Annotated in this window: 102 protein-coding genes and 2 pseudogenes (1 of these 104 cut by a window edge); 54 read left to right on the plus strand and 50 right to left on the minus strand. The window is 71.6% G+C overall.

The genetic code is table 11. The annotated features are described in order from the left end of the window. The 8 genes from ACIQOE_RS31845 to ACIQOE_RS31880 all read right to left on the minus strand — a co-directional run. Window positions 1–1,118 (minus strand): lactate utilization protein B (locus ACIQOE_RS31845; RefSeq protein WP_401415092.1); only part of this gene is annotated, 1,118 nt, incomplete at its 3' end. Then, window positions 1,115–1,870 (minus strand): (Fe-S)-binding protein, encoded by a 756-nt coding sequence (locus ACIQOE_RS31850; protein WP_365575516.1) that lies wholly within the window; start codon window positions 1,868–1,870, stop codon window positions 1,115–1,117. The genes ACIQOE_RS31845 and ACIQOE_RS31850, both read right to left, overlap by 4 nt. 5 nt (window positions 1,871–1,875) lie before the next feature. After that, the gene (locus tag ACIQOE_RS31855) at window positions 1,876–2,790 is read right to left on the minus strand and encodes a carbohydrate ABC transporter permease (protein WP_365557304.1); all 915 of its coding nucleotides are present in this window, start codon (window positions 2,788–2,790) and stop codon (window positions 1,876–1,878) included. Next, window positions 2,787–3,719, minus strand: coding sequence for a sugar ABC transporter permease (locus tag ACIQOE_RS31860; protein ID WP_351941521.1), 933 nt, complete (start codon window positions 3,717–3,719; stop codon window positions 2,787–2,789). The genes ACIQOE_RS31855 and ACIQOE_RS31860 overlap by 4 nt, the downstream gene beginning before the upstream one ends. Beyond that, entirely contained in the window at window positions 3,716–5,104 is a 1,389-nt protein-coding gene (locus ACIQOE_RS31865; protein WP_401415095.1) for an ABC transporter substrate-binding protein, read from the minus strand. Before ACIQOE_RS31865 ends, ACIQOE_RS31860 begins: the two co-directional genes overlap by 4 nt. Before the next feature lie 127 nt (window positions 5,105–5,231). Then, the gene (locus ACIQOE_RS31870; RefSeq protein ID WP_362178054.1) at window positions 5,232–6,329 is read right to left on the minus strand and encodes an enolase C-terminal domain-like protein; all 1,098 of its coding nucleotides are present in this window, start codon (window positions 6,327–6,329) and stop codon (window positions 5,232–5,234) included. Between the two features lie 81 nt (window positions 6,330–6,410). Then, window positions 6,411–9,668 carry a discoidin domain-containing protein gene (locus ACIQOE_RS31875; RefSeq protein WP_401415097.1) on the minus strand — a complete coding sequence of 1,086 codons (3,258 nt, stop codon included), beginning with the start codon at window positions 9,666–9,668 and terminating at the stop codon, window positions 6,411–6,413. 144 nt (window positions 9,669–9,812) lie between these two features. Further along, window positions 9,813–10,661 carry an FCD domain-containing protein gene (locus tag ACIQOE_RS31880; RefSeq protein ID WP_363013180.1) on the minus strand — a complete coding sequence of 283 codons (849 nt, stop codon included), beginning with the start codon at window positions 10,659–10,661 and terminating at the stop codon, window positions 9,813–9,815. A 358-nt stretch (window positions 10,662–11,019) separates the two neighbouring features. On the opposite strand from ACIQOE_RS31880, the gene ACIQOE_RS31885 reads away from it, so the two are divergent. The 7 genes from ACIQOE_RS31885 to ACIQOE_RS31915 are packed head-to-tail and all read left to right on the plus strand — an operon-like array spanning window position 11,020 to window position 17,516. After that, window positions 11,020–11,853: a fumarylacetoacetate hydrolase family protein gene (locus ACIQOE_RS31885; protein ID WP_399010421.1), complete on the plus strand. Its 834-nt coding sequence runs from the start codon at window positions 11,020–11,022 to the stop codon at window positions 11,851–11,853. Window position 11,854: 1 nt separating this feature from the next. After that, window positions 11,855–12,607: an SDR family NAD(P)-dependent oxidoreductase gene (locus ACIQOE_RS31890; RefSeq protein ID WP_401415100.1), complete on the plus strand. Its 753-nt coding sequence runs from the start codon at window positions 11,855–11,857 to the stop codon at window positions 12,605–12,607. Between the two features lie 3 nt (window positions 12,608–12,610). Continuing rightward, window positions 12,611–12,934 (plus strand): L-rhamnose mutarotase, encoded by a 324-nt coding sequence (locus ACIQOE_RS31895; protein ID WP_399010423.1) that lies wholly within the window; start codon window positions 12,611–12,613, stop codon window positions 12,932–12,934. 60 nt (window positions 12,935–12,994) lie between these two features. Beyond that, the gene (locus ACIQOE_RS31900) at window positions 12,995–13,834 is read left to right on the plus strand and encodes an amidohydrolase family protein (protein WP_401415102.1); all 840 of its coding nucleotides are present in this window, start codon (window positions 12,995–12,997) and stop codon (window positions 13,832–13,834) included. Beyond that, window positions 13,831–14,802, plus strand: a complete 972-nt coding sequence (locus ACIQOE_RS31905; RefSeq protein ID WP_401415104.1) for an aldo/keto reductase — start codon at window positions 13,831–13,833, stop codon at window positions 14,800–14,802. The genes ACIQOE_RS31900 and ACIQOE_RS31905 overlap by 4 nt, the downstream gene beginning before the upstream one ends. A gap of 60 nt (window positions 14,803–14,862) precedes the next feature. Then, the gene (locus ACIQOE_RS31910; protein WP_401415106.1) at window positions 14,863–16,581 is read left to right on the plus strand and encodes a class I mannose-6-phosphate isomerase; all 1,719 of its coding nucleotides are present in this window, start codon (window positions 14,863–14,865) and stop codon (window positions 16,579–16,581) included. After that, on the plus strand, window positions 16,578–17,516 hold the full coding sequence (locus tag ACIQOE_RS31915; RefSeq protein ID WP_401415108.1) for an ROK family protein: 939 nt from the start codon (window positions 16,578–16,580) through the stop codon (window positions 17,514–17,516). The genes ACIQOE_RS31910 and ACIQOE_RS31915 overlap by 4 nt, the downstream gene beginning before the upstream one ends. Window positions 17,517–17,541: 25 nt before the next feature. Here ACIQOE_RS31915 and ACIQOE_RS31920 read toward each other — a convergent pair whose 3' ends face one another. Together ACIQOE_RS31920 and ACIQOE_RS31925 are read right to left on the minus strand one after the other, a co-directional pair. After that, window positions 17,542–17,967, minus strand: a complete 426-nt coding sequence (locus ACIQOE_RS31920) for an ankyrin repeat domain-containing protein (protein ID WP_365557279.1) — start codon at window positions 17,965–17,967, stop codon at window positions 17,542–17,544. Window positions 17,968–18,116: 149 nt separating this feature from the next. Beyond that, window positions 18,117–18,863, minus strand: coding sequence for a DUF3152 domain-containing protein (locus ACIQOE_RS31925; RefSeq protein WP_401415110.1), 747 nt, complete (start codon window positions 18,861–18,863; stop codon window positions 18,117–18,119). 318 nt (window positions 18,864–19,181) lie between these two features. Here ACIQOE_RS31925 and ACIQOE_RS31930 point away from each other — a divergent pair, with 318 nt between their 5' ends. The 6 genes from ACIQOE_RS31930 to ACIQOE_RS31955 all read left to right on the plus strand — a co-directional run bounded on the left by ACIQOE_RS31930 (window position 19,182) and on the right by ACIQOE_RS31955 (window position 25,746). Beyond that, complete coding sequence (locus ACIQOE_RS31930; RefSeq protein ID WP_365557274.1) at window positions 19,182–19,871, plus strand: response regulator transcription factor; 690 nt, start codon at window positions 19,182–19,184, stop codon at window positions 19,869–19,871. After that, window positions 19,868–21,520: a sensor histidine kinase gene (locus ACIQOE_RS31935; protein WP_401415112.1), complete on the plus strand. Its 1,653-nt coding sequence runs from the start codon at window positions 19,868–19,870 to the stop codon at window positions 21,518–21,520. The genes ACIQOE_RS31930 and ACIQOE_RS31935 overlap by 4 nt, the downstream gene beginning before the upstream one ends. Then, entirely contained in the window at window positions 21,517–22,098 is a 582-nt protein-coding gene (locus ACIQOE_RS31940) for a hypothetical protein (RefSeq protein ID WP_401415114.1), read from the plus strand. Before ACIQOE_RS31935 ends, ACIQOE_RS31940 begins: the two co-directional genes overlap by 4 nt. Before the next feature lie 185 nt (window positions 22,099–22,283). Then, window positions 22,284–23,456 carry an alpha/beta hydrolase gene (locus tag ACIQOE_RS31945; RefSeq protein ID WP_399010434.1) on the plus strand — a complete coding sequence of 391 codons (1,173 nt, stop codon included), beginning with the start codon at window positions 22,284–22,286 and terminating at the stop codon, window positions 23,454–23,456. Window positions 23,457–23,600: 144 nt separating this feature from the next. Beyond that, the gene (locus ACIQOE_RS31950; protein ID WP_401415116.1) at window positions 23,601–25,307 is read left to right on the plus strand and encodes an SWIM zinc finger domain-containing protein; all 1,707 of its coding nucleotides are present in this window, start codon (window positions 23,601–23,603) and stop codon (window positions 25,305–25,307) included. 121 nt (window positions 25,308–25,428) lie between these two features. Then, window positions 25,429–25,746, plus strand: a complete 318-nt coding sequence (locus tag ACIQOE_RS31955) for a hypothetical protein (RefSeq protein ID WP_401415118.1) — start codon at window positions 25,429–25,431, stop codon at window positions 25,744–25,746. Window positions 25,747–25,849: 103 nt separating this feature from the next. Here ACIQOE_RS31955 and ACIQOE_RS31960 read toward each other — a convergent pair whose 3' ends face one another. Next, window positions 25,850–26,752, minus strand: coding sequence for an NUDIX domain-containing protein (locus ACIQOE_RS31960; RefSeq protein ID WP_401415120.1), 903 nt, complete (start codon window positions 26,750–26,752; stop codon window positions 25,850–25,852). 281 nt (window positions 26,753–27,033) lie between these two features. Here ACIQOE_RS31960 and ACIQOE_RS31965 point away from each other — a divergent pair, with 281 nt between their 5' ends. After that, complete coding sequence (locus tag ACIQOE_RS31965) at window positions 27,034–28,839, plus strand: RecQ family ATP-dependent DNA helicase (protein ID WP_401415122.1); 1,806 nt, start codon at window positions 27,034–27,036, stop codon at window positions 28,837–28,839. A gap of 104 nt (window positions 28,840–28,943) precedes the next feature. On the opposite strand, the gene ACIQOE_RS31970 is transcribed toward ACIQOE_RS31965, so the two are convergent. From ACIQOE_RS31970 to ACIQOE_RS31985, 4 genes are all read right to left on the minus strand, one after another. Further along, entirely contained in the window at window positions 28,944–31,016 is a 2,073-nt protein-coding gene (locus tag ACIQOE_RS31970; protein ID WP_401415124.1) for a glycosyl hydrolase family 28-related protein, read from the minus strand. A 340-nt stretch (window positions 31,017–31,356) separates the two neighbouring features. Then, on the minus strand, window positions 31,357–33,090 hold the full coding sequence (locus tag ACIQOE_RS31975) for a ricin-type beta-trefoil lectin domain protein (protein ID WP_365557256.1): 1,734 nt from the start codon (window positions 33,088–33,090) through the stop codon (window positions 31,357–31,359). A gap of 156 nt (window positions 33,091–33,246) precedes the next feature. Then, window positions 33,247–35,715, minus strand: coding sequence for an RICIN domain-containing protein (locus tag ACIQOE_RS31980; protein ID WP_401415126.1), 2,469 nt, complete (start codon window positions 35,713–35,715; stop codon window positions 33,247–33,249). Window positions 35,716–36,691: 976 nt separating this feature from the next. Next, window positions 36,692–37,168, minus strand: a complete 477-nt coding sequence (locus ACIQOE_RS31985) for a hypothetical protein (protein WP_401415128.1) — start codon at window positions 37,166–37,168, stop codon at window positions 36,692–36,694. 13 nt (window positions 37,169–37,181) lie between these two features. Between ACIQOE_RS31985 and ACIQOE_RS31990 the strand changes: the two genes are divergently transcribed. Further along, the gene (locus ACIQOE_RS31990) at window positions 37,182–37,334 is read left to right on the plus strand and encodes a hypothetical protein (protein ID WP_351324979.1); all 153 of its coding nucleotides are present in this window, start codon (window positions 37,182–37,184) and stop codon (window positions 37,332–37,334) included. A gap of 158 nt (window positions 37,335–37,492) precedes the next feature. Here the strand turns inward: ACIQOE_RS31990 and ACIQOE_RS31995 are convergent, their stop codons facing one another. Genes ACIQOE_RS31995 through ACIQOE_RS32005 form a run of 3 tightly spaced genes read right to left on the minus strand, consistent with a single transcriptional unit; the run spans window position 37,493 to window position 40,231 of the window. Further along, the gene (locus ACIQOE_RS31995; protein WP_401415130.1) at window positions 37,493–38,218 is read right to left on the minus strand and encodes a transporter substrate-binding domain-containing protein; all 726 of its coding nucleotides are present in this window, start codon (window positions 38,216–38,218) and stop codon (window positions 37,493–37,495) included. 18 nt (window positions 38,219–38,236) lie between these two features. Beyond that, entirely contained in the window at window positions 38,237–39,022 is a 786-nt protein-coding gene (locus ACIQOE_RS32000) for a phosphotransferase (protein ID WP_401415132.1), read from the minus strand. A 9-nt stretch (window positions 39,023–39,031) separates the two neighbouring features. Further along, on the minus strand, window positions 39,032–40,231 hold the full coding sequence (locus tag ACIQOE_RS32005; protein ID WP_401415134.1) for an FAD-dependent monooxygenase: 1,200 nt from the start codon (window positions 40,229–40,231) through the stop codon (window positions 39,032–39,034). Window positions 40,232–40,532: 301 nt separating this feature from the next. On the opposite strand from ACIQOE_RS32005, the gene ACIQOE_RS32010 reads away from it, so the two are divergent. After that, a complete protein-coding gene (locus tag ACIQOE_RS32010; protein WP_401415136.1) occupies window positions 40,533–40,937 on the plus strand; it encodes a squamosa promoter-binding protein 15 in 405 nt (134 codons plus the stop codon). 40 nt (window positions 40,938–40,977) lie between these two features. Further along, window positions 40,978–41,319 carry a phosphopantetheine-binding protein gene (locus ACIQOE_RS32015; protein WP_401415138.1) on the plus strand — a complete coding sequence of 114 codons (342 nt, stop codon included), beginning with the start codon at window positions 40,978–40,980 and terminating at the stop codon, window positions 41,317–41,319. A 198-nt stretch (window positions 41,320–41,517) separates the two neighbouring features. Here the strand turns inward: ACIQOE_RS32015 and ACIQOE_RS32020 are convergent, their stop codons facing one another. Then, window positions 41,518–41,736, minus strand: coding sequence for a hypothetical protein (locus tag ACIQOE_RS32020; RefSeq protein ID WP_401415140.1), 219 nt, complete (start codon window positions 41,734–41,736; stop codon window positions 41,518–41,520). A gap of 369 nt (window positions 41,737–42,105) precedes the next feature. Between ACIQOE_RS32020 and ACIQOE_RS32025 the strand changes: the two genes are divergently transcribed. After that, entirely contained in the window at window positions 42,106–42,687 is a 582-nt protein-coding gene (locus ACIQOE_RS32025; RefSeq protein ID WP_399010452.1) for a hypothetical protein, read from the plus strand. Between the two features lie 282 nt (window positions 42,688–42,969). Here ACIQOE_RS32025 and ACIQOE_RS32030 read toward each other — a convergent pair. Both ACIQOE_RS32030 and ACIQOE_RS32035 read right to left on the minus strand, forming a co-directional pair. Next, window positions 42,970–43,143: pseudogene (locus ACIQOE_RS32030) on the minus strand (IS5/IS1182 family transposase); the annotation flags it as partial. A 63-nt stretch (window positions 43,144–43,206) separates the two neighbouring features. Continuing rightward, window positions 43,207–43,909 (minus strand): annotated as a pseudogene (locus ACIQOE_RS32035) (transposase). 471 nt (window positions 43,910–44,380) lie between these two features. Between ACIQOE_RS32035 and ACIQOE_RS32040 the strand changes: the two are divergent. Beyond that, complete coding sequence (locus ACIQOE_RS32040; RefSeq protein ID WP_365557234.1) at window positions 44,381–44,707, plus strand: hypothetical protein; 327 nt, start codon at window positions 44,381–44,383, stop codon at window positions 44,705–44,707. Between the two features lie 189 nt (window positions 44,708–44,896). Here the strand turns inward: ACIQOE_RS32040 and ACIQOE_RS32045 are convergent, their stop codons facing one another. Continuing rightward, a complete protein-coding gene (locus tag ACIQOE_RS32045; RefSeq protein ID WP_351324992.1) occupies window positions 44,897–45,523 on the minus strand; it encodes a TetR/AcrR family transcriptional regulator in 627 nt (208 codons plus the stop codon). A 137-nt stretch (window positions 45,524–45,660) separates the two neighbouring features. On the opposite strand from ACIQOE_RS32045, the gene ACIQOE_RS32050 reads away from it, so the two are divergent. From ACIQOE_RS32050 to ACIQOE_RS32065, 4 genes are all read left to right on the plus strand, one after another. After that, window positions 45,661–46,536, plus strand: a complete 876-nt coding sequence (locus ACIQOE_RS32050) for an NmrA family NAD(P)-binding protein (RefSeq protein ID WP_365557232.1) — start codon at window positions 45,661–45,663, stop codon at window positions 46,534–46,536. Window positions 46,537–46,591: 55 nt separating this feature from the next. Beyond that, window positions 46,592–47,044, plus strand: coding sequence for an SDR family NAD(P)-dependent oxidoreductase (locus ACIQOE_RS32055; protein WP_401415144.1), 453 nt, complete (start codon window positions 46,592–46,594; stop codon window positions 47,042–47,044). Between the two features lie 60 nt (window positions 47,045–47,104). Then, the gene (locus ACIQOE_RS32060) at window positions 47,105–47,476 is read left to right on the plus strand and encodes a hypothetical protein (RefSeq protein WP_401415146.1); all 372 of its coding nucleotides are present in this window, start codon (window positions 47,105–47,107) and stop codon (window positions 47,474–47,476) included. Between the two features lie 271 nt (window positions 47,477–47,747). Next, window positions 47,748–48,092 (plus strand): hypothetical protein, encoded by a 345-nt coding sequence (locus ACIQOE_RS32065; protein ID WP_399010456.1) that lies wholly within the window; start codon window positions 47,748–47,750, stop codon window positions 48,090–48,092. Window positions 48,093–48,238: 146 nt separating this feature from the next. Here the strand turns inward: ACIQOE_RS32065 and ACIQOE_RS32070 are convergent, their stop codons facing one another. The 6 genes from ACIQOE_RS32070 to ACIQOE_RS32095 all read right to left on the minus strand — a co-directional run bounded on the left by ACIQOE_RS32070 (window position 48,239) and on the right by ACIQOE_RS32095 (window position 53,228). Next, window positions 48,239–48,841, minus strand: a complete 603-nt coding sequence (locus ACIQOE_RS32070) for a hypothetical protein (protein WP_401415148.1) — start codon at window positions 48,839–48,841, stop codon at window positions 48,239–48,241. Then, window positions 48,838–50,184 (minus strand): DUF58 domain-containing protein, encoded by a 1,347-nt coding sequence (locus ACIQOE_RS32075; RefSeq protein WP_401415150.1) that lies wholly within the window; start codon window positions 50,182–50,184, stop codon window positions 48,838–48,840. The genes ACIQOE_RS32070 and ACIQOE_RS32075 overlap by 4 nt, the downstream gene beginning before the upstream one ends. Continuing rightward, window positions 50,181–51,188 carry an AAA family ATPase gene (locus ACIQOE_RS32080; protein ID WP_401415152.1) on the minus strand — a complete coding sequence of 336 codons (1,008 nt, stop codon included), beginning with the start codon at window positions 51,186–51,188 and terminating at the stop codon, window positions 50,181–50,183. The genes ACIQOE_RS32075 and ACIQOE_RS32080 overlap by 4 nt, the downstream gene beginning before the upstream one ends. Before the next feature lie 60 nt (window positions 51,189–51,248). Beyond that, the gene (locus ACIQOE_RS32085; protein WP_401415154.1) at window positions 51,249–51,785 is read right to left on the minus strand and encodes a hypothetical protein; all 537 of its coding nucleotides are present in this window, start codon (window positions 51,783–51,785) and stop codon (window positions 51,249–51,251) included. After that, window positions 51,782–52,765, minus strand: coding sequence for a DUF4129 domain-containing protein (locus ACIQOE_RS32090; protein WP_401415156.1), 984 nt, complete (start codon window positions 52,763–52,765; stop codon window positions 51,782–51,784). Before ACIQOE_RS32090 ends, ACIQOE_RS32085 begins: the two co-directional genes overlap by 4 nt. Window positions 52,766–53,024: 259 nt before the next feature. Next, the gene (locus ACIQOE_RS32095) at window positions 53,025–53,228 is read right to left on the minus strand and encodes a cold-shock protein (RefSeq protein ID WP_009192932.1); all 204 of its coding nucleotides are present in this window, start codon (window positions 53,226–53,228) and stop codon (window positions 53,025–53,027) included. A gap of 239 nt (window positions 53,229–53,467) precedes the next feature. On the opposite strand from ACIQOE_RS32095, the gene ACIQOE_RS32100 reads away from it, so the two are divergent. Beyond that, window positions 53,468–55,198, plus strand: coding sequence for a fibronectin type III domain-containing protein (locus ACIQOE_RS32100; RefSeq protein ID WP_401415158.1), 1,731 nt, complete (start codon window positions 53,468–53,470; stop codon window positions 55,196–55,198). 16 nt (window positions 55,199–55,214) lie between these two features. Here ACIQOE_RS32100 and ACIQOE_RS32105 read toward each other — a convergent pair whose 3' ends face one another. Next, window positions 55,215–55,724 carry a DUF3291 domain-containing protein gene (locus ACIQOE_RS32105; RefSeq protein WP_351325008.1) on the minus strand — a complete coding sequence of 170 codons (510 nt, stop codon included), beginning with the start codon at window positions 55,722–55,724 and terminating at the stop codon, window positions 55,215–55,217. 314 nt (window positions 55,725–56,038) lie between these two features. On the opposite strand from ACIQOE_RS32105, the gene ACIQOE_RS32110 reads away from it, so the two are divergent. Then, window positions 56,039–56,785 carry a phosphotransferase family protein gene (locus tag ACIQOE_RS32110; RefSeq protein ID WP_401415160.1) on the plus strand — a complete coding sequence of 249 codons (747 nt, stop codon included), beginning with the start codon at window positions 56,039–56,041 and terminating at the stop codon, window positions 56,783–56,785. Window positions 56,786–56,869: 84 nt separating this feature from the next. Here the strand turns inward: ACIQOE_RS32110 and ACIQOE_RS32115 are convergent, their stop codons facing one another. The 5 genes from ACIQOE_RS32115 to ACIQOE_RS32135 form a co-directional block, all read right to left on the minus strand. After that, window positions 56,870–58,300 (minus strand): cellulose binding domain-containing protein, encoded by a 1,431-nt coding sequence (locus ACIQOE_RS32115; RefSeq protein ID WP_401415162.1) that lies wholly within the window; start codon window positions 58,298–58,300, stop codon window positions 56,870–56,872. Between the two features lie 50 nt (window positions 58,301–58,350). Beyond that, the gene (locus ACIQOE_RS32120) at window positions 58,351–59,880 is read right to left on the minus strand and encodes a beta-N-acetylhexosaminidase (protein WP_365575420.1); all 1,530 of its coding nucleotides are present in this window, start codon (window positions 59,878–59,880) and stop codon (window positions 58,351–58,353) included. A gap of 43 nt (window positions 59,881–59,923) precedes the next feature. Beyond that, window positions 59,924–60,763, minus strand: coding sequence for a carbohydrate ABC transporter permease (locus ACIQOE_RS32125; protein ID WP_365557203.1), 840 nt, complete (start codon window positions 60,761–60,763; stop codon window positions 59,924–59,926). Further along, window positions 60,760–61,749 (minus strand): sugar ABC transporter permease, encoded by a 990-nt coding sequence (locus ACIQOE_RS32130; protein WP_365557200.1) that lies wholly within the window; start codon window positions 61,747–61,749, stop codon window positions 60,760–60,762. The genes ACIQOE_RS32125 and ACIQOE_RS32130 overlap by 4 nt, the downstream gene beginning before the upstream one ends. Before the next feature lie 68 nt (window positions 61,750–61,817). Further along, the gene (locus ACIQOE_RS32135; RefSeq protein ID WP_401415165.1) at window positions 61,818–63,077 is read right to left on the minus strand and encodes an extracellular solute-binding protein; all 1,260 of its coding nucleotides are present in this window, start codon (window positions 63,075–63,077) and stop codon (window positions 61,818–61,820) included. A gap of 268 nt (window positions 63,078–63,345) precedes the next feature. Here ACIQOE_RS32135 and ACIQOE_RS32140 point away from each other — a divergent pair, with 268 nt between their 5' ends. Beyond that, the gene (locus tag ACIQOE_RS32140) at window positions 63,346–64,143 is read left to right on the plus strand and encodes a GntR family transcriptional regulator (protein ID WP_399010474.1); all 798 of its coding nucleotides are present in this window, start codon (window positions 63,346–63,348) and stop codon (window positions 64,141–64,143) included. A gap of 121 nt (window positions 64,144–64,264) precedes the next feature. Then, the gene (locus tag ACIQOE_RS32145) at window positions 64,265–65,713 is read left to right on the plus strand and encodes a glycoside hydrolase family 76 protein (protein ID WP_401415168.1); all 1,449 of its coding nucleotides are present in this window, start codon (window positions 64,265–64,267) and stop codon (window positions 65,711–65,713) included. Window positions 65,714–65,800: 87 nt separating this feature from the next. Here ACIQOE_RS32145 and ACIQOE_RS32150 read toward each other — a convergent pair whose 3' ends face one another. Continuing rightward, window positions 65,801–66,829, minus strand: a complete 1,029-nt coding sequence (locus ACIQOE_RS32150; protein ID WP_365557191.1) for a cation diffusion facilitator family transporter — start codon at window positions 66,827–66,829, stop codon at window positions 65,801–65,803. A gap of 292 nt (window positions 66,830–67,121) precedes the next feature. Here ACIQOE_RS32150 and ACIQOE_RS32155 point away from each other — a divergent pair, with 292 nt between their 5' ends. The 4 genes from ACIQOE_RS32155 to ACIQOE_RS32170 all read left to right on the plus strand — a co-directional run bounded on the left by ACIQOE_RS32155 (window position 67,122) and on the right by ACIQOE_RS32170 (window position 70,281). Next, window positions 67,122–67,799, plus strand: a complete 678-nt coding sequence (locus tag ACIQOE_RS32155) for a hypothetical protein (protein ID WP_401415170.1) — start codon at window positions 67,122–67,124, stop codon at window positions 67,797–67,799. Window positions 67,800–68,001: 202 nt separating this feature from the next. Then, a complete protein-coding gene (locus ACIQOE_RS32160) occupies window positions 68,002–68,670 on the plus strand; it encodes a DsbA family protein (RefSeq protein ID WP_401415172.1) in 669 nt (222 codons plus the stop codon). 178 nt (window positions 68,671–68,848) lie between these two features. Then, on the plus strand, window positions 68,849–69,616 hold the full coding sequence (locus ACIQOE_RS32165; RefSeq protein ID WP_401415174.1) for a hypothetical protein: 768 nt from the start codon (window positions 68,849–68,851) through the stop codon (window positions 69,614–69,616). Next, the gene (locus tag ACIQOE_RS32170; protein WP_365575719.1) at window positions 69,553–70,281 is read left to right on the plus strand and encodes a DUF1775 domain-containing protein; all 729 of its coding nucleotides are present in this window, start codon (window positions 69,553–69,555) and stop codon (window positions 70,279–70,281) included. The genes ACIQOE_RS32165 and ACIQOE_RS32170 overlap by 64 nt, the downstream gene beginning before the upstream one ends. Before the next feature lie 56 nt (window positions 70,282–70,337). Here ACIQOE_RS32170 and ACIQOE_RS32175 read toward each other — a convergent pair whose 3' ends face one another. Then, the gene (locus ACIQOE_RS32175) at window positions 70,338–71,549 is read right to left on the minus strand and encodes an alkaline phosphatase (protein WP_399010923.1); all 1,212 of its coding nucleotides are present in this window, start codon (window positions 71,547–71,549) and stop codon (window positions 70,338–70,340) included. A gap of 429 nt (window positions 71,550–71,978) precedes the next feature. On the opposite strand from ACIQOE_RS32175, the gene ACIQOE_RS32180 reads away from it, so the two are divergent. The 3 genes from ACIQOE_RS32180 to ACIQOE_RS32190 all read left to right on the plus strand — a co-directional run bounded on the left by ACIQOE_RS32180 (window position 71,979) and on the right by ACIQOE_RS32190 (window position 74,927). Beyond that, window positions 71,979–72,419 (plus strand): hypothetical protein, encoded by a 441-nt coding sequence (locus ACIQOE_RS32180; RefSeq protein WP_365575401.1) that lies wholly within the window; start codon window positions 71,979–71,981, stop codon window positions 72,417–72,419. Window positions 72,420–72,537: 118 nt separating this feature from the next. Further along, window positions 72,538–73,677, plus strand: coding sequence for a PLP-dependent cysteine synthase family protein (locus ACIQOE_RS32185; protein ID WP_401415176.1), 1,140 nt, complete (start codon window positions 72,538–72,540; stop codon window positions 73,675–73,677). Beyond that, window positions 73,674–74,927, plus strand: coding sequence for an MFS transporter (locus ACIQOE_RS32190; protein WP_401415178.1), 1,254 nt, complete (start codon window positions 73,674–73,676; stop codon window positions 74,925–74,927). Before ACIQOE_RS32185 ends, ACIQOE_RS32190 begins: the two co-directional genes overlap by 4 nt. Before the next feature lie 47 nt (window positions 74,928–74,974). Here the strand turns inward: ACIQOE_RS32190 and ACIQOE_RS32195 are convergent, their stop codons facing one another. Continuing rightward, a complete protein-coding gene (locus tag ACIQOE_RS32195; RefSeq protein ID WP_399010491.1) occupies window positions 74,975–75,508 on the minus strand; it encodes a VOC family protein in 534 nt (177 codons plus the stop codon). Window positions 75,509–75,677: 169 nt separating this feature from the next. On the opposite strand from ACIQOE_RS32195, the gene ACIQOE_RS32200 reads away from it, so the two are divergent. Then, entirely contained in the window at window positions 75,678–76,349 is a 672-nt protein-coding gene (locus ACIQOE_RS32200) for a HEAT repeat domain-containing protein (RefSeq protein ID WP_401415180.1), read from the plus strand. Window positions 76,350–76,353: 4 nt separating this feature from the next. Then, a complete protein-coding gene (locus ACIQOE_RS32205) occupies window positions 76,354–77,361 on the plus strand; it encodes a MerR family transcriptional regulator (RefSeq protein WP_401415182.1) in 1,008 nt (335 codons plus the stop codon). 147 nt (window positions 77,362–77,508) lie between these two features. On the opposite strand, the gene ACIQOE_RS32210 is transcribed toward ACIQOE_RS32205, so the two are convergent. Further along, complete coding sequence (locus tag ACIQOE_RS32210; protein WP_365575383.1) at window positions 77,509–78,153, minus strand: helix-turn-helix domain-containing protein; 645 nt, start codon at window positions 78,151–78,153, stop codon at window positions 77,509–77,511. A gap of 114 nt (window positions 78,154–78,267) precedes the next feature. On the opposite strand from ACIQOE_RS32210, the gene ACIQOE_RS32215 reads away from it, so the two are divergent. After that, entirely contained in the window at window positions 78,268–79,260 is a 993-nt protein-coding gene (locus ACIQOE_RS32215; protein ID WP_401415185.1) for a 4,5-dihydroxyphthalate decarboxylase, read from the plus strand. Window positions 79,261–79,277: 17 nt separating this feature from the next. On the opposite strand, the gene ACIQOE_RS32220 is transcribed toward ACIQOE_RS32215, so the two are convergent. The 3 genes from ACIQOE_RS32220 to ACIQOE_RS32230 all read right to left on the minus strand — a co-directional run bounded on the left by ACIQOE_RS32220 (window position 79,278) and on the right by ACIQOE_RS32230 (window position 82,791). After that, a complete protein-coding gene (locus ACIQOE_RS32220; RefSeq protein WP_401415187.1) occupies window positions 79,278–81,278 on the minus strand; it encodes an ATP-binding protein in 2,001 nt (666 codons plus the stop codon). A 162-nt stretch (window positions 81,279–81,440) separates the two neighbouring features. Further along, window positions 81,441–81,626, minus strand: coding sequence for a hypothetical protein (locus ACIQOE_RS32225; RefSeq protein WP_351323370.1), 186 nt, complete (start codon window positions 81,624–81,626; stop codon window positions 81,441–81,443). A gap of 196 nt (window positions 81,627–81,822) precedes the next feature. Then, window positions 81,823–82,791 (minus strand): GlxA family transcriptional regulator, encoded by a 969-nt coding sequence (locus ACIQOE_RS32230; RefSeq protein WP_401415189.1) that lies wholly within the window; start codon window positions 82,789–82,791, stop codon window positions 81,823–81,825. A gap of 135 nt (window positions 82,792–82,926) precedes the next feature. On the opposite strand from ACIQOE_RS32230, the gene ACIQOE_RS32235 reads away from it, so the two are divergent. From ACIQOE_RS32235 to ACIQOE_RS32245, 3 genes are all read left to right on the plus strand, one after another. Continuing rightward, entirely contained in the window at window positions 82,927–83,565 is a 639-nt protein-coding gene (locus ACIQOE_RS32235) for an HD domain-containing protein (protein WP_399010497.1), read from the plus strand. 205 nt (window positions 83,566–83,770) lie between these two features. Further along, window positions 83,771–84,823 (plus strand): tRNA (adenosine(37)-N6)-threonylcarbamoyltransferase complex transferase subunit TsaD, encoded by a 1,053-nt coding sequence (tsaD, locus tag ACIQOE_RS32240; protein WP_401415191.1) that lies wholly within the window; start codon window positions 83,771–83,773, stop codon window positions 84,821–84,823. A gap of 133 nt (window positions 84,824–84,956) precedes the next feature. Continuing rightward, complete coding sequence (locus ACIQOE_RS32245; RefSeq protein ID WP_365557149.1) at window positions 84,957–85,295, plus strand: antibiotic biosynthesis monooxygenase family protein; 339 nt, start codon at window positions 84,957–84,959, stop codon at window positions 85,293–85,295. Window positions 85,296–85,534: 239 nt separating this feature from the next. On the opposite strand, the gene ACIQOE_RS32250 is transcribed toward ACIQOE_RS32245, so the two are convergent. Next, the gene (locus tag ACIQOE_RS32250) at window positions 85,535–86,287 is read right to left on the minus strand and encodes an MgtC/SapB family protein (protein WP_351936725.1); all 753 of its coding nucleotides are present in this window, start codon (window positions 86,285–86,287) and stop codon (window positions 85,535–85,537) included. Window positions 86,288–86,731: 444 nt separating this feature from the next. On the opposite strand from ACIQOE_RS32250, the gene ACIQOE_RS32255 reads away from it, so the two are divergent. Next, window positions 86,732–89,539, plus strand: a complete 2,808-nt coding sequence (locus tag ACIQOE_RS32255; protein WP_401415193.1) for a fascin domain-containing protein — start codon at window positions 86,732–86,734, stop codon at window positions 89,537–89,539. A gap of 69 nt (window positions 89,540–89,608) precedes the next feature. Here ACIQOE_RS32255 and ACIQOE_RS32260 read toward each other — a convergent pair whose 3' ends face one another. From ACIQOE_RS32260 to ACIQOE_RS32280, 5 genes are all read right to left on the minus strand, one after another. After that, window positions 89,609–90,217 carry an alkaline shock response membrane anchor protein AmaP gene (locus ACIQOE_RS32260; RefSeq protein WP_351323364.1) on the minus strand — a complete coding sequence of 203 codons (609 nt, stop codon included), beginning with the start codon at window positions 90,215–90,217 and terminating at the stop codon, window positions 89,609–89,611. A 30-nt stretch (window positions 90,218–90,247) separates the two neighbouring features. Further along, window positions 90,248–90,904 (minus strand): DUF6286 domain-containing protein, encoded by a 657-nt coding sequence (locus tag ACIQOE_RS32265; RefSeq protein ID WP_401415196.1) that lies wholly within the window; start codon window positions 90,902–90,904, stop codon window positions 90,248–90,250. A 52-nt stretch (window positions 90,905–90,956) separates the two neighbouring features. Then, window positions 90,957–91,370: an Asp23/Gls24 family envelope stress response protein gene (locus ACIQOE_RS32270; RefSeq protein WP_362640926.1), complete on the minus strand. Its 414-nt coding sequence runs from the start codon at window positions 91,368–91,370 to the stop codon at window positions 90,957–90,959. Continuing rightward, window positions 91,367–91,534 carry a hypothetical protein gene (locus tag ACIQOE_RS32275; RefSeq protein ID WP_351323361.1) on the minus strand — a complete coding sequence of 56 codons (168 nt, stop codon included), beginning with the start codon at window positions 91,532–91,534 and terminating at the stop codon, window positions 91,367–91,369. Before ACIQOE_RS32275 ends, ACIQOE_RS32270 begins: the two co-directional genes overlap by 4 nt. 81 nt (window positions 91,535–91,615) lie before the next feature. Beyond that, window positions 91,616–92,101: an Asp23/Gls24 family envelope stress response protein gene (locus ACIQOE_RS32280; protein ID WP_351323360.1), complete on the minus strand. Its 486-nt coding sequence runs from the start codon at window positions 92,099–92,101 to the stop codon at window positions 91,616–91,618. Window positions 92,102–92,258: 157 nt separating this feature from the next. Between ACIQOE_RS32280 and ACIQOE_RS32285 the strand changes: the two genes are divergently transcribed. The 13 genes from ACIQOE_RS32285 (at window position 92,259) to ACIQOE_RS32345 (ending at window position 110,177) form a co-directional block, all read left to right on the plus strand. Next, complete coding sequence (locus tag ACIQOE_RS32285; RefSeq protein ID WP_365557138.1) at window positions 92,259–92,834, plus strand: sigma-70 family RNA polymerase sigma factor; 576 nt, start codon at window positions 92,259–92,261, stop codon at window positions 92,832–92,834. Continuing rightward, window positions 92,825–93,484, plus strand: coding sequence for a hypothetical protein (locus ACIQOE_RS32290; protein WP_365557135.1), 660 nt, complete (start codon window positions 92,825–92,827; stop codon window positions 93,482–93,484). The genes ACIQOE_RS32285 and ACIQOE_RS32290 overlap by 10 nt, the downstream gene beginning before the upstream one ends. Further along, complete coding sequence (locus ACIQOE_RS32295; protein WP_351323357.1) at window positions 93,481–93,849, plus strand: hypothetical protein; 369 nt, start codon at window positions 93,481–93,483, stop codon at window positions 93,847–93,849. The genes ACIQOE_RS32290 and ACIQOE_RS32295 overlap by 4 nt, the downstream gene beginning before the upstream one ends. A 505-nt stretch (window positions 93,850–94,354) precedes the next feature. After that, window positions 94,355–95,410: a ketoacyl-ACP synthase III family protein gene (locus ACIQOE_RS32300; protein ID WP_401415200.1), complete on the plus strand. Its 1,056-nt coding sequence runs from the start codon at window positions 94,355–94,357 to the stop codon at window positions 95,408–95,410. Between the two features lie 10 nt (window positions 95,411–95,420). After that, window positions 95,421–96,551, plus strand: coding sequence for an acyl-CoA dehydrogenase family protein (locus tag ACIQOE_RS32305; RefSeq protein WP_401415202.1), 1,131 nt, complete (start codon window positions 95,421–95,423; stop codon window positions 96,549–96,551). Beyond that, complete coding sequence (locus ACIQOE_RS32310; protein ID WP_401415204.1) at window positions 96,548–97,981, plus strand: amino acid adenylation domain-containing protein; 1,434 nt, start codon at window positions 96,548–96,550, stop codon at window positions 97,979–97,981. The genes ACIQOE_RS32305 and ACIQOE_RS32310 overlap by 4 nt, the downstream gene beginning before the upstream one ends. Beyond that, window positions 97,978–98,724 (plus strand): class I SAM-dependent methyltransferase, encoded by a 747-nt coding sequence (locus ACIQOE_RS32315; RefSeq protein ID WP_401415206.1) that lies wholly within the window; start codon window positions 97,978–97,980, stop codon window positions 98,722–98,724. Before ACIQOE_RS32310 ends, ACIQOE_RS32315 begins: the two co-directional genes overlap by 4 nt. Continuing rightward, window positions 98,721–98,999 carry an acyl carrier protein gene (locus tag ACIQOE_RS32320; RefSeq protein ID WP_351323352.1) on the plus strand — a complete coding sequence of 93 codons (279 nt, stop codon included), beginning with the start codon at window positions 98,721–98,723 and terminating at the stop codon, window positions 98,997–98,999. Before ACIQOE_RS32315 ends, ACIQOE_RS32320 begins: the two co-directional genes overlap by 4 nt. Window positions 99,000–99,024: 25 nt before the next feature. Beyond that, entirely contained in the window at window positions 99,025–100,374 is a 1,350-nt protein-coding gene (locus ACIQOE_RS32325; RefSeq protein ID WP_401415208.1) for an NAD(P)/FAD-dependent oxidoreductase, read from the plus strand. A 17-nt stretch (window positions 100,375–100,391) separates the two neighbouring features. After that, complete coding sequence (locus ACIQOE_RS32330; RefSeq protein ID WP_362641286.1) at window positions 100,392–101,072, plus strand: HAD family phosphatase; 681 nt, start codon at window positions 100,392–100,394, stop codon at window positions 101,070–101,072. 141 nt (window positions 101,073–101,213) lie between these two features. Further along, window positions 101,214–102,257 carry a ketoacyl-ACP synthase III family protein gene (locus tag ACIQOE_RS32335; RefSeq protein ID WP_401415210.1) on the plus strand — a complete coding sequence of 348 codons (1,044 nt, stop codon included), beginning with the start codon at window positions 101,214–101,216 and terminating at the stop codon, window positions 102,255–102,257. A 29-nt stretch (window positions 102,258–102,286) separates the two neighbouring features. Further along, a complete protein-coding gene (locus tag ACIQOE_RS32340) occupies window positions 102,287–108,778 on the plus strand; it encodes an SDR family NAD(P)-dependent oxidoreductase (protein ID WP_401415212.1) in 6,492 nt (2,163 codons plus the stop codon). A 109-nt stretch (window positions 108,779–108,887) separates the two neighbouring features. Beyond that, window positions 108,888–110,177 (plus strand): cation:proton antiporter, encoded by a 1,290-nt coding sequence (locus tag ACIQOE_RS32345; protein ID WP_365574270.1) that lies wholly within the window; start codon window positions 108,888–108,890, stop codon window positions 110,175–110,177. Here the strand turns inward: ACIQOE_RS32345 and ACIQOE_RS32350 are convergent. From ACIQOE_RS32350 to ACIQOE_RS32360, 3 genes are all read right to left on the minus strand, one after another. After that, window positions 110,172–111,569, minus strand: coding sequence for a DUF1214 domain-containing protein (locus ACIQOE_RS32350; RefSeq protein WP_365557110.1), 1,398 nt, complete (start codon window positions 111,567–111,569; stop codon window positions 110,172–110,174). The genes ACIQOE_RS32345 and ACIQOE_RS32350 overlap by 6 nt on opposite strands. Before the next feature lie 94 nt (window positions 111,570–111,663). Next, window positions 111,664–113,418, minus strand: a complete 1,755-nt coding sequence (locus ACIQOE_RS32355) for a SulP family inorganic anion transporter (protein ID WP_401415215.1) — start codon at window positions 113,416–113,418, stop codon at window positions 111,664–111,666. Then, window positions 113,415–113,779: the end of an alkyl/aryl-sulfatase gene (locus ACIQOE_RS32360; RefSeq protein ID WP_401415217.1), read on the minus strand. 1,537 nt of this gene lie beyond the right edge of the window; the window shows 365 of its 1,902 coding nt (coding positions 1,538–1,902); the start codon falls outside the window, past its right edge; it ends in the stop codon at window positions 113,415–113,417. Before ACIQOE_RS32360 ends, ACIQOE_RS32355 begins: the two co-directional genes overlap by 4 nt.

Here is a 113,779-nt window from a genome sequence, read left to right on the forward strand (position 1 = left end):
CACAAAGATGACGCGTACGGCAGCGAGGCGTCGATCGCACTCGCCGTGCCCCGGAGTTGCGGGCTGAGGATCGCGCCGATGGGGCCGGGATAGACCGAGCCGTAGGCGTGTCCGCCCGCGCGTTCATAGACGGGGCACACGTTGAGGCAGGCGGAGCAGCGGATGCAGCGCAGTGCCTGGCGGCCGACGTCGTCGGCGAGGGTGTCGGTGCGGCCGTTGTCCAGGAGGATGAGGTGGAAGGTGCGGGGGCCGTCACTGTCGGTGGTGCCGGTCCACATGCTGGTGTAGGGGTTCATGCGTTCGGCGGTGGAGGAGCGGGGCAGGGTCTGCAGGAAGACTTCGAGGTCCTGCCAGGTCGGGACGATCTTCTCGATGCCGACGACCGAGATCAGCGTCTCGGGGAGGGTCAGGCACATTCGGCCGTTGCCCTCGGACTCGACGACCACCAGGGTGCCGGTCTCGGCGACCATGAAGTTCGCGCCCGAAACACCGACCTTGGCGCGCAGGAACTTCTCGCGCAGGTGCAGGCGGGCCGCCTCGGCGAGTTCGGCCGGGGTGTCGGTGAGGTCGTCGGGCGCGGGGCGGCCCCACTGGCTCATCTCGCGGCGGAAGATGTCCCGGATCTCGCCCCGGTTGCGGTGGATCGCCGGGACCAGGATGTGCGAGGGCCGGTCGTGGCCCAACTGCACGATCAGCTCCGCGAGATCGGTCTCGTACGCGCGGATGCCCTCGGCCTCCAGAGCCTCGTTCAGCCCGGTCTCCTGCGTGGCCATCGACTTGACCTTCACGACCTCGGTCTCACCGGTCTCCTTGACCAGGTCCGTCACGATCCGGTTGGCCTCTTCGGCGTCGGCCGCCCAGTGCACGATCCCACCGACACGGGTGACAGAAGCTTCGAGCTGTTCCAGATAGGTGTCCAGATGCCGCAGCGTGTGGTCCTTGATCTGCTTCCCGGCCTCCCGCAGCGCCTCCCAGTCGGAGACCTCGGCGACGGCCCTGGCCCGCTTCGCGCGGATCGTGTGCGTGGCGTGGCGCAGATTCCCGCGCAGCGTCGCATCGTTGACGGCCTCGTGCGCGGCCTGCGGGAACGCCGGCATCCCCAGATAGGTTCCGCTCATGCCGCGGGCTCCTCCTCCGTGCTCGCCAGGATCTCCGCGAGGTGCACCGGCCGCAGGTCCGTCCCCAGCCGGGTCATCGTCCCCCCGAGGTGCATCAGACACGAGTTGTCCGCCGCGCACAGCACCTGCGCGCCCGTCGAGACGGCACTGGCGACCTTGTCCGCGCCCATCGCCGCCGACACGTCCGGGTTCTTGACCGCGAACGTCCCCCCGAACCCGCAGCACTCCTCCGCGCCCGGCAGCTCCACCAGCTCCAGGCCCCGCACCGCCTCCAGCAGCCGCCGCGGCCGGTCGCCCAGCCCCAGGCTCCGCAGGCCGTGACAGGTCGGGTGATACGTCACCCGGTGCGGATACCAGGCACCCACGTCCGTCACCCCCAGGACGTCCACCAGGAACTCGGTCAGCTCGTACGTCCTCGCCGCCACCGGCGCCAGCACGGCCGCGAGGTCCCCGCCCCGGCCCTGCGCCCGCGCCCGGTCACCCAGCCGCGGATACAGCTCCCGCACCATCGCCCCGCACGACCCCGACGGCGTCACGATCGCCTCGTACCCGCCGAAGACATCGGAGAAATGCCGTGCCAACGGCTCCGCCTCATGCCGGTAGCCGGTGTTGAAGTGGGCCTGCCCGCAACACGTCTGACCCATCGGGAAATCGACCTCGACACCCAGCCTGGACAGCAGCTTCACCACCGCACGACCCGTATCCGGATACAACGTGTCGTTGACACAGGTCAGGAACAAGGCGACACGCATCGCGGTCATTCCTTGGTGGCGCCGGCGAGCATGCCGGCCACCAAGGTGCGCTGGGAGACGAGGAACAGCGCGAGCACGGGCAGGATGGCGAGGATGATCGCCAGGGCCAGTTCGGGAAGGGTGATGTTCAGGCCCGCGCCGGCGACCGGATTGAACGACGGCGTGGAGGTGAGCAGTTGGTTCAGGCCCACCTGGATCGGGAACTGCTCGCTGTTGGGCAGCACCAGGTACGGCAGGAAGAAGTTGTTCCAGTTGCCGACGAAGCCGAAGAAGGCGACGAGTCCGATGACGGGCTTGGCCAGGGGCAGTGCGATCCGGGTGAAGAGCTGCCACTCGGTGCACCCGTCGATCCGGGCGGCGGCCAGCAGGTCCCTGGGCAGGCTGCTGCCGAAGTAGATGTACACGAGGTACACGCCGAACGGGTAGAACGAGAAGGGCAGGATGACCGACCAGACCGTCCCGATCAGGTGGAAGCGGTTGAGCTCCAGGAAGACGGGGAGCACCAGGGTGGCCTGCGGCATGATCATGGTGACGAGGGTGATCACCAGGAGCGTCCTGCGGCCCCGGAAGTCGGTCAGGGCCAGTGCGTAGCCCGCGGGGACGCTGACGAGCAGGGTGAGGACGAGCGCACCGCCCGAGTAGATCGCGGAGTTGCCGAGCCAGGTGAGCATGGCACCGTCCTGGAAGGCGAACAGGTGCTTCCAGGCTGCGCCGATCTGGTGGAAGGAGCCGAAGGAGAGCGGGTTGTCCCGGACCACTTCGCCGGCGGTCTTGGAGGGCGCGAGGAGCAGCCAGACGACGGGCAGGACGAAGAAGACCAGCAGTGCCGTCAGCAGGATGCCGACGACGACGTAGGACAGGAGACGGCCGGGCCGGACGAGTCGGCCGGTGGCCGGTGAAACGGAAGCGGGTAGCGTCATTTTTCATCCAACGTGAACAGGTTCGAGCGGGCTACCAGGAGGCCGGCGGCGAGCAGTCCCACGACCAGCAGGCAGACGGAGATCGCGGCGGCACCGTTGAAGTCGCCCTGCTGGAAGGCGTAGACGTAGGCCAGCTGGTTGGGTGACCAGGTCGGGCTCACCCGGCCGAGGCTGGCGGTCTGGAGCAGTTGCGGTTCGACGAAGAGCTGGGTGCCCGTCGCGAACGCCAGGATGGTCATGTAGACGATCCACTGCCGGATCATGGGGATCTGGATGTGCCACGCGGTGCGCCAGGGGCCGGCGCCGTCCATGCGGGCGGCTTCCAGCACCTCGTCGGGGATGTTGTTCAGGGCTCCGTACATCACGACCATCCAGCCGCCCGCACCGGTCCAGAACGCGATCAGCATCAGGATGAGCGGGAGGTTTCCGGGTGAGAGGACGGCGGCGAAGGTGTGCATGCCCATGCTCTCCAGCAGCCAGGACACCGGGCTGACGTCCGGATCCAGCATGAACAGCCAGACCAGGACGCTGGCCACGCCTGCCAGGGCGCCGGGAAGGTAGTACAGGAAGCGCAGGAGCGCGGACATTCCGGAGCTGACCCGGCTGCGGAGCACCACGGCGACCAGGACGACCAGGACGACGAGCGTGACCAGCCACAGGGCGAGATAGACGAGCATGTGGCCGAAGGCGGGCAGGAACCGGTAGTCCTGGGCGACCTTCACGAACTGGTTGAGGCCGGTGAACTGGCCGCGGTCGTTGGTGAGGGCCAGGTAGAAGGAGTACCCGGTCGGGAAGACGCCGAAGGCGAGCAGCAGCAGGGTGTATCCGGCGACGAAGAGGTAGCCGGCCGCGCTGCGGCGCCTCCGCCGCGGCTCGGTGCCGCGGCGGAGAGCGGGGACGGCGACGCGCTCGGTCTCGAGCAGGGTCACTTGGTGGCCACCTTGTATCCCTGGGCCTTGGCCTCGTTGCCGATCTCCTGCTGCCAGGCGGGCAGGGTGGCCATGAGGCTCTTGCCCGCGGTGAGGGCGGGCAGGACGACGCTGGACCAGGCCGTGGAGTCCGAGAACCGGGTGTTGGACCAGTCGGTCCACACAGCGTCGGCGGCCTTCTGGAAGGCGGGGCCGACGTCGTTGGCGAAGTAGTCGCTGTTGGCCGGGTTGGCCAGCCAGGCCTGTGCCGCCTTGGTGTAGGCGGGATAGGTGGGCGCGGACGCCTGGTTGGCGTCGGAGGTGGTCAGCCAGGTGACGAGGTCGGTGGCGGCCTTGAGGTCGGCGCTGTGCGAGGAGACCATCCACACGCCGCCGCCGACGTTGCCGGTGGCGACCGTCGACTCGCCCTGCCAGGTCAGCGGGGGCGCGGCGGCGATCTGCTTGGCGGGCGTCTTGAAGGCGGCCTTGAACAGGTACTGGCCGTACCAGGACGGGCCGTAGGCCATGAGGACCTTGTTTCCGCTGTCCTTGGCGAAGCCCTGGCTGAAGAAGCCCTTGGTGGTGACCGCCTTGGCGTCGATCAGGCCGTCCAGGAGTTTCGCGGTGCGGGTGCAGTGCGGGTCCTGGAGGTCGGTGCGCAGGGTGTCCGGCTTGACCAGGTCGAACGCGGGGCACTGTCCGGACCAGAAGTACGACTCGTGGGAGTTGGTGTCGCCGACCGAGCCGACGAGGTAACCGGGGTGCTCCTGGGCGACCTTCTTGCCGAGTGCCTCGTACTGCTCCCAGGTGGTGGGGACTTGGTAGCCCCACTTGTCCATGAGGGACTTGTTGTACCAGAGGACGACCTGTGCGATGTCGTTGCGCAGGCAGTAGGTGTGTCCGTTGAACTGGCAGGGGGTGAGGGAGCCCTTGGCGAAGCCGTCCAGGGTGCTCTGCCCCACCAGCTTGTCGTCCAGCGGCGCGGCGAAGGGCTGGGCACCGGACTTGGTGGGCTGCGAGGCCCAGGTGACGTCGGTGGGCGAGCCGAAGACGACGTCGGGCCAGCCGCTGCCGGTCCGGTCGAACAGCTGGACCTTGGACTGCAGGTAGGTCGAGCCGTCCGCTCCGCCGTCGTAGGTGACGATCTTCAGCTTCGCGTCCGGGTGGGCCTTCTGGTAGGCCTGGACGGCCGGCAGCCGGGTGGAGTCGGCCCACACGGTGATCTCGGAGCCGTCCTTCTGCTGGGCCGGCTTGAACGCGGCGCCGGAAGAAGAGGAGGACTGCGTGCTGGTGTCGGCGCTGGCGCAGCCGGCCAGCAGGGCCGCGGTGGCCAGGGAGACGGCCGCGGCGGCGGTACGGACGACCGCTCGGCGGCGGGCGGCTCTCGGAGATCCGGAAGACCTCATCGTCTTGCCTTTCTGTTCTCACTGCGTTCTGTGCCGGCGGGGTCGGTCCTCGCACGGCTCGGGTGGTGCGCCGGATGGGGGGCGTCCGCGGTGGGCGCCGTCGCGGTGGACGGCGGCCACCGCCGACTCAGCACGGTTGTTCGACGAAGGGCAGCAGTGCGTCGCCGTAGCCGAAGTCGAGGGGGAGGGCGATGCCCGGTCCGGTGGGAGCGTGGACCAGGCCCTGGTCGTCCACGTGGCGTTCGCGTACGACGTGCGCGGAGGTCACCAGGGACTCGTAGTAGGTGGTGTTGGAGATGGCCATGCACAGGTGGTGGTTCGGGATGTCCGAGCCGTGCACCTCGGCCCGCAGCCGGTAGGCGTCGGCGAGGTGGGCGGTGCGCATGGCTCCGGTGATGCCGCCCCGCAGGGTGGTGCCGGCGCGGACGCCGAAGGTGGCGGCGCCGGCCCGGATGAAGTCCGCGGAGTTCATGTGGGCTCCGTCGGAGGTCTCGGCGACCAGCAGCGGGATGTCGACGGCTTCGGCGAGCCGCTGGTAGGCGGTGATGCTGAACTCGCGCATCGGCTCCTCGTACCAGAGGTAGTCGGCCTCGGAGAGCGCGCGGCCCAGCCGGATGGCGTCGGGCAGGTCGAAGCCCGCGGAGCCGTCGTACATGAGGGGGATGTCGGGGCCCACGTGGTCGCGCAGGGCGTGGCAGAGCGCCGCGTCCCGGCGGGCGTCGCCCCAGGCGTGCAGCTTGATGCCGCGGTAGCCCAGTGCCAGGCACTGGTCGGCGACGTCGAGGAACTCCTCGGTGGAGGAGAACGTGGAGGTGGAGGCGTAGGCCGGGATGGCCTCGCGGAAGCCGCCGAGCAGCCGCCAGACCGGCTGCCCGTGGTAGCGGCCGGCCAGGTCCCACAGCGCGGTGTCGACGAGTCCGAGGGCGGGGAGCGGGAGTTCGTGGATGCGGTCCAGTTCCCACACGCGGTGCCACAGCCATTCCCGCTGGAAGGGGTCGGCTCCGAGCAGTTCGTCCCGGAAGACCCGGTCCACCAGGTCGGTGAGGGTGGTGAGGGCTCCGGGGCGGGCGAACACCGCCACGCCTTCGGCGCCTTCGTCGGTGCCGATGTGCAGGACCGCGCCGTCGCCGACCTCGGGGCTGCCGCTCAGGCCGTCGCGCCACCGGAAGGGTGGGCTGGCCGCCGGAACGTCGATCCGGTGTACTTCGACATGGGTGATCTTCATTCTGGCTTTCGTCTCTGGGTGGGAGGAGCCGGCCGGGCGCCGGCGGCGGGAGGGCCGCCGGGCGCCCGCCGTGCGGGTGGCTCAGAAGCCGCCGTACGCCTGGAGTTCGTAGATGCTGCCGCCGTTCCAGTTGGATCCGGTGACCGTCAGGCGCAGGTAGCGTGCGGTGACCGGGTGGCCGGCGAAGGCGTAGGTGGTCGCGGAGGTGGTGTCGTCCGCGGTGTGGTCGTCGAACAGGGACCAGCTCTCGCCGTCGGTGGAGTACTCCAGGCGGTACTTGTAGCCGCTGGACTTCTCGAAGGTGACCGCGACGCTGGAGACGTCGGTGGCGTCGCCGAGGTCGACCTGGATCCAGGACGGGTCGGGCAGGCCGAGGCCCTGCGCCCAGCGCGTGGACAGGTCGCCGTCGACGGCGTTGGCGGGCGCGTATCCGTCCGACTCGGAAGACGCGGTGGCGGGCTTGTGCAGGGCGAGGTCGTCGTCGGCGGGCGTGGTGACGGTGGCCGCGGGGCTCGGGTCGGACGCGTTCAGTGCGGCGTCCCGCGCCACGACGGTGAAGGTGTACGGAGTGGCGGCGGTCAGGCCGGTGACCCGCAGGGCGGTGTCGTCGGTGACGGCGATGCGCTTGCCGTCCTGGTAGACGACATAGCTGGTGACGGCCGTGTCGTCGGTGGCGGCCGGCCAGCTGAGGTCCAGGGCGCCGGGGGCCAGCGGGTGGACCTGGGGCTGTCCGGGCCGTGAGGGCGCGGTGTGGTCCGAGGAGGGGGCGGCCGGGTCGCCGTAGACCTGGAGGTCGAAGATGCTGCCGCCGTTGCCGCTGGAGCCGGTCACGGTGAGCCGTACGTACCGGCCGGTGACGGGGGTGGCGGTGTGGTCGTAGACGGTCTGTGCGGTGGTGTTGGTGCCGGTGCGGTCGGCGAGGGTCTTCCAGTGGACCTCGTCGGGTGACACCTCGACGCGGTACTTGTACCCGCTCGCCTTCTCGAAGGTGGTGACGGTGCCGTCGACGTCGTAGGAGGCGCCGAGGTCGACCTGGATCCAGGACGGGTCGGGCAGGCCCAGGCCCTGCGCCCAGCGCGTGGACAGGTCGCCGTCCACCGCCTTCTCGGGGTGGTTGTCCTCGGAGTCGGAGGAGGCGGTGACCGGCTTCTTCAGGGCCAGGTCCCGGCCGGCGGGCATGGTGAGCGTGAGGGTGCGGCTCGGTGCCGACTCGTTGCCGGCCGCGTCGCGCGCGGTGACCCGGAAGGTGTACGTCCTTCCGGCCGTCAGTCCGGGGATGCGGACGGCGGGGCCGGCGGCGGCGTTGACCAGCTTGCCGTCCTGGAACACCGAGTAGCCGGTGACGGCGGTGTCGTCGGTGGCGGCGGGCCAGCTCAGATCGGCCACGGTCGGGAAGTCGGTGACGGCGGTCGGGGTGCCGGGTGCGCCGGGGGCCCGGTGGTCGGTCACGGCGGGGCCGGGGTCGAGGTGCCGGTAGGGCTTCTGGAGGCCGGCGCCGTTCACGATGGAGGCGGGCAGCTGGTCGCAGGCGCCCACGGTGACGTTGCCGTTCACGGTGTCGTTCTTGCTGAGGTACTGGACGCTGAAGGCGGGGTTGGTCGTGTAGTTGCCGGTGGCCCGGCTGTCCTCGGCGTGGTTCATCAGGAGCCACTGGAAGGCGATGTCGCAGAACGCGTTGCCGGTGTTCGTCCAGTGGCGGCTGCCCTCGTCGTGGTAGACGGCACCGTAGGCGGGTCCGGGGACGCCGTGGATGTAGTTGCCGGAGACGCGGCCGCCGGGGTTGTCGCTCAGGGTGTAGACCGCGCCGCCGTCGGCCTGCGACTTCATGATGTCGTAGATCTCGTTGTCGCTGACGACGTTGTCACGGCTGATGGTCGGGGTGTCGGAGACCGGGACGCCCGCGTTGCCCGGGTAGGCCGAGTTGCCGCCCTGGTCGGTCAGGCCCCAGCCCCAGCCGACCGAGATGCCGCTGTAGGGCAGGTCGTGGACCTTGTTGTGGGTGATCACCGTGGTGTCGGTGTAGCCGGCCAGGATGCCGAGGGAGCCGTTGTACTGGTCGGCGACCTGGGTGACGACGTTGTTGTCGACGCGGGTGTCCCGGGTGGTGTCCCGCGGGTCGGCGGGGTGGGCGTCCTGCCAGGTGACGCCGCCGATCTGGATGCCGGTGGCGGCAATCTGCCGGAAGACGTTGCCGGTGATGTCGGTGTGCTGGGTGCCGGTGTTCAGGTTGAGGCCGACCGCGCCGAGGTGGGTGAAGGTGTTGTCCTCGAAGCCGATGTCCCTGCCGTGGCTGACGTTGACGGCGCCCGGGGTCTTCTTCCAGTTCAGGCGGGTGGAGTCGAACGTCGGGTTGTCGTCGCCGACCATCCGGAAGCCGGCCTGGCCCTCGATGAGTCCGTCGGCCGAACTCGGCTCCAGCCAGGTGGAGTAGGAGAAGGTGATGCCCTGGAACGCCACGTCGGTGACGGGGTGGTCGCGGGTGCCGTTCAGGTCGACGAGGTCCTGGATCGCGGGCACGGTGACGTCCGCGCTCTTCATGTTCTCGCCCGGCTCGGGCATGTAGTAGATCTCGCCGGCGCTCTTGTCCAGGTACCACTCCCCCGGGCTGTCGAGCAGTTCGCGGGCGTTCTCCAGCCAGGTCGGGTTCTGGATCTCCTGGCCCTGCTGGAGGTTGGCGTTGTGCCAGCAGGGCTGACGCATCGTCATGGTGGTGCCGGAGACGGACGCGACGGGGCAGCGCATCAGCTTCCAGCCCCAGGAGCTGACGACTTCGAGGTCGGCGGGGTGCTTGTAGGCGCTGATGGAGCTGTCGGTGAAGGTGTAGCCGGTGGCGGTCTTGCTGAAGCCCGACGGGTTCTTCCCGCTGCGGGCCCGGGTCCTCGGCTCGCCGTTGACGTAGAGCTGGCGGGTGTCGAGACCGGTCAGCTTCGCCTTGTAGACCTTGCCGTCGGCGTCGGCCTTCGTCCAGCCGCTGACCTGGCGGCCGCCGCTGATCACCGGGTGGGCGCCGGGTGCGGCCTCGTAGACGATCTTCTGCCCGTTCCTGCCGGAGTCGCGGGCGGTCAGGGTGAAGGTGCGGCTGAGCCGGTACGTGCCGGACAGCAGCCGCACGTGGATGTCGCCGCCCGTAAGGGACTTGGCGTCGCGCACGTAGTCCCGGGCGTGTTCCAGGGTCTTGAAGGGGTGGCTCGCGCTCCCCTTTCCGGTGTCCTTGCCGTCCGGGGAGACGTAGACGGTCAGCCCGGCGGCCTTCGGGGCCGCCTGGGCCGGGGCTGCGGCGAGCGGGGCCACCGCCAGGGCGATCGGCAGGGCGGTTATGAGGATTCTCGGCAGGGGCACGGCTCTGCCCCTGCGTACAGACAGAAGAGACACGGAGATCCAATCGTCTGGGGAACGGAACACAGGAAACGGGTCGTCCGCCCTGTTCCTGGTACGCCGGTCGGCGCGGGCCCGTCGCGCGAGGGCGGCGGGTCCGCGGCCGGTCTAGGACGCCGATGTCTGCGGGGGCTCCGCAGCGGGGCCGGGGCCGCTGTCCGCCGACGGCCGCGCGGGCGCCCCGGGGGCGGTGCGGTCGTCGAGGTTGAACAGCCGGTCGCGGATCTTGCGCTCGAACTGGCTCTGGGTGGTGGCGATGTGTTCCACCATCAGCCGTTCGGCGAGTTCGGCCTCCCCCGCGGAGACCGCCTCGGCGATGGCGAGGTGCTGGCGCGCGGCGACCTCGAGGGAGCCGGGCGCGTCGCCGTGGAAGAGCAGTACGTCGGACTGGCCCGCGAGTCGCCGTACGCCGGCGACGCTGGACCGGAGGAACACGTTGTGCGAGGCGGCGCCGACCGCGTCGTGGAAGGACTCGTCGGCGCGGGCGAAGGCGTGCACCTCGTGCCGGGCCGCGGCGTCCAGCGTGGCCTGGGCGCTGTCCTTGATGGCGCGGACCTCGATGGGGGTGGCGAGGGTGGCGGCCCTGCGGGCCGTCTCCGACTCGATCACCGACCGGTAGTCCAGGAGCATCAGGACGTCTTCCATGCTCGTCGGCCGGAACCGGGAGATCTGGTCGTCGACGAGACCGCCGCCGCCCTCGGCGACGAAGATGCCCGCTCCGCGCCGCACGCTCAACCGGCCGATGGCCGCCAGGACCTTCACGGCCTCCCGGGTGACGTTGCGGGTCGCGCCCAGGATCTCGGCGAGGCCCTGCTCGGTGGGGAGCCGGTCGCCGGGACGCAGCCCCTGTCCGGAGATGTACTCCAGCAGTTGCTCGGCCACCAGCTCGTACCCGGGCCGGTAGGGACGTGACGCGTCGTCATCCCCCTTGCCCGGGACGGGCGACGGATCGGCCACGGTGCACTCCTTCTCACTCGTCAAATGAATCTGGTTCATCGGCGAGGTCACTATGACATCTGCGTTACGTGATGGATAGATGTCAACGACGACCAGTTTGAAATCCGGCGTAACCTGCCGGAGTCGGCGGTCGAAGACGGTTTGCGAGCCCTCTGTTGCGTCAGAGCGATCTCATCCTTATGGTCCTGATCGTCAGATGAAGCAGATCCATCCCGTTCGGCGGGATGTCGGAAACCCGACTCCGCGGTCGTGTCGCGGGAGCGTCCGGCGCAAGCCGCCTGGCACGCCCCGGGTCGGACGACCTCGCACTGCACCCTGACGGCCGAAGTTCCAAGGCACTGTTGCGGGAGAGAGTTCTATGAGACTGGCCCGGCACGGCTCGGCAGGCGCCGAGACACCCCTGATATCCGGATCGGACGGCGTGTGGCACGATCTGCGCCCGGTCGTCGGCGACTTGACCGGTGACACGCTGCCGTCGGTCCTGGCCGGAGTCGACCTGGACGCGCTGCCCGTGGTCGAGCGGCCGGGCCGGTTCGGGCCACCGCTGAGCGGCGTGGGCAAGGTCGTCTGCGTCGGACTGAACTACCGGCAGCACGCGGCCGAGACGGGTGCCGCCGTCCCGGACGAGCCGATCGTCTTCCTCAAGGCCGCCGACACCGTGGTGGGGCCGGACGACCGGGTGCTGATCCCGCGCGGCTCGGTCAAGACCGACTACGAGGTCGAACTCGCCGTCGTCATCGGCCGCGAGGCCCGCTACCTCCCCGACGAAGCGGCCGCGGCCGCCTGCGTGGCGGGGTACGCGATCAGCAACGACGTCTCCGAGCGCGAGTTCCAGCTGGAACGAGGCGGTCAGTGGGACAAGGGCAAGAACTGCGAGACCTTCAACCCGCTCGGGCCCTGGCTGCTCACCGCCGACGAGGTGCCCGACCCCCAGGCCCTGGGCCTGCGGCTCTCGGTCAACGGCCAGGTCCGCCAGGACGGCAGCACGTCCGACATGATCTTCGGCGTCCACGAACTGGTCCGCTACCTCAGCCACTTCATGGTCCTGCGCCCCGGTGACGTGATCAACACCGGCACACCGGCCGGGGTCGCCCTCGGGCTGGCCGGCACTCCCTACCTGCGGGCCGGCGATGTCGTCGACGTGGAGATCGACGGACTCGGCCGCCAGCGCCAGACGTTCGAGGAGGCCTGACATGGGTGCGTTCGACGGGCTTCGCGCCCTGGTCACCGGCGGCGCCTCGGGCATCGGGCTGGCCACCGCCCGGCTGCTCGCCTCCCAGGGGGCACGCGTCGCGATCCTGGACCTGGCCCAGGACTCCCCCGAGGGGTTCGCGGCGTGCGTGCGGGCCGACGTCGGTGACGACACCTCCGTCACCTCGGCCGTGAGCAGCGCGGTCGACACCCTCGGCGGCCTGGACGTCCTGGTCAACAACGCGGGGATCGGCGCCCAGGGCGCCGTCGCGGACAACTCCGACGACGAGTGGCACCGGGTGTGGGACATCAACGTCGTCGGACTCGTGCGGGTCACCCGCGCCGCGCTGCCGGCGCTGCGGTCCTCCGCGCACGGTGCGATCGTCAACGTCTCCTCCATCGCCGCGACGGCGGGCCTGCCCCAGCGGGCGCTGTACTCCGCCACCAAGGGCGCGGTGCTGTCCCTGACCCGCGCGATGGCGGCGGATCTGCTCGCCGAAGGCATCAGGGTCAACGCCGTCTGCCCCGGCACCGCCGACACACCGTGGGTGGCACGCCTCCTGGAACGGGCTCCCGACCCCGCGGCCGAATACGCCGCACTGGCGGCCCGCCAGCCGCACGGCCGGCTCGTCTCCGCCGACGAAGTCGCCACGGCGATCGCCTACTTGGCCTCCGCCGCGGCCGGATCGACCACCGGGACCAGCCTGGCCGTGGACGGCGGCATGGACGGACTGCGGCTGCGGAAGGAGGGCTGAGCGATGGAACGCCACGCCGCCGTGGTCCGGCTCCGCCCGGAGAAGGAAGCCGAATACCGGGCACTGCACGCCGCGGCCTGGCCCGGCGTCCTCGCGGCGCTCAGGCGCGCCCGCATCGGCAACTACTCGATCTTCCTGCGCGACGGGCTGCTGTTCAGCTACCTCGAATACACCGGTGACGACTACGCGGCCGACACCGCCGCGATCGCCGCCGACCCGGTCTCACAGCGGTGGTGGGCCCTGACCGACCCCTGCCAGCAGCCGCTGGACAGCGGCGGCGACGGCCGGCTGTGGGCGAGCGCCGAGGAACTCTTCCACCTCGACTGACCCCGCCTCGCGCCGGACCGCGCCACCGTCCGCCCGCCGTCTCTCTCACCAGGAACGACCATGCGCATCGACGCCCATCACCACCTGTGGGACCTGGCGGTCCGTGACCAGCCCTGGGTCCACGGCCTGCCCGAACTGGACCGCAGCTTCGGCCCGTTCGACCTGCGGCCCCTGCTCGCACACCACGCGGTCGACACGGCCGTGGTCGTACAGACCGTGGCCGACGCCGAGGAGACACCGGAGCTGCTCGCGCTGACCACCACCGACACGCATGTGAAGGCCGTGGTCGGGTGGACGGACCTGACCGATCCCGCGGTCGCCGACCGCCTCGGCGAGCTGCGGGCCGCACCGGGCGGGACGGCGCTCGTGGGGATCCGCCACGGCATCCAGAACGAACCGGTGTCCGACTGGACGTCCCGCCGTGACGTCCGCCGTGGTCTCCAGGCCGTCGCCGCCGCCGGCCTCGCCTACGACCTGCTGGTACGACCCGACCAACTCGCCGACGCCGTCAGGACCGTTCGCGAACTGCCCGACGTGCGCTTCGTCCTGGACCACGCCGGCAATCCCGTGATCAGCGCGGCCGGCCTGGACACCTGGACGGCCGAGATGAGGGACCTTGCCGCCTGCCCGAACGTCGCCGTGAAGCTGTCCGGTCTCGTGACCCGGACGCCCTCCGGATCGGACCCGGTGCGCGCGCTGCGCCCGTTCACGGACGTGCTGTGGTCGGCCTTCGGGCCGCACCGCGTCATGTTCGGGTCGGACTGGCCGGTCTGTCTCCTGGCGGCCGACTACGACGAAGTCCTCGCCGTGACCGACGCCCTGTGCGAGGACCTGAGCGGCACGGAACGCGAAGCCGTCCTCGGCACGACCGCCGCGCGCTGGTACGGAATCCCGGCATGAACATCACCCGGCTGGGCCGCACGAAGGTACCCGTCAGCGCGCTGGGCTTCGGCGCCGCTCCGCTCGGCAACCTCTACAGCGCCATCGGCGACGACGAGGCCCGAGCCACGGTCGACGCCGCCTGGGACGCCGGGCTGCGCTACTTCGACACCGCGCCGCACTACGGGCTGGGACTGTCGGAACGGCGCCTGGGCGCGGCACTCGCCCACCGGCCGCGGGAGGATTTCGCCGTCTCCACCAAGGTCGGCCGGCTCCTGGAACCGCACCCCGCACCCACCGGGTCCGACTTGGCGGCGGGCGGCTTCGCGGTACCGGACACACTGATCCGCCGGCCCGACTACTCCCGGTCGGGCGTGCTGCGCAGCCTGGAGGCGAGCCTGGACCGCCTGGGGCTGGACCGGGTCGACATCGTGTACGTCCACGACCCCGACGATCACCTGGACACCGCCGTCGGCGAGGCCGTCCCCGCGCTGCTGGAGCTGCGCGACCAGGGAGTCGTCGGCGCCGTGGGCGTGGGTGCGAACCAGGTGGGCCCGCTCCTGCGGTCCGTCACCGAGACGGACGTCGACACGGTCATGGTGGCCGGGCGGTGGACCCTGCTCGACCGCAGCGCCGGCCCGCTGCTCGACGTCTGCGCGGCGCGAGGAGTGTCCGTCGTCGCCGCGGCACCCTTCAACTCGGGCCTCCTGAGCCGTCCTCACCCGGCGGCGGACGCCACCTTCGACTACGGTCCGGTTCCCGCGGCCGTGCTGGACCGCGTCCGCGGTCTCGTCGAGGTGTGCGCCCGGCACCGGACCGTCCTCCCCCACGCCGCCGTGCGTTTCCCCCTGCGCAGTCCCGAAGTGGCCTGCGTGGTGGCGGGATTCCGCTCCGGTGACGAAGTGCGGGCCGCCGCCCGCTGGGCCGCGGCCGACCTGACCGAGGCGGCCTGGGCCGACTTGGACCGGGCCGTCGAAGCCGCACGCTGACCCCGCTCGACCGTTGCTCGTCCCACCTCTTGCACAACCAAGCCACGCCAAGGAGTAGATGTGCCGTCGACGTCCCGTTCCTACGATGTCAGTCCCAGCTACGAGGCCGTGGAAGGGCAGGTGGTCGCGGGCTGGCCGGCGGCCGTCGCCGAGCTGCCCGCGGGTCCACTCGTGCTGTCCGTGGACGGTCCTGCCGCGCTGGACTGGGCATCGCTGGCCGAAGGCCTGTCGGCGGCCGTCCGCGCCGCGGGGCGTGAGGTGCGGACGGTGGACGTGCGCCACCATCACGAACCCACGGCCGCCGACCGCATCGCCGCCCGTCCCGTCCCTGCCGACGACCCCTTCTTCACGCCCCTGTCCGAGGCACGGGTCCGTGACCTCTTCTCCGTCGTGCCACGGGCCGACAGGCTCCAGGGCGACGGCGTCGTGGTGGTGTTCGGTCCGGGCGCGGGACTGTGCGAGCCGGATGTGCTCTGGTACGCGGACCTGCCGAAGCGGTTTGCCGAGGCCGCCGTGGCGCACGGGCGGCTCCCGGTCGGCGTCAACCTGGGACGTCCCGGCCGATCCGGTGAGCTGGTACGGCTGTTCTACACCGACTGGCCCGTGCTGGACCGGCACCGTGACGCGCTCGCGGCACGCGTCGACCGGTGGATCGACACGCAGGACCCGTCGGCGCCCGCCTCGCTGGACGGCCCCGCGCTGCGCAGCACCGTGGAGCACCTGGTGCGCGGCCCCGTGCGCACCCGCCCGTACTTCAACTCCACGCCGTGGGGCGGGCAATGGGCAGCGAGCGAAATCGGTTTCACCCCGCAGGCCGGCAACACCGCCCTCGGATATGAACTGATCGCCCCCGAAGCTGGAGTCCTCGTCGGCGACAAGGACGGGCCGCAGGTCGAGATCCCGTTCCAGCTGCTCTGCGTCCTGCATCCGAAGGCCATGCTCGGCGAAGAGGTCCACCGCGCCTTCGGCACGTCCTTCCCGATCCGCTTCGACTACCTCGACACCGTCGGGGGCGGCAACCTCTCCCTGCACTGCCACCCCCAGGAGCAGTACATGCGGGACGTGTTCGGCTGGCCCTACACCCAGCACGAGACGTACTACGTGACCGCGTGCGAGCCCGGAGCGCAGATCCTCCTCGGGCTCACCGAGCACGCGGATCCCGACGTGATGCGCCGCCAGGTGCAGGACGCCATCGCCCACGGCACCCCCGTGCCCGTCGAGGACCACGTGCAGATTCATCCGGCCACCGTCGGCCAGTTGTTCATGATCCCCGCCGGTACCCCGCACGCCTCCGGCGCGGGCAACCTGGTGCTGGAGGTCAGCGCGACGCCCTACCTGTACTCGCTGCGCTTCTACGACTGGCTCCGCAAGGACGCGGCCGGCGCCTCCCGGCCGCTCCCCTACGCCCACGGCTTCGCCAACCTCGACACCACCCGGCGCGGCGAGGACGTGACGAAGGACCTGATCCAGCAGCCGCGCACCCTGCGTGCCGGCGAGGGCTGGCGGGAGGAGGTCATCGGCGCGCTGCCGGAGATGTTCTACGCGGTGCACCGCCTGGTCGTGGCCCCGGAAGCCGCCGTCGCCGACGACACCGCAGGCCGCTTCCACATCCTGAACGTCGCCGCGGGTCAGGGCGCCGTCATCGAGACGGCGGCGGGCAGTCACTTCCTGGCGTTCGCGGAGACCATCACCGTGCCCGCCGCGGCGGGCCCGTACCGGATCAGCGCGGTGGGCGGCGACGAGGTGCACGTCGTCAAGGCCCTGGTGGTCCGGCCGTGACCGACGGTGCCGTCCGGCCGTCCGGTGCGCCGGTCCCCGTGCTCGACATCGGCGGAACCCACGTCACCGCCGCCCTGGTCGATCCCGGGACCGGCCGCCCCGTACCGTCCACGGTGGTGCGCAGGCCCCTCGCTTCCGACGGCACGGCCGAGGGCATCCTCGACACCATCGCCCTGGCCGCCCTGGAACTGCCCGCCGGACACCGGCCGTGGTGGGGCGTGGCCGTACCAGGGCCTTTCGACTACGACACCGGGGTGGGCCGCTTCACGGACATCGGGAAGTTCGAGTCCCTGTCCGGTGTCGACGTCGGCGCCGGACTGCGCGAGCGGTTGGGTCGCAGGGCCGAGCGCGTGCGGTTCCTCAACGACGCCGACGCCTTCGCGATCGGCGAGTACCACGCAGGCGCGGCGGCGGGGCATGAGCGCGTGGTCTGCCTGACGCTGGGCACCGGCGTGGGCTCGTCGTTCCTGCGCGGCGGCCTGCCTGTGCACGATGACGCGCGGGTGCCTCCCGGCGGTCACGTGCACCGGCTGACCCTGCGCGGCCGACCGCTGGAGGAATCGGTCTCGCGCCGTGCCCTCCGCGCCCACTACGCCGTCCTCGCACCGCTCGCGGAGGACCGCGGCCTGCCGGACGTCCACGAGATCGCCGCCCTCGCGAGAGACGGGGACCCGGCGGCCTCGGAGGCCTTCCGTCACGTCTTCAGCGGCCTCGGCCAGGCCCTGGCCCCGTGGATCACCCGCTTCGCTGCCACGGCGGTGGTGGTCGGCGGTTCCATCGCTCAGTCGTGGGACCTGATCCGTCCTCCCCTCTCCGCCGGGCTCGGCCTGACCGGTGGGACGTTGGTGCGCCTGCTGCCGGCGAGGCGGCCGGCGGAGGCACCGCTGATCGGAGCCGCTCACTGGACCCGGGTCACCGCCGCCGAGGTGCCCTGAGGCGCGACCGGATGCGGGGACTCCCCTACCTCGTGGGGTTCGCCCCGGCCGCGATGAGGAGTTCGGCGGTCTCGGGGTGGGGTCCGTTGCGCGCCCAGTCCAGGGGAGTCCAGCCTGTTCCGTGGTCTTCCCGCAGGTTCGGGTCGGCGCCGTGGGCGAGGAGTTCGCGCACCGTCCGGGTGTGTCCCCAGCACGCGGCCGCGCACAGCGGTGTGCCCTCCGAGCCGACTCCCCCGCTCTCGGTGTCCGCGCGGGCCCCGGCTTCCAGGAGCAGACGCGCGATCTCCGCTTCTCCCTGGACGGACGCCAGATAGAGAGGAGTGGTGCCGTCGCGGTCCGCTTGCTCCGGGTGCGCGCCCGCCCGCAGAAGGGCCTGCACGCGGGCGGGGTCGGCCGCCGCTGTCGCTTCTAAGAGATGACGGGAGAGCTTCTTCTGCCGGCGCCGGTTCATGGTCGGCGAGGCTAGCGAGCGCGGACGTGGTGCCACCAGCCATTTCCGGTTCGCGACACCGGCGACTTCGCCACCGACGCGACGGGCGCCGTCGTACTGAGCACCGTGGTCGACCTCCTGGTCGTCGACCGGCTGGAGGTGACGTCGCTTCAGGGTACGTGCGGACCGGAGACGTAGCGCCCGTTCTCGTCGTACGGCCAGGCATTGGCGACACATCCGTGCAGGCCCTTGATCTGCTGCATCATGACGGGAGCCTGTTGTCCGGGACCGGCGCAGGTCATGTGGGTGAGGCCCAGGGCGTGTCCCATCTCGTGGTTGATGATCAGCGCACGGTACTCGTGTATCGGGCCGTCGAATGTGGGCGAGCCCTTGACCCAGCGCTTCAGGTTCACCACCACACCGCCGGGGATCTCGCAGTTGTACTCGCCGTGGGTGCTCTGGTGGATCCCCGCCCAGCACAGGGCGTCGGCCGTCCCGGGCGTCGCGATCTTCATCACGAGGTCGTACGACTCCCCCGCTCCCGCCAGCCGGAACGAGTTGTTCCCGCTGTGGGTCCAGCCTCGCCGGGCGGCGAGGATGCCGGCGATCTCCTCGGCCGCCCGGTCCGGCGAGATGTCGAGCCCGCTCTCGACCTGTACCGCGTAGCGGATCAGATGCGCACCACGACCCACCTTCGCGCCGGCGGCCCGTGCGCTGACGAAGGTCCCGCTGCCGGTCTCGGGGACGGCGATCTCCGTCTTCGTCGGAGTGGGTTTCGGAGTCGGCGAGAGGGCCGGTCCTGACGGGTGGTGGGTGGTGGGCGCCGTGCCGCGCGAAGGCGCCCGGCGGCTGCTCGCCGTGTCGCCCGGCCTGCCGTTCAGGAAGAACGCGGCGGAGCCGAGCAGGCCGACCGCCACCAGCGCCGTGATCAGAATCCGTGTGCCGAGGCGGCGCGGGCCGCTGCGGCGGTGGGAGGACTGCTGACGCCCGCCACGACGTGAAACCCGCTGTCGCCGACGGCTGCGGCGGGAGGCGGCGTCAACGGTGGGTGGTGCGGAGTCCCGCTCTCGTGCCGAGTACATGGCAGCTCAAGCTGGCCATTCCAGATGATCGCCATGAGCTCGAATGATCACGAAAAGATAACTACAGGGTCGCCATATGACCGTTCTGCCACAAGGCCGGGGACGGGCACTTTCCGGGGCGGTCGCGGAAAGCGGTCCGCCTACACTGTCGAGGTGCCGCGAGTCCTTATTGTCGAAGACGACCTGGATGTCCGTAACGCCGTCGAGTTGGCGCTGCGCCACCAGGGCCACCACGTCATGGCTGCCGGGACGGGCGAAGAGGGCCTGGAACAGCTCCACCCCTTCCGCCCGGACGTGGTGGTGCTCGACCTCATGCTGCCCGGCATCTCCGGCCTGGACGTCTGCCGCCGGATCAGGGACCGCGACCAGGTGCCGATCATCATCGTGACGGCCCGGGGCGACGACGTCGACGTGGTCGTGGGACTGGAGGCCGGCGCCGACGACTACGTGGTCAAGCCCGTGCAGGCCAGGGTGCTCGACGCGCGCATACGTGCCGTGCTGCGCCGGCAGGCCCCGTCGTTCGCCGACGGCGCCCGGCCCCGGGCGGAGTCGCACGGCACGCTGGTCATCGACCGGGCCGGGCTCGTGGTGACGCACCACGGCGAACCCGTGGCACTCGCCCCGTCGGAGCTGCGGCTGCTGCTGACCCTGTCGGCCTCGCCCGGCCGGACGTTCAGCCGCCAGCAACTCCTGGAGGCGGTCTGGGAGCACAGCTACCACGGCGACATACGCCTGGTGGACGCCTGCGTGAAGCGACTGCGCGCCAAGCTCGGCGAGCTGAGCGGGGATCCCCAGTACATACAGACCGTACGCGGCTTCGGCTACCGGTTCGTCTCGCCGTGAACGGAACGGACGTCGCAGGGGCGCGCGAGGCGGCGGGAGAGCGCGAGGTGGCAGGGGCGCGCGAGGCCGCGGAGAGCCACCCGGTCGTACGAGAGCACGAATCCGCGGCCTCGGAGCCGGCCGCCGGCCGTGTGCGGTTCTTCCGGGCGCTCCTGGCACGCGTCCCGCTCCCGCTGCGCGGACTGCGCGCCCGTCTGGTGGCTGCCTTCGTCCTGGTGGCCGTCGTCAGCGCCCTGAGCACCGGGGCCCTCGCGTTCCGGGAGGCGCGCACCGGCGTGCTCCAGCAGAGCCAGGACTCGGTGATCCAGCAGTTCCGCAAGAGCGTCGACAGCGTGGCCCCGTACACCCCCGCGAAACCGAACCAGAACGACCTGCAGACGGCGGCGAACCACGTCCTCTACGACAACCCGTCGCAGGGCTGGCGGGTGCTGGCGACCTACGGCGAGCTGCGCGCCTGGGCACCGGACGCCGAGTTCAAAGGGCTCAGTCCTGAACTGCGCCGGACCGTGGCCACCACGAGCGCCACGGTGTTCCAGCGGGTCGACGTGGACGGGCATCCCTGGCTGGTCGTCGGCACGCCGGTGACCTACGGCGACAGCGACGGGACGCGGTCCGGACTGTCCGGCATGGCGATGTACCTGATGGTGTCGCAGAACACCGAGGACGGATACGTCCGGGCGATGGTCAGCGGCATCGAGCGTGCCACCGTCGTCGCACTGGCCCTCGCCGTCGTCCTGGCGCTGCTGGCCGCGAGCGGCGTGCTCCGTCCGGTGCGGGCCCTGCGCGGGGCGACGCGCCGGATGGCCGAGGGGCATCTCGACGTCCGGCTGGCCGTCAACGGTTCCGACGAACTGGCCGAGCTGTCGCAGTCCTTCAACGGCACGGCCGCCGCGCTTGAACGGTCGGTCGCGGAGCTGCGCCGCATGGAGGCGCGGGCGCGCCGCTTCGCCGCCGACGTCTCGCACGAGCTGCGGACACCGCTCACGGCGATGGCGGCGCTCACCGACGTACTCGACGAGAACGCGCTGCACCACGACCGGGAGACGGGTGACGCGCTGCGGCTCATCAGCGAGGGCACCACGCGGCTGAGCGGACTGGTCGAGGACCTGATGGAGATCTCCCGCTTCGACGCGGGCGCGATCACCCTGAACCTGGACGAGGTCGACCTCGCCGAGTCCGTACGGCGCACACTCGCCTCCCGTGGCTGGCAGGACCGGGTGGAGACCCGTCTGCCAGGACCCGGCGTACTCAGGACGCGGGTGGATCCGCGCCGCCTCGACGTCGTCGTGGCCAACCTGGTCGGCAACGCGCTGCGGCACGGGGCCCCGCCGGTGCGGCTGGCCGTGAGCGTGCGGAGGGAGCCGGCGGGCATGGCGTGGGCCGTCATCGAGGTGACCGACGGCGGGCCGGGGATCGCCGAGGAGGCGCTGCCGTACGTCTTCGAGCGCTTCTACAAGGCCGGCGCCTCACGGGCCAGGAGCGAGAGCAGCGGGCTGGGGCTGGCCATCACCGCGGAGAACGTACACCTGCACGGCGGACGGATCAGCGCGGCGAACCGGCCGCAGGGCGGGGCGGCCTTCACGGTCGAACTGCCGCTGCACCGCGAGTCCCCGGTGCCCGGCCGGGATGCCCCGGCGGGTGTCCGATGAGGCGCGCTCGCGTGGCGGCGGTGCTGGCCGGGCTCGCGGCCGGGCTCACGCTCGCGGGGTGCGGGGTGCCTCCGTCCGGTGTCATCCAGGCAGGCCCGGCGGCCAGCGGGATCACCCGGCCCGACGCGAACCCGACGACACGCTCGGTCGTCGTCCTCTATTTCATCCACGACGGGGCCCTCAGGCCCTACCCGCGCACGGTCGGCAGCGCCGCGGACCACCGGTCCGTCCTGGCCATGCTGTTCGACGGACCGGACGCACAGGAATCCGCGACGGCCACCACGATGCTGCCCCGCCTGCCGAGCGCGCCCGACGTCACGACCGACGGCGCCGGCGCCCTCGTCGTCCGGCTCCCGGACGACGCCGGCCACCCGGACCACCTGGCCCTGATGCAGCTGGCGTGCACCGTGGCCGGGGTCGCGGAACCGCTGACCGCGAAGCCCGCGCGCGGCGGCGCCTCCCTGACCACACCCAGCCCCGGCCACGGCTCCCCGGCGCACACCGGGGTCACGGTGACCGGGAACGGCTGGTCGACGACCCTGCCCGCGGGTTCCTGCCCCGGCCTGCTCCCGTCATAGCGGGGTGGCGACCCGCTCCGACCGGCCTGCGGAGCGGGCCGCAGCGGGCGGCGAGTCTCCGTACGACATCGGTCGCTGTGCCCAGGGCGGGGTCTCCCGTCCGGCCTAACCCTGCTGGTGTAGGCCAAACGGACCAGCCACGATGACGGAGGGGGTCGACTCCTTCACCTAGGGAAACCGCAGACATGAGAGCAACAGACACGGGAGCCGTACGCTCCCTGCCCGGAGCCCGCCGCCTGCGCCGGCTCGCCGCGGCAGCGCTCCTGACCGCGACGGCGACGACGATGAGTGCCTGCGGCACCGTCCGGGACGGCGCCGTGTCGGACACCGCCCAGGGCAGGGCGGCCGTGGCCGACGCCGCCAAGTACGTGCCGTGCGGCAATCCGCCGCAGAAGCTGGAGAAGATCGACCAGGACTTCCTGGACCAGCTCGCTGCCGCCGGCGGCAAGCCCCTGTACGACCTGTCGTACCCGGCCGCCCGTGACGTGCTGAACAAGCTCCAGGCCGGGCCCGTGTCGATGCTGCCCGCCGAGATCACCGAGCGCACCGTGCCGGGCGGCCCGACGGGCCCGGTCCACGTGCACATCGTGCGCCCCGCGGGCGTCAAGGGGACGCTGCCCGGCGTCGTCTTCATCCACGGCGGCGGCTGGGTCCTCGGCAACTTCAAGACCCATGAGCGCCTTGTCCGCGAACTCGCGGGCGGCGCCCGCGCCGAGGTCGTGTTCGTCGACTACACGCCCTCTCCCGAGGCCCAGTTCCCCGTCCCGATCGAGCAGGCGTACGCCGTCGCCAAGTGGGTCGGCACCCACGGCGCGGAGATCGACCTGGACTCCGGCCGGCTGGCGGTCGCCGGTGACTCGGTCGGCGGCGACATGACCGCCGCGGTCACGATGATGGCCAAGCAGCGCGGTGGCCCGCACTTCCGCCAGCAGGTCATGCTCTACCCGGTCACGGACGCCGACTTCGACACGGCGTCGTACTCGCGCTTCGCGGAGAACTGCTGGCTCACCCGGCCCGCCATGAAGTGGTTCTGGAACGCCTACGCCCCGAAGACCGCCGACCGTGCCGACCCGCTGGCCTCGCCGCTGAAGGCGACCGTCCAGCAACTGCGAGGCCTGCCCCCGGCCTTGCTGATCACCGACTCCGACGTGCTCATGGACGCGGCCAACTCCTACGCCGCCAAGCTCAGGTCGGCGGGCGTCCAGGTCACCTCGACGCACTACGGCGGAGTCACCCACGACTTCATGATGCTCAACGCCCTGCGCGACACCCAGGCGAACAAGGCGGCGGTCGCCCAGGCCTCGGCGACCCTCCACGAGGCGCTCTACGCGCCGGCGGACCCGGCGGGCGGCAAGTAGCCCGCGACCCGTCCCGACTCCGGAGTGCGGCGGCCATGGGGGCCGCCGCATCTCCGTGCGGGGACAGGGCCGTTGGCGACGTCGCCTCAACACTCAGCCCGCTTTCCGCTTCGCCGTGATGCCGGAATCGGTTTGAATGGGCAGGTGGAGCGGACAACGAACATCCAACTGGGTTTCACCGAGGCCGACTTGCAGAGGGCGGCTGGGCCGACGTCCTTCAGCCGCGGCGAGGACTACGCCGGCGCGGTGCAGGGCCTCGACATCCGCGAGACCTCGATCCGCGCCGCTGTACCGGGCCGGGAAACGTACCGGGTGGAGCTCGTCGTCGCACACCAGACCGGATTGACGGGCTCCTGCGACTGCGCGTACGGAGCCGACGGCCACTTCTGCAAGCACTGCGTCGCGGTGGGCCTGGCAGCCCTGCGGCAGACCACCCCGGTGGCGCCCCGGTCGGCGGATGCCCAGGTCCCAGTCCCACCGCCCGCCCCCACGCCGCGCGCTTCGCAGGACCTGGTGACGCCCTGGCTCAGGTCGCTGGACCGGGACGCCCTGCTCGCGCTCCTGAACGAGGAGTCGGCTGCCGACTCCGGCGTGCGCGACCGGCTGCTGCTACGGGCCAGGGTCGTGCAGGCAGACCGCGCCGAGGTACGTGACCTGGTCAAAGGACTGCTCGCGCCGGGGACGTTCGCTCACGACGGGTACGCCGAACGTGCTCTCTACGTCCAGGACGTGGCCCAGGCGACGACGATCCTGCGCACCCTGATCGCGGCAGGCCGGGTGGCGGAAGCAGTGGATGGGGCCCGGTGGGCGCTCTGGCGCCTGGCCGAGGTCTACGAGTCGGCGGGAGACGCCGACGAACTCTTCACACCCCTGCACGGTCTCGTGGCGGTGCACCTGCGCGCGTGTGAGGCGGCGCGTCCAGACCCGGAGGCGACCGCTCGCTGGCTCGTCGGGCACCTGCTCGGCCCGTTCGGCGAGATGACCCCGGTCGACCCGGCCGACTACGGCGACATCCTCGGCCCGACAGGACTGGCCCGAGCACTGGCCCTGGCCACCGAAGCATGGCGGAACGACCCCACCGACAAGGCGGCCCGCCTCAAAGAGCGGCTGCTGAAGGCGCAAGGCGACGTCGACGCACTGATCGCCGCCTACGCGGACGATCTCGCCCCGGACGGTGCCACACACCTACGCATCGCGCTGGAACTGGATCAGGCCGGCCGCGCCGGGGAAGCCCTGGACTGGGCTGAGCGAGGTCTGCGGACCGCAGGAGACCGGCGCGACGTCGACCAACAGCTGGTGGAGTGGACCTGCGTCCGCTACCTGCGAGCCGGACGACTCGACGACGCCCTCGCGATACGCCGCACCCGCTTCCGCGCGCACGGTTCGCTGGCCTCCTACCGGTCACTGCGGTCGGCGGCGCGGGGCTGCGGCCGCTGGGAGGCGGAGCGGGAAGCCGCGCTGGAGCTACTGCGCGGCAACGGCAGCCGCGGTGGCTTCGGCCATTCCCCCCGCCTGCTGGTCGACGTCCTGCTCGACGAGGGCGAGGTCGACGCCGCCTGGGACGCCGCCGCGGGACACGCAGACGACCGCCAACTGCGCACGCTGGCCGACCGGATGAGAGACCACCGCCCGGCCGACGCACTCGGCGTCTACCTGCGCCTGCTCGAACCGCTGAAGCAGTCGACCAAGGACGAGTCCTACCAGGAGATCACCCGGCTGCTGCGCAGCATCCGCGCATGCCACCAACGCCTGGGCACTCCGGGCGAGTTCTCCCGCCACATGGCGGCACTGCGCACCGAACTCAAACGCAAGCGGAAGCTGATGCAGTTGCTCGACGCGAATGATCTCTGATCCCCACCCCGACTGACACACGCATCGCCCGCCTCCGAACCTCCGCGCCAGGCCGCCGAGGTCGACGGATGTCGACCGAAGAGAACGCAACCGTCGTTGGTGCGCGGGCAATTCCCTTGCCGTGGCGGACACTGTCAGCGATGCTGAGCCGATGCCGGGGCAGCGCAAGAGGAAACGTCAGCAGAGGGACGAGACGCGGCGCGCTGCCGACCGCTTCGCACCGGAGACAGGCCGCTGGGAAATGCTTTTCGAGACCCAGGATGAGCTGGAGTGGCGCGAGTACATTCGCCGTCTCCGGGCGTCGGACACGCAGATCGACTGGTCCGCAGCGCGCATGGACACGTTCTGCGGGCGCCTGATGCAGCCGACGACGTACCGGCTGAGCCTCTTCGTGCGGAGCGAGGACGGCACGAGCAGCCGGTGGGATGTGGACGCCTGAACGCACGAGACCGTGGGGACGACGACGGTTGCGGCGGAACCCGATCGCGTGGTGGCCGGAGCGCATGGTCGGACACGGTGGCTCCTCCGTGGGCGGGCTGGGGTCAGGTGTGCGTGGTGAGGTAGGCCGGGCCCTCTCCGCGCCTGGCTCGTTCGGTGGCGGCGAGGCGGGCGAAGTCGCGTGGCGTCATCAACTCCTGCCAGGCGGCGAGGTCGTGCACGGCCCACATGTCGTGCTCGGCGGGATCGATGCGGATCCGGGCCAGCTGGTCCGCGGTGAGCCGCCCTCCGTCGAAGATCAGGCCCACTCGGTTCAGCGGCATGCGCGGGCCGGCGTGCAGGAAGTGGGTGAGGAGCAGCCGTGGTCCGTCCGGGCCGAGTTCCAGGCCGGTCTCCTCCACCGCTTCGCGCTGGGCGGTCCGGAGCGGGTCCTCCCCCGGTGCGTCGAGGTTGCCACCCGGGTACTGCCAGGAACGCGATCCGTAGACCGAACGCAGTTGTACCGGCCGGTCGTACTCGTCGCGGACATACAGGCAGCCGTACACCGTGTGGTGCGGGATGGTCAGTGCGTACTGCGACGGTGTCATCGGCATCGGGCGGCCAGGCCGAGCGGGGCGGTGGTCGAACTCGAAGGCGAGCACGCCGAGGGCTTCTTGGGCCGGCGAGTAGAGGGCCCGGAGGTCGGCGAGCGCTTCCCCGTCGTGGGCGTCGGGGTTGATGTCCGCGGGATCCTCCGACGCGAGAAGTTCCTCGAAGGAGGCGTAGCGTGCGATCCGCCGTACGGCGACGTCGAGTTCGCGGTCGCCGTCCCGGAGGTGGAGGATGAGCGCGTCACCGACCGAGACGGCACGCTTCTGCGGGGTGGCGACGCGGACTTCGATCGTCTTGCGGCCCGATTCCACCTGGCTGTAGAACTTCGGGAGCAGGCGCATGTGGTGCTCGCGCCGATCGCCGGAGACCGCAGGACCGGGAGCGGTCGTGACGGCAGGCTGAGGGTCGTCGGGCACGTGCGCCTCCGATCGATGCTTGTGCGCCTTCACGCATCCATCTTCTCCGCACGCCGACGGCCTGGTCGAGAGCGCCTGCCGTCTCGTCGAGGTCACGCGGCCGCCCCTGCCATCGTGCCGCGCTGACCCCCACCTGGTGTGTTCCCTCCGGTAGTGCCGTCGCTCGCGACCGCTCTCGCTCGCTTGTGCGAGGGAACGGCCGTCGTCCGAGGCGATATCCCGGCGAACCTGGGTAACCGGCAGGCACATGGCGGTTGGCCGCCCACCCTTCAAGGAGAACCATGTTCGCACTCACGTCCCGTCGTCTTCGCGCAACGGCCCGTCGGGTCTTCGGCTGGCAGCAGCTGCGTCCGGCCCAACTGAACGCGATGAAGGCCGTGATGAAGGGACGTGACGTACTCGCCGTCATGCCGACAGGCTCGGGCAAGTCCGCCGTCTACCAGGTCCCCGCGGCGCTGCTCGGTGGTCCGGTCGTGGTCGTATCGCCGCTGATCGCGCTTCAGCGGGACCAGATGCGCGGCCTCCTCGAATCGGGAGCGCTGCGGGCCGCCGCCATCAACTCCGCGCAGCGCCGCAGCGACAACGAAACGGCCTGGGACCGCATCAGCGCCTCGTCCGTCGACGTGGTCTTCCTCGCTCCCGAGCAACTGGCCAAGCCGGAGGTCACCGACCGGCTCGCTGCCGTACGGCCTCGGCTGCTGGTCGTGGACGAGGCACACTGCGTCTCGTCGTGGGGGCACGACTTCCGGCCGGACTACCTACGGCTGCGCCACGCGCGCGAGCGGCTCGGAAACCCGCCGGTGCTCGCCCTGACCGCGAACGCGGCGGCCCCGGTCCGGCGGGACATAGCCGAACGTCTCGGCATGAACGACTCGGTGGAGATCGTGGCCGGCTTCGACCGTCCCAACATTCACCTCGACGTGGCGACCTTCCAGGACGCGACGGCCCAGGAGCGGTTCGTCCTGGAGCGGGCGGTCGCCGAGGAGAAGCCCGGCATCGTGTACGCGGGGACCAGGCGGGCCGCGGACAACTACGCCGAGCAGTTGAACGGCCTCGGACTCCGCGCCGCGAGCTACCACGCGGGCCGGTCCGCCGCCGAACGCGGCGACACTCAGGACCGGTTCACCTCGGGTGACCTCGACGTGGTCGTGGCGACCTCGGCGTTCGGGATGGGAATCGACAAGGCGAACGTACGGTTCGTACTGCACGCCTCCGTCCCCGGCTCGCTGGATGCCTACTACCAGGAGATCGGCCGGGCCGGCCGCGACGGGGCACCGGCGAGGGCGATCCTCGCGTACCGCCCGCAGGACCTGGGCCTGCAACGCTTCTTCGCCGCCGGTGCCCCCGACGCCGACGCGCTCCGACGCGTCGCCGAACGCCTGCGCGGCGAGAAGGGGTCGGTGGCCACAGCCCGGCTCCGGGCCGACTGCGAACTCGGCGCGACGGCCCTGTCCGCGGTACTGAACCTGCTGGAGGAGGCGGGGGCCGTGCGCAGCGGACGGGAGGGAAACCGCTTCGTCGGCGCGGCCGAGGCAGGTGGCACCTCCGCGGATGACGACGTCGAGGCCGCCGTACAGAACGCGCTCGCCGTCCACGCCACGCACCGCAAGCTCGAACAGTCACGGGTCGACATGATGCGGGGATACGCGGAGACGACCGGCTGCCGACGGCGTTTCCTGCTCGGATACTTCGGCGAGTCGGTCCGCACCCCGTGCGAGGCGTGCGACAACTGCACCGGCACGGTGCCCGAGCCAGCTGAACGGCTGCGGCGCGAGCCGGCCAAAGATGCCGGACGGCCGTACAAGTCGGCCGGCCGGCAGCGCCGGTGGACCCGGCCCCGCAGGCGCGCGAACTCCCCCACGGGTGCCGTCCGGGCCGCGGAGACGACCGCACACACGCCGGCGGACGGCCACGCCTACCTGCCGGGGGTCCGTGTGCGCCACGACCAGTGGGGTCCGGGTGAGGTGATGAGCGAGGACGACGGCAAGATCACGGTGCTGTTCGAGTCGGTCGGCTACCGCACCCTGTCGCTGGCCGTGGTGACGGACAAGCAGTTGCTCGCCACGTTGCCGGGGACCACGGGCTGACGTGGGCGATCTGGAGCCGCGAGGACCGCTTCAGGGGAACGGCGGAGGCCGCGCGCCGGGTCTCGACCCTCGTCGAGGTCACCGGCACGCGGCCTCCGCCTGTCTCACCAGGCCGCTGGGGCCGGAGGTACGACCACCGGGGGACGGTCGTCGCAGGTGATGGTGTTCGGCAGCTCCCATGACGCCAGCCAGGGGCCGGTCGTGCCGCCTCCGTCGTTGCCGCCGAGGTCGTTCACGGCGAACTCGGAGCCGGTCGCGGGGAAGTTGAAGGATCCGCAGTTGTTGATGCCGACCGCTCCGACGTTACGGGCGTCCACGTTCTCGAAGGACGCGGATCCGGCGGAGCGGGCGCTGAGGACGGAGGTGCCGGTGCCGTCGACGCGGATGTCCTTGAAGTGGACGCCCCGGATCGCGTACTTGTCCTTCACGGGGAAGTCGGAGACCAGCATGATCGCGTTGTAGGTGTTGTCGAGGAAGTGGTCGCCGGTGACCTGGATGTCGGCGTCGATGTCCCGCTCCAGGGCGTAGAACCAGATGGCTCCCAGGCCGATCTTCCAGTTCAGTTCGAACGGCCCCGAGCGCACCGTGGTGTTGTCGGAGATCGTCAGCTGCCCGGTGAAGGGCTCCGCGCCGAAGCGGGAGCCGACCTGGATGGCGCTGCCCTCCCTGACGGGGTCGGCGATGAGGTTGCCGGTGACGGTGTTGTCGGTGCCGCCGTACAGGGCGATGCCGTTGGCGAGGACCGGGGACTGCACGGTGTTGTGGGCGAAGACGTTGCGGGCGTCGGCCGTCTTCTCCGACCACATGGCGAGACCGTCGTCGCCCGTGTTGCGGACGAAGCTGTTCGTGACACTCGAATCGGTGACGCCGGTATGGAAGTTGAGGCCGTCGGCGATCTGGTCGGCGATCACGGTCCGGGTGACGCGCAGGCCGCTCATCGGGCCGTCGAACCACATGCCGACCTTGGTGTGGTGGAGGTAGAGCCCGTCGATCGTCGAGTCGCTGAGCGCTCCGCCGACGGCGTTGACCTGGTCGGTGTCGATGCGCTCGCGTACGTCGCCCTCGACGGTGAAGCCCGAGAGGTGGACGTTGCGACTTCCGCCGTCCGCCGCGTCCTTGCCGTAGAAGCCCACTCCGGTGTGGACCGAGCCGTCGGGAGCGGGGGTGTCGAGGGTGACCTGGTGTCCCTTGACGATCGTGTACCAGCTGCCGGCCCCGACGATCGTCACGTCGTCCACGATGATGTGGCGGTTCACCTGATAGGTGCCCGGCGGCACATACACCTTGAGGTGCCGCTTCTTGGCGTAGGCGATGGCCCGGTCGAAGGCGTCGCCCGCGTCCCGCCGGCCGGTGGGATCGGCTCCGAAGGCGATGACGTTCGCCGCGTGTGCCTCGATGTGCGGGGCGCCCACGAGTTGGGTGTCGAGCAGGTCGATCACGGTCCAGGCCGCGGTGCTGTTCCTGGGCGCGGTGAGACGGACGGTGTCACCGGCCGCGTAGCGCTTCCCGAGGAGCAGTCGCTGCTCGTCGTAGAAGTGGCTGGGCCGGAACGGCTTGTCGATGGTGGGCGTCGGTGTGGTGGACGCGGGGACGCAGCCGCACTCGGTGATCCACCAGTCGGGGTGCAGCAGGTCCCCCTGGGGGTCGTTGCTGAACGGGTACTGGTTGTAGAGCCAGGAGTACTGGGAGGTGAGGGTCATCGTGGCGCGGTGCCGGCCGTCCACGGCGACGTCGAGGGGCGCGGTGATGCCGCCGCCGCGCGGGGCGTCGGGAATGCTGTAGCGGACGGTGAGGGCGTCGGCCGCGCGCGGGAGGGTGAACTCCACGTACTGGCCCGGCTTCAGGCGTACCGCCGTGCGGCCGGACGCCTCCGACGGGAGCGTGTAGGCGGTGCGGTCGGGGCCGATGACGGTGCCGTTCGTAGGCGCGTTCTCCGCCTCCTGTTCGACGAAGTCGACCGAGGCGCCGCGTCCCGCGACGAGGGCGGGATCCAGGCCGGCCCGGGTCACCGCCGGCGTGCCCGTGGTGTCACCGTGGCCGGGCGCCGCCGGAGCCGGTGCGCTCAGCCCGAGCACCAGTCCGGCGGCGGCCGCGGTCAGCACCGCCACGGTCCGAGCCGGTCTTCGCCCACGGCCTCTCCACCGTTCCGCGGCCAGGTCACTGCCGTTACGCGCCATCGGATACCCGTTTCTCTCGGAGCGGAGGTCACCGAGGGCACCCCGGTGCACGCCGGCACGAGGGGAAGGACCGTGCCAGGGCGTACCCGGGACATTAGGACCCGACGAGACGGCCCGACAAGACGTCAGACGCGAACTTCCATGCTTTAGTTCGAAAACTGCAAGTGATTGTTGCTTTTTTGCGTCGGCATCTCGTCTCCCCCGATCGCCCTGTGAACCACGCATTCGACGGACGTGCGGGTACGGGTTGGCGGAAGGGTCTCACCGGTTGAGGTGAGACCCTTCCGCGCACCTGGGCAGGTTCAGCCGTGCGACAGAGTCGGCGGTGCCGGCTGTTCGCTCATGCCAGGGAGAACTTCTGGGCGCCTGAGCCGTTGCAGTCCCAGATCTGCAATCGTGTGCCGTTCGCCGTGGCGCCCGACGGTGAGTCGATGCAGCGTCCGCTGGTCGGGTTGTACATCGAGCCGTCGGAGTTCACGACCCAGTTCTGGTATCCCCCGCCGTTGCAGGTGGCCAGCTGCAGCTTGGTACCCGCGGCACTGTTGCCACCAGCGATGTCCAAGCACTTGCCGAGCGTGCGCAGGGTCTGGCCGTTCCAGGTCCACTTCTGGTCGAGCGAGGTGGCCTGCTGGCAGTCCCAGAGCTGGACCGCGGTCCCGTCGCCGCCGGTGTCGTCACCGGCCACGTCCACACACTTGCCGCCAGGACCGTAGATCGGGGTCCCGATGGCGAAGTTCTGGGCGCCGGAGCCGTTGCAGTCCCAGATCTGCAGGCGCGTGCCGTTCGCGGTGGCGCCCGACGGCGAGTCGATGCACCGGCCGCTGGTCGGATTCCGCAGCGAGCCGTCGCTCTGCCGCACCCACGACTGGTAGCCGCCGCTGTTGCACGTGGCGAGCTGCAGCTTGGTACCCGCGGCACTGTTGCCACCCGCGATGTCCAGGCACTTGCCGAGGGTCTGCAGGGTCTGGCCGCTCCACGTCCAGTGCTGGTCCTTGGCCGCCGACTGGCAGTCCCACAGCTGGACCGCGGTGCCGTCGCCGCCGGTGTCGTCACCGGCCACGTCCACGCACTTGCCGCCGGGACCGGTGATCGTCTGGCCGGTCGCCGAACCGCCGCCACCGCCGCCGGAGCCCGGGCCCTTGTTGTAGACGGCCACCGAGTCGATGACCAGCTTGCCGCCGGAGACGGTGGCCGCGTTGGGACCTCCGCCGAAGGCGTCCGGGAAGCCACCGCCGATGGCCAGGTCGTAGATGATGAAGAAGGGGTGGTCGACCGCGTCCGCCCAGGTCGTCGCGTCCACCTGGTTGGCGTTGACGGTGAAGAAATTGTTCCCGTCGAGGTAGAACCTGATCTGCTCCGGCGACACGGAACGGTCGATCTCCGCCGCGTAGTCGTGGAAGCCGGTCTGGCAGCCCGAGCAGGCGCGTTCACCGGAGCCGATGCCGGTCGACTCGTTGCACGGCCCGCCCGGGTTCACGCCGCAGTGAAGGGTGCTGAAGACCGAGCTGCGGCCGTTGATGTCCTCCATGATGTCGACCTCGCCGGACTTCGGCCAGACGACACCGTCGCGAAGGGGCGCACCCAGCATCCAGAACGCCGGCCAATAGCCCGCGCCGTTCGAGGTGTTGACGTTGGGCTGCTGCAGGACGGACTCGATGCGGACGACTCCGCCGGCCGGGGCGCCGAAGGACGCCGACTGGGTCTCCACACGCCCCGAGGTCCATCCGCTGCGCGCGTCGGAACCGGAGTGCAGGGCCTGGAGCACCAGATGGCCCTGGCCGTCGTAGTAGACGTTCGAGGTGCTGTTGGTCATGGTCTCGATCTCGCCGGTGCCGAAATTGCTGCCCGGCCCGGTGTCGTACTTCCACAGGCTCTGGTCGATGCCCGTGCCGGACGCACCGTTGAAGTCGTCGCTCCAGGTGAGCGAGAAGCCGGACGGTGTCGGGGGCACGGCAGCCTGGGCGCTGGCGGTCGTGGTGGCGGTGGCCGCCGCCGCTATCAGCGCGACGACGGGGACCAGTCCGAGCGTCCTTCTCCATCTGTGGCGCAGGGGTCTTGCCGAGTTCCATCGCATGTACGTGACCTCCGAGTGAGATGAATGACGACGGCGAACGGGGTGGTTGCCCGGCCTGGCGCGCCGTGCAAGCAGGGGGGTTTCGGCGCGCGCAGCACGCCTCGGTGACACTGCGCGGCCGCGGTGCGCGTGGCCGCCGGCCGGCTCTCCGTGGTCCTACAGGAACTGCCAGAGGTGGTCGGCGGTGCCGTTGTCGTCGTACTGGACGACGTGCGCACTGTTGGCCGTCGACATCAGGTCGACACCCATCACCTTGCCGGAGTTCTTGTTGCGGATGCGGAACCAGCTGTCACCGTTGTCGACCAACTGCCAGAGGTGGTCGGCGGTGCCGTTGTCGTCGTACTGGACGACGTGGGCACTGTTCGCGGTCGACATCAGGTCGACGCCGAGGACCTTCTGCGAGTTCTGGTTGCGGATGCGGTACCAGCCATCGCCGTTGTCGATCAACTGCCAGAGATGGTCGGCGGTGCCGTTGTCGTCGAACTGGACGACGTGGGCACTGTTGGCCGTCGACATCAGGTCGACACCCATCACCTTGCCGGAGTTCTTGTTGCGGAGCCGTCGGTAGTCGGCGACCGGCTGCCACGGGTGGCCGGTCGGTGAGGTGGTGGGGAACGCGGAGATCCGCAGCCGGGCCGCGCCCATGGGGATCAGCGTCACGGTCTCGACGGCGGCGGTGCTGCGTGCCGGCGAGTCCTGCACCGGGGCGACCACGTGCTGACTGTCGGCCTGCCACTCGGCGATCTTTCGCGCGGGGGCGGTGATCCGCACCGGAGTCGTGTCGCGCTTGAAGGGGTCGGCGGGAAGCGCGCCGCCGCTTCGGGTGAAGGTCCAGGTTCCGTCGTTCGGCGCGAGCCCGTAGTTCCAGGCCGTGGTGGCGTGCACCTCGTACTCGGGGAACTGCGAACTCCCGCCGTACTGCACGTAGTTCTCGCCGATACTGAGCGAGTACGTGAGGGGCCCGCGGTCGACCGCGGTGAGCTGGTGATTGCCGGGCCAGGTGCGCAGCACGGTCGACTGCGGGAAGCGCAGCGTCACGGTGTCGCCGTTGTTCCAGGTGCGCGTGACCACGCTCCAGGACGGTCCTGCCGACGCGGAGACGGCGGCCCCGGCGACGGTGACCTGCGGCGCTCCGCACCAGCCGGGGATGCGCAGGTACAGCGGGAAGGCGAGCGGCTTGGGTGTGGCGAGGGTCAGGGTGATCGTGTCGCCGAAGGGGTAGTCGGTGGTCTCGGTGACGGTCACCGCGGTGCCGTCGGCTACCTTCGCGGTGACCTGGCTCGGCGCGTACATCGCGGCCGCCAGCCCCTTGTCCGGTGTGGCGAGCCACAACTCCTCGGTGAAGTAGGGCCATCCCATGCCGTAGTTGTGCGGACAGCAGCGGTACTGGTCGACGCCCGGCATGAACGCCTGCATGGCGAAGTTGTTCTGGAACTGCCCCTGCGTCTTGGCGACGTCGTCCAGGTCCACGCTGTTGGCACTGGTGATGTAGTGGATGCCCTTCCCGGACGGATCGAGCGCCGCGGGCAGCGAGTTGAAGGCCAGGTCCTCGCACCGGTCGCCCCACACCGCGTCGCCGGTGATCCGGGTCAGCAGCTGATGGCTGGCCATGAACTCGACGATCCCGCAGGTCTCGAAGCCCTGCCGGGGGTCACCGAATCCGGGTCGCGCGTTCTCGTCGCCGGCGAATCCCCCGCCCGGGAACTGTCCGTACGAGGTCATCACCGACGTGTAGTTCTGATACGCGGCCTGAGTCAGCGCGCTGGACGGTGAACGGAGCGCGTACTGGGCGGGCTCGCGGAAACCCTGCGCGATGTTCACGTTGTGCAGCGACGGCAGGTTGTTGACCCAGTTGGCGCCGTTGGTGTGAATCTTGTCGGCGAGGGAGAGCAGGAACGAGTCGCCGGTGCGGTTGTACAGCCAGAAGACGCTGTCCAGGCCGTCACCCCAGCGCACCGACACCCAGCTCTGGTTGAACGCCGAGGGGCCCTGCGCGTTCATGAAGCGGAAGAAGCCGGTGAGCAGCGGGACGATCCGGCTGTCCCCGCTGTATTCCTGCCAGTTGCGCAGTGCCCAGGTGAGCGGCAGGAAGGGCCAGAAGTCCGGGCCTCCGCCGAGGGAGGTGCGCAGCGCGGTAGGACCGAACCAGCCGTCGGACTGCCGGGTGGCCACGATCGCGTCGATCCACTGGCGGACGGCGGCCAGCGCGGTGGCGTCCTGGGTGAGGATCGCCAGGTCCACGTATCCGCGCAGCCAGTACGGGACTTCCTCCCAGCCGGTGCGCTCGGGGTGCACCCAGCCGGACTCGGACATGACCAGGAAGTGCGAGACCGCGGCGTACTGCCCGCACAGCCCGGCGAGTTGCTGACGCAGCCGCGCGTCGAGCCATCCGCGAGCGGTGACCGCGCCGGGCGGCAGGCGCAGGAAGGCGGTGGGCGAGAGCGGTGCGGCGTTGGGCGAGTAGAGCCCGCCGGGCGCGGGCGCCACGCGCGACGACACCGTGGCCTCTGCGCCGCGGGTGCCGTGCGGCGCCGCCTGGGCGGTGCCGGCCATGCCGAGCGGGAGCCCGCTCGCTCCGGCCGCGGTGAGCGCGCCGGCCACGAAGTGTCTGCGGTTCAGGGGCATGGGGGAGCCTCCTGGCACGATCCGGGACGTGGGGGACCAGGAACCGCGAGTCCAAGACCGGGGCGCCTGGGGTATTTCAACGTTGGAAAGCAGAGAGCCAACGGGCATGACAGCACGGACCGGGGGCCGTGTCCAGAGGGTGCGCGCGAGCTGTGCAGTCCGGGGGTGGCGCGGAGCGGCAAGGACAACTTCGTTGCGGGCGCGGTGACTTCGCCGTCGAGGGCCGGGGAGGGGGCCTCGAGCCCTGGGTGCCAGGGCTCGGCTTCGCCGGTCGCGCAAGGGCGGACGGCCGCTGAGCGCACCCGGTCGTCGCCCTCTCCGGCGTCCGCGTCACCGGCGCCCTGTACTCACGGGACGGAGGAACGGGCGTCCGGCCGGGCAGTGGCCCTCCGATTCGCCACTCGTGCCGGGAAGCCCCGGCATCCCGTTCACGGTGACCGGCACCGTGCCCCGGTGGAGGTCTGTGGGCAGTGGGCAGCGGGCAGCGGGCAGCTACGGCCAGGCACAAAAGTGGGTCACGTCCAGGCCCGCTCGTGCCATGTCAGGCCCCGGATCGCGGCTCCGGCTGGTGCTTGCCGGAGGTGGGCGTGGCTCCACTCCCGGCCGGCGGTGGCTCCGCTCCCGGCTTGAGGCAGTCCACGATCGGATAGACAGTGAGAACCATGAACCGGCACCGGCAGCCACCACGGCGAGCCCCGTGGATCGCGGGCGGCGCGGCCGTCGTCGCCGTCGGCGCCGGCCTGGGGGCCTGGGCACTGGTGTCCTCCGGCAACGGCGGCGGCTCGTCACACCCGACGTCGTCACCCTCGGTGACGGCATTGCCGTCGGAGCAGCCGTCGGTGTCCGAGTCACCGTCGGTGACGACGACTCCCCCGACACCGAGCCCGTCCCTGTCCCCGTCGACACGGCCGCCGGCCTCGCGCACGCCGGCCTCCAAGACACCGGGACCGGCACACACACCGGCGCCCAGACCGCCTCAGCCCCTGCCTCCGGTGCCACCCGGCACCCGGCCGACGCCCCACCGGACACCCTTGCCTCCCCCGCCGCCGGTGCACACACCGACGACCAAGCCGCCGCCTCCCCACACACCGCCCCCGAAGCCGACCCTCACACCCACCCTGCCGACGTCACCGACGCCGCCCAGCTCGACGCCCCCGCACACCGCCCCGGCGTCGACGCCCCCACAGACTTCCCCAGCGTCCACGCCTCCAGAGACCTCCCCGACGTCGACGCCCCCACGCACCTCCCCGACGTCTCCGAGGCCGCCAAGGCTGCCGAGCCCGCCGTCCACACCGGCCCCGACCCGGCCCCAGCCGTCACGGTCCCCCGCGACGACGCTACCGAGGCCGCCCGCGGCGACCCCGCAGCCGTCGCGGACACCGTCGCCCACGACTCCGACGACTCCGGCCCCGACCGCCACCGGCACGAAGCCGGGCACGACCACCTGGGTCACGTCGCCAGAGGCCGTGGCCGCCGCCCAGCGGATGGCAGCGGCGAACAAGGTCGGCGACCCGGTCTGCAGCCTCTCGGCCGTGGGACAGCCGAACCCGAGCCTCGTACCCCAGGGCCGGCACATCGCCATCGGGCACTACGGCACCTACTGGTGCCTGATCTGGTGACCCAGCATGGATGTGCCTGGACGACACACATCCAGTCCCCCGTTCACCCCCCTGGGCTAACGCACATCCACTCGCTGCATGTGTCCGCACCGGCCGGCGAACCGCTCACACATCGTCCCTGCCGGACAGCACCCAGGACAGTCACCGACGAAGGCCCGCTAGGCAGGCGGCGCGACGAGTGTCGGAGACTGGTGTGAGCGACGAAGGGCGTCGGCCACAAACCCCTCTGCCCTGAGTTCTTCCAGCACCGCGTGCAGGAAACGTACGGTCTCGTCCGCGCACGTCCGGGGAACCCCGACAGCCTGTCTGATCTCCATGAAGCGATCTTCGATCAGCCGGACCTGGTCCGCGTGGGCCGCGACAAAGGCCGTCATCGGCTGGCGGATTCCCGCCGCGGCTTCCAGGCCTCGCGCTTGGAAGACCTCCACGCCCTCCGCACCACGTACGACGGTGGCGTGCCGAAGGGTTCGGCTCAGGTAGAGGTCGTAGGCGGAGCCCTCCTTGACCCCGATGCGGACGCCTGGCCGGTCGACGTCGGCGGCGGACAGGCCTTCCGAGTCGAGGGGCACGGCGTACACACCTTCGATGACCACGTAGGGCGCGGTGAAGGCGACCTCCGCCTCCCGGGCCGGTTCGACTGCGAGGAAACAGAGATCCGCCCGGTGGGAAGCCATGGCCTCGAACGACTTGCGCGCCGCGTCGAAGCAGACGAGTTCCACGGGCACTCCAAGCCGCCGGCCGATCTCGCGTGCGATGTCCACCGTGACACCGGCGGGCTCCGCGGGGGTGCCTTGCGCGAGGACAGGGTTGCCCAGGTTGATCGACGCTCTCAACACTCCCGTTGGAGCCAGGTCTTCGACGACGTTCGCAGAAACGATCTCCATGGGTGGAGTGTAGGACGGTCACGGGAAGGCACCGAGGAGTTCTTCGCGTCGGGCCATCGCCCAGGCACGCTCCTCCTCGATGTCCGGGACGAAGTTCCGCCGCAGAAATGTCGCCCAAGGATCCGCGCCGAGCGGGCCCAGGCGTGCGATCCGATCGGTCTCCTCGCGCTGCAACCGAGCCAGCGCGTCCAACACATCGGCCGGGCGTGCGCCGTAGGCGTCACAGAGGAGCCGCAGTCGTCGGGCCAACGGCGCACCACCGGCGCCGTAGCCGACCCTTCGCTGGCGTTCGGGGAGCCTCAAGGGCACGCTGTACCAGGCTAGTTGCGCCAGGTCGTCCAACGCCTCCCCAGGCATGGCCAGGTCCCAGTCGATGACACCGACCAGCCGGTCCTCAGTCCAGACCGAGTTCCAGGTCGTGAGGTCACCGTGCCGAACGATCAGCCCGGGACGCCAGTGGGCGTCCGGGTCGCACCAGACGGCCCGCGGCGAGGGCCGGAAGTCGCGTACCGCCTCGTGATAGGCGCGCAGCCACCTGCCGAGTGCGACGACGCCCTCGTCCCCGAGGAGCATCCGTGGCCACGGGGAGAGTCCGACTTCGCCGTGGAGCAGCGACACGACTTCGTGGCCGTCCACGGGACCGTCTCCAAGGGCGCGCGGCGCACCGTCGAATCCCACCCGCTCCAAGTGCCGTAGCAGTTCCCGCACGGCCGGGGTCCACGGACGCCAGGGCCTGAGGACGGTCTCGCCCTGACGGCGTACCGTCGACAGTCCCCCGCGCATCGATTCACCGTCCTGGATCACGTGGGAAATCTACGGCGGAAAGTCGTCGACGGTCATGGAGTTGTAGAGGCGTGCGCTCTTGGTGGTGAGGCGGAGGAGGGCGCGGCTGGGGCCGGCGGGCAGGGCGGAGATCAGGCGAGCGCCCTGGGCCAGGCCCCACACGCCGAGTGGGGACGTGGGGATCAGAGTCTTCGCCGCGCTCAACGCGACCGCGCGGCTGCCGCGCACGTGTGCCGCCATCACGCGCTCGTAGGCCGGGAAGGCGTGTTCGTGGTCGCCGCCCGCTCGTGCCAGTTCTCCGGCGAGGACGTAGGCGCCGACGACGGCCAGGGTGGTGCTGCCTCCTACGGCAGGACCCGGACAGTAGCCCGCGTCGCCGACGAGCGTCACTCTTCCCTGCGACCAGGTGTCCATGTGGAGTTGCGTGATCGAGTCGAAGTAGAACGCCGGGGTGCGGTCGAGTTCGTCCAGCCAGCGGTCCACGTGGGTGTGCATGCCAGCGAACGCGCCCCGCAGCAGCTCCTTCTGCCGGGGCACATCGCGGTAGTGGTAGTCGAGTTCGCGCTCGCTCCGGAACAGGAACAGCGCCCGTGCCTCGCCGAGGTGGCGGGCACCGTACATGCAGGCCGTGCGACCGACGCCGACGTGGATGAGGAGTTCGCCGTCGAGGTCGGAGACGTTCGGCAGGGTCAGTACACCGAGGTAGGCCCCGATGAAGGTGCTGTGGCGGGACTGCTCATCGAAGACGAGGTGACGCACGTTGGAGTGCAGTCCGTCCGCGCCGACGATGAGGTCGAAGCGGCGCGGCGAGGCGTTTTCGAACCGCACTTCGCCTTCGGTCGAGATCGCGGTGATCGAGTCGTCGAAGACGTACTCGACGTCGTCGCGTGTGGCGTCGCAGTAGATCTGGCTCAAGTCGTCGCGCATGATCTCGACATGCCGGTCGGACGTGGCTCCGAAGATCTTGGAGAGGTCCGCCCGGACGGGACGCCGTGAGCCCTCTCGGTAGACGGTCATCCGGTTCGTACCGGTGGCCCGTTCCTCGATACGCGGCAGTACGCCCATCTTCTCCGAGATGTCCATCGCGGGGCGGAACAGGTCGACCGCGTGACCGCCGGTCCTCCGCAGCGCCGGCGCGCGCTCGACGACGGTGACGGAGAAGCCGTGCCGGGTCAGCCAGTAGGCCAACACCGGGCCGGCGACACTGGCGCCTGAGATGAGAATCCGCATCGCATCCGTCCTTTCCTTCAGCCCCTGCGTTCGGCGGCCGTCCAGGGCACCGCCGTCCGGGCGCGGCCTGCCGTCGGAAACAGTCCTGGGCACACTGTCGCCGGGGACGCCCGTCTGCGGATTGGACGAATGTTCCCCAGCGGTGGTCCCGCCTCTTTGTGTCAGGCTTTTTGGTGCAGCCGCACGCATGACTGACTGATCGTTTCAGAATGAGGCCTGCGGGACGGCGGCGACGTGGAGCGCCTTGCTATGAGCGAAATGGCCACGCGGGGGTGCTGGCTGGTGCTGTACAACGATCGCTATGAGCTGGGTGGCGAACGTGATGATTTCGGTCGATGTGGCCGACGGCGCAGAGGTGAAGGCGCTGAGCGAGTGGTTGCGGACGGATGCTCCGCATCGTGCCCACCCGGAGGTCCATGGAGTCGGCTTCTTGAAGCTGCTCACCAGCCTTGAGACCAACCAATGGGGCGGCTGGAAGAACCCCGAATGCGAGGTGTGGGCGGGTGCTCTGAACCATGCCGACCTCGATGCCCTGAAGCGGCGCGTGTTCGAGGTGCCGTGGCGCGAGCCGAACCTGGTACAGCTCCTGATCATGGATCAGGAGGAAGGGTTCTTCCGTATGTGGATGATCAGAGCTGGCGAGTTGCGGCAATTCGCACCGCTGCAACCCAACGAGGAGGACGAAGGCTTCTACCAAGGCTATTGAGCAGGGCCCGTGGCCCATGCCGATCTTCCCGTCGAACGTCGTGTACGTATCGGAACACCGCTCACTGGTCCTCGCCCTGTTCGCGCAGGCCCTGAAGCCGGGCGGACACCTCATCATCGGAACACACGTCGGCGACGAGGACGCAGTGCGAACGGAGGCCTACGGAGGTGTGCCCGTCCACTGGACGACGCACAAATGGCGGCCGGAACTCGGCCAGGACGACGTGGCCGCGGACGACGACGTCTTCGACCAGGGCTGCGGTTCGCTGACGAGCCTGCGGCTGACCGGCCGTATCGAGGCGGTGCTGGACCGCGTGGTCGACGTCGGGCCCGTCTTTCGCTGCCGCACGGCACGGGCCCGCAGCCACGCGCTCACCCCCTGAGCCCGGGGAGCCTCGGCGACGGGCCACCCGTGACGTCTGCTATTCGTCCGGTGCTACGGCCGGACGTTACTGGCTCTCGGGCGACCGGGTCGCACCGTAGCGGGCGCAGATGGAGTTCACCTCGAAGTGTCTGGGCAGCGTGATGGACCCGTCGTCCACGTGGCCGCCGATCAGCCGGATGACGTCCGCGACCCGCTCCTAGGACATCGCCACCTCGGGGGTCAGTGCCTCCAGCCTGTACAAGTCCTCGATGGTGAAGCCGAGTTCGGCCAGCGCCAATGAGTGAAAGACGAGATCCTGCACCAGCCGGTGGTCCGGACCGACCGTGGGGGTCTTCTGCGGAGCGACCAGACGGACCAGGGTGCAGACCAGAAAGGGGATCTCCGCCGGACTCACCATGACATCGGTTTCGGACATGTGCGAGCGCTCCATTTAAGGATGTGCGGGCGGTGACGGGACGCGAGCCTGCACATCACGGCTCGGTCTGCGCCGTCGTGTCGCACCGCCACGGCGTCCCACCAGGCAGTCGGACCGGCGAGCACCGCTTCGTTCGCGCCGCGCGGACGCAGTCCGGTCTGCCGTGAAGTTGCCGGTTCAAATGCCTGCGCACGGGCCTGACTTGGACCCAGAATCTTGATGGCGCAAGGTGTCCAGGCCGTGTTGCGTCCGCGAAGGACGGCCTGGCTTACTGGCACGGCATGGCCGGCGCATCCCACCTGCGCCGGACCCATGGACACCGGGCGGGACGTACTGCGGGCACGACGTGCCCGACGGGGAGGATGGACAGTGACCGACACCCTGCACACGGGGCTGACGACGGCGAGCCTGCTGGCCGCGGACAAGGGCGACGGCAGCAACTTCGTCCTCTACTTCAACACCATTCTGATCGTCCTCGTCGTGACCGTCGTCATCGTCCGTCAGTTCACGGTCCGGGCGGTCACCCAGCGCATGTACTTCTGGGCGGGTGTGCTCATCGTCCGCGGCTGCATCCTTCCGGGCCCGGCCGAGTTGAAGCCGGGGAGCATCGTCCTGCTCGTCCTCTCGCTGCTCGCGTCGGTCGCCTTCGGCTACTGGCGGGGCGCGGCCTTCCCCATGTGGAAGGAGAGCGACGGACGTGTGCTGCGCAAGGGCGACCGCCGCATCCTCCTCCTGTGGCTCGCGACCGTCGCCGTCCGGCTGGTGTTCGGGGCGATCGGCGCGGTCGCGTTCGGCGAGGCCTTCAACGCCAACGCGCTCTGGCTCGGCATGGGCGTGACGCTGGCCGTACAGCACGTGATCATGATGCGCCGCAGGGACGAGGCACCGCTGAGGGCGCCGCAGACCGAGGCGGAGGCGGCCCCGGCCAGAACGGCGGCGGCCGAGAGGTGAGCAGCGCCGTCCAGGGGCGACGGATGCCACGGATCAGGCACTGTGGCCAGATAACTCCGCAGGTCAGCGGCTACCTCCAGCGGGACTGGACCGGAGGCTTCCCTCAACTGTCGAAGGCATGACGGCATGCGGGAAGACGGGCGCGCAGGCATGGACTCGCTCGGTGCTCATACGGACTCGACACCCACATGATCATCAGCGGCCATGCCTGTTCTGCGTCCAGGGGCACCTCTGACAGAAGCCGACAAGCCGTCACATCTTGGCTCTCAACAGGCGAACCGCTTGATTCCAGGTACAGCCTGCGGTGGCCACAACGATGATCGCGGCCAGCACCTCAGGGTTCCCTCGCCGACGATGTCCACCACCCTTCGACCGTTCCGGAGCCGGCGGAACCACCCGTTGGAACAACTCCCACAGGTCTTGCGGCGCCAACCGTTCGACAAACGCAGCAGTCATCACCTCTGACTGCCACAAGACCACGCAGCCTGAAATGACGTCTAGAATTCCTAAGACCGTGTCCTACGCGGTGAGGCGGACGAGCCGCTTGTAGCAGCAGAGTGCTGCGGCCAGGCCGAGAAATGCCAGGTAGTTGCGGGGATTTCGTTCGTAGCGGGGGGCTGAGGCGTCGGTAGCCGGACAGCCATGACATGGTGCGTTCGATGACCCAGCGGCGGCGCCCTAATCGTTCACTGGACTCGACTCCTTTGCGGGCGATGCGCACACCGATGTGCTTCCCCCATAGCCATTTCCGCAGGCGCGGTACGTCGTACGCCTTGTCTGCATGGAGCCGCTGGGGCTTGAAGTGCCGTCCGCGGTGAGGGTCCTGTTTCGTTTGGTGACCCTCGATCATGGGCTTCAGCCCTTCGCTGTCGTGGACGTTGCCGACGGAGACGCCGACGAGGAGGGGCAGTCCGTTCGCGGTGTCGAGGACGACGCGGGTGACGTCGATGAGGCCGGCGTCGTCGAGGCGGTGCAGGACGGCCTCGTGCAGGCGGCCCCAGACGCCGGCTCTGGACCAGATCAGGAACCGGCGGTGAGCGGTCGACTTCGATATCCCGAAGCACGGCGGCAACGCCCGCGAGGCGCATCCGCCGACCAGGACGTAGACGATCGCCGCGAACAGCGTCTCATCAGGCGTGTCCTGCGTTCCGCCGCCCTGCGGCCGCACCCTTGGCTGCGGGATCAGCGGCTTCGCGATCTCCCACAGTCCGTCCGGCACGATCCAGCTCCATTTCCTGGGCTATCTGGTGACCGCCCGCCGTATTTCGGATACGCCGGAAGGGGCGTCGACCGCCGCTCAGTGAATGGGATGTCGGCCGACGGGAGCCCGCCGTGCGTGATCGCGGGTCCGGCCGACGGTGAAGAAGTGGGGCGCCGGGCAGTGAGAGAGGGACTGCGCGGCCAAGTTGTTACGGCGGCGAGGCTCGTCGCCTTCTTCGTCACTCTGCGATTGAGGCGAACCCGCCCGGCATTGAGTGAGTGTCAGGTCCATCATGCCTGCTCGGGCATGGTGTGCGGTAGGACGGAGCGCACGTCCGTTCAGGCTTGTCCGGGGTGGTGGCCTGACCGCAGACTCGTCGTCATCCACTCTCCGACGTCCGTGTCGGCATCCCTCCTCGGGTGCCGACGCGTTCGTCGTGCTGCCTCGTCGCGGGACGGGCGCAGGTGGGAGTGGGGGAACGGAGGGGGATCGATGGATCAGGAAATGGTCATGCGGGCGCGGGTACAGCTGCTGAGTTCCAACCGGCTGGTCGTGCGCGGTACGGAGGGGCTGCGGATCTACCGTCTGCTGGCGCAGGTCGAGCCCGAGGTGTACGGGTCGAAGCTGGCTTACGTCCTGGTGGAGGCCAGCGCGTCAGCGCAGGTACGGGACCTGCCCGAGCGGCGGTTGGCGCTGCTGGAGGAGGCGGTGGCGGTCGCCTCCTCGCTGAGCAGCGCGAATCCCTTCCGGGCCAAGATGCTGTCGAGGGCGCTTGCCGCGAAGCGGGAACTGGAGGGGCGGCCGGCGCAAGGGACGTGAGGCGGGGTCGCGGTGCGACTCTGGCGTGATTGAGGCTCTGGCGGTCGGGATGTGTGCGGTATCGGCGCATCCCTACCTGTCCGGGTCGGTGGCCAGCCGGATGCGGGCGCGTTCGGCACGCTCCTCGTCGGGCCGGCGATCGGGAGGGGGCGGATCCGGCGCCGGTGGGCTGCGTCTCCGCGCGGCCCCTCAGTCGTGCGGCGCGAAGGACTCGACGTAGGCCAAGGCGCCGTACAGCGCGTCGCGCAGGGGCGTGGAATCGCCGGCCGCCTGGTCCAGCAGGGCTCCGCCCTGGAACGCGGCCGTGAGGAGATGCGCGAGTGCGGTCGGGTCGGCCTCCGGTCGCAGTTCGCCGCGCTCGCGCATGGTGCTCAGGCCGCGCCTGAACAGCGCCTGCCAGCGTTCGAAGCCGTCGGCCACCGCGTCCCGGTGGGACGGTTCGTTCTTGACGACCTCGGCGGCCAGGGAGCCGAAGGTGCAGCCGCCGCGCAGCATGTCCTTCGAGGCGATGTAGGAGTCGGCCCACCGGCGCAGGGCGGCGAAGCTGTCCAGCTCGCCCAGCTCGGGTGCCTGGTGGCGGGTGACGATGTCGTCGGCCTGCCAGGCGAGCACGGCTCGGACCAGGGACTCCTTGGTCGGGAAGTGGCGCGTCAGCTGCGATCCGCTGACCCCGGCGGCTTCACGGATCTGCTCGTTGTTGGTGTTCTGCGCGCCCTGTTCGTAGATCAGCCCGGCGGCCGCCCTGACGATGCGCTCACGGGTGGCCAGCCCCTTGGCGGTCAGCTTCTGACCGGTCGCTTCGCTGGTGGTGGTCATGCAGACCATCGTACCGCAAGAAAGGGCTTGACAACCCATTCTGTGAGAGGTTCCCTGGAGGTGAGCAAAAAGGGCTGTCAAGCCCATTTATTCCTCATAGACCCGCCGCCTCCCGTCAGGAAACGGAGATCACCCTCATGGCACGGAACCTCCTCGTAATCGGGGCCACCGGCAAGACCGGCGGCCGCACCACCGAGCTGCTGCTCCAGCGCGGTCACCGCGTCCGCGCACTCGTCCGCGGCCACGACGACCGCGCCCGCCGGCTCGCCGGCCTCGGAGCCGACACCGTCGTCGGTGACGTCCTCGACCTGGACTCCCTGGCCCGGGCGACCCAGGGCATCGACGCCCTGTACTTCACCTATCCGATCCGTCCCGGCCTGATGGAAGCCACCGCGAACGTGGCCCAGGCCGCGGCGGAGACCGGGGTCCAGGCGATCGTGAACATGTCGCAGATCTCCGCGCGCCGCGACAGCGCCAGCAACGCGGCACGCCAGCACTGGGTCGGCGAACGCGTCCTGGACCGCTTCCCGGTCCCGGTCACCCACCTCCGCCCGACCTTCTTCACCAACTGGCTGATCGACACCTGGGCCGACGGAACCGGCGAGCTGCGCCTGCCGTTCGCCGACGGACGCCACGCTCCCATCGCGGAGAGCGACCAGGCGAAGGTGATCGCGGCCGTCCTGGAGGACCCCGCACCGCACGCCGGCCAGATCTACCCGCTGTACGGCGCCGAGGAGCTCGATCACTACGAGATCGCCGAGCGGATGTCACGCGCCCTGGGCCGTGACGTCACCTACGTGCCCATCGAACTCGACGAATTCGCCGCCATCCTGCGAGGCCGCGGCGCACCGGACCACTTGATCCAGCACCTGCTCGCCGTGGCCGTCGACTACCGCAACGGAGTCTTCGCCGGCACTAACGACCTGGTGAAGACGATCGGCGGCAGCGACCCGCTCGGCGTCGAGGAATTCGTCCGCCAGAACCGCGCGGCCTTCGCCCCGCGCACCACCTGAGCACCCGAATAGCTCAGTACCTCAATGCCTCAATGCCTGAATTCCGGAGAAGACAATGAGCGTCTGGTTCATCACGGGGTCGTCCCGCGGCCTCGGCCTGGAGATCGCCCTTGCCGCACTCGCAGCGGGCCACCAGGTGGTCGCGACCGCCAGGAACGCCGAAACCGTCCGTGACCGGTTTCCCGACGCCGACGACGGGCTGCTCACCGTGGCGCTGGACGTGACCGATCAGCGCAGCGTCCGCACGGCCGTCGACGCCGCCGTCGAGCGGTTCGGCAGGATCGACGTCCTGGTCAACAACGCCGGCAGCGGCCTGCTCGCCGCCGTCGAGGAGTCCGACGACGCCGCGGTCCGCGCGCTGTACGAGACCAACGTGTTCGGCCCGCTCGCCGTGCAGCGTGCCGTGCTGCCGGTGCTGCGCCGCCGGCGCGCCGGGCACGTGATCAACATCAGCTCCATCGTGGGCTTCGCCACCGCGCCCGGCTGGGGCGTCTACGCCTCCACGTAGTTCGCCGTCGAGGGCTTCACCGAGACCCTCCACACCGAACTCGCCCCTCTCGGCATCCATGTGACCCTCGTCGAACCGGGCTTCTTCCGCACCGACTTCCTCGATCCCGCCAGCCTGCACACCGGCCCTTACACGATCGAGGACTACGCGTCCACCGCCGGAGCGATGCGCGCGGCCGCCGTGAGCCTGAACCACGCGCAGCCGGGCGATCCGGCCAAGGCCGCCCGCGCCGTCGTCGAGATGGCGGCCGCGCCGGAACCGCCGTTGCGGCTTCCGCTCGGTGCGGACACGCTCCAGGCGTTCGAGGCCAAGCTGGAGGCCTTCCGCAAGGAGATGGACGCCTGGCGGCATGTCGCCCTCGCCACCGACCACGAACAGGACCAGGGCCAGAACCAGGGCCAGAACCAGGACCGGGAGACTCCGAGCAGGTAAGTGCCGGGAAATAATTCTGTCCGCATTCTGACAGCACCGGCGATCCGGCGCCCGCAGCTCCCGGCCGGCCACTCGGATTCTCACGATCCGCATAACGAACTATTACGTCAGGGCCATTCGGGCGGAAGAATTCTTGCAGCCCGTTCCGGGCGGAGGACTAGCGTGGTGAATGCACGAAGCGCCCGTACAAGTTGACGATTTTACGGGTTGCTCTTTCTCCTCCGAGGAGGCCGCCATGCACGTGCGTACACGCGTAGCCGCAGCATCCGGGATGTCCGTCGCACTGCTCTGCGCGGGCGCCGGCGGAGCCATGGCCGCGACCGCGACCACGCCACCGGCACATCCCACCTCGATCACGGTCAAGGCACATCCCACGACCGTCAAGGCCGGGCACACGGTCCGTTTCGCCGGCCGTGCCTCCGGCATCAGGCCCGGAGCGCCCGTGACCCTGCAGATGGACAAGAACGGCACTTGGATGCCGCTGCACGTCGACTCCAAGGTGAAGAAGGGCGACACGTACGCCCTCGCCACCCGAGTGACGACGAAAGGCACCCAGGACTTCCGTGTGGCCTCGGGGAAGACCCACTCCTCCACCGTCAAGGTGATGGTGAAGTGAGCTGACACCTCAGGACACGATCCAACACGATCCACATGACCTGCGGGGATCGTTCGACGCGTGGTGTACGCCCGTTTCGGGGCGTACACCACGCGCGGTCGTTCACCTCGACCGGCGCCCCCGGCACCAGTGGTGTCACGGTGGACTCAGGCGGACCCGCCGCGACGCCCGCGCAGCGCGAGCACCAGGCAGACCACGGTCGCGGCGACGGCGAGGGAGGCGGGCAGCCGCGCCCACGAGGTGTCCGAGACCGGTGCCTGGGCCGCGAGCAGCACCACTGCCGTCGCGGCGGCGGCCGCCACAGCCGGTGTGGCCCGCGGGCGGCCCGGCGGAGCGGTGACGCCGGCTGTCCACGCGTCGGTGACGAGCAGGTAGGCGAGCAGCAGGGCGGCGACGCAGACGGCCACCGGGAGCGCGGGACCAGTGGCCGCGGAGACCGCGATCGCCGCGGCCGGCAGCACCGTCGTCCGGTACCGGGCCGCGACGGTCCGCCAGTGCCACGACGTCAGGACGGGCCGTGCGTCGACCATCGGGGCGGCCCACCAGGCGGCGGCAGCGGCCACCACGACGAGCACCTTCACCAGCGGGGACGCGTGCAGGGCGGCGGGCGGGTCGCAGGCGGCGACGGCGAGCGCGGTGCCGAGCAGGCGGTCGGTGGTGCGGGTGGTGAGCCCCGTGACGAACCGGGCGGCCCGGATCCCGGCCGGGTTCGCGCCGGTCCGGGCGGTACGCGCGCTCGGGGTGGTCATCGGGTCCCTCCTCGGATGCGGGCGCGCAGCAGCGGCGCGAGGGCGAGGTCGAGGGTCTCGCCGGGCCGGTGGGCGACGACCGCGATGCCGCGTTCCACCAGGGCGAAGCGCATGGCGTCGCGGTCGGCCCGCCACAGCCGCAGCGCGAGTTCGCCCTCGGTGTCGCCGGGTTCCACGACCGGCTCGCCGGACGGGATCTCGACCACGACCATAGGATTGGCGCGTCCGCGGACCTGGTGCAGGATGTCGAGGATCCGCTGGTCGGTCAGCGGCGTGACGACGTACACCAGCGCGCCTTCGGGCAGCGCGGGCGGCGGGAGCAGTCCGAGTCCCTCGGCGCGGTAGGCGATGTCCTTGCGGACCTCCAGCACGCTCTCGACGATGCGGTAGAAGTACCCCTGGCCGCTTCCGGGTTGAAGCCAGCGAGTCGCACCGCCGACGGACACGACACCGACCCGGTCGTGGGTGCGCAGGTAGGCGCGGACCAGGCCGGCGGCGGCCCGGAAGGTCTCGTCCAGCGAGGACGCTCCGGTGACCGGGTCGACCACGTCGGCGAGCACGTCCAGCAGGACGACGGTGTCGGCGGTGCGCTCCGCCGCGAACTGGTGCACCTGGAGGCTGCCGCGGCGGGTGGTGGCGGGCCAGTGGATCCGCCGCTGCCGTTCGCCGCGCACGTACGGGTGCACGCCGGTGACCTCGACTCCCTCCCCGCGCTGCTGTGCGGTGTGCTCGCCGAGCCGTTGCGGCAGCCGTACCGGGATGGGGGTGAGGCCGGCGTGTCCGGGCACCGGGAAGACGGCGACCTCACCGAGTTCGACCCGGACCGTGTGCCGGGCCAGCCCGCCGCGGTCGTAGACGTCGACGTCGACCGTGCCGAGCGTCCAGCGGCCCCAGCGTTCCGCGGTCAGGACGAGGTCGACGTGGTGCGGGCCGACCGCGAGATGATCGAGCCGGACTCCGTGTCCGAGGGTGACGCCGGGGTCCAGGCGGCCGCTCTCGTCGTCGTACGACACCCTGATCCGTACCCTCACCCGCTCGCCCTCGAAGCAACGGCGCGGTTCCACCTCGACCTCGGCGGTCACCTCCTGGGAGCGCGGCCCGCTCGGCAGGGCGAGGGCGAGCAGCACCAACGGCGGTGCGGCCAGGGCGAGTACCCAGGGCCGCCCGGTGATCAGTGCGGCGGCGAGTGCGACGACGGCCAACGTGCCCAGTCGCAGGGCGCGTTCACCGGCACGCCAACCTGGCGGAGGAGGCGGTGGGGGTTGCGCGGACTCGTCGTGGCGGCCGTCCAGGGCCCGTTGAACCGCGGCGGCGGCCCTGCGGTCCGGAACCGGCTGGGTCATGAGGCGACCGGTGTGCGGGGCAGGGTCTGCGGGGCGGGCACGGACTGCACGATCTCGCGCAGCACGTCGTCGCCGTCGATCTGCCGGACCCACAGCTCCGGCTTGAGGGTGACGCGGTGCGCGAGGGCCGGTACCGCCACCGACTTGACGTCCTCCGGGGTCGCGTAGTCGCGCAGGTCCAGGACGGCACGGGCGCGGGCGAGCTGGACCAGGGCCAGTCCGCCGCGCGGCGAGGCGCCGACCTGGATGTGCGGGTGGGCGCGGGTGGCGCGGACCAGGGCGACGGCGTACTCCAGCAGGTCGTCGTCCACCTCGACCTTCTCGACGGCGTCCCGCATGGCCAGCACCTCGCCGGGGTCGCTGAGCGTGCGCAGCACGGCCTCGGGCGCCGCCCTGTCGACACGTGCGCGCAGCATGCCCGTCTCCTCGGAGGCCTCCAGGTAGCCCATGCGCACCCGCAGCAGGAACCGGTCGAGCTGGGCCTCGGGCAGGCTGTAGGTGCCCTCGTACTCGATGGGGTTGGCGGTGGCGACGACCACGAAGGGCATGGGCAGCGGCCTGGTGCTTCCGTCGACGGACACCTGTGACTCGGCCATCGCCTCCAGCAGCGCGGCCTGGGTCTTGGGCGGGGTGCGGTTGATCTCGTCGGCGAGCAGGAGGTGGGTGAAGACGGGGCCGGGTCTGAAGACCATGTCGGCGGTCCGCTGGTCGTAGAACGGCGCTCCGGTGACGTCGGAGGGCAGCAGGTCGGGAGTGAACTGGATGCGGCGGAAGTCCAGGCCGAGTGTGGTGGCGAAGGAGCGTGCCAGCAGGGTCTTACCGAGTCCGGGCAGGTCCTCGATGAGCACGTGGCCGCCGGCGAGGATGCCGAGCATCACCAGTGCCAGCGGTTCCGGCTTGCCGATCACCGCCGTGCGGATCTCTTCGAGCACGGCGGCGGCCCGCTCACCCGCCTGGCGGGGGGTCAGGGCGGCGTGGTCCGGGGCGGGTTGCGGGCTGGTCACGGTCGATTCCTCACGGGGCGGGGTCGGTTGCGCGGGCTGCCGGCCCGGCAGCGGCTTCGGTCACAGGGTTTCCAGGCGGTCGAGCAGGGAGCGCAGGACGGGCTCGGGCAGGGTGGGCTGCGGGGCGGTCGTCCCGGGGTCGATCCAGGGCCACAGTTCGGCACCGACCAGGGCGCGGGCCCGCTGCGGGGTTCGGTACATCTCCACGCCGTGCCGTTCGGCCAGCCGGGCGGCGAAGAGCCGCTGCAACTGCGGCCGCATGACGGTGTCGTAGCGGGCGTCGTCGTCGGCCGCGAGGGACTTGGCCACGATGCGCTGCCAGCCGCCGAGCGCCGGGGCGCGGCTGTTCAGCAGGCGCATCGGCCTGCGGTAGCCGCTGTCCTGGGCGGCGCCGCCGGCGGCGAAGCGTCCGAGGACGAGCGCGGTCGCGGTGATGAGGGCGAGGCCGGTGGCGGCCGCGCCGGCACCGTCGGTGAGGGCCAGCAGCGCTTCGGCGGCGACCGCGGCGATGCCGAACACGGCCATCGAGTGGCGCACCGAACCGGGCTTCGTGCGCGCGGAGTTCAGGAGGGCCCGGATCCGGGCGGGCGCCGTCACGGGGTGCCCGTCATGGCGTGGCGGCCGGAGGTCCGCGTCCGCAGGCCGTCGGCGATCTCGGCGAGCGCGGCCGCGGCCCGGTCGCGGTGACGGGCGTCCATCGGGTGGGTGGAGTAGCGGGCCTCGCGGAACAGGGCGGTGAGCGCGGCGGCGGCCGTCTCCGCGGGCAGGCCGTCGGCGACGGCACGCTCCAGCAGGTCCTGCGGGCTGTCCGAGGCGCGTCTGGTCACGCCGGACTCGGCGAGGGACTCCTCCATGGCGGCGTAGCAGGCGATGACGGCCGCGCGGGCGTCGGTCGCGCCCGTCAGGGCTCGGCGCCCGGAATCCACGGCCTGGGCGAGGCGGTCCTGTTCGTCGTCGAGGACCGCGTACGTCGCCGCGGTGTCGGGCGTCAACGGCCGTCCCAGATGACGCCACAGGCGCAGTGCGGCCATCACGACGACCACGACGACCAGGGCGATGGCAAGGACGAGCAGGACGCGCTCCAGCCCGAGGTGCATGCCGCGGCCGGCGTGCTCGGCGGAATGCGCGGGCGGCGGGGTGGGGAGCAGGTCCTGCGGCGGGGTGGGACGCGGCGACGGTCGCTGGTCGGTCTGGTGGCTACTGGCGGACATGCCGAAGCGGTGCAGCACCAGGACGAGCAGGGGGACGAGCAGCGTCGCGGCCAGCAGGACCCGGTTCGTGCCGTCGGCCAGCCGCTGTTCCACGGCGGTGAGTTCGCGGCCCGTGCCGATCCGGTCCCGGTACTTCTCCCGCAGTGCCAGGCCGCCGAGGAGTCCCAGCAGGGCGAGGCCGACGACGAGGACGCCGTTGCCGCCGAGCGGGCCGCGGCCCTTGGCCAGCAGGTCCGTGCCGGGGCGCAACAGCAGCGCCGCCAGGGCCAGTCCGGCCACCACCAGCACCGCCAACGCGGCCTGTGCGACGCCGATCGTGCCGTGCCGCCGTCGCACGTCCGGTATGTGCTCCCGCCCCACTGCCACGCTCCTCCCCTGTGATCGGCAGCTTCGCACACCGGTCAGCGGTGGTTCGGCAGCGGGTCACGGGTAGGACGGCGGAGCGGACCTCGGCCACCGGGCGGCGGCGCTCACGGCGCGTACGTCCACGTCACGGACGTACGCTCAGGGTCGTCCGCTCGCCGGTCTCGTGGCGCCGAACGGAGTCCCCGGGAGCACGCGACACCCAGCCGCCTCCGGTGTCCGGGCCCGGCTGGGCACAGGACACCGGAGGCGGGCGCGGGCGTCAGCCTCGGACGATGTTCTCGGCCTGCGGGCCCTTCTGGCCCTGGGTGACGTCGAACGTGACGGGCTCGCCCTCGACCAACTCGCGGTACCCGTTGCCGGAGATGTTGGAGTAGTGGGCGAAGACGTCCGGTCCGCCGCCGTCCTGGGCGATGAAGCCGAAGCCCTTTTCGGAGTTGAACCACTTCACGGTGCCGCTGGCCATACTGCTTCGTCCTTCGGTATTGCCGGGGGTGCCGGCCGGGATGAATAGCAGGATCTTCCTACCCCGCTCGGGGTCATGCCATTCGATCATCGGCCCTCGGATCGCGGCTCGCCACAGCGGACACGCCGACCCAAGCGGAGGTACTGCGCGAGTAAAGATCTCTACAACCCGTCGGACGCCTCGTGAGTCTTGATCATCACGGGCGAGAACCTCCGTCCCGATCAAGACCAGAGGGCCGAATGAACTCAACTCGACGACGCACGTTCGCGGCGTCCGCGACCGCCGTCGTGCTCGCCACCGCGAGTGGTGTGCTCACCGTGACCGCCGTCCCGGCGTCCGCCACGACGACCTGCACCTCACCGGTGTACAAGCGGCAGTTCTATGCGAACACCACCTTCTCGGGCACCCCGAAACGGACCGACTGCGACAGCGGCATCGACGAGAAGTGGGGCGCCAAGGCCCCCGCGTCCGGCCTGCCGTCGAACAACTTCGCGGTCCGGTGGAGCGTCACCCGCGATTTCGGCTCCGGGGGTCCCTTCACCCTCTCGGTCGCGGTCCAGGACGGCATTCGGGTGTACGTCGACACCTCCCGCAAGATCGACCTGTGGAAGAACGGCTCGTCGACGGTGAAGAAGACCGTCGACGTCACGATCCCGGCGGGCCGTCACACGCTGCGCGTGGACTACGTCAACTGGACGGGCTCGGCGAACGTGAAGTTCGGCTACGCTCCGCGCACTTCGGCGACCGCCGACAAGGTCAAGCCGCTCACGCCTACGGGCGTGTCGGCGTCGTACGACACGACGACGGGCAAGGCGAGGCTCGGCTGGGCCGGGAACAGCGAGATGGACCTCGCCGGCTACCGCGTCTACCGCCGCCTCAAGGGCGCGGCCTTCGGCAGCACTCCGCTGGCCACCACCACCTCCACGTCGTACACCGACACGCCGCCGGCGAGCGGTGAGACGTACTACTACGAGGTCCGGGCGTACGACAGGACGGGGAACGTCTCCACGGGCTCCTCCGACCGGGCGGTGGTGAGTGCCGACCGAACCGCGCCCGCCGTTCCCGCGGGACCGGGCACGGTCGCCGAGGGCGGCGGGTTGCGGGTCAGGTGGAGCGCGGTCGCGGGAGCGGCGTCGTACCGGGTCTACCGGGCGACGGGTGCTCAGGGGACGTACACCCTGGTCGGCGCCACCGGTCAGGTGTCGTACCTGGACACCACGGCCGCCGAGGACGTCGGCTACTCCTACCGTGTGACCGCGCTGGACGCGGCCGGGAACGAGTCCGGGCGGTCCGTCGCCGTCGGCGGCACGCGCAGGGACCTCACTGCGCCGTCCGCCGTCACCGGGGTCGCCGTCGTCCCGACCGAGTACGGCTTCGAGGTGAGCTGGGACGCGAACCCGACGCCGGACCTGGCGCGCTACGTGGTCCGCCGCGGTGAGCTGTGGGGCGACGACGACGAGAAGATCTGCTCCCTGTACCCGGGCTACTACGTAGGGGCCGACACCACCTCGTACGCGTACACCACCCTCCCCGACGGCGAGGAGAGCTGCTTCATCGTCGACGCCGTCGACGACGCCGGGAACTCCGCGTTCCAGTGGACCGGCAACGCGCAGATCGTGACCGCGACGGAGCTGGACATGACGCCGAGCGTCGCGACACCCGAAGGCTCGCCCCTGCGCCTGGACGTCTCCGCCGTGGAGGGCGGCGAAGGCAATCGTCTGACCTGGTCCGGACCCGGTGCGGGCGACGACGGCTCCGCTGGTTCCGCGGCGGGCTACCGCATCTACCGGTGGGACCCGGCCACCACCGCCTACGAGAGGATCGGCGAGGCCTCGGCCGGGACCTCCTCGTACGTCGACACCGGCGTCCGGCGCGGCACGACCAGCTACTACTGGGTGACCGGCGTACGGGCCGACGGCACGGAGACCCTGCCCGCCGGGGACTGGACGGTCACCGCCCCGGAGGCCTGACGCCCGCCTCCGTCCGTCAAGGTCCCCTGCGTTCGGCTGTTTCGCGGGTGAAGGCGTGCGGCGCGGGGCCGTGTTCGTGCAGGTGTTCCAGCCTGGCGACACCGTCCCGCCAGGTGGGTGTCACGCCCTCGGGGACCCACCAGAAGACGTGACCCGGGTGGCCTGTCCTCTCGAACCAGTCGTAGCGCCGGTTCAGCGCCTCACGGTGCAGGCCGGTGTAGACGGCTTCGGAGGCGGAGCGCAGGTCGGTCCAGAGGGAGAGGGTCGCGGCCAAGGCGGTGGTCTCCGCCGTACGGCCCTTGGCGTACCAGGCCGGTACGGCGAACTCTCCCCACGCGCCCCAGTCCGCCTCGAAGAGCGTGCCGCGGTCGCCGTGCGCGGCCTCGGCGTGCGCAAGGTGTCCGGGGTGCCGGCTGATCTTGCGGTAGATGGCCTCGCCCCGTGCGTAGAACTCGTCCATGAGGGGGCTGGGTTCGGCGAGAGGTGACTTCAGGACGCCGAAGGTGTATAGCGCGAGATGGGGCATGCGTTTCTCCCTGGGTTCGCGGGTCGTGACCCACGCGTCCTTCGCGGGCGGCACGGGGTGCACCAACTCCGTGGCGGCCGTGGGCGGTCGCCGAGGACCTGAGGAAGGTAGCCGCCGCCGCGGGCTCTGTCGACGTTGCGTTTCGCCCGGACATGTGGCCTCTTGCGCCGGCCGACGCGAGGGGCCGCCTGGACTCCGGCGCCATGACCGCCGCCGCTCCCCCGCCGTCGGCCGCGCCGGGGCCGAAGCCCGTGTGATCCCGTGCGCGATAAACCCGGCGACGGGCGCGATCCTCGTCGGAATACTGGTCGTCCATGGATGAGGTCGAAGTCGTCGTCGCCCATTCCGAGCGTGCGACCCTGCGCGTCGGCGACGTGTTCCTGAAGGTGGACGCCGATCAGGCGCGGATCGACGTCGAGGTCGAGGCGATGGCGCTCGTGCCGGTCCCGACGCCAAAGGTGCTGTGGCGCAAGCCGCCCGTGCTCGCGCTCGCCGCGCTCCCGGGGACGACGCTCGGGCGCCTCGGCGGCCCGGCGACCGGTTCGCCTGCCGGGTGGGCCGCGGCGGGCGCCGCCATCAGGAAGCTGCACGACGCACCCCTGCCGGCCCGGACGGGGCAGGCCGGCCGGAGCGTCGCCGCGGTGACGGCGGAACTCGACGCCGAGTGCGCGGCGCTCGTGGCGAACGGCATGCTGCCCGCCGACCTGGTCGCCCGCAACCGCCAGGTCGCCGAGGCCGCGCTGCGCCCGTGGACACCGGCGTTCACCCATGGCGACCTGCAGATCGCTCACGTCTTCGTCGACGATGACGAGGTCACCGGCATCATCGACTGGTCCGAGGCGGGCCGGGGCGATGCCCTGCACGACCTCGCCACCTTCACGCTCGGACACGAGGAGCACCTCGCCGACGTCCTCGTCGGCTACGGCACCGACGTCGACCTGGACGTGATCCGGGCGTGGTGGTCGCTGCGCAGCCTGCTGGTGGTCCGCTGGCTGGCGGAGCACGGCTTCGACCCCTTCGCACCGGGCTGTGAGGTCGACGTCCTGCGGTCCCGGATGTGAGGCGGCCGGGGCCGGCCCGGTCCGGTGCGAGCGGGCAGTGGTCGCACCGGACCGGGCGCCGGAGCACGGGTGCCCCGGCGGGGTCTAGCTGTTGGGGACGGTGTCCTCGAAGGTCGTACCGGCCGAGCGGTAGGCGTTGATCTTGGCGGTGACCTGGGCCGGGGTCAGGACCTGGTCCTTGACGTGCAGGACGTAGTCGACCTGCTCGTCGTAGGACCGGGGTGTGGTGCCGGTCTGGCCGGCGAGGTCGATCAGCCACTGGTTGATGTTGATCGACATCGGCCGCTCGGGCAGGTAGGCGGAGTCGTGGGTGCCGAAGAGCTGCCCGTCGATGTAGTACTTGATGCTGCTGTTGTCGATGGTGAGCAGCAGGTCGTGCCAGCCGGCGTAGCTCTGCCGGGATTCGGTGTGCTGGTTGACCGCCTGCCACGGATCCGGGTTGTACGTCTCCCAGGACGTCGTGTACAGGATGTTCGAGGGCTCGCCCCAGCCTCCGTTGGGCAGGTACTCGAAGTCGTACTCGGCGTAGTCGTCGGCCATCGGGGCCGTCAGGTCGTTGATGGTGAAGAAGGTCTGCACGAGGTGGTCGCCGTCCGGGCCGGAGACCGGCGTGTCGGCGAACTTCACGCGCGCCGCGTAGGTGCCGTTCTTGAACTTCATGGACTTGGTGGCCACTTCGGTCTGCCGGGTGCTCTCGGCGGTGCCGGAGGTCGACGTCCGCAGGTTCATCACCGAGTTGCCGGCGGAGCTGGCGAACGTGACGTTCTCCGGGGCCCAGGTGGCGCCGGGCACGCCGGGTCCGCCGGAGTTGGAGCGGACGTTCCAGCCGTTCGCGGAGATCTTCGGGTCGCTGGAGGTGCTGTAGTTGAAGTCGTCGAACAGGCTCTGCCCGCCGGCCGGAGGATCGGTGGGCGGATCCGTCGGGTCGGTCGGGTCGTTCCCTGCCGGGGCCGTGCCCCACACGGTGCTGCCGGACAGCTGCGCGGTGACCTTGGACCAGTCCGCGTAGGCCGTCTGGGAGGCGTTGAAGGAGTAGTCGTCGCTCTGGTTCAGCGTCTGCCAGTCGGCGCGGTAGAACCGCAGTTGCATGTCTCCGGTGTCGGATCCGGGTGCCAGACTGCCCGCGCCGGAGGTGAACGCGATGTCGAGGTAACGGTCGGCGGTGGCCGTGGGGTTGGACAGCGTGCCGAAGGTTCCCGTGATGTTGGCGCAGCCCTTGACCGCCCAGGAGCAGGCGAAGCGGTAACTCGTGCTGGCGGAGTCGGACTTGAAGTAGTAGCGGACCTTGACGGCGGAGAGCTGGACGGTCGCGGTCCCGGTGTTCTTGACCTTGAGCCATGGTTCGGCCTGGTCCGCGGTGGCTCCGGTGGCGCTGGTGCGGTACTGCACGGTCAGGGGTGCGGCGGCGGCGCTGGCCGTGCCGGACAGGGCGGCGAGACCGGCGGTTCCGGTGGCCATGGCGACGACCGCTGCTGCGGCGGCGCGCCATCTGCGGGTGGTGGTCAGGGACTTCATGGCGTTCCTCTCGGATCGGTCTGGGTTTCGGACGGTGCGGTGGGGCCGTTTCAGGGGTGGCGGGTCACCTGGAGGGCGTCCAGGCGTGCCGTGTGCTCCCGCAGGCGGGCGGCGAAGTCGGGCCAGGGGGTGGGGCCGCTCCAGCCGTTGTCGGCCAGGGCGCACAGGCGGGGATAGGTGAGGTACTCGATGCGGTCCGGGGTGGCGACGTACTCGGTCCACAGCTGTGCCTGGGAGCCGAGGACGTGTGCTTCCGCCTCGGCGGGCAGGCCGTCGGGCACGGGATCGTGGCCGTGGACGTCCCGGAGGGACACGACCGATCCCGGCTGTCCGGCCGGCTCGTCGGCCGCGCCGCTCTGCGGATAGTCGAAGTAGGTGGCCCGGTGGTAGGCGTTGATCACGTCGTGGCCCCGGGCGGCGGCGGAGGTGACGTGGGCGGGGTCGCGCCAGACCATGGCGGTGAAGTCGCGGGGCAGTCGGGTGCCGGTCTCGCTCCAGCCAACGGCCCGGCGGCCGTTGCCGCCGACGAAGGCGCCGACCTGGCCGAGGAACCAGCCGTGCAGCGCCGCGGCGTCGTCCAGTCCGGCGGTGCGCATGCGGGTGCGGGCCGCGGGGCTCCGCTCCCATTCGGTGAGGGGGCACTCCTCTCCGCCCAGATGGATGTAGGGCGAGGGGAAGACGTCCATGACCTCCTCCAGCACCGTGCGGCAGAAGTCGAGGACCTCGTCGTGGACGCCGAGGACGGTGTCGCAGACGCCCCAGCGGGTCCAGACGTCCAGGGCCCGGTCGGGGTTGTTCCCCAGGTGCGGGTAGGCGGCCAGGGCGGCTCGCACGTGTCCGGGCATCTCGATCTCGGGCATGACCGTGACGCCACGGGCCGCGGCGTGGTCGACCAGCCGGGCCAGCTCCGTCCGTGTGTAGGCGCCGCCGTGCGCGATGCCGTCGTACCGGTCGCCGCTCGGGCCGATCATGGACTGGACGCGGTGTCCGCCGATCTCGGTGAGCTTGGGATAGGCCGCCACCGGCATCCGCCAGCCCTGGTCGTCGGTCAGGTGCAGGTGGAAGACGTTGATCTTGTGCAGGGCGAGCAGGTCGACGTAGCGCAGCAGGTACGACAGGGGCTGGAAGTGGCGGGCCACGTCGAGCATGGCCCCTCGCCAGGGCCGGCTGGGCAGGTCCGTGATCTCGGCGCACGGCAGGGTCCAGGTCACGCCGCGCTGCGGGGTGGTCCGCAGGGCCTCGACGGGCAGGAGCTGGCGGACGGTCTGCACTCCGCGCAGCAGCCCGGTCACCTCCCGGGCGCGCAGCAGTACGGAGTTCGGCCCGATGGTCAGTCCGTACCCTTCGACGCCCAGTCCGGTGAGCGCGGAGTCCAGGTGGAGGACGAAGGAGGCGTCGGCGGCGGTGTCGAGGGTCAGGCCGGTGGCGGGTGACAGGAGGGTGCGCAGCAGGTCGGCCGCGGGTTCCGCGCCGGTGCTGACGCGCAGGCGGGTGTCGGCGTCGAAGGTGAACTGGCCGTGCGTGAAGCGGGCGTGGGAGGGGCGGGGCACGAGCGAGGTGCGCGGCAGGGTGGTGGACACGGCTCAACTCCGGGGTTCGGTGCGGGAGAAGGGCGGAGCGGACTCAGCCCTTGACGGCGCCGGCGGCGAAGCCGGAGGTCACATGGCGCTGCAGGAGCAGGAACACCGCGAGTGCGGGGAGCGCGAAGAGGGTGGAGGCGGCCATGGTGGCGCCCCAGTCCGTGCCGAAGACGTTCTGGAAGGAGGACAGCCACACCGGCAGGGTCCGGCTGTCCTGCTGCTTGATGATCAGGAAGTTGGCGTAGGCGAACTCGTTCCACGCGGTGACGTAGCCGAAGAGGGAGGTGGCCATCAGCCCGGGGGCGAGCAGGGGGAAGGTGATGTGGCGGAAGGCGCTTCGGCGTGTGCAGCCGTCGACCTGGGCGGCTTCCTCCAGTTCCTCGGGAATGGCGGCGATGAACCCGCGCAGGACGACGATGGTGAACGGCAGGGTCATCATGAAGTAGACGAGGGTGAGCGTCGGGAGGCGGTCGAGCATGCCGGTGTCGCGGGAGATGATGTAGACCGGGATGATCAGGGCTTCCCAGGGCGCCATCTGGGCGATGAAGACCATCAGCATGAACTGGCGTCTGCCGCGCCAGCGCATCCGGGCCACCGCGAAGGAGGCTCCGAGCGCGACGATCAGGGCGAGCAGGACGGCGCCGGCGGTCACGAGCAGGCTGTTGCGCCAGAACAGGGCGAATCCCTGGGCTCCGACAGCGGTCCTGAAGTGTTCCAAGGTCCAGGTGTGGGGCCAGAGTTGCGGGGTGTCGGACTGGATGTCCCGGCCCGGTTTGAAGGCCGTGGTGACCATCCAGTAGACGGGGAAGAGGCAGACGGCGACGGTCGCCGTGGCGGCCGCGTGCAGGGGAAGGCGTCGAAGACCGGGTCGTCGTACGCTCACGGCGTCTCGCCCTCCTGACGGTGCATCTGGCGGAAGTAGAAGACGAGTACGGCCGCCATCAGCAGGACGGTGACCATCGAGGCCGCGGAGCCGAGGTCGTAGCGCTGGCTGGACAGGGCGGTCTGGACCGCGTAGACGGGCAGGATGGTGGTGGCGTCGCCGGGCCCGCCGTTGGTCATCACCCAGATCTGCACGAACGCCTTGAAGGTCCAGATGACTTCCAGCGAGAACACCAGCATGAAGATCGGGCGGATCATGGGAAAGGTGATGGCCCGGAAGATGCGGGCGGCCGAGGCGCCGTCGAGCCGGGCCGACTCGTACAGCTCCGCGGGGACGGTGGTCAGGGCCGAGTACACGGTGATCGCGGCGAACGGCACGGACTGCCAGACGACCAGCAGCACCAGGATGGTGAAGGCGGCTGGGCCGTGCGCGAACCACGGGTAGCGGTCGAAGGAGGTGAAGCCGAGCCGTGTCAGGGACCAGTTCACGATGCCGAACTCGGAGTGGAACAGCCACTGGAAGACCGTGGTGGCGGCGATGACCGGCATGGCCCAGGCCAGTACCAGCGAGCTGAGCACGGCCAGGCGCCAGCGGCGGCCGAGCCGTTCGACGAGCAGGGCGACGAGTGTGGCGAGGACCATGATGAGGACGACGTTGACCGCCATGAAGACGAAGGTGCGGCGGACGACCTGCCAGAACCGCTCGTCGGTGAGCAGCGTCCGGTAGTTGCGCAGTCCGACGAACCGGGCGTGGCCGGAGATGAGCTGGCGCAGCCGGAAGTCCTGCAGCGACATCAGCACGGCGCGGGCGAGCGGGTAGGCGAGCAGGTAGAGCATGCCGAGGACCGTGGGAGTGATCAGCAGGTAGGGCCAGAGTCCGGCGCGGTCCTGTCCCCGGCGGCCGGGTGCGGGCCGTGCGGAGGGCTGCGAGGGGCCGCGGTGCCGGGTCAGGGCCGGCGCCGCGGGGCGTTCGTGGACGATCGACACGGCTTCGTCTCCTGTCGGTGTGCGGGCGAGAGCCTGCGTCGCGGGGGTGCGGCGCAGGCCGTCACGGCTCAGGAGCTGCCCTTCATGGCGTCGGTGATCGCGGCGGAGGCCTTGGCCGCCTGCTTGCGGGCGTCGGCGCCCGTGAGCACGGCGGTCATGTAGTCCTTGACGGGGTTCTTGGCCTCGACCGCGGCCCAGCCAGGGGTGTTGGGTGTCGCCCGGCCGACGGCGGCGCCCGCGGCCATCGCGGAGGCGCCCGGGTCGGAGGCGACCGCGTCGGCCAGGGTGGTCTTGTTCGGTACGTAGCTCATGGCGGCGGCGAGCTTGCGCTGCCAGGTGTCGCCGGTGAGGTCCTTGACGAAGGTGAAGGCGGCTTCCTGCTTGCCGGAGGCCGCGGGGATGACGAGGTCGGAGCCGCCGATGAAGACGGATCCCGGGTGGGCGGCGGTCTTCCCCGGGATCGGGAAGAAGCCGAGCTTGCCCTTGAGTCCGGGATTGTTCTGGGTGATCACGTTGGCGCCGCCGGGCGTGGAGATGATCTGTGCGACCTGCCCCTTGGCCATGACCTCGGCCTGCGGCGGTTGCGCCTCGTCGGAGTCCTTGGGGCCCTTGCCGAGCGCCTGGAGGCGCTGGTAGAAGTCCATGCCGCGCAGGGCCTGCGGAGTGTCCAGGGCTCCCTTCCAGGAGCCGCCGCTCCGCACGGCGAGGTCGCCGCCCTCGTCCCAGATGAACCCGGCCAGCGCATACCACATCTGGCCGGGCAGGTAGATCCCCTGGGTCTGCGCGTTGTCGAGCTTCTTCGTGGCGGCGATCCACTGGTCGCGGGTCTTCAGGGCCGAGGCGTCGATGCCGGCCTTCTTGAACAGGTCGGTCCGGTAGATCACGACGCGGTTGGCGGCGTAGTAGGGGATGCCGTACTGCTTGCCCTCGTAGGCACCCGGTTCGGCCAGGCCCTTGAGCCAGCTGCCGCCTCCCAGCTCGCCGACCTTGTCGCTGAGGTCGAGCAGGCCGCCGCTCTGGGCGAACTGCGCGACCTGGGTGTTGCCCGTCTCGATGACGTCGGGGGCGTCGTTGCTGGCGAGCGCGGCGGTGACCTTCTCGCCGATCCCGTCCCACTCCTGGATCTGGACCTTCACCTTGATCCGCGGGTGGGCGGCCTCGAAGCCGGAGACGAACTCCTTCTGGAACTGGGCGGAGACGCTGTCGCGCATGAGCCAGACGTCGATCGTGGTCGTGCCGTCCGAGGACGACGCGGAGTTGTCGCTGCAGGCGCTGAGGCCTGCGGCGATCATCAGTGCGGACACACCTGCGAGCATGCGGAGCTTCACGGTTCACCTCGTAAGGGATGACACCAAGCGACTTGACCAGTTGGGTCAACTGGACAAGTGACCTGTCGGTGGTCGATGAAGGTGGCATAGACCAATAGTGGCGTCAACCCCCCAGGTGATAGGGAGTTCTGACACCTCGCCACTGCCGGATCTTGGCTAATCCGAGCGAAAGACGACTACACTGCACTTGACCAGTGGCGGTCAGTGGTAAGGACCGGATGGGCTGGCGCAGGTAAATTTCTCGGACGGCGGGGCAGGAGCGGGCGACATGAAGGCTGACGGTTCGGGAGCGGTCCTCAAGCGTGAACGGGTGCGGGACCACATCCTTCAGCTCACCGAGTCACTCCACCCGGGGGACGCCATCCCCTCCGAACGGTCCCTCTGCGACACCCTGCAGGTGTCCCGGCCGACGCTGCGGGCCGCGGTCGACGAACTCGTCGCGGCGGGAGTCCTGGTCCGCAGACACGGCCGCGGCATGTTCGTGGCGCCGGAGAAGATCACGCAGGAACTCGTCTCCGACTCGGCGGGCATGACCCTCCCCCAGGCGTCCGGCACCTGGTCGAGCCGGCTGCTGGAGTTCACCACCCACGCCGCCGGCGCCCGGGTGGGCCGCAGGCTGCACGTGTCGCCCGCCGCCGACATCGTCTACGCGGCGCGCCTGCGGCTCGTCGACGGCGCCCCCATGGCCATCGAGCACCTGCACATCCCCGCGGACGTGGCACCCTCGCTCACCGCGGGCGAGCTGGAGAGCGGCGACCTGTACGAGCATCTGCGCGAGCGGCACCGGGTCCAGGTGAGCAAGGCGGTGCAGACGATCGAGCCGACCGTCGTCAGCCCGGCCGAGTCCAGGATCCTGGAAGTGCCGCACCTCTCCCCCGCGTTGCTGTTCGAGCGCCTGACCACCGACGCCGACGACCGGCCCGTCGAGTACGTCCACTCGATCTACCGGGGCGACCGCTACCGCATCGTCTCCCGCCTCTCCCTGGACTCGCCTCCCGCGCCCGGGGCGGCATCCGCGGCGGGTCTCGTGCCGGGCATGGCACCGGGCACGGCCGCGCCGTGGTGACCGGGCCAGGCCGTTGACAGGCGCATGCAAAATGCCGATCCTACGGGCGGGGCCGCCGGTACGGACCGGACGCCGTGTCCCCGTGTACGGCATGGCGCGCCATTCCCCCACAGGAGCTCACATGCGTCTCCTCCGCACTGCCGTCACCACCCTCGCCCTCGGCCTGCTGACAACGATGTCGGCCGTGCTCCCCGGCCCGGCCCAGGCCGCCACCGCCATCTGCGACAAGTACTGCGACGGCCGGGATCCCGCGCTCTCCCCCGGCGACCGGACACCCGTCACCACCACCCTCTTCTGGCGCTCCATCACGCTGCACCTCGACGACGGCGACGACATGGGCTGGGCCTCGATCGACAACGGCAGCCCGACGGACGAGGTATGGCTCGACCGGTCCTTCGACGGCGGCCGCACGTGGAGTTCGGGCAGCCGGCTGGGTGACACCACCGTGCCGTCCGGGCAGCGCGGATGGCGCACCCTCATGTACAACGCCGACGACTGGAACAACCACGGGGTGGGCGCCCTGCGGGCCTGCGGGAAGGCGGGCGACCGGGCCGACATCGCGTGCACGCCCTGGGCCCGCACCACCTGGAACGCCGCGGACCGCCACGGCGCCGCGGCCACCGCGCTCATGGAGTTCTACGACTACGGGACCGGGCTGTTCGCGACGACCGGCTGGTGGAACTCGGCCAACGCCCTGACCTCGCTGATCGGCAGCATCCGCACGACCGGCATCACGAGCTACCAGTACGCCGTCGGACGGACGTACGACCTCAACGTCAACGCCCAGGGCGGGCAGTTCAGGAACTCCTACATCGACGACACGGGCTGGTGGGGTCTCGCCTGGGTGGCGGCCTACGACCTCACCAAGGACAGCCGCTACCTCGCCACCGCGCGGGCCGACGCGGACTACATGGCGTCGTACTGGGACTCCGTCTGCGGTGGCGGCGTGTACTGGAGTACGGCGAAGTCCACCAAGAACGCCATCCCGAACTCCCTGTACATCCAGCTCAACGCCGCGCTGCACAACCGGATCCCGGGCGACTCCGCCTACCTGGGCCGGGCCCGTGCGGGATGGTCGTGGCTGAAGGGCACCGGCCTCGTCACCGCCGCCGGCACCGTCTCCGACGGCCTGTCGCTGTCCACCTGCAAGACCGGCGACGGCACCGTCTGGTCCTACAACCAGGGTGTCCTCATCGGCGCCCTCACCGAACTCCACACCGCCACCGGGGACGGCACCCTGCTGGACACCGCCCGGCGCATCGCCGACGCCAACACCACCTCGGCGCAGCTCAACACCGCCGACGGCATCCTCAAGGACCCTTGCGAGTCCGGTGACTGCGGAGCCGACGGCCCCTCCTTCAAGGGCGCCGACGTCCGGGGCCTGGCACAGCTCAACGGCGCGCTGGCCGACCACCCCTACACCGCCTACCTGCAGCGCCAGGCCACCCGCGCCTACGGCAACGACCGCAACGCCCTGGACCAGTACGGCCTGCGCTGGTACGGCCCCGTGGACTCCACCGACGCGGCCCGGCAGCAGAGCGCCCTCGACCTCATGAACGCGGCTCCGTAGCCTACTGACCGCCGATCAGCGCCAGGATCCACCCAGGTGTGCACCCGGGCGATGTTCGCCAGCGGGCTCGCGGCGGGGTGGCGGGCTTCAGTGTTCGTGGGGCTCGTCCCGGTGTACCGGGCCGTGTGGCTCCTCGCAGTGACCGTCGTCGTCCAGGGGGAGCAGGTCGCGGTCGCCGGGAAGGGGGCCGTCCAGGAGGGTGGCGGCGGCGTGGTCGACCTGGAGGGTGGTGTGGGTGATGCCGTGGTCGTGGCGCAGGAGTTCCTCCAGGTCGCGGCGGACGGCATGGCAGTCGCCGCCGGGCTCGACCAGGATGTGCGCGGACAGGGCCGCCTGCCCCGAGGTGATCTGCCAGACGTGCAGGTCGTGGACCTCGACCACCTTCGGTTCGGCGACGAGTTCGTCGCCCAGGGCGTCCGGGTCGACGTCGGAAGGCGCCGCCTCCAGGAAGATGCGGCCGGACTCGCGCAGCAGGCCGTAGCCGGCCTTCACCATCAGGGCGACCACGACGAGGGTGGCGATGGCGTCGGCGCGGGCGAAGCCGGTCACCACGATGATCCCGGCGGCGACGGCGGTGCCGATGAAGGCGAACAGGTCGTTGAGGATGTGCTGGTAGGCACCCTCCACGTTGAGGGAGGAGCGGTTGGCCCGGGACAGGCACCAGGTCGCGGCCACGTTCACCACGATGCCGGCGAGCGCCGTGGCGAGCATGAGCCCGCCCGCCACCTCCGGCGGGCTGATCAGACGCCGCACGGCCTCGTAGGCGAGCCACGCGCCGAGCAGCAGCAGGGTCAGCCCGTTGGCCTGGGCGGAGAGGATCTCGGCGCGCTTGAGGCCGTAGGTGAAGCCGCCCTTGGCCGGGCGGGCCGCGAGCCGCATGGCGACCAGCGCGAGGACGATCGAGGCGGCGTCGGTGAGCATGTGCGCCGCGTCGGAGATCAGGGCCAGGGAGCCGGCGACGATGCCGACGACGACCTCGATCGCCATGAACGCGGTGATCAGGGTGAGGGCGAGGGCCAGCCAGCGGCGGTCGGCGTCGGCCGAGACGCCGTGGGCGTGACCGGCGTGGCCGCCCCCGGCGTGCCCGGAATCGTGCCCGTGATCGTGATCGCTCATGGTGAGGCCTTCCCTCTCCCGACAAGTGCTCCAAGCGCAGTGAAACCCACCGGTTCCCCGATCACCAAAGGCTGCACCGGTGACCGTTGTCATCTCCGATAGTCGCGCTCTGACCTGCGGAAACCTGCCACGTCCAAGGCGCGGCGCAACCACCTCGCCGCTAGTGTCACCCTGTCGTGAACCCGCGACCGCCGCGGCCGGTACGCTTCCAGGGCGCGCCGCGAAGCCGGCCCGCACGATTCCCCTCCCACCGCTCCGTCCGCTCGTGGACGGCCGTCGAAGGCCCGAACCCATGCACCCGTACCGCCCGCGGGAAGCCGGCTCTCCGGCGTCCGGTGCGCTCAGGGGGCTGCGGGCGGGCCTGCTGGCGGTGCTGTGCGTGCTGCTGCCGCTGGCCGGGCACGCGCTGGCACGGTGCCATGCGCCCCGCCTGATCATCGTGGCCGCCATGGCCGCGGTCGCGGTGCCGGGCGCGGTGGTCCTCACCCGGCGACGGCTGACGGACGCCCAGCTGCTTGCGGTGCTCGCGGTCGCGCAGCTGGTCTGCCACGCCGCGTACGCGATGCCCGGTGCGGGTGCCGGTGCCTCGGGGGCCGGGACCGGCGGTTCCGCCGCGAGCCTCTCGTCGCTGGTCGAGCACGACGCGGCGGCCGGTCGGCCCGCCGGTGTGCTGGTGGCAGGGCACCTGGTCACGTTGCTGCTCACGGCCCGGTTGCTGGGCCTGAGCGAGCGGTTGCTGTGGCAGAGCACAGCCTTTCTGACGGTCGTACGGCGTCTGCTGCTGTTCCTGTGGCCGCGGCTCGCCGTCGGCCGCGGTACGGGTCCGCGGGTCGCCCTGCCCGAGAGCGCGGCGCCGCTGTGGTCCGCGCTGCTGGTGCGCCTGCACGAGGGGCGGGCTCCTCCGCGGGACGGGCGCAGTTCGCTCGCCCTGCTCCGGCCTTCGCCGATCGGCGGTCCCTGCCTGCCCTGACGGGCACGGCACGAGGGTGACCGCCGGGCGGGCCGGGGCTCCCTTCCGGAAGACTCGGAGAGTCCCGCACCATGAACGCCCTTTCCCCGCGTGCCGCGCGCGTCCCGGCACGCTGTCTCGCCGTACCCGTGACGGCGGTGACGCTCCTGGCCGTCGCCGCTCCGAGCCGGCCGTGGCTCACACCTCACTCCGGCGAGGAATCATGAAGAAGCTCCACAGGCAACTCCTGGTGGCCGCGGTGCTGATGGCGGGATTCGCCGCCGCCTTCGGCTCCTACCTGCTGTTCGCGCCCGACGACCGCGAAGGCCAGGGGCTGGGCGTGCGGCCGGCCGCCGACGCGGTGCCCGTGCGCGCGTCCAGCCACCGGCTCACCGATCCGGGGAGGAGCGAACTGACGGTCGTCGAGTTCCTCGACTTCGAGTGCGAGGCGTGCGGCGCGTACCACCCGGTCGTGGAGAAGCTCCGCGCGGAGTACGGCGACCGGGTCACCTTCGTCGCCCGCTACTTCCCGATGCCGGGCCACCGCAACGGCGAACTCGCCGCGCGCACCGCCGAAGCCGCCGCCCGGCAGGGCAGGTTCGAGGAGATGTACCAAAAGCTCTTCGCCACCCAGAAGGAGTGGGGTGAGTCGCGGGACGGGAAGCAGCAGGTCTTCCGTGACTACGCGCGCCGACTCGGACTGGACATGGCCGCGTTCGACGCCGATCTGGCCGATCCGGACGTCGCCGCACGGATCCGGGTCGACCAGCGGGACGGCGTCGCGCTGGGGGTGCGGGGCACTCCGACCTTCTTCGTCGACGGCGAACCGATCGCGGCGCCTGGTTCCTACGAGGCGTTCAAAGCAGTCATCGACGACCGGCTGGCCGGGTGACGCGGCCGGGAGGTGCCGGGGCGGTCCACGCCGCCTCTGCCGCCTCGGCACCTTCCTGGCCTGGCGTGAACAGTGCCCTGCGGCCTCACGTATACGACAGGGTGAACGCCCGTGGCCTCCTTCTCCCGGCACGCTCTCCGTGCGGCGTGATGACGTGACCGGGCACGGGGAGCGTGCCGTGACGGACCGGGCCGGCCCCGCGGGAACCTGTGTGCGGGCCGGTCTGTTCGCCGTGCTCGGCACCGTCCTCGCGGCCCTCGGGCATCATGCGATCGCCGAAGGCGCGGTGCCCTGGCGGCTGGTGGGCGCGATGGCGGTGCTCCAGTTCGCGGCCGTCTGGCCGCTGGCCCGCAGGCGCTGCCCGCCCGCCGCGACCGTCCTGTGCACGCTGGCCGTGCAGGGCGCGCTGCATCTCGTCCTGTCGTGCGTGGCCGGTGACGCGTCGACGGCGATGCCGGGGCACGCCGGTCACACCGTCGTCGATGCCGGGGACGGGCATGCGTGGCATCACGCCGGGGCGGCGATGACCACCGTGCACGTGGTCGCCGCGCTGGCCGTGGCGTGGCTGCTGTGCCGGGCCGACGCCCGGATGACGGCCGCGCTCGCCACGCTGACCACGGTCACCAGGGCAGCCGCGGCGGGCCTGGCCCAGGTGCTGCTGCGGCCGGTCCGCGTCACCGGCCGCCCGGCGGTCGTGCCGTCCGGCCGGTGGCCCGGGGCCGCCTTCGAGACGGCGGCGGCGCCGTGGGACGACGTACTGGAGCACGCGGTGGTGCGCAGGGGGCCGCCGCGCGCGGGAGCACGTCCAGTCCGTCATCCGGTCCCGGCGACCACGGGACCGGTTAGTCCCGTACCCGCGAGGAGTTCCCCGTGTCCACGTCCATGTCCCTCACTCCGGTGGCCCTGGCCGGCCGCCGTATCGCTCTCGCCGGTGCTGCCGCGCTGACGGCCTCGCTGGCCCTGGCCGCACCGGCATCCGCGCACGCCGAGGTCGAGGCCGACACCCCGCAGGCCCTGGCCGAGAACGTCACGCTCAGGTTCGTCTCCGAGGCCGAGTCCGGCACGGCCGGTTTCACCGAGCTGCGGATCGTGCTGCCCGAGGGCATCGCCCCCGGTGACGTGACCCTCGGCGAAGCGCCCGAAGGGTGGCGGCTGACGGCCACCGGCGACGGCTACCGCCTCGCAGGTCCCGCCCTCAAGGCCGGTGTCGACGCCGAACACAGCATCAGGGTCAGGCAGTTGCCGGACGCGAAGGAGATCGCCTTCAAGACGGTCGAGACCTACAGCGACGGCGAGGTGTCCCGCTGGATCGAACTGCCCACCGGCGGCGCGGAGTCGGAGCAGCCCGCGCCGGTGCTGAAGCTGCGGGCGGCCGCCGCGGGCGCCGAGCCGGAGAGTGCGTCGCCGAGCCCGGCCGAGAGCACGCCGCCCACGCCGTCGGCCGCCGGGTCGAAGTCCGCGGACGACGACGGCGGCGCCACGGCCGCGCAGGAGGACGGGAACGGCTCGACCGGTGTGACCGTCGCCGTCGTCCTGGCAGCGGCTGCCGTGCTCGCCGCCGGGGCGTGGTGGCTGCTGAGGCGGCGCAACTCGCCGCCGTCACAGGGCTGATCACGACAGCGGAGCCCCGGGCACGATGGCCCGGGGCTCCGTCGTCGGTGCTTCGTTCAGCGGCGCGTGAGGGCCTGGCGCAGCACGTCGTACACGTAGGTGTTGGCGTGCTTGCCGGTGAAGCGGTCGGACAGCGGGCCGGCCGCGGTCACCGGAACGTCCACACCGGTGTGGCCGGACGTCGTCCAGTCGATGTAGAAGCTCTTCTCGCTGCCGCGGATGCTGAACGGGCCGTCCTCGGCGGAGATGCCGGTGCCGGACTCGTCGGTGGCGTCCGTGTCCTCGACGGCCAGGCCGCCGGTCTCGTGGTCGCCGGTCACGACCAGCAGGGTGTCGGGGTGCGTGGCGACGTAGGCGCGGGCCACGGCCACCGCCTTCTCGAGTTCCTGCATGGACTGCAGGACGCGAGTGCCGTTGTTCGAGTGGGCGAACTCGTCGACGCCTTCTTCCTCGACCATGAGGAAGAAGCCCTTCTTGTTCTTGTCCAGCGTGCTCAGCGCCTTGCTGGTCATGGTGGAGAGGCCGACCACCGGGCTGTACACGTCGCCCTGGCCCTCGGCGCGCTGCTGGAACATCTCCTCGTTGGCGAAGAGACCGAGGAGCTTGCCGCTCTTGGCGCGGTTGAGCTGGTCCGCGCTGGAGACGTAGGAGTAACCGGCCTTCTTGGCCTTGGCGATGAGGTTGCCCTTGGTGCCCTTGCTCGCCTCGGACGGGTCCTCGGCGGGCTGGTCCTTGAAGGCGCCGGCGCTGCCCGCGGGCAGCCACCAGTCCTCGCCACCGCCCAGGATGACGTCCGGCTTGCTGACCTCGATGTACTGGCGGGCGATCTCGTCCTGCGCCGAACGGTTGGCGGTGTTCGAGAAGAACGCCGCCGGCGACGCGTCGGTGACCTGCGCGGTGGTGACCAGGCCGGTGGCCTTGCCGGCGGCCTTGGCCTGCTGGCCGAGGGTGGCCAGCGGGTTGCCGTCCACGTCGACGCTGATCGCGCCGTTGTAGGTCTTCTCGCCGGTGGCCCACGCGGTCGCCGCGGCGGCCGAGTCGGTGACGACGGCCTTCGGGTCGTCCGGCTCGGTGGTCAGCTGGCCCGAGGTCGGCAGCTTGTCCATCGCGAGCTGGCCGCCCATGCCGGCCAGGTGCAGGCGGGCCGCCTGGCGGGTGGCGGCGCCCATGCCGTCACCGTTGATGAAGATGACGTTCTTGGCGGTCGGGGTCTTGGCCGACGCGTGCGGAGCCGAGGCCGACGCGCCCGGCGTCGGGTTGACCACCATCGTCACGACCGCGGCGGCGACCGCGGCGGTTGCGGGAGCGGCGAACCGCCGAGCCCTACGAACATCCAGGGACACAACGTCCTCCGTTACTGTTCTTGCCCATTGCTTGACCGCGAACATAAGGTCCTTTTGGAGGGTGTTGACCAAGAACAGATGACCAACACACGACGGGATCTTCACCGGGAGGTAAAGGCGCAGGTCCCGAACTTGTCCGGACAGGTCACACGGGAACGGGCTCGGCCGTTCGGCGTCCGGATTCATCCGAAGCGGTGACCGGCGGCGCGCGGGCGCGCAGGCACGGACTCGCGCGCAAGGCCCTACGGACCTCGTACGCGACGGGAGAGCGGCCTCCGGGCGCCGCCGAACGCCGGGGCGCGGTCCGCGTTTCGGCAGGAGCCCTGCGCTGTCGGTTGATTACCCTGTGCGTTCATGAGGGCTGGCTCGGTCGTGTGCGGCGGCCGCTCCGTGGCACGGACCGGAGCGGTGCTCCTGCTGTTGCTGGCCGCGCTCACGCACGTGCTGGACTGCGCGCACGGGCCGAACGCCGGTCTGGCCGAGCGGGCCGACACCCTCCTGCTGTCGCCGTCCGGGGGCTGTGCACAGCCGTCAGGACCTGCGCCGCGGACGGCCGTCGGGCGGACGGCTCCCGAGCAGGACGGCACCACGCACTGCTGCGGTGCGGACGAGCCGACGCTCCAGCCTCCGCGCGACGTGGCGCTGACGGTCCCGGCGGCCGTCCACGGCGCCCCGGTGACCTGCCCGTTCGACGCGCGGCCCGCCGTGGGTCCGGCCTCGCTGCGCTCGCTCCCCGACCCCGACGTGCTCTCTCCGACAGGCGCGCGGGCCCGCCTCGGCGTGTGGCGGACCTGAGCGGCCCCGCCGCCGCCCACCGACACGTGCCCGCGGCAGGCAGCCGAACATGTCAGCCCCCTTCCCCCGACCCACGGCCGGCTCCTGCCCCGGAGTCCGGCCGCAGGAGTAGCACGCCATGAACCACACCCCCCGCAGTGCTGTGCCCACTTCCCCGGCCCAGCTACTCGCCGACGCCAAACGTCCTGTGCACACACCCGCCGGCCTGGTCGGCGACACGCCCGTCCTGTGGATCGGCGCTCCCTTCACCGCCGCGGGCCGCGGCTTCTGGGCCAAGCTCGAAGGGCACAACCCCGGTGGCATCAAGGACCGCACCGCCCTGTACATGGTCCGCGCCGCCCGCGAACGCGGACAGCTGACGCCGGGCGGCCGCATCGTCGAGTCCACCTCCGGCACCCTCGGTCTCGGGCTGGCGCTCGCCGGTGCCATCCACGGCCACCCCGTCACGGTGGTCACCGATCCCGGCATGGAACCCCTGATGACCGGTCTGCTCACCGCGTACGGCGCGGAGATCGACCTCGTCGACGTCCCGCATCCCGTCGGAGGCTGGCAGGAGGCGCGCCGCGGGCGGGTCGCCGAACTCCTCGGCGTGCACCCGAACTCCTGGTGTCCCGACCAGTACGACAACCCCGACAACGTGGCCGCCTATGCGCCGCTCGCGCACGAACTCGTCGCCCAGCTCGGCCGCGTCGACACGCTCGTCGTCTCGGTCGGCACGGGCGGACACTCCGCGGGCATCGCCTCCGTCCTGCGTGGCTTCTTCCCCGGCCTGCGGGTCGTCGGGGTGGACACGACCGGCTCGACCATCTTCGGCCAGCCCGCCGGACCCCGGCTGATGCGCGGCCTGGGCAGCAGCATCTATCCCGGCAACGTCGCCTACGACCTCTTCGACGAGGTCCACTGGGTCGCGGCGCCGGAGGCGGTGTGGGCCGCCCGCCGGCTGGCCCGCGACCACTACGCGACCGGCGGCTGGAGCGTCGGCGCGGTCTCGCTGGTGGCCCGCTGGCTGAGCCGTACGCTGCCCGCTGAGGACCGGATCGTCGCCGTCTTCCCTGACGGACCGCAGCGGTACGTCGGCACGGTCTTCGACGACGCCTACTGCCGTGAGCACCGGTTGCTCGGCCACCTGCCCGCCGACGACCCCGACGAGATCGCCCGCCCCGACGAGCGGGGCGTCACCCGCTGGACCCGCTGCACCAGGATCACCGCCCCGCTCGCCGCCGTCGCGCGGCACGCCCTCGCCGGAGCCGCCCGATGAGGACGCTCTGGCGCCAGACGCTCTCCTTCCCGCCCACCGCGCGGCTGTTGATGGCCAACCAGTTCGCCATCAACCTGGCGTTCTACATGCTCATGCCCTACCTGGCGGCCCACCTCTCCGGAGGCCTCGGGCTGGCAGCCTGGGCGGTCGGGCTCGTCCTCGGGGTACGCAACTTCTCGCAGCAGGGCATGTTCCTCATCGGCGGCACCCTCGCCGACCGCTTCGGCCACAAGACGCCGATCATCGCCGGCTGTCTGCTGCGAACCGTCGGCTTCGGGCTGCTCGGCTGGGTCGACAACCTGCCCGCCCTCGTCGCCGCCTCGGCCGCCACCGGGTTCGCGGGCGCCCTCTTCAACCCGGCCGTGCGGGCCTGCCTCGCCGCGGAGGCCGGCGAGCGGCGCGTGGACGCGTTCGCCACCTTCAACGTCTACTACCAGGCCGGGATGCTCCTCGGCCCGCTGGTCGGACTCGCCCTGCTGGCCGCCGACTTCCGCCTGGTGTGCACGATCGCCGCCGCGATCTTCGCGGTCCTCACCGTGCTCCAGTGGCGTGCCCTGCCCGGCCGCCGGGGCGACCGCCACGGTCGGGCGTCGGAGAGCGTCCTCGCGCAGTGGCGGACGGTCGTGGCCAACCGGCCCTTCCTCCTCTTCGCGACCGCCATGATCGGCTCGCAGGTCCTCACCTTCCAGGTCTATCTGGCCCTCCCCCTCGCCGCGCAGGACGCGCTCGGCGCGAAGGGCACCTGGGCCACCAGCGGTCTCTTCGTGGTCTCCGCCGTGGTGGCCGTGGCGGGGCAGCTGCGGCTGACGGGGTGGGCGAAGCGACGCTGGAGTGCCGACCAGGCACTGGTACGCGGACTGGCCGCGATGGGGCTGGCCTTCCTCCCGCTCGCCCTGACCCCGCCCGGCGCCACCGCCGCCGTCCTCGCCGCCCTCGCGGTGGCGGTGGCGCTGCTCGCGGCGGGCGGCGCGGTGGTCTACCCGTTCGAGATGGACACGGTCGTCACCCTCTCCGGCAACCGGCTGGTCGCCACCCACTACGGCCTCTACAACACGGTCTCCGGCCTGGGCATCACCCTCGGCAACCTCGCCACCGGGGTCCTGTGGGACTTCGCCGTACGCCATGACGCCCTCTGGCTGACCTGGTGCGCGCTGACCGTGACCGGCCTCGCGTGCGCGGGCTCGGTCGCCGCGCTCGCTCGCGCCGGAGGGCTGGCACTGCGGGAGGAGGGGAGACTGCTCACCGCCTGAGCACGCCGGAGGGGAGACCGGTGGTCGCCGGTCTCCCCTCGCGCGTGTCAACCGGTCGACCTGACGGGTGCGCTGCCGCGCCCCTGCGGGCGGCCGCCGAGTTCGGCGTCGAGTGTCTCCTGGGCGACACGCATGACCTCGGCGTACACGGGGTCCTGGAGCCGCCTCCACATCTCGTCCTCGGAGACGTCCTCCACGCGGCTCACCACCCACCAGATCGTGCCGAAGGGGTCCTTGACGCGCCCGCCACGCCGGCCGAACGCGTCGTCGGCCAGGGGCGTGACGACCTGGCCGCCCGCCGCGACGGCTCGCGCGAAGGCCTCGTCCGCGTCGGGGACGAACACGCGCAGCAGGCTCGGCATGGCGGGCCAGTCCGCGTGCCGGTCGAAAGCCAGCACGACGGTGTCGCCGACGCGGATCTCACCGTGCCCGATCAGGCCGTCCTCGGTGGCGACCCGGCCGAGTTCCTGACCACCGAACGCCCGTGTCACGAAGTCGAAGAAGGCCCCGGTGTCGTCGGTGACGACCCAGGGCGCGACGGTGGTGTAGCCCTCCGGTGAGGCGCTGGTCTGCTCGGGCATCGCGGTCCTTCCACGGAGATCGGCGGAGAGCAGTGACCGTACGAGCGAACTAGGTCTGTGGCTGTCCTAGAGGGCGGTGGAGCGTCGTTCATTCCGCTGCGGGCGCCCGACCCTGTTTGACCTTGACACGGTGGCAAGGCCTTGACTGCTTCGTGAGGAGGTGGTCCCGATGACCATGACGCGTGGGGTTACGGATGCGGAGCGGACGCTCCGGGGGCTGGAGGACGGCCGGTCGTCGGTGCGGCTGCGGGCCGCGCTGGCGGCCGGTACGGCGCCCGGTCCGCACTTCGTCGACAAGCTCGTCGAGCGCTGCGCGGTCGAGCCCGAGTTCTTCGTCCGCGACATGCTGACCTGGGCCCTGGTCCGTCACCCGGTGTCGCTGACGCTCCCCCGGCTGCTCGGCGAAGCCGAGTCGGAGCATGCACAGGCGCGCAGCCAAGCCCTGCACACGCTGTCCAAGATCGGGGACCGGCGGGCGTGGCAGGCGGTCACACCGGCGTTGCTGTCCGACGCCGACGACATGGTGGCGCGGAGCGCCTGGCGGGCCGCGGTCGTGCTCGTACCCGACGACGAGAGGTCCGCCCTGGCCGCGGCCCTGGCGGCACAGCTCGGGCGCGGCGGGCAGGAGACGCAGCTGAGTCTCAGTCAGGCGCTCACCGCGCTCGGTGAGGTGAGCGGGCCCGTCCTGGAGAGCGCGGCGACGGACGGCGACCCGGGCGTGCGGGCGCACGCGCTCGCCACCCAGCGGCTGCTGCGCGACCCGGACGCCGGATTCCGGCAGGCGGTCGAGGAGGCCAAGCGCGTCGTCGCCCTCACCGGGGCGCCAGGGGACGGACGATAGAGCGGTGTTGATCGGTGAGGTGGCGAGGCGGTCCGGGGTCAGTGCGCGCATGCTCCGGCACTACGAATCACTCGGACTGGTGCGGCCCTCGGGCCGTACCGGCTCCGGCTATCGGGAGTACGCGGCGGACGACATCCGGCGGATCTTCCACATCGAGAGCCTGCGGTCGCTGGGGCTGTCGCTGCGTGAGATCGGGCGCGCGCTGGACGATCCGGATTTCGCGCCCTCGGCGCTCGTCGGCGACCTCGTGCGTCAGACGCGGGACCGCATCGCCGCCGAGACCGAACTGCTCACGCGGCTGAGCCGGATCGACGCGGCCGAGCCGGCGGACTGGGAGGACGTCCTCCAGGTCGTGGCGCTGCTCCAGGGGCTGGGGTCGCAGAGCGCCGACGCCCGGCAGCGCGCGGCCCTCGCCTCGGCGCGGGGAGTTCCGGTCCCGGTGGAGGCGCTGGTCGAGGCGGCGCTGAGCGAGACGGACCCGAACGTGGCCGGAGCCCTGCGGTGGGCGCTGGCCCGATCCGACGACGGCGGCGGACCGGCCCTGCTGGCGGAGGGCCTCGGATCGCCGGTGGCGGCCGTGCGCAAGCGAGCCGTCCAGTCCCTCGCCGAGCTGCCCGGCGACGAGGCCGCCGGCCGTCTGCGGGACGCCCTCACGCACCCCGACGTCGTGGTCCGCGGGTACGCGGCCCTGGCGCTCGGCACCCGTGGCGTGGCCGAAGCGGTCCCGACGCTCATCGGCATGATCGCGGCGGGCGGGAACGACACCGAGGCGGCGGACGCCCTGAGCACGCTGGCGAGCGACACCGCGGCGGCCGAACGGATCGCGACCGCGCTCGTCGACCGCCTCACCCACGCCACGACCGAGGCGCCCGCGCGGGGACGGCTGACCCAGGCGCTGGCGGGCATCCCAGGGCAGACGGCGTCACGCGCCCTCGCGGACCTGTCGCACGACGACGACCGCGCCGTCGCACTCACCGCCGCCTACCTCCTCGGACTCCGCGAGGCCCGGTGACCGGCCGTACCTGATGAAGGGCGGCGTCCGCTCCGCCGGGGCGGGGAGGTGTCAGGACAGGTCGAACACGTCGTGGACGTTGCAGTCCGGAACATGTCCGGCGGGTTCGCGCGCGGCGGCGTTCTCCGCGGGCCGGGGAACGACCGCTCACCGCCGCGTCGTGTCCGGCTCCCCCGGGTCCCCGAGGAGTGTGCGGATGTCGTCGTTGAAGCCGGTGGTGTCCGTCAGGTCGAAGGCCACGCGTTGCAGCAGGAAGCCGTGGAGCAGGCCCATCACCACGCGGGCGCCGCGCTCTGGCTCCAGTGCGGGCGCGACGACGCCCGCCTCCTGGCCGCGGCGCAGCGCGCTCGCGATGCTGCCGCGCACGGACTCGAAGCCTTCGAGGGCGTGGGCTCGGGCGGCGTCGTTGCGCAGCAGCTCCGACCAGGTCTGAACGGCGCAGCGCAGCAGTTCCTCGACCGGCACCTCGTGGCCCGCGGCGTCGGTGACGGTGTCGGCGCTCAGCACCTCCAGCGATGCCGTGACCAGGTCGGCGACGGAGACGGCCGAGGTGCCCGCGGCCAACTGCTCGATCGGTCCGAAGACCAGCCGGAACGCGTCTCCCGCGATGGCGAGGATGATCTCGTCCTTGCCCGCGAAGTAGCGGTAGGCGGCGCCGGCCGAGACACCGGCCTCGGCGGCGATGTCCGGCATCGAGGTCTGGTGGAAACCGTCGCGCGAGAAGCAGCGGCGGGCCGCCGCCACGATCTCCGCACGCTTGGTCTCGCGGCGCTCGGGCGTGAGGCGCGGCATGCCGACCCCTCCTTCGTGACGAGGCTACACAGTGAATGAACATTTACCTTGACGGGTTCCACCCGTGACCCTAGCCTAAAAGTGAAAGGTCATTCACGGAAGTGAGGGTCCCGGATGAGTACCGAACTGCGTGTCGCCACCTACCGCTACGAGCACACCGAGGCACTGCTCGACGGCCGCGTCCCGATCGACGGGGCGGATGCCACCTTCGAGACGGCCGGGCTGGTGTCGGACATCTTCCGGCGCACGGTCGAGGGCCGGTACGACGTCGCCGAGTACGGACTGACCTATTTCCTGCGCACGTTCGACCTCGACGACTCCCCGTTCCTCGCACTGCCGGTCTTCCCGAACCGCAACTTCCGGCACTCGTCGGTCTTCGTGAACACCGCGGCGGGGATCAGCGGACCGCGGGATCTCGCGGGCCGGACGATCGGCGAGTTCGCGCTGTTCGGACACGACCCCGGCGTCTGGATCAAGGGCATCTTCTCCGACGAGTACGGTCTGACCCCCGATCAGTCGCGCTGGGTCATCGGCGGCACCGACCGTCCCGTCCCCGCCTTCGACTGGCTCCCGCAGCCCGTGCCGGAAGGAGTGGACGTACGGCACGCGGCGGACGACGAGACCCTGGGCGCGATGCTCGCGGCCGGCGAGATCGACGCGCTCATCTCGGTCGACGTTCCCCGAGCCCTCCTCGACGGCTCCACGAGGATCGCACGGCTCTACCCGGACTACGAGCGCGTCGAGCGCGACTACTACCGGCGCACCGGGATCTTCCCCGCCATGCACGTCGTCGCGGTCCGCCGGGAGCTGGCGACGCGGACAAGCCTGATGACCTCGATCTACCGCGCATTCTGCGAGTCCAAGGAGATCGCCCAGCAGCGTTACCGCCAAGGCGCGTCGAAGCAGCACATGGGGGTGATCACCCCGTGGTTCAGCAGTCACTTCGAGGAGAACAGGGCGCTGCTCGGGGAGGACTGGTGGCCCTACGGTCTCGGCGCGAACCGCAAGGCCCTCGACACGTTCCTGCGTTACCACCATGAACAGGGTCTCTCCAAGCGCCTGTTGACCAGCGAGGACATCATCGTCCCCGCCCTCCTCGACACCTGAGGGCCGTCCACCGCGGCTCAGACCGGACGTTCCACGAACAGGCCTCCGGAATCGCAGATGGTGAAGAGGTGCTGGGCGGGTGACGGGGTGCGGGGCGGCTCGACGGGCAGGCCCTCGCCGCGTGGTGCGGTGCCGAACAGGCCGGTGGCGGTCAGGGCGAAGTCCTCACGCCAGACGGCGGTGCCGCCGGACGGGTCGCAGATGCCGGCGGGGAGCATGACCAGCGCGGTCACGCCGTCACGGTCGGAGGGGCGCAGTTGCATGCGGATCGCCTGCCGGGCCGCGCGCCGGACGGCCACCGCCAGCCCGAGCCGGAGGCCGTCGACGTCGTCCAGCGTGGGAGGCGCGGCGAGGCGCGCGTTGGCATCGGCGAATCCGTCGGGGGTCATCCCGATGCCCTGGTCCTCGATCTCCAGCAGGACCCGGCCGTCCGGCAGCGCGTGTCCCGTGACCGTGACCGGGGTCTGGGGCGGCGAGAACATCATGGCGTTGTCCAGGAGTTCGGCGAGGACGTGGACGAGGTCGTACACGGCGGTCCTGACCACGGCGAGGGCGGGCACGGAGATCAGCCGGATGCGCTGGTAGTCCTCCACTTCGCCGGCGGCTGCCCGCAGCACGTCGACCAGCCGCAGGTCCTGGGCGTCGTGGGGGCCGGCGTCCGATCCCGCGAAGGTGAGGAGGTTCTCGCAGTGGCGGCGCATCCGGGTGGCCAGGTGGTCCAGGTCGAACAAGGCGGCGAGGCGCCGCGGGTCGTCCTCCGCCGTCTCCATCTCCCCGATCCGGGTCAACTGCCGGTGGAGCAGATACTGCCAGCGGCGGGCGAACGCGCTGAGCACGGCGGTGGACCGCTGCCTCAGGAGGGCCTGGCCGACGGCCAGTTCGACACCGGCGCGGTGGGCGGCCTCCAGTGCTCTGGCCGCCTGTGCGACGTCGTCGTGGCCCTGCAGTCCGATGGTCTGCGTGAAGGCGTCCGCCCGCAGTTCCTGCGGCCGGGCACGGTCCAGCTGCTCGGCCAGTTCCGGGAGGCTGCTCTCGGCCATCCGCACGGCCGCGTCCCTCAACTGCCGCAGCGCGGCCGGACGTCTGAGCACCGTGGTCCTGACCCTGGTGGCCCGGATCCGGGCCTCCTTGAGGAGTTCGTCCGCCTGCGCCCTGGCCTCCTCCAGTCGTCTGGCGGCCTCCTGCCCGGCCTCGCCGCGTACGCGTTCGGCCTCCTCGTGGACGCGTTCGAGGTCCGCGAGCCGGTGCTCGGCCACGTCGACGGCCTTGGCCAGACGCAGGCGTTCCGCACGCGCCCGGCGTTCGAGGTCGGCGCGTTCGGCGGACTCGTTGGCCGCGGCCAGCTCGGCCTCCAGGTCCTGGCAGCGCAGCCGTGCCGCGTCCCGGTCCCGCTCCGCGTCCCGCAGGGAACGCTCCAGGCGGGCCACCTCCTCGCGGAGCCGGACGCACTCCTCCTCCAGTTCCTCCTTGCGGGTCCTGCGCCGCTCGATCTCGGCTCTCGGCGTGTGCGCCTCGTGCGCCTGCGCCGCCTCGATCTGGCGGAGCTGGAACTCCATCGCCTGGAGCTGCCGTACGTGGCCCTCCACGGCACGGTGCAGTTCGCGGGACTCGATCTCCAGCTCCTCCTCCCGCAGCACGGCTTCCTCCAGGCGGTCGCTGGCCATCTGTTCCCGGTAGCGTGCGGGATTGTCCGCGAGCAGCGCGTCACGGTGCAGCCGGTAGATCCGGCCCTGTAGGTCCGCGGGCACCTCCGTGCCGTGCGCCTTGCAGGCCGACTTCATCAGACCGTCGAGGAAGTGCTTCTCCGGAATGCGCTCTCCGCTCAGGTAGCGCGACACCGACGAGACGCTGGTGCGGTAGTACGCGGCGAACTGACGCTGCGACTTGCCCGATCCCTTCAGCAACCGCCTCATGGCCACGGCCAGTTCCCGCACCTCCGGACGGAGCTTCGGCGACAGCGGTTTGAAACCCTCCGCGTCCTCGAAGCCCCAGCCCTCACGGCCGTCCTCCCCGGTCACCCGCTCCCCCGCCCTTCACCTGTGTGCATCCGCGCCCGGAACCGCCTCGGCGCCCCGGTCCGTGCCCGCGCCCGCCCGCCCGCTCCGACGCGGCACCCGCCCGTGGAGGCGGACCTCCCGGCCGGGGCCGTCCGCTTCCCGAACTCACCGGGAGACAAAGGGCTAACGCTCATCGATGACCCGGTCGAAGAAGGCCACGGCGCCCGCGCACGCACCGGTTCCCACCATGACCGCCTCCGCCGGTCCGCCGTGCCGCGACAGCACCGTCAGGACGCCCGCGCCCACGCCGACGAGGGCGCCCAGCAGCAGGACCAGCGCCGCACGCACGGTCAGCAACGACCGGTTCACGCACACCTCCGAATGAACGCCGGCGTCCCATCCGGTGAACGGACGCACGCACCACGACCCTGTACGGACGAGGTCAGTGTGCCCGGCCCGAGGAGTGTTCCCGGCCGGGAACGGGGTGTTCCCGCTCAAGCGGGAACACAAATGTCCCGGAGGCCGCGTACGGGTCCGGCCCGGTCCGGGGAATCGGCCGTCGGAGTCAGCCGGTGCGGCGGGCGGTTCGGAACCGGCGCTGGTAGGCGGCGGGAGCGATGGAGAGTTCCCGGGCGAAGACGCGGCGGAGGGCTTCGTAGCTGGGGAACCCGGCCAGGGACGCCGCCCTGGTCGCCGTGTGCCCCTGGTCGAGCAGGGCCTTGGCGATGTCGAAGCGGATCGACTCGACGTACCGGGCCGGTGTGGTGGACAGCTCCTCCCGGAACAGGCGCGTGAGATGGCGCGGGCTGAGGTGGAGATGTGCGGCGAGTTCGGCGGGCGAGTGACCGCCGGCGGGATCCGCCGTCACCAGGTCGGTGATCGTCCGCAGGGCCGGGGACCGGGGCGGCGGGCCCTGAAGCGGCGCGGAGAACTGCGACTGGCCGCCGGCGCGTTGCAGGTGGACGACGAGGGCGCGGGCGACGTCCCGGCTGACGTCGGCACCGTGGTCCTCCTCGACGAGGGCCAGCGCCAGGTCGATTCCGGCGGTGACGCCCGCGGAGGTGTAGGTGGCGCCGTCACGCACGTAGATGGCGTCGGGTTCGACACGGACGTCCGGGTGGCGCTCGGCGAGTTCGCGCGTGATCTTCCAGTGGGTGGTCGCGCGCTTGCCGTCCAGGAGGCCCGCGGCTCCCAGCACGAAGGCTCCCGAGCAGACGGAGGCCACCCGTCCGGCGCCGGCCGCGAGCTCCCTGGTCGCGTCGGCCAGCTCGCGGGTGACGGGCGCCCGCGGGTAGACGGCTCCGCCCGGCAGCACGAAGGTGTCGGGGGCCGGTTCGCAGGCGGGAACGCCGTCCACGGCGATCTTGATGCCGGTCGAGGAGGTGACGGCGGCGCCGGAGGCCGACAGGACGGCGATCCGGTAGTCGGCGCCCAGCCGGTTCGCCTCGCCGAACACCTCCGCGGGGCCGGCGACGTCCAGCAGCGCGACCCCGTCGTAGACGAGGATCGCGACCCGATGCGGTGCGGAGCTCACAGTCCGGTTCCCCAGGTGTCCGAATCCGAGTGGTTCATGGCCGTGCCCAGGTGGCGGCGGAAGCCGGGCGATCGGCACCGTGGAGACGAGGCGAACAGCCCGCTCCGCACGATCCCACCGAAAGCACGGAACACCATGAACGACATCATCGCAGCAGTGGAGATTCCCGATACGGCGGCTGTGACGGAGGCCACCGCATTCCTCCGGGAAACGGCCGGCCCGCTGATCTTCCACCACTCCCGGCGGGTATTCCTGTTCGGTGTTCTGCAGGCCCGCGCGCTCGGTCTGCGGCCCGATCCGGAGCTGCTCTACCTTTCCGCGATGTTCCACGACACGGGCCTTTCGACACCGTTCTCCGAAGTGGAACAGCGCTTCGAGCTGGACGGCGCGGACCATGCGCACAAGTTCCTGCTCGACCGCGGTTTCTCCGAGGAGGCCGCGCAGGTCGTCTGGACGGCGATCGCGCTGCACACGACCCCCGGCATCCCCGGCCGCATGGGCCCGGAGGCGGCTGCCACGAACTACGGCGTTCTCACCGACGCGGTCGGCTGGGGGCTGGACCGGCTGGATCCCGACCGGGTGGCGGAAATCGTCGACGCCCATCCGCGCGGGCAATTCAAGGAGGGATTCCTTCAGGCGTTCGTGGACGGACTCAAGAACCGCCCCGACACGACGTACGGGACCGTCAACGCGGACGTCCTGGAACATTTCATTCCGGGTTTCCGGCGCACGACGATGGTCGAACGCGTACTGGACGCGCCCTGGCCGAATTGAGAGCGGGAACCGAATCCACGCAAACGCGTCGACGGGGCGTTCGACCCGGGTTCCTGGTCCGCGCCGGATCGGTTCCGTGTCACGGTACGGCCGCCGGAGCGCACCGCCGCCGGGCGACGGCCACCACACCCTGGCCGGGTACGCATCACCATCCCCCTTACTGCACACTACTCGCAATAACTTTCCAAGTGCAGGAGGAGTGGGGATGGACTCTCCGGTCGTGCTGGGCATCGAGTCGTCCTGCGACGAGACGGGCGCGGGGCTGGTCAGGGACGGGCGACTGCTGGGCCACGCCGTGGCGTCGAGCATGGACGAGCACGCCCGGTACGGCGGCGTGGTGCCGGAGATCGCGTCACGGGCGCACCTGCACGCGCTGCGCCCCGTGATCCGGCAGGCCCTGGACCAGGCCGGGCTGGGGCTGTCGGACATCGGCGCCGTCGCCGTCACCACGGGTCCGGGCCTGTCCGGCGCCCTCCAGGTGGGACTGGCCGGAGCCAAGGGCATCGCGTACGCGCTGGGGGTGCCGCTGTACGGCGTCCACCACCTGGCCGGCCACGTCGCCGCCGACACCCTGGAGCACGGTCCGCTGCCCGATCCGTGCGTGGTGCTGATCGTCTCCGGCGGCCACACCTCGCTGCTGCTCGTGCGCGACCTGGCCCGCGACCCGATCCTTCATCTGGGCGACACGATCGACGACGCGGCCGGGGAGTGCTTCGACAAGGTCGCACGGGCCTTCGGACTGCCGTATCCCGGCGGGCCGGCCATCGACCGGGCGGCCCGCGAGGGGGATCCGCGCGCCGTCGCCTTCCCGCGCCCGCTGCCCGGGTCGTACGACTTCTCCTTCTCGGGGCTGAAGACGGCGGCGGCCCGCTGGGCGGAAGGACACGCGGGCCGCGCGCTGCCGGTGGCGGACGGCGCGGCCTCGCTCCAGGAGGCCGTGGCGGACGTCCTGACCCGCAAGGCCGTGGCGGCCTGCCGCGCGTACGGGGTCGGCACGCTGGTGGTGGTCGGCGGGGTCGCCGCCAACTCACGGGTGCGCTCGCTGGCCGAGGAACGCTGCCGCGCCGCCGGGATCACGCTGCGCGTGCCGCCCCTCAGGCTGTGCACGGACAACGGCGCGATGATCGCGGCCGTCGGCGACCTCCTCGTACGCGCAGGCGCCCAACCCGCCCCGCTGGACGTGTCGATCGACCCCTCCGCACCCCTGGAGTACGCGGCGCTCCACCCGGTCGCGGCGGTCCGGGCGGTGGCGGCCTGAGGACCATCCGGACACCTCCGCCGAGGCTGGACGCGGGCCACCCGCCCCTCCCCCGCCGGAGGTCCGCATCCGATCGGGGGAATGTGGTCCGGCCGATGGCACACCCGAGTTGGGTAAGGGGAGATGAAGAACTATGACCGTTACCGCACAGATCGACAGCACGCGTCCCGTGGCGACGCTGATCAACGTCTTCACCGTCTCGCCCACGCGCCAGTCCGAACTCCTCGAACTGCTCTCCCGGGCCACGGAAGAGACCATGAAACACCAGCCGGGCTTCATCTGCGCCAACTTCCACGCCTCCCAGGACGGCGAACGCGTCATCAACTACGCCCAGTGGGAGTCCGAGGAGCACTACCGCGCGATGCTCGCCAACCCCGCCGCCCGCGTCCACATGGACGAGGCCGCGACCATCGCGACCGACGTGCAGCCACGGCTGTTCCACGTGCTGTCGACCCACGGCGAAGGATCCTGATGACCGGACGGCACGTGGAGTGAGGCGCGGCGAGCCTCCGGGAGCCGTCGCACCGGCGGGGCGGTGCGGCGGCCTCCGGTCGAGGCGCCGGACCTCGCGCGATGGCCTGCTCGGGGACGAGGACGGCGAGCCACTCCGCCCGCGGGCACACCCGCCTGACCTGGCACAATGCCGTGAGCGAACCACCGTGCCCGACCGGCCGGTCGTCCGGTCCGGTCCGTTCCGTACGTGGGCTCGGCTCAGTACGTGTCCTCGGCCTCCGGCCCCCACAGGCCGAGGATTCCGTCGAGTTCGGCCAGGTCCGCCAGGAGGCGGTGGACGTCGCCGGTGCCCTCGATGGAGAGGTACACCTGGGTGCTGCCGGCGCCGGGTGCGGATGCCGCGCCGTCGTCGGGAGGCGACCGGTCGACGCGCACGCTGAGCACACGGAAGCCCTCCGCCGTGCAGCGTTCCAGGACCCGGGAGAGGACCTGGCGGCCCAGCAGGTAGGACAGGTGCAGGTCGGTCGCCTCGGGGGTCGAGATGGCCGGGACGCGGCGGGTGAGCAGCGGGTAGCCGCGCACGATGAGGAAGTAGGCCGCGGTCGCCACCAGGGCCAGCAGCCACAGACCGCCGCCGCACGCCATCCCGACCGCCGCGGTCAGCCAGACCGTCGCGGCCGTGGTCAGCCCGCGCACGATGTCCCGCCGTACGAAGATCAGGCCGCCTCCGATGAAACCGATGCCGGAGACGATCTGCGCCGCCACCCGGGACGGGTCAAGGACGACGTGCGGCAGGTCGAGCACGTTGTCGAAGCCGTGCTGGGAGACCTCCATGAACAGGGCCGCGCCCAGCCCCACCAGCGCGTGCGTGCGCAGACCCGCGCTCTTCTGCTGGACCGCGCGCTCCAGGCCGATCACCGTCGACAGCACCAGGGCCAGGGCCAGCTCGGTGAACTGGCGCAGGCCCTGGCCCGTGCTCGGGTTCCACAGCAGTGACGCACTCAGGTGCACGGTGCCCTCCGTCGACGTTCCCTCGGGCGGGCCCGGGGCCTGCCCGCCGAGGACCGCACCGGTGCCGGCCCCGGCACGGCACCCCTACCCGAAGACGAGACGTCGACCCACCTTCCCGGCGCCGCTGCCACACGGGGAGCGGACAAGAAGGTGCGGCCGCCCGGCGCGCCCGCCTCGTGCGCGGGCGCCGCCAGCCTCGCCGAGGAGCCGCCGACCCGGTGCTGACGACATGACGCCGACCTGCCGATCGCCGCATACATCCGATGTATCTGCGGCGAATGTCTTGACACGCTCTCTCCCTGGCACCCACTGTGTGCTTCGCCCTGCCCGTGCACTGCTTTCCGCGTCCACCCGCACGCGCCGCATTCGCGCATCCGAGGAGCGATCATGCTGCAACGGCACCACGCGTCTCGACGTCCCAGAGTCATCCGATCATTAGCTGGAGTGGCGGCCGCGGTGCTCGCGGCCGGTCTCCTCGTCCCCGCTGCCGCGCGGCCCGCCGCGGCCGCCACGGTGACCACGGCCTGGCAGAACGGCAGCTTCCACGTGGACACACCGAACGTCGTCCGCCGCTCCGACATCGTGCTCGGCAGACCGAACCAGGCCGGCGCGCAGTCGCTGCCCCTGGGCAACGGTTCGCTCGGCTCCGCGGTGTGGGCGGCGAACGGATTCACCGCCCAGCTCAACCGCTCCGACACCCTGCCGGGCCGCAAGTCTCCCGGGCAGGTGACGATTCCCGGGCTGTCGAAGCTGACCGGCGCCTCGGACTTCAAGGGCTACCTGGACCTGTACACCGGGGTGCTGAACGAGTCCGGCGGCGGCATGACGCTCAAGGCGTGGGTGTCGGCCACCAAGGACGAACTGATCGTGGACGTCACCGGCGCCGATCCCGGCACCGCGCAGTCCGCGACGGTCGGCCTGTGGTCGGGACGCAGCCCGCAGGCGGCGGCCTCCGGGGCGATCGGCACGCTGGCCGAGACCTGGGTGGACAACCAGGAAGCCGGCAGTTCCGGGCGGACCTTCGGTTCGCTGGCCGCGCTGAGCGCGGGCGGCCGCAACGTCTCGGCGCAGGTCGTCAACGGGACGCAGGTGAAGGTGAACTTCACACCGAACGCCGACGGATCCTTCCGCGTCATCGCGGGCGCACCGACCTGGACCGGTGGCAACGCCGGCAGCACCGCCTCCGCGCTGCTCGGTTCGGACGCGGGCGCCGCCGAGTCCTCGCTGCTCTCCACCCAGCAGTCCTGGTGGGCGAACTACTGGGCCAACAGCGGGCTGCTGGAGGCGAACTCCTCCGACGGCCAGGCGCAGTACATGGAGTCGCTGCGCACGATCTACCTGTTCATGGAGGCCGCGTCCATGCGGGGCACCGTCCCCGGCAGCCAGGCCGGGGTCGCCGACATGTTCAACTTCGGCCAGGACCACCAGAACTGGACGCCGTCGGCGACCTGGCTGTGGAATCTGCGGACCCAGATCTCCGCGAACATGAGCAGCGGCAACTTCGCGCTCAACATCCCGATCTTCAATCTCTACCAGAACAACCTCACCGCCATCGAGGCCTGGACGAAGCAGCAGATGGGCGGTCTGCCGGGCGCCTGCGTCCCGGAGGTCATGCGCTTCAACGGCAACGGCGGCGACCCGTCGGCGGGTGCCAACGCGGCGTGCAGCCAGCCCGGCAGCCCCAACTGGAACGCCCTCAACGTCACCTCGGGCGCGGAGATCAGCCTCTACGTCTGGCAGCAGTACCAGGACACCGGCGACCTGAACTTCCTGCGCACGTACTACCCGCTGATGCGGGACTCGGCGACGTTCCTGCTGGCCTACCAGAAGGTGGGATCCGACGGAAAGCTGCACGCGGTCGCGAACGCGCACGAGACGCAGTGGGCGGTGCAGGACCCGACGACCGACCTGGCCGCCGACGCCGCGCTGTTCCCCGCCGTGGTCAGCGCCGCGAAACTGCTCGGCACCGACACCTCCCTCCAGTCGCAACTGACCACCGCCATCGGCCAGATACCCCCGTGGGCGCGCACCGACTTCGGCCACACCCAGGTGCTGCCGCCGTCGGCCGACTCCTCGGGCAACGACGTCATCGCCTGGTCCTACCAGCCGACCGCGACGATCAGGAACGGCGAGAACATCGACCTGGAGCCGGTGTGGCCGTACAACCTGGTCACGGACGATCCCGGCGCGCTCCACGACCTCGCGGTGCGCACCTACAACCACCGGGTGTTCTACGGGGCGGGCAACGACTGGAACATGGACGCGATCCAGGCCGCCCGCCTCGGACTGGCCGGTGAGGTCGCCTCCCGGCTGGTCGCCATCACCCAGGCCCATCAGGTGTACATCAACGGCCTGGCCGACCTGGGCAGTTCCGTGGGGACCGAGGGTTACATCGAGCAGGCCTCCGGAGTGGCCACCGCCCTGGACGAGGCGCTCGTACAGGACTACGACGGCACGCTCAGGGTCGCCCCGGCGTGGCCGGCCGGCTGGGACGTCAGCGGCACGGTCGCGGTGCAGGGCAACACCAGGGTGAGCGTGCAGGTGCAGGGCGGCAGCCCGGTCACCGTGGCCATCCAGGCCGGTTCGTCGCAGACCATGAAGGTCCGCAACCCCTGGCCCGGCAAGGCGGTTCAGGTCGTCAACGGCTCCAGCAACGCGGTGGTCGTCTCCTCCACCACCGCCGGCACCTTCAACGTGCCGGTCGTATCCGGCCAGTCCTACCTGGTCGAGCAGGTCACGGCCCCCACCACGGCGCTGCCCTACGCACAGGTCTCCGGTTCCCCGGCGACCGCCGCCAAGCACCTGGGCACCGTGCAGATCGGCATCGACGGCAGCGGCGGCGGCACGCCCGGCAACGGCACCGTCGTGTCCCTCAAGGCGCACGCCAACGGCGACTACGTCACCGCCGACAACGCGGGCGCCGCCCCGCTCATCGCCAACCGCACCGCCATCGGCCCCTGGGAGCAGTTCGACCTGATCGACCAGGGCAACGGCACCGTCGCGCTCCGCGCGCACGCCAACAACAAGTACGTCACCGCCGACAACGCGGGCGCCGATCCGCTGCTGGCCAAGGTGGACGCGGTCGGCACCTGGGAGCAGTTCCAGCTCGTCCACAACGGCGACGGCAGCGTCTCCCTCAAGTCCGTGGTCAACGGCGACTATGTCACCGCGGAGAACGCGGGCGCCGCCCCGCTCATCGCCAACCGCACCGCCATCGGCCCGTGGGAGGAGTTCGACCTGATCGGCGGCTGACCGCCCGGCCCGGCCACCGGCGTCACGACCTCCGCGGCGGGGCGCGACGCCGGTGGCCGGGCCGTCTGCTCACTCCACGCGGTGCGGTCTGTGGCCGGTGACCCGCAGCCGGACCTCGGTGGGCAGCCGGGCGGAGCCGGTGGAGCGGCGCGCGGTGCGCAGCGGGCCCTCGCACAGGGCGTCGAGGACGGTGCGGGGCTCCGCCCGGGAGGTGAGGGTGAGGCCGACGCGGGTGTGCGGCCGGGCCGGACGGCCGGTGATGCGTACGGCCGAACGCGCGACGCCGGGCAGGGCGCCGGCCTCGGCGGCGATCGCGTCGCTGAGCGCGCGGTCGCGCAGTTCGACGCCGTCCTGCGCGGGAGTGCCGCCGACGGGCAGGGTTCCGGGTCGGCGCGCGCGCAGCTGGGCGAGCAGCCACCACAGGGCGAGCAGGAAGACCAGGGCGAGGGCCGCGATGACCGCGGGCCACCACCACCAGCCCTGGCTGCTCCAGCGGTCCCGGTCGGCGGAGCCGAGCAGGACGTCGCCCGGGACGGTCAGCGGCCAGCCGGCGGGCGGCACCAGGTCGTGGCGCCGGTAGAGGTCGAGCCCGGCGAAGAGGATCAGCAGGCCGCCGCCGAGCAGGATCAGGCCCGCGAGGGCCAGCAGGACTCGGTTGACCACGGGTTGCGGCGTCATGGTGCGCGCTCCGGTGCTGCTGGGTGTCGGTCAGTGGGTGCTTCGCCGTACGCGTACGGCGATGCGGGGCGGGTGGGCGAGGGCGAGCCGGTCGCGTTCGTCGTCGAGGACGGCGGTGAGGTCGTCCTTCACCCGCCCGGGGTCGCGGAAGCGGACGTACGCGCGTGCCGTGACGCGGTGCCGGCCCATCCGGACGCGCGCGTCGCCGACCCCGGGCACCCGCAGGCCGGCGTCCCGCATCAGACCGGCCGCGCCGTCGCGGTCCAGGACGGCCCGCAGGCCGGGCAGCGGGGAGCGCAGGGGCAGCCAGTTCCGCAGGCCGGGCGTGAGGGCCAGCACGATCAGCCAGAGACCGGCGACGGCCGCCACGGCGGCTCCGGTGAGCATCCACACGTCGTCCACGGGGCGGGTCGCCAGCGCGTCGGCGAGTTGCCGTCGCCAGGCCGCCGCGGGACGTCCCGCCCGTACGGCGATGACGTCGACCAGGGCCGCGCCCGACGCCACGAGAACGAGCGCCGCGACCAGCGTCGCGGGCAGACGGCGCGCGGACCACGGCCGGTGGCTCCGGCGTCCTTCGGCGGGCCCGTCGTCCGTCGCTCGCGTGGCGGGCGGGGCTTGCTCCGCCGTGGGCTCCTCGGCCTCCGGAACCGGGACGGGCTCGGCGGGCGGGTCGGGGTCGGGTGTCATGGCGGTCCTCCTCCTCGCGTGGTGGGGCGGGCGGCACCGGGTGCGGGGCGGTTCACCGGACCCGTCCCCGCCCCGCACCGGCGGCGGTCACCAGCCGCCGGACGGTGAGCGTGACCTCCGTGACCTCCAGGCCGGTCAGCTGGGCGACCCGCCCGGAGACGTCCTGCCGGATCCGCGCGCAGGCCGCGGGGATGTCGGTGGGATAGGGCAGGTCCATGGCCAGGTGCAGGCGCACGGTGCCGGTGCGGGTCACCGCGGTGGCGTCGGGCGCCGCCGGTCCGTCCCGGTCGGGCGGTACGGCCGCGCGCCGGGACTGGGCGGTCCGGGCGGCCTGGACGGCGATGCGGGCGACCACCCGGTCGGGGATGACGGTCGCGCCCCGCTCGGCCGGGGGCGGCAGGCCGAGGTCCCGCGCCGGCGGCCCGGTCCCGCCGCCGGTACGCGGGGCACCGGGCCGTGCGTTCACCGCTGCCTCCGCGTACGCAGGTCGAGGTCGCCCTGCACGGCGAGGCCGACGATCAGCCCCACCGCTCCGAGGACGAGAACGAGCAGGAACGCCCAGAAGCCGCCGAAGTACGCGGCGAAGCCGAGGGCCATCCCGGCCGCGAGGCCCGTCATCGCTGTGTTCATCTTGCACTCACCCGTCCTGTGGGCGTCCGTCCCGCCGTGCGCACCCGCTCGTGCCCGGGTGTCCGACGGCGGTCACGGCGCTCACCGCACCCGGCCCTCGTCCGGTTCGGTCTGCCCCTCGTCGTCGTCGGGGAGGTGGACGTCGTCGACCACGACGTTCACCTCGACGACCTCAAGCCCCGTCATCCGCTCCACGGCGCTGATCACGTTGGTCCGCACGCCGCCGGCGACGTCCACGATGGAGACGCCGTACTCGACGACGACGTCGAGGTCCACGGCGGCCTGCCGCTCGCCGACCTCGACCTTCACGCCGCGTGTGACGCCTCCCCCGCCGCCCGGGACGCGTTCCCGCATCGCCCCGAGGGCGCGGGCCATCCCGGCTCCCAGGTTGTAGATGCCCGGTACCTCGCGGGCGGCCATGCCCGCGATCTTCGCCACCACGCCGTCCGCGATGGTGGTCCTGCCCCGCGTCTCGGCCGGAGCCCCGGCGCCGGTGCGGCCCTTGAGCGCACTCACGCCCGCGTCCGCCCGGCCGCCTCCGCTCACGCTGGTGATGTTGTCCGTCATGGCGGTCGCCTCGATCGGTCGGTGGGAGACACCTCGGTGGTCTCGTCACACCGTTGGACACATACGGCGGCGCATTTCTCACACCCGCCCGATGTGACACGCATCACATGCATATGCGTGGGTACCTGGCGATCCTGAGCCCTGTGCGGGAGTTGTCATGATCGAACGCACCGCCTCGACATGGCCGGAATGCGACCTGCCGGACGGCCTGCTGGCCGTACGCGCGGCCGAGGGCGACGAGGACGCGTTCGCCGTTCTCGTCCGACGGCACAGCCGGCCCCTCCTGACCCTCGCCCTCTGCATGCTCGGCAGCCCCCAGGATGCGGAGGACGCCGTGCAGGAGGCCTTCGTCAGCGCGTGGCGGCGGCTGCCCGAGTACCGGCACGGAGCGGAGTTCCGTACCTGGATGTACCGGATCACCGTCAACCGCTGCCTCACCATGCGCGGGCGACGGCCGGCACCCCTCCCGCTGGGCACCGCGGCCGAACCCGTGGCGGGCGACGCGTGGAGCCAGCCCGAACGGGTCGCCGAACAGGACGCGGCCGCCGCCGACCTGACCCGCGCCCTCGCCGGACTCGACGCCGGCCAGCGGATCTGCTGGATCCTCAGAGAGGTGCAAGGCTTGCCCTACAAGGAGATCGCTCACGTGACGCGGACCTCCGAACCCACGGTCCGCGGAAGACTGTTCAGGGCACGCCGATCCCTCCAGGAGGCGATGGGCCCATGGCGCTAGACCGCCCGTACACCCGCCCTTCCGGACCGCCCGAGGCCGACGGCACCCGCATCGAATCGGCCACCCGCGACACACCCCCGCTCCCGGGGGACGAACGGCTGCCCTGCGGCCGCCTCCTCAGCCAGGTCTGGGAACAGGCCCGGGACGACGCGTCGGCCGCGGACCCGCACCTGCGGACCTGCCCGCACTGCCGCGAGGCCGTGGAGGGGCTGGCGGCGGTGGACGCGGCCACCCGGGCGCTGCGCGCGACGGACCCGCCCGGACTGCGCGCGCTCGCCGACCGGGTCATGGCCGCCGTCAGGGCGGAGGCGAGACTGGGACGGCTGCTGCGCCTGGCCGACCCGGACCGGGACCTGCGGATCGCCGAGAGCGCGGCGGCGAAGATCCTGCGGCGGGCCGCGGACACGGTCCCCGGCACGCGGGCGGCGGCCTGCCGGCTCGCGCCCGCGGGTGCGGGCCTCGACGTCCTCGTGACCATGACCGTGGCCGCAGCCCTCGGCCGTCCGCTGCCCGAGACCGTGCACCGGGTACGCGAAGCGGTCCTCCGATCGGCCGCCCAGGACCTGGGACTCGCCGTGGCGGCCGTCGACATCGACGTGGTCGACGTCCTGGAGCCGTGGCCGCGGCACGTCGGCGGCGGTGCGCCGTGACCACCGCAGGCCCGGCCGCGCTCGTCGGTGTCGCGGCCGACGCGGCCCTCGCCGTTCCCGGCGTGACCGGCCTGCCGCCCCGGCTGGCCCGCCGCCTGGCGGCAGCCGCCGTGCCCGCCCGGACGTACACCACGTCCCGCCACGCACCGCCCGAGGCGGGCGTCCGAGCCGAGCGGGCCGCCGACGGTTCGGGGTGGAGGGTCGAGGTGCGGTGCTCCCTCGCCGAGGGCCGGCGGCCGCTGGACGTCGCCCGGGACGTCCACGACCGGGTGCGCGCCGCGCTCGCCTCCCGCCTCGCGGCCGCCGAGCGGGTCACCGTCACGGTCACCGTGACCCGCGTCGCCGCCCGCGACGACAGGGCATGAGGGAGCCCTCCGCGCGGTGCGGCCGGCCCGCTCGGCTTCCGGTCCCCGTGCGGGCGGACGCCGCGGAGACCGTGGCGCCGTTCGACCTTCTAAAGGTCCTCACGCGAACCACCCGTCGTTTTAAACCTCGATGCCCTCGATGTGCCCTTATCGCCTCGCTCATGTCGTCAGCATCTTGACGCACACTGAAACGGAGTGCACCCTTACTCGAAGGAATTCACACCCCTGCCGGATCATGACGGGTTTCGAGAGTTTGGCGCATGAGCGGGTCGACGCTCAAAAGATTCCCACCCGCTTCTCACCGACAGCATGGTGCACCCTCCGGACGACCGACGACACGGTTCGATCCGTAAGAGGCCGACACCTTCTCCCACCAATTCCTTACTCTTTCCCACCCCGACGGAAAACGTTGTCACCACGCGCGGAATTGCGATTCCGCGCGCCCTCGACCATTACCTGAGCAGTTCTTCACGACACGCGAACGAGAGAGATTCCGGGGTGGGTCATGAAAGCGTCCGATGTGCTGATCAGCGGGCTGGGAGCATATCTGCCCGACCGGGTTCCGATGGGATGGGCGATCGAACGCGGACTGATCGACCGGGCCGCAGCCGAGGCGTACGGCATCACCAGCGTCACCGTCGCGGGCGAGGTGCCCGCCCCCGAGATGGCGGTACGGGCCTGCCGCGAGGCGCTCGACCGGGCCGGCCAGGACCCCGCGGACCTGAGCCTGCTCCTCTACGTCAGCGTGTGGTACCAGGGCCCCCACGGCTGGTGTCCGCAGTACTACGTGCAGCGGCACACGGGCGCCGGCCGGGCGACCGCGGCCGAGCTGCGGCAGGGCTGCATGGGCATGTTCTCGGCCCTGGAACTCGCGGCCGGCCACCTCATGGCGTCCGCCGACCACGAGGCCGCACTGGTCACCTCCGCCGACAACTTCACCTCCGACCTGCTGGAACGCTGGCGCTTCAGCCCGCACTTCGTCATGGGCGACGCCGGCTCCGCCGTGGTCCTGAGCCGCCGGCAGGGCTTCGCCCGGCTCAAGTCCGTCAACGCGATCACCCTTCCCGAGTACGAAGCCATGCACCGCGGGCCCGAGCCGCTGTTCCCGCCGGGAGCCGGCCGGCCGGGCAAGCTCGACTTCGGCGACTCCAAGGACCGCTGGCTGGACGGCCCGGACCGGGACCCGGCAGGACCGCTGAAACTCGTGGCGGCACAGGACGAACTCGTCAGCCGCACCCTCGACGAATCCGGGATCACGATGGACGACGTCACCCGCGTCGCCTATGCCAACGGGTCGCGGGAACGCGTCGAAGGACGCGCGATGATACCGCTGGGCCTGCCGATGTCCCTTTCCACCTGGGAACAGGGACGCACCGTCGGGCATATCGGTGCCAGCGATCAGATGGTGGCCCTCGAACAACTCCTGCTCTCCGGTGAACTGGGACCCGGGGACCATTTCCTGATGCTCGGCGTCGGGCCCGGACTCAATATCGCGTGCGCCGTGATCGAGGTCATCGACACCCCGCACTGGGCCGCCGCCCGTCCGGCCGCCGCTTCCTGAAAGGTGCCTCATGGATTTCAGCCCGAGTGCTGAACAGCAGCGGCTATACGACCACATAAGGACGGCCGCGCGAGAACTTCTCCCGGAATCCTCACCCGCTGAATTCCGCAAGAATTCCTGGCAGAAGATGGCCGTTCTGGGATTGGTGGGAGCGGCCGTGCCGCAGGAGCACGGCGGAGCGGGACTGGGTGCCCTGGACACCGCGCTGCTGTTCGAGGGCGCGAGCGCGGGCGGCGCGGACACCGGGCTGCTGTTCGCCGCCGGGGCCCACCTCTTCGCCTGCGTGCGGCCGGTGCTGGAGTTCGCGCTCCCGCAGACCCGCAAGGCTCTGCTCCCGGCCCTGTGCTCGGGCGAGTGGATCGCGGGCAACGCCATGACGGAACCGGACGCGGGCTCGGACGTCTCCCGGCTCGCGACCACGGCGACCAGGGTCGACGGCGGATACCTCCTCGACGGGACCAAGAGCTTCATCAGCAACGGCCCGGTCGCCGACCTCTACGTCACCTACGCGACCACGGACCCGGCCGGCGGCTACTTCGGCACCACCGCGTTCGCCGTGGACCGCGACTCCCCCGGGCTGGTCGCCGGCGAGCCGCTCGACAAGTCCGCGCTGACCGCCTGCCAGGCCGGCGAGGTGCGGTTCGACCGGTGCTTCGTCCCGGACGAACGGGTGCTGGGCAGCCCGGGCCAGGGGCAGTTGGTGTTCCAGACGTCGATGCTGTGGGAGCGTTCCTGCCTGTTCGCGATCTATCTGGGCCAGCAGGAACGCCTCATCGGGCGCTGCGTCGACCACGTGCGGAACCGCAGGCAGTTCGGCAGGCGGCTCGCCGACCTCCAGCCGGTCGCGGACCGGCTCGCGGACATGCGGCTGCGGCTGGAGAGCGGACGGCTCCTGCTCCGCCGGGCCTGCGCCGGGATCGACGAGGGCGAGGACCCCGCGCTCTGGGTGGCCATGGCGAAACTCGCGGTCTCCGAGGCCGCGGTCGCCACCTCGCTGGACGCCGCCCGGATCTTCGGCGGGCGTGCCTTCCTGACGGAGTACGGGATCGAGGAACAGGTGCGCGACGCGGCCCCGGCCACCACCTTCTCCGGCACATCGGACATCCAACGGCAGCTGATCGCACGGGAGATGGGACTGTGAGCCTGTACAGCCCGGTCATCGAGGCCGCCGCCCGGACACCGGACGCGCTCGCCGTCCGCGACCTGACCGCCCAGCTGCGCTACGGCGAACTCGACGCCCGCGCGGACATCTTCCTCACCGCGCTGCGCGGTCGCGGCGTGCGCCCCGGCGACCGCGTGCTGGTCTGGACGGACAAGACGCCCGAGGCGGTGGCCGTCGCCCAGGCGGTGTTACGGTGCGGGGCGATCCACGTCCCGGTGCCACGGAGCAACCCTCCGGGGCGGGTCGCCAGGATCGCCGCGGACGCCCGCCCGGCCCTGATCGTCACCGACCACGACGACCGTGTCCCCGGCGCCGTCCACGCCCCCTGCGCGGAACTCCGCCGCGAAGGAGCGCACGGCTCGCCCGCCGCCCCGCACCCGGTCCTGCCGTCCGACCCGGCGTACATCCTCTACACCTCGGGATCGACGGGGACGCCGAAGGGTGTCTGCGTGAGCCACGAGGCCGCGCTCGCCTTCGTCGACTGGGCCTGCCGGGAGCTGCGTCTGACCGCGGTGGACCGGCTCGCCAACCATGCCGCATTCAGCTTCGACCTGTCGGTCCTCGACCTCTACGGCGCCTTCCGGGCCGGCGCCTCCGTGCACCTGGTCGGCGACACGCTCGGCCGGGCCGCGGAACCGCTCGTCGACTTCGTGCTGGAGAGCGGGATCACGGTCTGGTACTCGGTGCCCTCCGCGCTGGTGCTCATGGCCGAGTACGGCGAGCTGCTGGAGCGCGGACCGGGAGCGCTGCGCGCCTGCGTCTTCGCGGGCGAACGGTTCCCGCTGAAGCCGCTCAAGGACCTGCGCCGGGCCTGGCCGGAGGTCCGTCTGCTCAACTGGTACGGCCCGACGGAGACCAACGTGTGCACCTCCTACGAGGTGACGGCCGCCGATCTCGCCCGGACCACGGACATCCCCATCGGCGCGCCCGCCGCCGGGGACACCGTGTCCCTGGAGGACGGCGAGATCGTGGTCGGCGGCCCGACCGTCATGCTCGGCTACTGGGGCGCACGGCCGCAGACCGGACCGTACCGTACGGGTGACCTCGGCCGGTACGACGCCGACGGCCTGCTGGAGTACCGGGGCCGGATCGACGACATGGCGAAGGTGCGCGGCCACCGGGTCGAGCCGGCCGAGGTGAGCGGCGTGCTGGTGACCCACGAGACGGTGCGTGACGCGGTGGTGCTCGTCGTGGGCAGCGGTCTGGACACGCGGTTGCACGCCGTCGTGGTCCCGGCGGCCGGCTCCGCGCCCGAGCTGGCGCAACTGCGGCGGCACTGCTCGGACTTCCTGCCGCCGTACATGATCATCGACGGGCTGCACACCGTCCCCGGCTTTCCCCGCACCGCGAACGGAAAGGTCGACCGTGCCGCGCTCGGCGACCTGGTGACCGAAGGAGCCGCCGTATGACGGGCGCGGTCTGGGACGCCTTCTGGTCCACGCTGCCGGCCGAGCCCGGAGCCGCCCTGTGGGACTCGTCGCCGCGGCTGACCGCGGCCCGGCACCTGCCGCTCTTCCGCCACCACGCCGACCCCGCGCTGCCCCTCGTCGACCTCGGGTGCGGCAGCGGACGCCAGACACAGTGGCTGGCCCGGCACTTCGGGCGGGTCGTCGGACTGGACATCGCCGAAGCCGCAGTGGACCTGGCCGCCGCGTCGCACGCGGCACCCAACGTCGTCTACCGCCGCGCCGACCTGCTCGACCGGGACACCGCGGCGGCGGTGCGCGCGGACCTCGGCGACGCCAACGTCTACATGCGCGGTGTGCTGCACCAGCTCGCCCCGGACGACCGCACCGGGATGCTGGCGACCATCCGGCTGCTGCTCGGCGCGACCGGCGTCCTGTTCGCCCAGGAGCTGACCGAGCGCACCGGCTGGTACGTCGCCGAACTGCTCGCCGGCGGAGCCGACTTGCCGAAGACGGCCGGGCTCGCCGCCCACTTCGACTTCGGCGCCCGTATCGCGCCCGCCCACGACGGGCGCCTGCGGCTGCTGTTCGAGGACAACGGATTCGACGTCGTCGCCGACGGCGACATCGCCCTGCACACCACGGAACGCACCCCTGACGGCCGGCCGCTGGAACTGCCCACGAGGTACGTCGTGGCCCGCGCGTCGGCACCGCTCCGACACCACCCGGAGGAACCGCAACCATGACCGACCTTGACCGCGCGACGCTGCTCGACGGGCTGCTCCGCTACGTGCGAGAGGAACTCGCGACGGGCGTGCCGTCCGATCGGATCGGCGTCGACAGCCCGCTGCTGGAGCTGGGGGTGCTGGACTCGGTGCGCACCGCCCGTCTGCTCGCGCACATCCGCACCACGTACGGCGTGCGCGTGCCGCCCGTCCACATGACCGGTGAGCACTTCCGCACGCTGGAGACGATCACCGACCTGATCCTGCTCCTCCGGTCGCAGACCGCCTCCCTCTGAACACCTCGCGCTGACAGGAGCACAGATGACGTACGCCTACGACATCGGCATCATCGGCGGCGGACCGGCCGGTTCGACCGCCGCGTCCTACCTGGCCAAGGCAGGTCTGTCGGTCGCGGTCTTCGACAGCGAGTTCTTCCCGCGCGAGCACGTGGGCGAGTCCCTGGTGCCGGCGACCACGCCGGTACTGCTGGAGATCGGCGCGATGGACAAGATCGAGGCGGCGGGTTTCCCGCGCAAGTACGGAGCCGCCTGGACGTCGGCCAACGCGGACGACGTGGACCCGCTCGGCTTCCAGGTCCACGACCACGGCCTGGGAGCGGCCGACGTGCTGTTCAACGAGCGCGACCAGCTCGGCGTCGACCGCGACTACACCTTCCACGTCGACCGCGGGCGGTTCGACCACATCCTGCTCAAGCACGCGGAGAGCCTGGGGGCGAAGGTGTTCTCCGGCGTGCGGGTGCGCGGTGTGGACTTCACCGAGCCCGACCGTCCGGTGCTGCGGGCCGGTCTGGGCGGCACGACCGCCGAGGTGCCGGTGCGGATGGTCGTCGACGCCAGCGGGCGCGGCACCGTGCTGGGCCGGCAGCTGAAGGTCAAGGTGCCCGATCCGGTGTTCAACCAGTACGCCGTGCACAGCTGGTTCGAAGGGCTCGACCGCGAGGCCCTGGCGAACGACGAGAACCAGGCCGAGTACATCTTCATCCACTTCCTGCCGCTCAGTGACACCTGGGTGTGGCAGATCCCGATCACCGACACCATCACGTCGGTCGGCGTCGTCACGCAGAAGTCCCGGTTCCGCGAGGGCAAGGACGACCTGGAGGGGTTCTTCTGGGACTCGGTGGCCAGCAGGCCGCTTCTGCACGACGCCCTGAAGCAGACCTCCAGGGTCCGGCCGTTCAAGGCCGAGGGCGACTACAGCTACGGCATGACCAAGGTGTGCGACGACTCGATGGTGATGATCGGCGACGCCGCCCGGTTCGTCGACCCCATCTTCTCCAGCGGGGTCAGCGTCGCCATGAACAGCGCCCGGCTGGCCTGCGCCGACATCGTCGCCGCCGCCGAGGCCGGTGACTTCAAGGCGGCCCGGTTCGAGAACTACGTGACGAAGCTGCGGCGCGGCGTCTCCAGCTGGTACGAGTTCATCTCCATCTACTACCGCCTGAACATCCTGTTCACCGCTTTCGTCCAGGACCCCCGCTACCGCATCGACGTCCTGAAACTGCTCCAGGGCGACGTCTACGACGAGCAGGAGCCGGCCGCGCTGACGGCGATGCGCGAGTTCATCGCCGCGGTGGAGGCCGACCCCACCCACCTCTGGCACCCTCTGCTCGGAAAGATGAAGGTGTCGCTCAGCTCCCGGGCACTGTTCTGACCGCGCCGTGGGCGGTCCTGTTCGACATGGACGGAACGCTCGTCGACACCGAAGTCCTGCTCCTCGAAGCGCTGTCGGCGGTGCTCGCCGCGTCGGGTGTGCCGGCTTCGGCGATCCGTCCGGAGGAGCTGCGGGGGCGGGCCGTCGAGGAGAACCTGACCCGGCTGAGCGGCCTGATGCGATCGCCGATGCCGCCGCGCGAGCTGTACGCGCGCGTCGGTGACCGCATGCTCGGCCGGATGCGCGCCGGTGTCGCTCCGCTGCCCGGCGCCGTCGGGCTGCTCGGGTCGCTGCGCCGGGCGGGCGTTCCGTGCGCGCTGGTGTCGTCCTCGTACCGGGCGATGGTGGACGCGGTCCTGCCCTCGCTGGGTGCGGCCGGGTTCGCCGCGACCGTGGCGGGTGACGAGGTGCGGCGCCCGAAGCCCGACCCGGAGGGCTATCTCACCGCGGCGGCGCGGCTCGGTGTCGCGCCGGGGAACTGTGTCGTCGTCGAGGACTCGTCGGCCGGACTCCGGTCGGGACTGGCCGCCGGGTGCGTGACCGTCGCGGTCGCGCCGACTGCGCAGCCGGTGGCCCTCACGGTCGCGGGCCTGACCGGGCTGACCGTGGACCGGCTGGCGCGCCTGGCGGCGACCGGGTCCCGCGGCGCCGGCAGCCGCGCCCCGGCCCCCGCGGACCGGCACCGCCCGGCGTCGTAGGCCCCGCGCGGCCACCGGGGTGCGGCAACCCGCCGGCCTCGTCCGATCCTTCAGGAAAGAGTGGTGTTCCACCGTGACCAGAGCCTGCCCCGCACGCCTCCCGCGGGTCCCGGCGCGCCTGCGCCCCACCGGGACGCCCGCATGAAGCCGGCCGACGTCTTCCTCGCCGGTCTCGGCTGCTGGCTGCCGGACGCCTACCCGGCGTCCGAAGCGGTCGCCGCGGGCCTGTACGACGCCACGGTCTTCGCCGAGAGCGGTCTGCGCGGTGTGCTGGTCGCCGGGGCCGAGTCACCGCCCGAGATGGCCGTGCGGGCCGCGCGCACGGCGCTCGAACGTTCCCCTGGCGGACCCGGTTCGATCGGTACCGTCCTGCACGGCGCGACGTTCTTCCAGGGTCCCGAGATGTGGTCGCCTTCGGCGTACATCATGCGGGAGCTGGGCATCGCCGGAGCCGGCGGCACCGAGATCCGCAACGGGTGCAACAGCATGCTGACCGGCGTGGAGCTGGCCGCCGGCCTGCTGCCGTACCAGTCGGAGAGCCGTCCCGACATCCTGCTCACCACGGCGGACAACTTCGGCTCGCCGCTGTTCAACCGGTGGGACAGCGGGCCGATGGGTGTGATCGCCGCCGACGCGGCCAGCTCCGTCGTGGTCAGCCGGGAGGCCGGCTTCGCCCGTGTCGAGGCGGTCGTCTCCCGGGTGTACCCGGAGTTCGAGGCGATGGCGCGCGGCGACGAACCGCTGTTCCCGCCCACCGGATCCGCCGGCCGGCGCATCGACACCGTGGAGCGCGCCCAGCAGTTCAACGAACGGGTGCGCGAGGTCGGCGGGACGAGCATCGCCGACGGCATCGCGAAGGCCTGTTCCGAGACCGCGCTGGCCGCCCTGGACGAGGCAGGTGTCAAGCCCTCGGAACTGCGCTGGGTCCTGGTGCCCAACGGCGACGAGGCGACCACCCGCAACTGCGTCATGGAACCGCTCGGTCTCGAGGTGGCCCAGTCCCAGTGGGAGTTCGGCCTCGGAATCGGACACGCCTCGTCCAGCGACCAGTTCATCGCGCTCGACCATCTGCTGCGCACCGGCCGGCTCGACGCGGGCGACCACGTCCTGCTGTTCGGCGGCGCTCCGGGCTGGTCCGCCATGGCCGTCGTCCTGACCATCACCGAACAGCCGTCCTGGACCTAGGAACTGACGACGCCGACAGGAGGTGCCGCGTGACCGCGCAGCAACAGGATCCGGCCGCCCCGCAGCCGATCGCCATCGTGGGAATGGCATGCGAGTTTCCCGGCGCCGACGGCGTCGGGCCGTTCTGGCGGATGCAGCTCGACGGGGTGGACGCCACCTCGGACGTCCCCGCCGACCGGTTCCCCATCGACGTGTTCCACGATCCCCGCCCGCGCACGCCCGGCCGGATCATCAGCCGCCGCGGCGGCTTCCTGCAAGACATCCGGGGTTTCGACGCCCACTACTTCGGCATCTCGGGCCGCGAGGCCGGCCACATGGATCCGCAGCAGCGGCTGCTCCTGCAGACGGCCGCCGCGGCCGTGCGGGACGCCGGACTGACCCTGGACGAGCTGGCGGGCAGCCCGACCGCGGTCGTCGTCGGGCAGCGGACCGCCGAGTACTGGGACCTGCTGCGGGCGGCCGGGGCGCTGGACATCTACGCCAACACCGGCACGTCCCGCAGTGTGCTCTCCGGCCGTCTGTCGTTCTTCTTCGATCTGCGCGGGCCCAGCACCTCCGTCGACACCGCCTGCTCGTCCTCGCTGGTGGCCGTGCACCAGGCGTGCGCCGCGCTCCGCGGCGGGGAGGCGACCCTCGCGCTGGCCGCGGGCGCCAACCTGGTCCTCACGCCGGAGGAGAGCATCACGTTCTCCCAGGCCGACATGCTCTCCGCGGACGGCCGGTGCAAGTTCGGCGCCGACGACGCCGACGGGTTCGTGCGCAGCGACGGCATCGGTGTCGTCGTCCTCAAGACGCTCGCCAGGGCCGAGGCGGACGGCGACCGGGTGCACGCGGTCATCCACGGCTCGGCGGTCGAGAACGAGGGACGCAGCAGCGGATACCTCATGACGCCCTCGCAGACCGCGCAGATCGACACCATGCGGCACGCCTGCGCGCGGGCGGGCGTGGAACCGCGCGCCGTCGGGTTCGTGGAGGCGCACGGCACCGGCACGCCCACCGGCGACCCGATCGAACTGCGCAGCCTGGACGCGGTCTACGGCAGCGGCGCGGGCCGCACGTCCGCGGACCCCCTGCTGGTGGGCTCCGTGAAGACGAACATCGGGCACACCGAGGCGGCCGCCGGCATCGCGGCGCTCATCAGGGCGGCGCAGTGCGTGGCGTCCGGCGTCGTCCCGCCCAGCCTGCACAGCGCCCGGCTGACCGACGCGGTGGACTGGGACGGCATGGCGCTGGAGATCCCGCAGTCGGCCCGGGAGTGGGGCCGCGACGGCGCCGTGCGGTACGCCGCCGTCAGCTCGTTCGGCATCTCCGGCACCAACGCCCATGTCGTCCTAGGCGAGCACCGGCCCGCTGCGGCGGCGCCGCCGGACGACGAGCCGCGCCCCCACCTGCTCGCGCTGTCCGCGCAGACGCCCGCCGCGCTGCGCGAACTCGCCTCCGCCTACGCGGACTTCCTCTCACCCGACGGAGCGGGCCGCGGCCACGCCCTGCGCGACGTCAGCTACGGCACCCTGGCCCGCAGCACCCACCACCGGCACCGCATGACCGTCCTCGCCACCGGACACGACGAGGCCGTACGGCAGTTGCGCGACGGCCGGCCGATCGTCGCGGCACGGCCGGGCGCACGGTGGCGGACCGTCTTCGTGTTCCCCGGCCAGGGTTCCCAGTGGTCCGGGATGGGGCGGCGGCTGCTGCGCACCTCCGCGGTCTTCCGGGAGGCGGTCGAGGAGTGCGACCGGCACGTCCGCGCCGAACGCGGCTGGTCCGTGGTCGAGCGGCTGACCGGCGGCGACGAGGCGGACTGGCCCATCGACGTCGTCCAACCGCTGCTGTGGGCCGTCGAGGTGGGCCTGGCCGCGCTGTGGCGGTCGTGGGGCGTCACCCCGGACGTCGTGATCGGTCACAGCATGGGCGAGGTCGCCGCCGCCTGCGCCGCGGGAGCGCTCACCGTGGCCGACGGCGCGGCCGTCATCTGCCGCCGCAGCGCCCTGCTCAGGAGGATCGCCGGCACCGGATCGATGGCCGCGGTCGACCTGCCCGCCGACGAGCTGCGAAGGGAACTCGCCGACGTGCCCGACGTCGACGTCGCGGTGAGCAACGGCCCGCGGCGCACGATCGTCTCGGGCCGTACCGCGGCGGTGGAGAAGGTGCTGAGCGCGCTGGCCGAACGGGACGTCTTCACCAGGACCGTCAAGGTCGACGTGGCCTCGCACAGCAGCCACGTCGACCCGTTGCTGGACGAGTTGCGCACCGCACTGGAGTCGATCAGGCCGCGCGAGGGCCGCACCCCGCTGCGCTCGACGGTGACCGGAGCCCTGCTGACCGGCGCGGAACTGGACGCGGGCTACTGGGTCCGCAACCTCCGCGACGAGGTCCGCTTCCACGCGGCCGTGGAGGCCGAGACCGCCGGCTGCGAGGCGGCGGCCGTGGTCGAGATCAGCCCGCACCCGGTCCTCGCGTCGGCGGTGAAGGAGTGTCTGCCCGCGGAGCGCACGGGCGACCTGGTGGTGCCGTCGCTGCTGCGGGACACCGACGAGCCGACCGCGCTGCTCACGTCGGTCGGCCAGCTCCACCAGGCCGGGTACCCGGTGCGGTGGGGCGCGCTGTTCGACGGTCCGGCCGCGTGGACGGGACTGCCCGCCTACCCCTGGCAGCGCACCGAGTTCTGGTTCGCGCCGGACGCCGGACCGGCCGCCGAACCCGCCCCGGCCGGGCACCCGCTGCTGGGCGCGCACACGGTCCTCGACGACGGCACCCACCGCTGGGAGGGAACCGTCGACCTGGACCGCAACGCCTACCTCCTGGACCACCAGGTGCAGGGGCTGGTCATCCTGCCCGGCACCGCCTACCTGGAGCTGGCGGTGGCGGCCGCCGCCGAGGCCGTCGGCACGGACGTCGTCGTCGGGGACGTCCGATACGACAAGGCGCTCTTCCTCGGCGCCGGGGAGCCGGTCCGGCTGCGGGTGACCCTCGGGCCGGACGGGCGGGGATGGTCCTTCGACGTCGCCACCGCCGAGGCCGCCGGCGACGGCACCGGGTGGACCCGGCACGCGCACGGCCGCGTCGAGGAGGCGCCCGCCGGCACCCGCATGCTCGGCGTCCCCGAGGACCCGCCCCGCCGGATCGCCGAACGGGTCCCGGACCATTTCACCGGCGCCGAGTTCTACCGCCGGTTCGCCGCCCGCGGCAACGACTGGCACGGTGTCTTCCGCGGCATCGGTCAGGTGTGGCGGAGCGACACCGAGGCGCTGGCCGAGATCACCGTCCCGGCGGACCTCGCGGGCGAGGACCGGCACCATGTCCATCCGGCGGTGCTGGACGCCTGCGGACAGGTGCTCGCGGCCACCCTGCCGGACACCGCCCAGCCCGGCGACCAGCACGCCTTCGTGCTGGGCTCCATCGACGCCTTCCGCCGGTACGCGCCGCTCACCGGGACGTTGTACAGCCATGCGGTGCAACGGGAGCTGACCGCCGACTCGTTCAGCGGTGACGTCGTCGTCCGCGACGAACGGGGCACCCTGCTGGCGGAGTTCCGCGGCCTGCGGATCCGCTGGCTGGTGCGCCGGGAGGAGTCCGGCGCCCCGGCCGACTGGCTCTACCGGCCGCGCTGGCTGCCGGCCGCGCCGCCCGCTCCCGCGCCGGAAACGGCCGCAGGAGCCTGGCTGGTGCTGGACGACGAGGAGTTCGGGCCGCGGCTCGCCCCGGCGGGCGGCGCGCGGATCCTCGTACGGCCCGGCGACAGGTACGAGCGGAGTGCCGACGGAACGTACCGCATCGACCCGTCCCGTCTGGACGACTACGCCCGGCTGCTGCACGAGGTCCGCCGCGAGCACCCCGGGGGCGTCGCCGCCGTCGTGCACCTGTGGAGCCTGCGGAAGCCGCGGCCGGTGGGAGAGGTCCCGCTGGGCCTCGGCAGCGCGCTGCTGCTGGAGCGGGCGCTGTCCACGGCCCGGTGGGACGGCGACCTGCCCCGGCTCGCTCTCGTCACCCGGGGCGCCGAGACGGTCCTGGACACGGACCCGGTCCCGGATCCCGAGCAGTCCGCCGTGTGGGGCTTCGGGCGTACGGCGGCGAGCGAGCTGTCCGTGGTCCCGCACACCCTCGTCGATCTGGATCCGGCCCGGGGCGCGGAACAGGCCGATGCGCTGGCCCGGGAGATCGCGGCCGGTGACGGGACCGAGGACCAGACGGCGCTGCGCGCCGGCGCGCGGTACGTCCTGCGGCTGCACCGCAGCGCACCGGCGGCCGGGTCCGACGACGTCACCGAGATCGTGCCGGGCGGCGAGCACGGCGCGCACCCGGTGCGCGCGGTCTCCGCGGCACGGCCGCCGGCCGCCGACGAGGTGCGAATAGCCGCCGCCTACGGCGCGGTGGCCCTGCGCGACGCGCTCCGGGCGGCCGGGGACCCGACGGAACGGGACGGTGGCGGACGGCTGGGCCGGGAGACGTCCGGCGTGGTGACGGCCGTCGGCACCGACGTGCGGGGACTGGCGGCGGGCGACCGCGTGGTCGCCCTCGTCCGGCCGGGACTGGCCACGCACGTCCTCGCCGATCGGCGGCTGACCCACCGGCTGCCCGACTCGCTCGGCCTCGCCGAGGCCGCCGCCCTGCCGCTCCCCTATCTGACCGCCTGGTACGGCCTGATGGAACTGGCCGCGCTGCGCGAGGGGGAGAAGGTCCTCATCCACTCGGCGACCGGCGGTGTGGGGCTGGCCGCGATCCAGGTGGCGCGGTGGCGCGGCGCCGAGATCCACGCGACGGCGGGCAGCGCGAGGCGGCGGGCCCTGCTGCGGGCGATGGGCGTCGCCCATGTCGCCGACTCCCGGGGCGACTTCGCCGGTCCGCTGCTGGAACTGACCCAGGGCACGGGCATGGACGTCGTCCTCGGCTCCTCGACCGGGACGGCCGTCGACCAGAACCTCGGCGTGCTCGCGCCGTACGGGCGTTACGTGGACCTCGCCGAGCGGGACGCGTCCGGCACCGGATCGACGGGGCCTGGCGGTGGCCTGCCGCGCAACGGTTCCTACCGTCACCTCGACATCGACGCCTTCTGCCGCGAGCGTCCCGAGCGTGCCGGGGCGCTGCTCGGCCGGGTGCTGCGCCTGGTCGAGGCCGGTGAACTCGCGCCGCTGCCCGCCGAGGTGTACCCGCTGGAGGAGGCCGGCCGTGCCTTCGACGACATCCTCGGGGCCCGTCAGGTCGGCAGGGTGCTGGTGGACCTGCGGACGCCCGCCGTGGAGCGGCCCGCGCCGGAACCGACGCGGCTGCGGCCGGACGCCACCTACCTGGTGACCGGCGGCGCGGGCGGCCTGGGTTCCGAACTGGCCCGCTGGCTGGTCGCACGCGGTGCCAGGAATCTGCTGCTCACCGGCCGCTCGGTGCCCGGCACGGCGTCACCGTCGGGTGCCGCCCTGTCCGGTCTGCTGGAGGACCTGCGCGGCCGGGGCGCCGACGTCCAGTACGCGCCGGTCGACGCGGCGGACGAACGGTCGATGCGCCGGCTGGTCGACGTCCGCGCCGCCGCGGGCCACCCGCCGGTGCGGGGCGTCTTCCACACCGCCGGTGTGTTCATGTACAAGCCGATCGGCGACACCACGCTGCGCGACCTGGAGGCCGTGCTGCGGCCGAAGCTGGAGGGCGCCCGGGTCCTGGACCGGCTCTTCGAGGACGGCCTGGATCACTTCGTCCTGTTCTCCTCCGGGAACGCCCTGCTGGCCTCGCCCCACGTCGCGGCGGCCGCCGCGGCCAACGCGGGCCTCGACGCCGTCGCCCGCGGCCGCCGCGGCCGAGGCCGTACGGCACTGTCCGTGAACTGGGGCTTCTGGACCGACCGGGGCATGGCCGCGCGAGCGGGCGCCGACCTCGGACGTGACCTGATGCCGCGCGGCATGAGCGGGTTCACGTCCGCGGAGGGGCTCGCGGTGCTGGACCATCTCCTGGCCACCGGGGCGGGCGACACCCTGGTCATGCCGGTGGACTGGGCGCGCTGGCGGGACACCTACCCGGCGGCGGCCGCCTCGCCGTTCCTGCGGGACGTCATCAACGGCACGCCCGCGCCTCCCGTCGCGGCACCCGCGCGTCCGGTCACGACACCCTTGCGTCCGCTCACGACTGCCACGCGTTCGGTGACGCCGACCGCGCCTCCCGCACCGCCCGTTCCTCCCCTGGCGGCGGTGCCCGCGCCGCCGCGGAGCCCGGCCCGGCCGGTACCGCTCGCGTCCTTCGCTCCGCCGCAGGAACCCGCGGCGGCCACCGCGCCGGATTCCGGCGGCGAACCGGCTGCCGCGGACCGGGCGACGCTGTTCCGGGACGGCATCGCGGCCATCCTCCGTGTCGACTCCGAACTCCTCGACCCGGAAATGGACCTGACCAGCCAGGGCCTCGACTCGCTGATGGCGGCCCAGCTGCGGCAGCAGGTGCAGCGCTCGCACGGAGTGCTGCTGCCGGTCGGCAAGATCCTCAGCCGCGCGACACTGCGGGAGCTGACGGACCATCTGCTCGCGGCCGCCCCGGCCGAGTAGGGCCCCTCCGGGCACGACCCTGCGCCGGGCCCGAGGCCGGCGCATCGTGCCCGGTGCTTCACCTCGACACCCCCTCGCAGACGCAGCACGTACCGACAAGGAGACACCGGTGAGCACGGACTCGCTCGTCACGCACGTGATCGCGGCCCTCGCGCTGGTGATCGCGGCCTCATGGGTCTTCGGGACGGCGGCCCGCAGGCTCCGTCAGCCGCCCGTCGTGGGGCAGTTGCTCGCCGGTGTGGCGCTCGGCCCGAGTCTGCTCGGGCTCGCGCCGGGCGGCGTGTACGAGACCCTGTTCCCGGCGCAGATCACACCGGTCCTGACGGCGGTGGCCCAGGTCGCCCTGGCGCTCTTCCTCTTCGCCGTCGGCTACGAACTCGACCTCGGCCAGCTGCGGCACCGGCGCGCGGTGACCTCGGTGTCGCTGAGCGGGTTCGCGATCCCGATGCTGGTGGGGGCCGGGCTCGTCGTCCTCCTTCCCGGTGGCTTCCGCTCCGTGAACGGCGGCCACCCGATCGACGCGACCTTCACCCTCTACATGGCGGTCGCCCTGTCCATCACGGCGGTGCCGGTGCTGGCCGGCATCATCAGGGACCAGGGTCTGGCCGGCAGCCGGCCCGCCACGATCGCGATGGCAGCGGCCGGTGTCATCGACGCGCTGAGCTGGCCCGTCCTCGCGGTCTGCCTGATCGGCGGCGAGGACGGCTCCCTGCGGGCCTGGTTCACCAGAACAGCGCTGCTGGCGGCGTACGTGCTGGTGATGGTCCTCGTCGTACGGCGGGTGCTGGCGTGGTGGCTGAACCGGTCCGGTGCCGTGCTGGCCGATCCCGTCCCGCTCGCCACCGCGCTGACCCTGCTCTCCGCCTGGGCCACCAGCGCGCTCGGACTGCACGTGATCTTCGGCGCCCTGCTGGCCGGCATGATCATGCCCCGTCAGCGCGACGGCGTTCCGGACAGCCGGGTGCTGCGGCCCCTGCAGGAGACCGGCGGCCTGCTGCTGCCGGTGTTCTTCACGGTCTCGGGCATGTCGGTACGGCTCGACGGCCTGCACGCCGCGGACCTGCTGCTGCTTCTCGCGCTGTGCGTCGCCGCTGTCGTCGGCAAGGTGGCGGCCGGCTCGCTGTCGGCCCGGGGCGGCGCGGGTCTGCCCTGGCGGGACTCCCTGCTGATCGGAGTGCTGCTCAACACCCGGGGTCTCACCGAACTCATCGTGCTCAACGTGGGCCTTCAGGCCGGGGTGATCGGTCCGCGGCTGTACGCCCTGCTCGTCATCATGGCCCTGGTCACCACGGTGGCCACCGGACCGCTGACGGCATGGTTGCACCGCCCGGCCGAGGCCGCTCCCGCCCCCACCGCGCCGGCCCCGGCGCCGGACGCCGAACCGACTCCGCGGTCATAGCGGCCTGGTCACCGCCGGGGGCCGCCAGGTGCCGTCCATGGCCGTGCGGTCCGGCCAGTACGCGCGCAGGAAGAGGGAGAAGCGGCCGGCGGGGGCGGGCAGCCAGTTGGGCAGGTCGGCCTCGTCCGCGGGCGGTGCGGCCCCGGCGTACAGGGTCAGGGAGCCGTCGGTGCCCAGGCGCAGGCCGGTGTTCTTGGTGCCCAGGGAGTGGCGGTCCAGGTCGTTCGGGTGGAAGAAGTGGTGCTCGTTGTAGAGGGTCGCCGACCAGAAGCCCTTCACCGGGGGCAGGGCTCCCGCGGGGAAGGTGAGCGTGTAGGCGTGCGTGCCGTCGAGCAGTGCGCCGGTGTCGTCCTGGTCCTGGTAGAAGTACGCGGTCTCGGATGGCGCGTTGACGAAGATGTTCGCCTTGGCCATGGCGGCGCGGTTGAGGTAGTCGGTACCGAACTCGGCGCCGTTGCGCGGGGTGCTCCAGTGGTGGTCGAGCGGGACGCCGATGTTGCGGAACTCGAACAGCTCGGCGAGGAGCGTCGCGTCGGCGTCGACCGCCGCGTCCCGCAGCGCCGCGGCGATCCGCGGCTCACGGGCCGCCTCGTCCACGAGCGAGTGCAGCACCCGGTACAGCGCCTCCTCGCCGGGCCGCGGCGGCACCTCGCCGAGGACCGCCGGGAGGATGTCGAAGAAGGCGGCGGGATCGACCCACCGGGTCTCCCGTTCGCCGCCCATGGCGTCTCCGGCCGGGTGGTCCGGCGCCTTCGACCAGTCGGTGGTGCGCGCCTCGCCGGTGAACTCGGCCAGCGGGTAGGCCATGATCCGGTTCACCAGGGGGCGGACGGCGGCGCGGTCCTCGTCGGTGTCGTTCATGAAGACGCGCGGGATGCAGGCGGCGATCCGGGTGTCGAACCGGAACACGTCCGCGATGCCGTCCGGGACCCGGCCGTTCCACCCGGTCGGTGCCAGCAGGTAGCAGCCGGGCTTCGTGTCGTGCATCGCGCCGAGCCGGGCGAACGCCTCGGTGCGCTGGTCGACGGCCTGGTAGACCCAGAAGCGGTCGCCGAAGTCCGGGACCTGGACGACGGACGGTCCGCGCCGTGCGTCCAGGACGCCCATGCCGTAGACGACGTCCTGGTTCGGACAGGCGACGATCCGCTCCTGCGCGAGGACGTAGTCGTGGAGCATGCCGAGCGAACCCGGCGGGCCGGCCGGGACCACGCCGCCGAGCAGTCCGGGAGCCGGTACCCGTTCCATGGCCGTGAGCCGGTTGTGCATGTTGACCAGTGGCCAGCCCCACAGGTAGGCGACCCGGCCCATGGTGCGCAGGTACGCGTCGGTCATCCGCGTTCCGGGGACCGGGGCCGCGAGTTCGGCGGGGGGCTCGGGTGCGGAAGGCGTCATGGGACGAACGTACGAACTCCCGGCCCCGGGCGCGCTGCTGGGTTGGGCCGTTCGTGCGCCGTGGTGCGCGCGGGCGGGCGCGGCGAAGGCGTGGTCACGGGGCGGGCGGGTGCTTCCGGTCGTCGCCCTCGGCCGGTGTCCCGGCCTGGCGGCTCGCGATCCACGCGCGGGCCTCGGCCAGCGCGCGGTCCACCGGATCGAACACCGCGCCCTCCGCGGGGACGATCCCGCCCGGTCCGAGGTCCTGGTCGATGCCGGTCGCGCGCAGGATGCGTGCGAGGTCCGGTGCGACGCCCGCGAGCATGAGGCGGCCGCCCTGCCGGTCGAGTTCACGGGCGTGCCGGCGGATCACCTTGAGCATGGAGGAGGACGGCACGTCAGGTGCGCCGCGCAGGACCAGGACCAGGACCGCCCCGCGGGCGTCGTCGTCGCGTGGCAGCGCCTGTTCGATCCGCGGGAGTTCGGCGAAGAAGCTGGTGCCGCCGTAGTGCAGGACGGTGACCTCGCCGGACGGCAGCCGGGCCGGCGGATCGGACAGGTGCCAGCGGCCGTCCGGATCACGGGTGAGGGACTGGAACCGGGCCTGCCGGGCCGCCTGCGCGCAGTACAGCAGCAGGGAGAGGACCGCGCCGAGCACGATGGCCTGCTGGAGGGGCAGTTGCGTGGTGGCGAGAAAGGTCAGCGCCATCGCCGCGGACGACAGCCGCGAGGTGCGCAGCACCAGCAGGATGTCGGCGCGCTTGCCCCAGATCAGCTCGCCTCCCACGACGAGGATCAGCCCGCCGATCACCGGCATCGGGATGGCCTCGGCCAGCGGCGCGCACACGAGCACCACCAGGGCGAGCAGGACGCCGGAGAGGACGCCCGCCCAGCGGGTGCGGGCCCCCGCCGAGACGGCGACGCCGGTGTGGGACAGGGAGCCGCCCGACGGCAGGGCCTGGAAGAGGCCGCCGGCCAGGTTGGCGAGTCCCTGGGCGGCGAAGTCGCCGTTGACCGAGGAGCGTGAGCCGTCCGGGTTGGGCACGGAGGAGCCGATGCTCGCGGCCTGTGCCAGCGCCACCAGGGCGACGGCGACCGCGCCCGTGAGCAGGTGCGGTACGGCCGACAGGTCGGGGGCGGAGAAGCCCGGCAGGGCGGCGGGGATGTGCGCGATGTCGCGGACGTGCTCGACGTCCGTGCCGAGCACGGCGGCCGCGGCGGTGACCACGGCCATCGCCACCAGCAGTGCGACGGGCTCCAGCCGGGGCACCGCCCGGGCGAGTGCCCAGACGGTGATCGTGGCGACGGCGACGAGTGTCGCGGCGAGCTGCCAGCGGCCGATGTGCGCGAGCCAGTCCGCCAGTTGGTAGAGGCGGTTGTGGCCCCGCGGCCGGTACCCGGTCGCGTCCTTGAGGACACCGGTGACGATCTGCAGGGCGATACCGGTGGAGAAGCCGGTCATCACCGCGTGGGAGACGAAGCTCATCACGGCGCCGAGCCTGAGCACCCCCATCAGCAGCATCACCACTCCGGCCAGCAGGGTGAGCGCGGCGACGTGGCCGGCGTCGGCCGGGTCGAGCCCGGCCTCCTTCAGCACGCTCTGGGAGGTGAGAGCGATGGCGCTGGTCAGCGTGGTGACCATGAGGGCGGTTCGGGCGGTGAGGGAGCCGACGATCGCCGGGACGACGCCCGCGTACAGGCCCGCGATCGGGTTGAACCCGGCGATCGACGCGTAGGCCATGCCCTCCGGGATGGAGAACAGTCCGGTGACAAGGCCCGCGCCGGCGTCCTGGAGCTTCGGGCGGCCCGGCGCCGGAAGCAGCCGCCGTACGCCCGTGGTGCCGCTCCGCTCGCCGGGTCCCGCGGTCACGGGGTGACGATGGTGAAGTCCGGGTCCGGTGCGGCGAGACGGCCGGCCAGTTCGGTCAGCCGGGAGGCGTCGCCGCTGATCTCGACGGTGTCGCGGGCGGCCAGGTCGGCGGGGCCGACGGTGCCGATCAGGAGGGCGCGCAGGTCGGCCTCGGTGAGGCCGATCTCGACGTCCGGGTCGGCCGCGGCCGGTCCGGTGCCGGTGACATGGGTGAGGACGCCGTTGCGCAGCCTCATCGTGACGGTGTCGCCGCCGGTGATGTTCCAGCGCACGGTGATGTCGGCGTCCCAGCTGCGCGGTCCGTCGACGCGGATGGCGAGCGAGTCGAAGAGCTGTTCCAGGGTCAGTGCCGCGATCACGT

Source organism: Streptomyces sp. NPDC091282, assembly GCF_044757385.1.
Classification (GTDB): domain Bacteria; phylum Actinomycetota; class Actinomycetes; order Streptomycetales; family Streptomycetaceae; genus Streptomyces; species Streptomyces gramineus.

Excerpts from the sequence above, each read along its gene's own strand:
- ACIQOE_RS32155 (WP_401415170.1), top strand. The coding sequence starts at position 67,122 with ATGCACCCGTACCGCCCGCGGGAAGCCGGCTCTCCGGCGTCCGGTGCG.
- ACIQOE_RS32260 (WP_351323364.1), bottom strand. The coding sequence starts at position 90,217 with ATGACGCCGCAACCCGTGGTCAACCGAGTCCTGCTGGCCCTCGCGGGC.
- ACIQOE_RS32075 (WP_401415150.1), bottom strand. The coding sequence starts at position 50,184 with ATGACCCAGCCGGTTCCGGACCGCAGGGCCGCCGCCGCGGTTCAACGG.
- ACIQOE_RS32050 (WP_365557232.1), top strand. The coding sequence starts at position 45,661 with ATGGCACGGAACCTCCTCGTAATCGGGGCCACCGGCAAGACCGGCGGC.
- ACIQOE_RS32070 (WP_401415148.1), bottom strand. The coding sequence starts at position 48,841 with ATGACCACCCCGAGCGCGCGTACCGCCCGGACCGGCGCGAACCCGGCC.
- ACIQOE_RS32145 (WP_401415168.1), top strand. The coding sequence starts at position 64,265 with ATGCGTCTCCTCCGCACTGCCGTCACCACCCTCGCCCTCGGCCTGCTG.
- ACIQOE_RS32300 (WP_401415200.1), top strand. The coding sequence starts at position 94,355 with ATGAAAGCGTCCGATGTGCTGATCAGCGGGCTGGGAGCATATCTGCCC.
- ACIQOE_RS31865 (WP_401415095.1), bottom strand. The coding sequence starts at position 5,104 with ATGAGGTCTTCCGGATCTCCGAGAGCCGCCCGCCGCCGAGCGGTCGTC.
- ACIQOE_RS31945 (WP_399010434.1), top strand. The coding sequence starts at position 22,284 with ATGAGAGCAACAGACACGGGAGCCGTACGCTCCCTGCCCGGAGCCCGC.
- ACIQOE_RS32110 (WP_401415160.1), top strand. The coding sequence starts at position 56,039 with ATGGATGAGGTCGAAGTCGTCGTCGCCCATTCCGAGCGTGCGACCCTG.
- ACIQOE_RS32210 (WP_365575383.1), bottom strand. The coding sequence starts at position 78,153 with ATGCCGCGCCTCACGCCCGAGCGCCGCGAGACCAAGCGTGCGGAGATC.
- ACIQOE_RS32305 (WP_401415202.1), top strand. The coding sequence starts at position 95,421 with ATGGATTTCAGCCCGAGTGCTGAACAGCAGCGGCTATACGACCACATA.
- ACIQOE_RS32315 (WP_401415206.1), top strand. The coding sequence starts at position 97,978 with ATGACGGGCGCGGTCTGGGACGCCTTCTGGTCCACGCTGCCGGCCGAG.
- ACIQOE_RS32010 (WP_401415136.1), top strand. The coding sequence starts at position 40,533 with ATGAGCTGGGTGGCGAACGTGATGATTTCGGTCGATGTGGCCGACGGC.
- ACIQOE_RS32100 (WP_401415158.1), top strand. The coding sequence starts at position 53,468 with ATGAACTCAACTCGACGACGCACGTTCGCGGCGTCCGCGACCGCCGTC.
- ACIQOE_RS32115 (WP_401415162.1), bottom strand. The coding sequence starts at position 58,300 with ATGAAGTCCCTGACCACCACCCGCAGATGGCGCGCCGCCGCAGCAGCG.
- ACIQOE_RS32265 (WP_401415196.1), bottom strand. The coding sequence starts at position 90,904 with ATGACACCCGACCCCGACCCGCCCGCCGAGCCCGTCCCGGTTCCGGAG.
- ACIQOE_RS32180 (WP_365575401.1), top strand. The coding sequence starts at position 71,979 with ATGAGGGCTGGCTCGGTCGTGTGCGGCGGCCGCTCCGTGGCACGGACC.
- ACIQOE_RS32055 (WP_401415144.1), top strand. The coding sequence starts at position 46,592 with ATGAGCGTCTGGTTCATCACGGGGTCGTCCCGCGGCCTCGGCCTGGAG.
- ACIQOE_RS31920 (WP_365557279.1), bottom strand. The coding sequence starts at position 17,967 with ATGAACCGGCGCCGGCAGAAGAAGCTCTCCCGTCATCTCTTAGAAGCG.
- ACIQOE_RS32285 (WP_365557138.1), top strand. The coding sequence starts at position 92,259 with ATGATCGAACGCACCGCCTCGACATGGCCGGAATGCGACCTGCCGGAC.
- ACIQOE_RS32045 (WP_351324992.1), bottom strand. The coding sequence starts at position 45,523 with ATGACCACCACCAGCGAAGCGACCGGTCAGAAGCTGACCGCCAAGGGG.
- ACIQOE_RS31895 (WP_399010423.1), top strand. The coding sequence starts at position 12,611 with ATGGAACGCCACGCCGCCGTGGTCCGGCTCCGCCCGGAGAAGGAAGCC.
- ACIQOE_RS32290 (WP_365557135.1), top strand. The coding sequence starts at position 92,825 with ATGGCGCTAGACCGCCCGTACACCCGCCCTTCCGGACCGCCCGAGGCC.
- ACIQOE_RS32200 (WP_401415180.1), top strand. The coding sequence starts at position 75,678 with ATGACCATGACGCGTGGGGTTACGGATGCGGAGCGGACGCTCCGGGGG.
- ACIQOE_RS31890 (WP_401415100.1), top strand. The coding sequence starts at position 11,855 with ATGGGTGCGTTCGACGGGCTTCGCGCCCTGGTCACCGGCGGCGCCTCG.
- ACIQOE_RS31965 (WP_401415122.1), top strand. The coding sequence starts at position 27,034 with ATGTTCGCACTCACGTCCCGTCGTCTTCGCGCAACGGCCCGTCGGGTC.
- ACIQOE_RS31980 (WP_401415126.1), bottom strand. The coding sequence starts at position 35,715 with ATGCCCCTGAACCGCAGACACTTCGTGGCCGGCGCGCTCACCGCGGCC.
- ACIQOE_RS32245 (WP_365557149.1), top strand. The coding sequence starts at position 84,957 with ATGACCGTTACCGCACAGATCGACAGCACGCGTCCCGTGGCGACGCTG.
- ACIQOE_RS31850 (WP_365575516.1), bottom strand. The coding sequence starts at position 1,870 with ATGCGTGTCGCCTTGTTCCTGACCTGTGTCAACGACACGTTGTATCCG.
- ACIQOE_RS31905 (WP_401415104.1), top strand. The coding sequence starts at position 13,831 with ATGAACATCACCCGGCTGGGCCGCACGAAGGTACCCGTCAGCGCGCTG.
- ACIQOE_RS32040 (WP_365557234.1), top strand. The coding sequence starts at position 44,381 with ATGGATCAGGAAATGGTCATGCGGGCGCGGGTACAGCTGCTGAGTTCC.
- ACIQOE_RS31855 (WP_365557304.1), bottom strand. The coding sequence starts at position 2,790 with ATGACGCTACCCGCTTCCGTTTCACCGGCCACCGGCCGACTCGTCCGG.
- ACIQOE_RS32185 (WP_401415176.1), top strand. The coding sequence starts at position 72,538 with ATGAACCACACCCCCCGCAGTGCTGTGCCCACTTCCCCGGCCCAGCTA.
- ACIQOE_RS32195 (WP_399010491.1), bottom strand. The coding sequence starts at position 75,508 with ATGCCCGAGCAGACCAGCGCCTCACCGGAGGGCTACACCACCGTCGCG.
- ACIQOE_RS32235 (WP_399010497.1), top strand. The coding sequence starts at position 82,927 with ATGAACGACATCATCGCAGCAGTGGAGATTCCCGATACGGCGGCTGTG.
- ACIQOE_RS32150 (WP_365557191.1), bottom strand. The coding sequence starts at position 66,829 with ATGAGCGATCACGATCACGGGCACGATTCCGGGCACGCCGGGGGCGGC.
- ACIQOE_RS32320 (WP_351323352.1), top strand. The coding sequence starts at position 98,721 with ATGACCGACCTTGACCGCGCGACGCTGCTCGACGGGCTGCTCCGCTAC.
- ACIQOE_RS32140 (WP_399010474.1), top strand. The coding sequence starts at position 63,346 with ATGAAGGCTGACGGTTCGGGAGCGGTCCTCAAGCGTGAACGGGTGCGG.
- ACIQOE_RS32105 (WP_351325008.1), bottom strand. The coding sequence starts at position 55,724 with ATGCCCCATCTCGCGCTATACACCTTCGGCGTCCTGAAGTCACCTCTC.
- ACIQOE_RS31970 (WP_401415124.1), bottom strand. The coding sequence starts at position 31,016 with ATGGCGCGTAACGGCAGTGACCTGGCCGCGGAACGGTGGAGAGGCCGT.
- ACIQOE_RS32190 (WP_401415178.1), top strand. The coding sequence starts at position 73,674 with ATGAGGACGCTCTGGCGCCAGACGCTCTCCTTCCCGCCCACCGCGCGG.
- ACIQOE_RS32275 (WP_351323361.1), bottom strand. The coding sequence starts at position 91,534 with ATGAACACAGCGATGACGGGCCTCGCGGCCGGGATGGCCCTCGGCTTC.
- ACIQOE_RS31995 (WP_401415130.1), bottom strand. The coding sequence starts at position 38,218 with ATGGAGATCGTTTCTGCGAACGTCGTCGAAGACCTGGCTCCAACGGGA.
- ACIQOE_RS31975 (WP_365557256.1), bottom strand. The coding sequence starts at position 33,090 with ATGCGATGGAACTCGGCAAGACCCCTGCGCCACAGATGGAGAAGGACG.
- ACIQOE_RS32335 (WP_401415210.1), top strand. The coding sequence starts at position 101,214 with ATGAAGCCGGCCGACGTCTTCCTCGCCGGTCTCGGCTGCTGGCTGCCG.
- ACIQOE_RS32215 (WP_401415185.1), top strand. The coding sequence starts at position 78,268 with ATGAGTACCGAACTGCGTGTCGCCACCTACCGCTACGAGCACACCGAG.
- ACIQOE_RS32095 (WP_009192932.1), bottom strand. The coding sequence starts at position 53,228 with ATGGCCAGCGGCACCGTGAAGTGGTTCAACTCCGAAAAGGGCTTCGGC.
- ACIQOE_RS32170 (WP_365575719.1), top strand. The coding sequence starts at position 69,553 with ATGTCCCTCACTCCGGTGGCCCTGGCCGGCCGCCGTATCGCTCTCGCC.
- ACIQOE_RS32175 (WP_399010923.1), bottom strand. The coding sequence starts at position 71,549 with ATGGTGGTCAACCCGACGCCGGGCGCGTCGGCCTCGGCTCCGCACGCG.
- ACIQOE_RS32065 (WP_399010456.1), top strand. The coding sequence starts at position 47,748 with ATGTCCGTCGCACTGCTCTGCGCGGGCGCCGGCGGAGCCATGGCCGCG.
- ACIQOE_RS32020 (WP_401415140.1), bottom strand. The coding sequence starts at position 41,736 with ATGTCCGAAACCGATGTCATGGTGAGTCCGGCGGAGATCCCCTTTCTG.
- ACIQOE_RS31900 (WP_401415102.1), top strand. The coding sequence starts at position 12,995 with ATGCGCATCGACGCCCATCACCACCTGTGGGACCTGGCGGTCCGTGAC.
- ACIQOE_RS32005 (WP_401415134.1), bottom strand. The coding sequence starts at position 40,231 with ATGCGGATTCTCATCTCAGGCGCCAGTGTCGCCGGCCCGGTGTTGGCC.
- ACIQOE_RS31870 (WP_362178054.1), bottom strand. The coding sequence starts at position 6,329 with ATGAAGATCACCCATGTCGAAGTACACCGGATCGACGTTCCGGCGGCC.
- ACIQOE_RS31940 (WP_401415114.1), top strand. The coding sequence starts at position 21,517 with ATGAGGCGCGCTCGCGTGGCGGCGGTGCTGGCCGGGCTCGCGGCCGGG.
- ACIQOE_RS32280 (WP_351323360.1), bottom strand. The coding sequence starts at position 92,101 with ATGACGGACAACATCACCAGCGTGAGCGGAGGCGGCCGGGCGGACGCG.
- ACIQOE_RS32350 (WP_365557110.1), bottom strand. The coding sequence starts at position 111,569 with ATGACGCCTTCCGCACCCGAGCCCCCCGCCGAACTCGCGGCCCCGGTC.
- ACIQOE_RS32160 (WP_401415172.1), top strand. The coding sequence starts at position 68,002 with ATGAAGAAGCTCCACAGGCAACTCCTGGTGGCCGCGGTGCTGATGGCG.
- ACIQOE_RS31885 (WP_399010421.1), top strand. The coding sequence starts at position 11,020 with ATGAGACTGGCCCGGCACGGCTCGGCAGGCGCCGAGACACCCCTGATA.
- ACIQOE_RS32325 (WP_401415208.1), top strand. The coding sequence starts at position 99,025 with ATGACGTACGCCTACGACATCGGCATCATCGGCGGCGGACCGGCCGGT.
- tsaD (WP_401415191.1), top strand. The coding sequence starts at position 83,771 with ATGGACTCTCCGGTCGTGCTGGGCATCGAGTCGTCCTGCGACGAGACG.